Origin of the sequence: Burkholderia sp. L27(2015) (genome assembly GCF_009765705.1) — a bacterium.
Lineage (GTDB): Bacteria > Pseudomonadota > Gammaproteobacteria > Burkholderiales > Burkholderiaceae > LMUX01.
Window position 1 is genome coordinate 758,312 of sequence record NZ_LMUX01000021.1, and the last position, 115,343, is coordinate 873,654.

Below are 115,343 nucleotides of genomic sequence, written 5' to 3' on the forward strand. Positions count from 1 at the left end.
GTGCGGATATGCGCTGATGTGCGCGCCTGGTAAGCCAGACCCGCTGCTCACGGTATCTATCAAATCGTTCAGACAAAAGCTCATCCCACCCGCCGGCGTGAATTTACGTATAGTAAAATCAATTACGATTAGTTAAATCGTTGTTAACCCTAGTAACCGCGCATAGTAAGTAACGCTGCCCAGTAGCCCCGCCTGGTAATCTCGCCAAGTAACCCCGCGAAGTAACTGCGCGTCCCGACGCCCAGAACCCGCAAAATAAGTTCTAACAGGGGGAAAGCTACCGAAATGAATTGAAACGTTATATCATTTTGACCACGAACAATTCCGCACCGAGCTGACCCACGCTCGCCCCTTCCAACGAGGCTCATCATGAAACGACGCTTGCTTGCGTTCGCCGCGCTATGCGCACTTTCACTCGGCGCAGTCGCCCAAACGCCCGCCGCTGCGCAAGCGCCGGCTCAGACGGTCCAGATCGTCGCCGCCGAGAATTTTTATGGCGACGTAGCCAAGCAACTCGGTGGTGCACACGTCAACGTCACCAGCATCCTGAGCAACCCCGACCAGGATCCTCATCTATTCGAAGCCGACCCGCGTACCGCGCGCTCGCTCGCGCGCGCCAAAATGGTCGTGTATAGCGGCGCTGATTACGACCCCTGGATGGAAAAGCTGCTCAAGGCATCCCCGTCGAAAGATCGGCAGGTGGTCGTCGTCGCCGACCTGGTCGGCAAGAAATCGGGCGATAACCCCCATATCTGGTACGCCCCGCAGACCATGCCCACGCTGGCCAGCACGCTGCATGACTTTCTGAATCGCACCGACCCGGCCCATCAAGCCGAATACGACCAGCGCTACCAGACCTTTATCGCCTCGCTCAAGCCGATTGACGCCAAGGTGGCCGATATGCGCGCGAAATATGCGGGCCGCCCGGTCACCGCGACCGAACCCGTATTTGGCTATATGGCGCAAGCCGTGGGATTGACGGTGCGCAATGACAGCTTCCAGATTGCGATCATGAACGACACGGAGCCGAGTGCCGCCGATATCGCGGCCTTCGAGGGCGATCTGAAAGGGCGCAAAGTGCAGGTGCTGCTTTATAATGCGCAGGCTTCGAGCGCACTTACGCGCCGGATGCAGGCCTTGGCCAAAGCCTCGCGCATTACCGCCGTCAAAGTCACTGAAACCGAACCCCTGGGCATGAGCTATCAAAACTGGATGCTGTCGCAACTCAACGCGCTCGATACTGCGCTGGCCAGTTTCGTCCCATGACAGCACTGGCCGTCGAGCTCGATCACGTTACGCTGACGCTGTCAGGACGTACCATCCTGAGCGATGTCAGCCTGGCGATAGAGCCCGGCCAGTTTATCGGTGTGCTGGGGCCTAACGGCGCCGGCAAGACCACACTGATGCGCGCGCTGCTTGGCCTCGTGCCACCGGCGCAAGGCACACTACGCGTGTTGGGCGAACCGCTGCAGCGCGGCAATCCACGCATCGCCTATTTGCCTCAGGTACGAACCAGCGCCGCCGTGCGACGCCTGCGCGGCCGCGATTTCGTTCTGAGCTCCGCGTTGGGGCATCACTGGGGCCGCCCCTGGCCCGATGCCCGGGTGCAACACGAAGTCGATCGCGCGCTCGCGCAAGTCGGCGCAACCAAATTGGCCGCACGTCCGCTCGCGGAGCTTTCCGGCGGCGAGCGTCAACGGCTGCTGCTCGCGCAATGCCTGCTCGGCGAACCCGACATCCTGCTGCTCGACGAACCGCTGATCAGCCTCGACCCGAGCCATCAAAGCGGCGTGGTCGAGCTGGTGCGCGAACTGCAACAGCGCTTGCGCATTACCGTTCTATTCAGCGCGCATGAACTGAACCCGCTGCTCGGAGCGCTCGACCAGGTTCTTTACCTGGGCCACGGGCACGCAGCGTTGGGCACCGTCGACGATGTGATTACCGGGCCTGTCTTGTCGCGTCTTTACGGTGCGCCGATCGAAGTCGAACGCTTGCATGGCCGCATCTTCGTGATGTCCGGTGCTTATGAAGTCGAGCACGCAGCCCATGTCGGACACTCCCACGATGTTTGAATATGATTTCATGATCAACGCCTTCGCGGCGGCCGGCATCGTTGCTCTGATGTCAGGCGTGGTCGGCTTTTTCCTGGTGATGCGCGAGCAGACCTTCGCCGGCCATGCGCTCTCGCACGTGGGCTTTACGGGTGCAACCGGCGCGGTGCTGATCGGCGTCTCGCCGCTGTGGGGCTTGATCGGTTTTACGCTTGCCGCAGGCGTGAGCATGGGCTTGTTGGGCGGCAAGCTCGCCGGGCGCGATGTCGCGATCGGCGTGGTGCTGTCGCTCTCGCTCGGGACAGGCTTGTTGTTTCTGCATTTTTTTACGGCTTACGCAACTCAAGCGACCGCGCTGCTGTTCGGCAACGTGCTCGGCGTCGATCACGACACATTGGCGATCCTGCTCGGGCTTGGCGTGGTGTGCCTGAGCGCCATCGCATTGATGTTGCGACCGCTCGTGTTCGCCACGCTGCAACCGGAACTGGCGGAAGCCAAGGGCATTTCCTTGCGCTTTGTGTCGGTGATTTTTCTGGCCGTAGTGGCGCTCGCCACTGCCGCTTGCGCGCAAATCGTCGGGGTCTTGCTCGTGTTCACCTTGATGGTGGGACCTGCGGCCGCCGCGCAAAACCTCACGACGCGGCTGGGCAGAGGGGTCGCGATCGCGGCCGTGCTCGCACTCTTGCAAGCGTGGGGCGGGCTCACCCTGGCTTACTACACCAACTGGCCCACCAGCTTCTGGATTACTGCGTTGAGTGCCGTAGTGTACGGAGCCAGCATCGTCGTGCACCGTAGACGCGCCTGAGTCGATGACTCGCGCGCCGTACCGATCGAGCAGATCAACGCCCCATACTCGCTGGGCGGCAGCCGCTGGCAAATCATCGCATGGGTGATCCTGCCGGTCAGATAGTGTTGAACGCATCGAATTTCTTGCGTACCGATATCGTCGTGATGGGCATCATCGGTATCTTGGCCTATCTGTTCGACCTGCTGATGCGCCGCATCGAAGCGAAGCTGACGCCATGGAAAGGGCGCATGTGATGAGCTCAGGCGAAGAGCACGCTCGCGTGATGCTTAAGGTGATCGTCGATAAAGGTCGAGATGAAATAATAGCCGTGATCGTAGCCCGCATGACGGCGCAAGGTCAGTGGTTGGCCCACGGTGGCACAGGCGGCTTCGAATATCTCGGGACGCAGTTGCTCGGCAAGAAAGCTATCGGCGAGACCTTGATCGATCAGGATGCCTGCCTCGAAGGTGCGGCCCCGACTCAGCATCAGTTCGCTGGCATCGTACTGCCGCCAGCTTTCCCGATTCGCGCCCAAGTAGCCGGAGAATACTTTTTCACCCCACGGGCATTGCATGGGCGCGGCGATCGGCGCGAAGGCCGACACCGAGCGGAACAAGGTCGGATTGCGCAGCGCTAGTGTGAGTGCGCCGTGCCCGCCCATCGAGTGACCGAAGATACCGATGCGCGCGTCGTCGATCGGCAACTCGGCGCTTACGGCCGGCCGCAATTCGTCTACCAGGTACGAGTACATCCGGTAGTGACGCGCCCACGGTTGTTCAGTGGCATCGAGATAAAAGCCGGCGCCCGCGCCGAAATCCCATGAGGCGCTCTCGCCCTCGATACCTGTGCCACGCGGGCTGGTATCGGGCACGATCAGCGCGAGACCCAGTTGCGCGGCCATGCGCTGAGCGCCGGCCTTGATCACAAAGGTTTCTTCGGTGCAGGTCAATCCGGACAGATAGAACAGCCCCGGCACCGGACCCGCGCTCGCCTGCGGCGGAAGGTAGACAGCGAAACGCATCGGCAAGCCGATCTGCGTCGAGGCGTGGCGGTAAAACCGCTGCACGCCGCCGAAGCTGGCGTGTTCAGCAATGAGTTCGAACATCACGGCTTCCGATGAGTGGGGCTTAACAAGCGACAGCAAGCGGCTGCAAGTGGCTACGAGCGGCGGCTACAAGCGCCCGCCGAGCAAAACACCAGCCTAATACAGCACCACCGAACGAATCGACTCGCCGCTATGCATCAGGTCGAAACCTTCATTGATGCGTTCGAGCGGCAGCCGATGCGTAATCAGATCGTCGATATTGAGCTTGCCTTCCATATACCAATCGACAATTTTCGGCACATCGGTACGTCCGCGCGCACCGCCGAACGCCGAGCCTTTCCACTCGCGTCCGGTCACCAACTGGAACGGCCGCGTGCTGATCTCCTGACCCGCCGCCGCCACGCCGATGATGAACGATTGCCCCCAACCCTTGTGCGTGCATTCGAGCGCCTGGCGCATCACGTTGACATTGCCGATGCACTCGAAGCTGTAATCGGCGCCGCCATCGGTAAGCTGCACGATGTGGTCGACTACGTTCTCGGTTTGCTTGGGGTTGATGAAGTGCGTCATGCCGAACTTGCGCGCCAGCGCCTCGCGCGCCGGGTTGATATCGACACCGATGATCTTGTCGGCGCCGACCATGCGCGCCGCCTGTATCACGTTCAAACCGATGCCGCCCAGACCGAACACCACCACATTGGCGCCGGCTTCGACCTTGGCCGAAAACACCACGGCCCCCACCCCGGTCGTAACACCGCAGCCGATATAGCAAACCTTATCGAACGGCGCATCCTCGCGAATTTTAGCGACCGCGATTTCCGGCACCACGATGTAATTGGAAAAGGTCGACGTGCCCATGTAGTGAAACAGCGGCTTGCCGTCCAGCGAAAACCGCGACGTCGCATCCGGCATCAAACCGCGCCCTTGAGTCGAGCGTATGGCTTGGCACAGGTTGGTCTTGCGCGACAGGCAGAATTTGCACTGACGGCATTCAGGGGTGTAGAGCGGAATCACGTGATCGCCTTTCTTCAGCGAACGCACGCCCTCGCCCAGATCGACCACCACGCCCGCGCCTTCATGACCGAGAATCGCTGGGAAAATGCCTTCCGGATCGGCGCCCGACAACGTGTAGTAGTCGGTATGGCAGATGCCGGTCGCCTTGATTTCGATCAGGACCTCGCCCGCGCGCGGGCCATCGAGTTCCACTTCTTCTATCGTCAGCGGCTTGCCCGCTTGCCACGCAATAGCGGCTTTCGTTTTCATCGTATCTGCTCCCGAAAAATCAGCCGGCAGCGCCGGCCTTCGGCGCGCTGGCGGGTTGATCCACCTCAGCCGGCGCATCGGCATCGCGTGGCGGCTCGCCATTATTCTGCAGCCATCCGCCACCGAGCGCCTCATACAAGCTCACCAGATTGGTTAGTCGCTCCAGGCGCGCTTCGATCAAGGTCAACTGTTCGTTGTAGAGGGCCGTCTGCGCCGCGAGCACCGGCAAGTAACTGTCGACCCCGCTATTAAAGCGCAGCAACGACAGATCCAGCGAACGCTGGTTGGCGTAGACATCCTTCTCAAGCGCAACAATCTGTTCATCATACGTGCCGCGCGCGGCCAGGCCATCTGAAACTTCACGGAACGCAGTCTGGATCGATTTTTCATACTGCGCGACCGCGATTTTCTTCTGCGTCTTCGCGATATCCAGGCTGGCGCGCAGCGACCCAGCGTTGAAAATCGGCAACGTGATATCGGGCGCGAACGCCCAGTTGGCCGAGCCCGGCTTGAACAAACCGCCCAGCGTCGTGCTTTCGGTGCCACCCGTGCCGGTGATCACGATGGTCGGGAAGAACGCCGCGCGCGCCGCGCCGATATTGGCATTGTTGGCGAGCAGCGTGTTTTCCGCCTCGATGATGTCGGGACGTCGCGTCAACAGATCCGAAGGCAAGCCCGCAGGGATGTCCGCGAGAATACGCTGGTCGTCCAGCGTAAGCGGCGCCGGCAGATCGGCCGGCAACGGCTGGCCGACCAGCAGCACCAGTGCATTTTCCGCCTGTGCACGCGCCCGGATCTGCGCCTGGTAATTGGCCTGGGCCTGATCGACCACGGTCTCAGCCTGAAACAAACTCAGTTCGGTGCCGGTGCCCACGTCGAATTGCGCCTTGGCAAGCCGATACGAATCCTGCGAGCTACGCAGCGTGTCCTGGGTCACCTTCAACGCCTCGTCGTCCGAGCGCATCGCCAGGTACTGGTTTGCGACTTCGGACACGAGCAGGATTTCGGTCGCCTTGCGCGCCTGAGCCGTCGATAGGTACTGGTAAAGCGCCTGGTCCTTCAGGCTTTGCAGACGCCCGAAGAAATCCAGTTGCCACTGCGCCTGCAAGCCCACGCTGTAAATATTGGTGATGGCGCCGCTGCTCACGCTGCCCAGCCCCGTGGTGGTGCTCACGCCGCCGCTGGACTTCGATGCCGAGAACACACCAGGAGGCGTGCGTGAACGCGATTGCGAGCCGGCCGCCGTAATCTGCGGGAACAGGTTCGCGCGTTCAATCCGATACTGAGCCTGCGATACCTCGATATTGAGCACCGCGACGCGCAAGTCGCGATTATTGCGCAGGGCCAGCTCAACCAGCTTTTGCAGTTGCGGATCGCCGAGGAAATTGCGCCAGCCGATGTCCGAAGCGGCGAGCGCGCCAGCGCGTGTGCCCGATTCGGCATTGGACGCCTGTCCGCGATACGCTTCGCCGGTCGGGAAGGTTGCCGACACGGGCGCATCGGGGCGCACGTAATGCGGCGCCAAAGTGCAGCCCGCGGTGATGGCGGCCGCAGCCAGGGTCAGGGGTAAGGAAAAATTTCGCATCTTAGAGTCCCACCTTGTCTGCCGTGCCCGGGCCCGGTTCGTCGGGTTCGCTTGGCGGCGGGTTGGGTACAGCAGGCTTGGCCTTGCTGAACTTCTCGCGCACGACCACAAAGAACATCGGGATCAGGAAAATCGCCAGGAACGTTGCGGTCAACATGCCGCCGATCACGCCGGTGCCGATCGCGTGCTGGCTGCCGGAACCGGCGCCGTTACTGATCGCTAGCGGGAACACGCCGAGTATGAAGGCCATCGAGGTCATCAAAATCGGGCGCAACCGCAAGCGCGCCGCTTCCATGGCCGCATCCATCGCGCTCATGCCCTTGTCCTGCAGATCCTTGGCGAATTCCACGATCAGAATCGCGTTTTTCGCCGACAGGCCCACGGTGGTCAGCAAGCCGACCTGGAAATACACGTCGTTCGAAAGACCGCGTATCGTCGTGGCCAACAACGCACCGATAATCCCCAGCGGCACCACCAGGATCACCGAAAACGGAATCGACCAGCTTTCGTACAAAGCGGCCAGGCTCAGGAACACCACCAGAATCGAAATGGCGTACAGCAATGGAGCTTGTGCGCCCGACTGCTTTTCCTGGAACGACAGGCCTGTCCACTCGAAACCGAAGCCCGGCGGCAGCTTGGTGAAGAGCTGCTCCATGGTCTTCAGGGTGTCGCCCGAGCTCTTGCCCGCAGCCGCTTGACCCTGGATTTCGATCGAGGAAATGCCGTTGAAGCGTTCCAGTTTTGGCGAGCCGTAAATCCACTTGCCCGAGGCGAACGACGAGAACGGCACCATATTGCCTTGCGCATTGCGCACGTAATACGCGTTCATGTCTTCAGGGTTCATCCGGAACGGCCCGTCAGCCTGCACGTACACTTTCTTGATCCGGTTGTCGGTATCGAGGAAGTTGTTGACGTAGAGCGATGCCCACGCGATCGAGAAGGTCTGGTCGATTGTCGCTAAATTCAGCCCAAGCGCACTCGCCTTCTCGTGGTCGATGTCGACCTTGAATTGCGGGTTGTCGTTCAAACCGTTCGGACGTACCAGCGTGAGTACGGGATCTTTCGCCGCCAGCCCGAGCAACTGGTTACGCGCGGCCATCAGCCTGTCATGCCCGAATCCGGAAAGATCTTCGAGTTCGAAGTCGAAACCGGAAGCCGTGCCCAACTCCGGAATCGAAGGCGGGTTGATCGGGATGATCACCGCGTCCTTGAATCCGGCGAAGTGGCGAAACACCCGGCCGACCAAGGCATCCGACTTCAAATTCGCCGCGGTCCGGTACTTCCAGTCTTTCAGGCGCACGAACAACAGGCCGGAATTCTGGCCTCGGCCGGCAAAGCTAAAGCCGTCAACTTCGAAAGCCGCCTCGACCACATCACTTTCGTCTTTGAGCAAGTAATCGGCAACCGTATCGAGGACCTGCTGCGTGCGTTCCTGGGTTGCTCCAGGTGGCGTCTGGACCTGGATATACAAGGTGCCCTGGTCTTCCTGGGGTAGAAACGAAGTTGGCAAGCGCACAAACAGCAAACCGACCGCGACAACGATCACCGCATAAATCACCAGCCAGCGACGCGAGCGACGTATCACGCCCCTCACGCCATTGTGATAGTGGTCACGGCCTTTGTTGAAGTTTCGATTGAACCAGCCGAAAAAGCCTGTCTTCTCCTCGTGGTGGCCCTGGGGAATCGGTTTGAGAATTGTGGCGCACAGCGCGGGGGTCAGGATCAAAGCGACCAGCACCGACAAAATCATGGCCGCGACGATGGTAAGCGCAAACTGCCGGTAAATCGCACCGACCGAACCGCTCGAAAACGCCGACGGCACGAACACGGCCGACAGCACCAGCGCCACGCCGACCAGCGCACCCGTAATCTGCTCCATGGCCTTGCGGGTCGCATCCCTCGGTGACAAGCCCTCCTCGGCCATCACGCGCTCGACGTTCTCGACCACCACGATCGCATCGTCGACCAATAACCCGATCGCCAATACCAACCCGAACATCGACAAGGTGTTGATCGAGAAGCCCAGCGCCGCCATGACGCCAAAAGTACCCAGCAGCACGACCGGAACCGCGATGGTCGGAATGATGGTGGCGCGCAAGTTTTGCAAGAACAGGTACATCACGAGGAACACCAGCACGATGCCCTCGAACAGCGTTTTGATCACTTCCTCGATCGAAAGCCGCACGAATGGCGTGGTGTCATACGGATACTTGACGGCCATTCCCGGTGGGAAGAACTTCGACAACTGATCGATCTTCTGGCGCACGGCATTCGCCGTTTGCAAGGCGTTCGCGCCGGTCGCCAGTTGAATACCGAAACCGGCGGCCGGGCTGCGGTTGTACTTGGTGTCGACGTTGAAGTTTTCGCCGCCCAGATCGATCCGCGCAACGTCCTTCAAACGCACCTGCGAACCGTTGGTATTGACCTTCAACAGAATCTGGCCGAACTGCGCAGGGGTGCGCAGCAAGGTGGCTTCGGTAATGGTCGCGGTCAACCGCTGCCCAGGCTGCGCTGGCGTGCCGCCGAGCTGCCCGCCGGCAATCTGGACGTTTTGCGCCGCAACGGCGGCGGTAACGTCGACCGGCGTCAAGCCATAGCTATTGAGCTTGTTCGGATCGAGCCAGATCCGGATCGCGTACTGGGTGCCGAACACGGTCACCGTGCCTACACCATTGAGCCGACTGACCGGATCCTGCACGTGCGACGCGACGTAGTTCGCCAGGTCGTACTTGCTCATGCTGTTGTTTTCTGAAACGAACGCCAGAATCATCAAGAAGCTGCTGCTCGACTTCGTGACCTTCGTACCTTGCTGTTGCACGACTTGCGGCAACAGCGGCGTGGCCAGTTGCAGCTTGTTCTGCACCTGAACCTGGGCGATGTCAGGATTGGTGCCGGCCGCGAAGGTCAGCGTAATGGTTGCAGTGCCGCTGTCATCGCTGGTGGACGACAGATACAGCAAGTGATCCAGCCCGTTCATTTGCTGTTCGATCACCTGCGTCACGGTATTTTCGACCGTGGACGCCGAGGCGCCCGGATAAACCGCAGTGATCTGAACCGCCGGAGGCGCAATGGTCGGATACTGGGCGACGGGCAGCGATACGATCGACAGGCCACCTACCAGCATCAGGATAATTGCGATCACCCAAGCAAAAATCGGGCGATCGATAAAAAACTTGGCCATGAAGCTGGCTCCCTGTTATTGCGCTTTTTGCGTCGCCGCGGCATTCGCTGCGACAGCCGGTTGGGATGCTGCGGCCGGCGCTGCCGGTTGTTCCAGCTCCACAGGCTTGACAGTGCCGCCCGGCTGGATTTTCTGAACGCCCGCGACAATCACGCGATCGCCCGGGTTCAGGCCGGCGTCGATCACCCACTTGTCGCCTATCGTGCGGCTTGCGGTCACGACGCGCAGGCTGACCTTGTTGTCGGGCCCGACCACATACGTGGTTGCCTGGCCTTGCGGGTTATGCGTGATGCCGACTTCCGGCACCAACATCGCGCGATCATTCGAACCTTCGGTCAGCCGCGCGCGTACGAACATGCCGGGCAGCAGTTCATGTCTCGGGTTTGGGAATACCGCCCGCACGTCCACGGAACCCGTGCCCGAATCGACGGAAATGTCGGAGAACTGCAAAGTGCCCGTGATCGGATAGGGCGTGCCATCTTCAAGGATCAACGAAACCTTGGCGCGATTCTGGCTGTCCACCTGTAATTTTCCGTTGACGAAGTCGCGGCGCAAGCGCAGCCCGTCGAGACTGGACTGGGTCAAGTCGACGTAGACCGGATCGATCTGCTGCACGGTCGAGAGCAAGGTTGCGGCACTGGCTTGCACATACGCACCCGGCGTCACGGCAGATTTGCCGATGCGCCCGGTGATGGGCGACACCACCGACGTGTAGCTGAGGTTGATGCGAGCCGTTTCGACGCCGGCCTTACCGGATGCCACGTCGGCCTGAGCCTGGCCCAGCGAAGCGACAGCATTGTCGTAGTCCTGCTTGCTGACTGCGTTAGCCGCAACCAGCGTCTTGAATCGCGCCGCCTGAGCAGCCAGCGATACCACGTTGGCCTGCGCTTTTTGCAAGGTGGCAACCGCGCTGTCGTAGGCAGCCTGGGACGGCGCCGGGTCGATCAAGTACAGGCGCTGGCCTTGCTTGACATCAGAGCCTTCGACAAACTCACGACGCAGTACGACGCCGTCCACCCGCGCGCGCACGTCGGCGGCCAGGTACGAGTTCACTCGGCCCGGCAGTTCCGTGGTCACGGCCACGCTCTGCGGCTGCACGGTCACCACGGATACTTCGGGAATCTGCGGTGCCGGCGGTGCTGCCTTTTGCTCGCAGGCCGCGAGCATGAACAACGCCGCTGCACTGGTGGCAGCAACGACGGGGGAAGCTAAACGGAACGGAACCCGATAGACGCGCATGGAGCGACCTCTGTCTTGTATCAATGGATAAAAAAGCTGCGACGTGTAGGCCCAACCATGCGGCCTGCAACCACGCACACGCCTCTAGAATGCAGCGCCCATAAGGACGCGGCCGGACAGGTACGAGTCCGGCCGAAAATTAAAACCAAGTCGATCAGGAATCTGGCGGGTGGCCGTGACAACCCTAAGCATGGCGGTGTCGCTACAAACCGCTACGCCCACGCCGCTCGAAAACACAACAGCATAAACGATCAGTATGACGCCCGTATTCCGCTCATAAATCGAGCGCATCGTTGAACGCAGACCTATCATTTACCTGGCGAACCGTGCGTACGCATGCAACATGCTTCAACTCAATACCAACCCCGTGTATTATATATACATTCACGGATGTATGTTTCGCATTGAAACACCCGGTAACGAACCGGACTATCGTCGAACAGCAGACACACGCAGCTTCACGCTCGCGGTAATGGCCTGCCTCAGCGGGCCATTACACTTGCATTACAACGGGTGATGGCGATGGCCAGAAAAACCAAAGAAGAAGCGCTGGAGACTCGCAATCGCATCATCGATACCGCGGAACACGTGTTCTTTCGGCAAGGCGTATCGCGCACCTCGCTGACCGATATCGCAAACGCGGCCGGCGTAACGCGCGGCGCCATCTACTGGCACTTCAAGAACAAAGCCGATTTATTTGCAGCGATGTTCGATCGCGTCAAATTGCCGCTCGACGAACTGGTCGCGGCCACGCTGGATGCGCGCGAGCCGGACCCGCTCGGCCGAATCGCAGACGTGCTGGTCCATTGCTTGCGCGATACGCTGCTCGACCCGCGCCGCCGCCGGATTCTGGATATTCTGTTTTTCAAATGCGAATTTACCGACGACATGGGCGATGTCGTGGCGCGTCACCAGCTCAATGTGCGCGAGGGCCGCGAACGATTGGAAGGGGGTTTGAAGAATGCGATCGCGAAAGGCCAGTTGCATCCTGACCTCGATACGCATCTTGCGACCGGTCTGATGCATGCCATGATTACCGGCTTGCTCAGCGATTGGCTGTTCACGCCGGGATGCATCGATCTGGAAGGAAAAGCCGAGCAGGTGGTCCAAGCCTGCTTTGACATGCTGAAGACCAGCCCGGTGTTACGCAAAAATCCGTTGGCTAAAAAAGCCCGCTAACCCGAGCCCGCTCACTCATTCCACGAAAAATCGAGCTTCTGATGACCATTCCGGCCTATCGTGACCGAGCGGGTCTGGTCATGACCGTCGTAAGTGGCCTTGACCGTATATTTGCCGGGATGCAGTTGAACCAGCATGTACGGTCCGCGCGAATCAGCCTGCAGCACGGCCGTGCCACCGCCGTCGGTAATCTTGACATGAACGTCCGCGAGGTAATCGGCGCCTGCGCCCGTGAACCGCATCGACAGCGGCCAGCGCGGCGCCTCGGTGCGCAGCGCCTGAGATTCGTCCAACCCCACCCCGCCCGTCACGAACGTCACGTCGCCTTGGTGCAACGGCTGCGGCAAACCGCCGGTGTCGTCCTGCGCGTGAGCGGCAAAGGGGACGGCACAAGCCGCACTTAACGCGAGCGCGGCAAACCAGCGTTGCTTGAGTTTCGTCATGACTACACTCCTGTCTTGATGCAAGGTTTAGAGAGGCTAGAGCGGCGCGCACTGCATCGCGCGCCGGTCACTAAACAGAATAGTCGGGTCGCGCGCGGCGGCGCCTTTCAACATCCACGCGGCACATCTGCGTCGGATCATACGTTAAGCGACCCGCCTTTGGATAGTGAGCCATACCCGCATCAGACCCGGCCGTCGGCCCTTAAGTTCAACCCGCCCACGGCCGCCCGTGCGCCTTCCTAGCTCTCTAGCCCAAATCGACCGGGACAAATATGCGCGTGTCGTCGCGCTGGATCAGCAAGGCGACACTGCCCGAGGCCTTGGCAATCCGGTCGCGCAACTGGGTCGGAGAACTGACCGGCTGACCGTCGATCGCCAGGATCACGTCACCAGCCTGGATGCCCGCGTTGGCTGCCGGCCCACTCGCCTGCTCGACCACCAAACCCTGAGCAATCGACGACTCCTGCTTCTCCTGCGGGGTCAACGCGCGCACAGCAACGCCGAGCTTGCCTTGCGGAGCATCCGGCGTATTCGAGGCAACCGTGGCGTCGGACAGTTTGCCCAGCGTCACCGCAAGCTCCTGCCCCGCGCCATCACGCCATATCTGCAACTGCGCTTGCGTACCCGGTTTCAAATTGGCGATCTGTGAAGGCAGATCGGTCGAGTCCTGCACGGCCTCGCCATTAACCTGCAAGATCACATCGCCCGCCTTGATCCCCGCCTTGGCCGCCGGACCGTTGGGCTCGACCGCGCTCACTAGCGCGCCGCGCGGGCTCGAAAGACCAAAGGACTTCGCCAGCGACTGATTGATCTCCTGCACCGTCACGCCGATACGGCCGCGATCGACATGCCCGGTTTGCACCAACTGCTGTTCGACCTTGATTGCGGCATCGATCGGGATTGCGAAAGAAAGACCCTGGAAGCCACCGGTCTGGCTGTAGATCATCGAATTGATACCGATCACCTCGCCGTTCAGATTGAACAGCGGGCCACCCGAATTACCAGGATTGACCGGCACGTCGGTCTGAATATACGGAATGTAGGTCTCATCGGGCAACGAGCGCGCCTTGGCGCTGATGATCCCCGAGGTCACCGTATTGTCGAAGCCGTACGGCGAGCCGATCGCCACCACCCATTGGCCGACCTTGCTTTGATTCGGGTTGCCGATCTTTACGATAGGCAAATTCTTGGCATCGATTTTCAGCACCGCGACATCGGACTGCTTGTCGCTGCCGATCACCTTGGCGGTGTATTCACGCTTGTCGGTCAGCTTCACGGTCACGACGTTGGCGCCGTCAATCACGTGCGCGTTGGTCAGGATGTAGCCATCGGGGCTGACGATGAAACCCGAGCCCAGGCTTTCGCTAGGCCCTTGGTTTTGCGGCATCGCACCGCCGTAGAAGTGCTTGAAGAATTGATAGAACGGATCGCTCGGATCGAGCGGCAATTGTTGCTGCTGTGCCTGGGGCGCGGCCTTGCCTTGATGGCGGGCACTGATGTTCACCACGGCCGAGCCATAGGTCTCAACCAGTCCTGAAAAATCGGGGACACCGGTTTTTGCGGCGGCCTCTGCAGGCATCAACGCGGCTTGCGCGGGCGTGACCAGCACGGGCGGCTCGACCCCGCGATGACCGGCCACGTAACCCGCGGATAGCGCAGCAACTACGGCGATCGCAACAGCGCTACGCGACAGAATCTTCGTCTTCATCATGTACTCCTAGATTTTCCAAATGACCGATCGTGCTAGACGATGATGCAACGATAGAAGGAGTCTCTTAAAGCAAACTTAAATAAGGCTATCACGGCGACAGATAGCTTCAAATGCGTAGCTTCCGTTGGCAAACCCGGTTGGGTAACCTCAGTTGCGGGGCGGAACTCGCGGCTTCAGAAACGCACCGTCACGCGCAAGCCGACACCCTTGGGGCCTTCGTCCAATGTGATGCTGGCGCCGTGCTGATTGGCAATGCGCTGCACGATCGCGAGCCCCAGCCCGCTGCCGGCGGCCGTATCGGTGCTGCTATCACTGGCCGGATCGACGCAACCGGGGCCGCGGTAGAACCGGTCGAACACACGCGCGCGTTCGCCAATGGGAATGCCCGGTCCGGTGTCACAGATCTCGACCAGCGCATGGCCGTCCGACTCGCGCACCGCCACGTCGATGCACCCGCCTGCAGGCGTGTATTTGAGCGCGTTGTCGACCAGATTATTAAATAGCACCCGCAAACTGGCGGCGTCGCCTGTCACTTTCACCGGGGCCGCCGCCTGGCCCGTTTCCGGAAATCCGAGGTCCAGACCTTTGTGCAGGGCAAGCGCGGTATAGGCGGCGATGCACTCGGAGAGCAGTGCCTTGAGATCGACCTCCGTCCACGTGCTCGGCGCAGTCACCCTCAGCCCCCCGGCGCTCCCCGCGGCGAGTGACTCGGCAGTGTTCGCGCCGCCGGCCGCCGGTTCGGCGCGCGCCAGCGCCAACAATTGCTCGACCATCCGCGTGGCTCGCACCACGCCCTGCTTCAGATCGCCCAGCGCCTCGCGACGCTCCTGCTCGGAATGGGCGCGTTCCAGCAATTGCACCTGCAAATTGAGCGCCGCCAATGGGGTACGCAGTTCGTGAGCGGCATCGGCGACAAACGCTTTTTGCGTATCCAGCCCATCCGCCAAGCGCTTGAGCAACCGGTTCAATGCGTGCACCAGCGGCCGCACTTCAACTGGCAGGCCACTGTCGGGCATCGCGTCGAGCGCGTCGGGATGACGCGCGTCGACCGCACGCGTGACGCGGCGCAACGGCTGCAACCCGCGTCCGACCACAAACCAGACCAGCACGCCCAGCACCGGCAACAGGATCAGCAGCGGCCAGAGCGTGTGCCAGGCCGTCAGCGCGGCAAGCTCATTGCGGATACTCATCGGCTGCGCGACCTGTACGACGTTGTCGCCCACCACCGCGCCGTACACGCGCCAGTCGCCACGCATCGTATGCTCGGTGGAGAACCCAAGCTCGGCATGAGGCGCGAGCGGCGCGCGCGGATGCGAGTAATACAGCAGGTTGCCGGTGCGGCTCCAGATCTGAATCACCACGCTGCCGCCGTCCTGGTCCTGATTCGCGCCGAGCACCGACGAAAACGGTTCGGAAGGCAAGGCCGCCGCGGTCTGCTCAAGTTGATAGTCGAACAGTTCGTTGACTTCGGTTTGCGCCTGCCGGTAAATCAACCAGCCGGCCGACGCGACGCCGGCCAATACCGTGGCCAGCAGCGTGACCAGCAAACGACGCCGGATCGAGTGCATCCTTTACAGCTCCTTGACGAGGGTATAACCGAGCCCACGCACATTGCGGATGCTTTCGGCGCCTAGCTTCTTGCGTAGCGCATGAACATACACTTCGACAGTATTGCTGCCGATCTCTTCGCCCCAGCCGTACATTTTTTCTTCGAGCTGAGCTTTCGACAATACCGCGCCCGGGCGAGCGAGCAGCGCTTCGAGCAAAGCGAATTCGCGCGCAGAGAGCGCCACCGGCGCGCCGGCCAGCGTCACCTCGTGGGTGGTGGGGTCGAGTGTGATCGGCCCGTGCTGGATCAGCGAACTGCTGCGCCCGGCCTGGCGCCGCAATAGCGCACGCATGCGGGCAGCCAGTTCATCGAGATCAAAAGGCTTGACCAGATAGTCGTCGGCGCCGGCGTCCAGTCCTTTGATGCGATCGGCCACCGCGTCGCGCGCGGTCAGGATCAGCACCGGCACATGATGACCGAGCCCACGCAGGGCGCGCAAAACCTCGAGCCCGTCGCGCTTGGGCAGGCCCAGGTCGAGCAGGACCAGATCGTAGGCCTGCTCGGCCGCCGCGGCCACCGCCGCCAATGCGGCCGCGCCATCGCCGACCCAATCGACGGCCCAGCCTTCGCCGCGCAAGCCTTTGCGTACGGCTTCGGCAATCATCCGATCATCTTCGACTAATAAAATACGCATGGAAAGCGTTCCCGACTCAAAGGCTCAATTAGGTGCGGCGCAGCACTCAGTGACTGCACAAGGGCACGGCATAAGGTCACGACATCGCGTCTTCAAAATCAGCAAACACACTTCGAGTGAATTGCCACGCCCGCGCGAGCATCGCTTACAAAGCAACACCTCGTACTTACGGAAGGCTTGCGGACGTAACGTTTTTCGCAACGACCTATTTTATCTCTACAATGAGGCCATTCGATCTATGGCGTCACGCACTGCGGCGCGCCCCTTGCAAGCCCCTTTTTTGCCTACATGTTCTCATTGTCTTCATATCGCTTCAGATTTTTCGCAACACGTCGTCGTGTCGCGGCAATCGCCCCCTCCCGTAACCTCGGTCATTCACCCACCAGTTTGCTCGCTCCGTCGCTTGATCAGTCGCTCCATCATTCGCTCGCTCATTGGCCTTCTGGCTTGCATCTGCGTGCCCTCCCGCATCCGCACGCACGATCGCGCACCAGTTCGTACCTGGGCACAGACCTGATGCGGCGGTGTGCCGGTGTGGCGCTCATGCTGCTCGCGAGCGCCAGCTTCGCCACCACCGCTCACAAAGAACCGGGGCGTGGGCGTCCGGTACTGCATCGCCACGTCGCGCCCAAACATGAGGCCGAAGTGGTCGTGCCGGCCAGCAACCTGCCGCCGACCGTGGCGCTGGCGCTGGCACGCGCCCACATCCCGCTGGACAACTTCAGCGTAATTGTCGAAAAGGTCGGCAGCAAAGTGCCGGTGCTGGAGCTCAATGCGCAGCGTCCGATGAGTCCGGCATCGACGATGAAGCTGGTGACCACGTTCTCGGGCCTGTCGCTGCTGGGTCCCGATTACCGCTGGAAAACCAGCGCGTACGCCGATGGCACGGTCAGTAACGGCGTGCTCCACGGCAACCTGTACATCGTCGGAACGGGCGACCCCAAGCTGGTTCCGGAAGAGTTGATTGATCTGGTGCAGAAAATCCATGCCGCGGGCATCACTGACATCGACGGCGCGCTGGTGCTGGACAAACATTTCTTCGATGTCTCGACGCGCGATGCGAGCCCGTTCGACGACGACGCATTGGCGCCCTATAACGTCGGTCCCGACCCACTGCTCTACGCGTTCAAATCGCTGTCGTTCACGCTCTCGCCAGACCATGGCAAACAGATCGCCATCGATCTCACGCCGCCGCTTGATAACCTGAAGATCATCAACGGCCTGCAAGCCACGCGCGGACGCTGTACCGGGGTGCTGGTAACGCCCGTGGTTACGCAGAACGCGGACGGCAGCGCACAGGCCGTGTTCAGCGGCAAGTATCCGCTCAGTTGTGGCGATCGGGTGGACACCCTTGCGGCACTCGACCATACGGCGTTTTTTGCCGATGGCTTTCTGGCACTGTGGAAACAGACCGGCGGCAGCTTCCAAGGCACCGTGCGCGAAGGCCTGACACCGGCGAGCGCCCGCGAAGTCGCGGTGCACCGAGGCCCCGTGCTGTCGGATATCGTGCATGACATCAACAAGTTCAGTAACAATGTCATGGCGCGCAACCTGTTCCTGTCTATCGGCGAAATCGCCGGCCAGCCACCGGCGACGCTGTCCGAATCGCGGCTGCAGATCGAACAGTTTTTGCATCGCTTAGGCTTGGATATGCCTGAATTGGTGCTCGAGAACGGCTCCGGCCTGTCGCGCGAAGAAAAAATCAGCGCCGCCTCACTCGCACAATTGCTGCAAGTGGCCAATTCCAGCCCGGTCGCGCAAGCCTATATCGATTCGCTACCGATTGCCGGTGTGGACGGCACGATGCGCCGGCGTCTCACGAATGCGGCAGTGGGCGGCAACGCTCATATCAAGACCGGTACCTTGCGCGATGTGAGGGCCATTGCCGGCTATGTCGGCGCGGCCAACGGCGATGGCTATATCGTCGTCAGTTTTATCAACGATCCGCGTGCGGAAGGCGCGCGCGAAGCCCATGATGCACTGTTGGAATGGGTATATCAGGAGGCGCCGCTACGCGATCCGCCGACGCGTTCGGTACTCGACAAAAATGGGGATGCCAGAAACATGGTCGTCGACGCCAATTTGAAAACGGTTGGCGAGTCCAGGTTGAATGTCAGTGCAGAGCCCAAGCCGAATGGGGTCGCAGAGCCCAGACTGGAAGCCGACACGCAGCCTAAGCTGAACGCAGCGCCCGTGCCTGTGTTGCAGCCGCACTGATTTTTGGAACGTTGCGGCGGGAAGACGGCGCCGTAGAAGGGCGGTGCCGTTGGAATACGGCGCCGATGCAGGGCGGTGTAGTTGAAGTACGGCACCGGCCAACATCAACGCGGCGAGCAAGCACGTGCACCTGCTTGCCGACCAAACTTACTGGTCGGACAAAAACGCCGCGGCCGCGCGCCCCAATCTATCGTTCACTGCCGCCCATTCAGGGCCAGCAGGCAAACGCTCGACGAAAATACGTTGCACCGACGCGCGATCCAATCCGCGCAGCAAACTGTACAAATCGCGCGCGTAATGCAGCGGATTATCAGGCGCCGCGATAAATTGTATGCCCGGCAAATCCTCCAGATGCGGCGCCCGGGACGCACGTGCGACCACGGCCACGCGTTCGCCCGACTGCAGCGATGCCAGCGCCTGCGCAATCTCCTCGAAGCTAAGCAAGGCAAGTGGCGTGTTCGGAGCGTAATGCGCTTTGAGCGTGCCAGACGCACGCGGCGCCGTCGCATCGCTGCCATCGGGCAGGCGCGGCGCCACACCGAGCACGTCCGCGATCTGCTGCGCGCTCACATGGCCGGGCCGCAGCAATGCGGCAAAGCCACGCGATAAATCCACGATGGTCGATTCGATGCCTACCTCGCACGGGCCACCGTCGAGCACCTCGACCGTCTCACCGAATTCTTCGCGCACATGCTGTGCGGTGGTCGGGCTAACCCGTCCAAAACGATTCGCCGATGGGGCAGCCACGCCGCCCCTGCCGCCTTTGAAGGCTTCGAGCAACGCTTGTGCGACCGGGTGCGACGGACAACGCAAGCCGACCGAATCCTGACCGCCGCTGACCGCTTCGGGAATATGTGCCGCACGTTTCAGTATCAGTGTCAGGGGCCCGGGCCAGAAGGCGGCGATCAGGCGCTGCGCATCGGGCGTTAGCTCGCGCACCCAGTAAGCGGGGTCGGCCGTCGGACTCAAATGCACGATCACCGGATGATTCGCCGGCCGCCCTTTGGCGGCGTAGATACGTGCAATAGCCTGGGCGTTTTCAGCATCGCCACCCAAGCCATAAACAGTCTCAGTCGGGAACGCGACCAGCTCGCCGGCTTCGAGCCGCGCCGCCGCATGCGCGATCTCGCTCGCCGACGGCGAGGTGACTAGCGGTGCGCGCGGAGCTGTCATCGCCGCACCTTAGACTGTGGGAAGCGTGGGCACAGGCAGCACGGGCAAACGCAAAATGCGTGTGCATTGCGCAGCCGCGGCCTGCGCCTCTTCGAGGCTGGTGGCGGCCAGCGTGATGTGCCCCATCTTGCGGCCCACGCGCGCGTCTTCCTTGCCATACAAATGCAGGCGCGCAGACGCCAAGGCCAGCACCTGATCCCAGGCCGGGCGAATGGGCTGGTCGCCGCGGTCACCGTCAAACCAGACGTCGCCCAGTATATTGAGCATCACCGCCGGCGAATGCTGACGCGGGTCGCCCAGCGGCAGGCGGGCCATCGCCCTCACCTGCTGTTCGAACTGACTGGTCGCGCAGGCATCGATCGTGTAATGCCCGGAATTATGCGGACGTGGCGCCATTTCGTTGGCCACCAGCGTGCCGTCCTGAAGCACGAAAAATTCGATGCACAGCACCCCGACATAACCGAGCGCCTCGGCAATCGCGAGCGCTGCGCTCTGCGCCTGCTCGACCAAAGCGGCGGGCGCATCGGGAGCCGGCACAACGGTTTGAGCGAGGATGCCGTCGACGTGGCTGTTCTGCGCCAGCGGATAAACCTGCGCACGCCCATCGGCGCCACGTGCCACCAGTGCGGACACCTCAAAGGCCAGCGCCAAGCGCTTTTCGAGCACGCACGCGACATGCCCCAGCGACGCATGCGCCTCGCGCACCTGCGCCACCGTCGCGACACTGATCTGACCTTTGCCGTCGTAACCGAGTCGAGCTGTTTTCAGGATACCGGGCAGCACCGCTTGCAAGGCGTCATCGCTCAACGCATCGAGCGCCTCACGCGATTCGAGTGCCAGATGCGGCGCCACAGGTACGCCGCACGAGCGGATAAATTGCTTCTCCGCCAGCCTATCCTGGGCGATGGCGACGCACCGTCCAGACGGGCTCACCGGTATCGTGCGCCCCAGGAAATCGAGACTGCGCGCCGGGACATTTTCAAACTCGGTCGACACGGCCGCGCACAGGCGCGCCAGTTCGGTCAACGCGTTTTCGTCGGTGTAAGCGGCGCGGATATGCCGGTCGGCCACCGCGCCCGCCGGGCTGGTTTCGTCCGGGTCCAGCACCGCAACGCGGTAGCCGAGCGCCTGCGCGGCAAAACAGAACATGCGGCCGAGTTGACCGCCGCCTAGCATGCCCAGCCAAGAGCCCGGCAGTATCGGTGTAAGTGTTGAAGATTCAGTGTTCATCGTGATTCAGAGTGGCAGCGTCATCGCTCGTGCGACGTCGCTTTGGCGCGCGCGAAATGCGTCGAGGCGCTGCGCGAGTTCAGTCGAGTGGGCGGCCAGCAACGCGATCGCAAACAAGGCGGCATTGGCCGCGCCCGCTTCGCCGATCGCGAAGGTGGCAACCGGAATGCCCTTGGGCATTTGCACGATCGAATGCAGCGAATCGACGCCCTTCAGATATTTGCTCGGTACTGGCACGCCCAACACCGGCACCGGTGTCTTGGCCGCCAGCATGCCAGGCAAGTGGGCCGCACCGCCGGCGCCCGCGATAATCGCGCGAAGGCCGCGGGTGCGCGCATTCTGCGCATACGTGAACAACTCATCGGGCATGCGGTGCGCGGACACCACCTGCGCCTCGAACGGCACTTCGAATTCGCGCAGGATCGCAACCGCGTGCTGCATCACGTCCCAATCGGAACTGGATCCCATCACGACGCCGATCACCGGTGCCGCAGACGTGGCGTTGCTCGGGCGGTTGCTCTCTTCAGTAGGCTGGCTCATTGCATCACTCATCGCGTCAGTCATCGGTTATTGCAAGGCCTGGCCTGTCAGGCGCTCAAGCGCTTCGCGGTATTTCGCCGCGGTGCGCTCGACCACTTCGGCGGGCAACGCCGGCGCCGGAGCCGTCTTGTCCCACGGCTGCGTTTCGAGCCAGTCGCGCACGAACTGTTTGTCGAATGACGGTGGGTTGCTGCCGACCTGATAGCCGTCCGCGGGCCAGAAACGCGACGAGTCTGCCGTCAGTATTTCATCCATCAGATACAGCTCGCCCTTGTCGTCGAGTCCGAATTCGAATTTGGTGTCGGCGATGATGATGCCGCGCGTAGCCGCATATTCGGCGGCCCGCTCGTAAAGCTTGATGCTGATCTCGCGTATCGTGGCGGAGAGTTCCGTGCCGATGCGCGACTCCATTTGCGCGTACGTGATGTTTTCGTCATGGTGGCCCATTTCCGCTTTTGCCGCCGGCGTGAAAATCGGCTCGGGCAGCTTTTGCGCATTCTGCAGCCCCGGCGGCAACGCGACGCCGCACACCGAACCGCTGGCCTGATAGTCTTTCCAGCCGCTGCCGGCCAGATAGCCGCGCACCACAGCCTCGACGAGAATCGGCTCCAGGCGCTTGACCACCACCGCGCGCCCAGCCACTTGCGGCACTTCGTCCGCGGCCACGACGCTTTCCGGCGCAATGCCGGTCAGATGATTCGGCACGAGATCGCCGAGCTTCTCGAACCAGAAATTGGCCATCTGGTTCAATACCCGCCCCTTGGCCGGAATGGGTTCGCCCATCACGACGTCGAACGCCGAGAGGCGGTCGGTCGTGACAATCAGCAATTTATCGTCGCCAACCGCGTAGTTATCGCGGACTTTGCCGCGTCCCAGGAGTTTGAGCGAGTGCAGCGTGGATTCGTAAAGGGTCGAGGACATCGGCGGCTTCTTTCTTAAAAAGGGCAACTCCCGCACCATGCGGGAGCTGCAGATGCACTACAGGCGGCGAGGCCCGCATTTACTGTAATTACTGGACGATCTGGCGCAATGCGCCTTTTTTGTACTTCTCGGCAATTTTGTCGAGCGGCAGCGGATCGATCTTGGACGCCATGCCTTCGCAACCGAACGCCAGGTAGCGGCTCTTGCACATTTGCATGGCGGCTTCGCGAGCCGGCTTCAGGTATTCGCGCGGATCGAACTTGCCGGGGTTTTCGACGAAGAAACGACGGATCGCACCGGTGATGGCCAAGCGCAAATCGGTATCGATATTGATCTTGCGCACGCCATGCTTGATGCCTTCCTGGATTTCTTCGAGTGGCACGCCATAGGTTTCTTTCATGTCGCCGCCAAATTCGCGGATCTCGGCGAGCAATTCCTGCGGCACCGACGACGAGCCGTGCATCACCAAATGGGTATTCGGAATGCGACGATGGATTTCCTTGATACGGTCGATTGCGAGAATGTCGCCCGTCGGCTTCTTGGTGAATTTGTACGCACCGTGCGAAGTGCCGATCGCGATCGCGAGCGCGTCGCACTGGGTCGCGTTGACGAAATCGGCGGCCTGTTCCGGGTCGGTCAGCAACTGTTCGCGCGTGAGCGTACCGTCGGCGCCGTGTCCGTCCTCCTTGTCGCCCTTCATCGTTTCGAGCGAACCGAGGCAACCAAGTTCGGCCTCGACCGTCACACCGATGGCGTGCGAAAGATCGACGACCTGGCGCGACACATTGACGTTGTAGTCATAGCTGGCAATGCTCTTGCCGTCTTCTTCGAGCGAGCCGTCCATCATCACGCTGGTAAAGCCGCTGCGAATCGCTGCAAGGCAAACCGCCGGCGACTGGCCGTGATCCTGGTGCATCACCACCGGAATGTGCGGATACATCTCTACTGCTGCCTCGATCAGGTGCCGCAGGAACGCCTCGCCGGCATATTTGCGAGCGCCGGCCGATGCTTGCATGATGACCGGTGCGTTGACCTGATCGGCAGCCGTCATGATGGCCTGCACTTGTTCCAGGTTGTTGACGTTGAATGCAGGCAAGCCATAGCCATGCTCGGCGGCATGGTCCAGCAGTTGACGCATCGAAACGAGAGGCATGGTGTAGCTCCTTTAGACAATAAATTTCTTTTTGGCTCAGACCGGCTCGCCGACCTTCACGATTTTCAGCGTATTGGTGCCGCCGGCTTGGCCCATGGGCTCCCCGACAGTCAGCACCACGGTGTCGCCATGCGCCACCAGATTGCGTTCGACCAGCACATCGAGCGCTTGTTGCAATGCTGTGTCGCGATCGTCGCTGCTTTCGGCAGGCAAAGGCGTGACATTGCGGTACAGCGCCATCGCACGCTGGCTGCCCAGGCGCGCGGTGAGCGCGTAGATCGGCACATGGGTCCACAAGCGGCTCATCCACAATGCGGTCGCGCCGGACTCGGTCAATGCCACGATCGCCTTCGCGCCGAGGTGGTGCGACGTGAACAACGCGCCCATCGCAATCGACTGATCGATACGCGAGAATTTGCGGTCGAGAAAATCGGTATCCAGCTCGACCTCTTCGGATTTCTCGGCTTCCAGGCAGATCGCAGCCATCGTTTCGATGGTTTCGACCGGATATTTGCCGGAAGCGGTTTCGGCGGACAGCATCACGGCGTCCGTACCATCGAGCACCGCGTTCGCCACGTCCGAGACTTCCGCCCGCGTCGGCACCGGTGCATGGATCATCGACTCCATCATCTGCGTGGCGGTGATCACCAGTTTGTTCGAGTCGCGCGCCATGCGGATCATGCGCTTTTGCAAGGCCGGCACGGCCGCGTTGCCGACTTCCACGGCCAAGTCGCCACGCGCCACCATGATACCGTCCGAGGCGTCGAGGATTTCCTGCAGCGCCGGAATGGCTTCGGCACGCTCGATTTTGGCGATCATGCGCGGGCGCAGCCCGTAAGGCTGGCCGGCGATATTGGCCAACTGGCGCGCCATTTCCATATCGGTAGCGGTTTTCGGGAACGACACGGCGACATAGTCGACGCCGATTTCCATGGCGATGCGGATATCTTCCATATCCTTGGAGGTCAGCGCTGAAGCCGTCAAGCCCCCGCCCTGGCGGTTGATGCCCTTGTTATTGGACAACTCGCCGCCCACCTTGACCACCGTGTGGATCTCTTCGCCCACCACCCGCATCACCGTCAACACGATCAAGCCGTCGTTGAGCAGCAGTACATCGCCCGCTTTCAAGTCGCGCGGCAGGTCCTTGTAATCGAGCCCGGAGCGGCTCTCGTTGCCCAATTCGCAGCTTGCATCGAGTATGAACGAGGCGCCCGCTTCGAGTTGGATCTTGCCGTTCTCGAACTTGCCCACGCGGATTTTCGGACCCTGCAGATCGGCCATCAAAGCGATTTCGCGTCCGGCTTCACGCGCAGCCTGACGAACCCGCTCGGCCCTCTGGCGGTGGTCGTCGGCCGTGCCGTGCGAGAAATTCATGCGCACCACGTCCAGGCCCGCCGCAATCATTTTCGCAAGGATCTCGGGCGAACTGGACGCGGGGCCGATGGTTGCGACTATTTTGGTAGCTCGATGCATAAAGTCCTCTTCGATGGTGCTGCACTCGGGGACGCGGTCTACATTTACCCAGCCCGCGACGCTAATGCCTCTACTGCCGGCAACGTCTTGCCTTCCAAAAATTCCAGAAACGCGCCGCCGCCCGTCGAGATGTAGTCGATCTGAGAAGCGAGCTGATACTTTTCGATCGCGGCCAGCGTGTCGCCGCCGCCGGCAATCGAGTACGCCGGCGATTGGGCGATCGCGTTAGCCAGTGTGCGCGTGCCGTGGCTGAATGCCTCGATTTCGAACACGCCGACCGGGCCGTTCCAGACCACCGTGCCGGCACGGCCGATCTGCTCGGCCAGCATTTGCGCAGTGCGCGGACCGATATCGAGAATCATGTCGTCGTCGGCCACGTCCGCCACGTCTTTGACTTCAGCGGCAGCGCTGGCGCTGAACTCCTTGGCGGTCACGACGTCCACCGGAATCGGCACCGAGGCGCCGCGCTTTTTCATGATCTCGATGATGGTCACCGCTTGCGCCAACAAATCGGGCTCGGCCAGCGAGCGGCCGATTTTCAAACCGGCGGCCAGCATGAAGGTATTGGCGATGCCGCCACCGACGATCAGTTGGTCGACCTTGTCGGCCAGCGAGGTCAGGATAGTCAGCTTGGTCGACACCTTGGAGCCCGCGACGATCGCCACCAGCGGGCGCTTCGGCGCGTCCAGCGCGCGGCCCAGCGCGTCGAGCTCGGCCGCCAGCAAGGGACCGGCGCAGGCAACCGATGCGTATTTGGCAATGCCGTAGGTAGTGGCTTCGGCGCGATGTGCGGTGCCGAATGCATCGTTGACGTAAACATCGCAAAGCGCCGCCATCTTGCGGGCCAATTCGTCCGAATTCTTCTTTTCGCCCGGATTGACGCGGCAATTTTCGAGCAGCACGACTTGTCCGGGCTTCACGTCCACGCCGTTTTCCACCCAGTGCTGAATCAGCGGTACCGGCCGCCCGAGTATTTCGGCCAGGCGCTCGGCCACCGGAGCCAGCGTGTCTTCAGGCTTGAACGCGCCTTCGGTCGGGCGTCCCAAGTGCGAGGTCACCATCACCGCGGCGCCTGCATCCAGCGCCTGCAGAATCGCCGGGACCGATGCGCGAATGCGGGTATCTTCGGTTATTTTCCCGTCATCGTCCTGCGGTACGTTCAGATCTGCGCGGATGAAAACACGTTTGCCGGCAAGTTTTCCTGCGGCGATGAGATCGGAAAGACGGAGAACTTGGGTCATGGATGAGTACGATGGGTGCGAGGGCGTCGAGTAAATTGACTAAATTGGATAAAGCGCGCTGGTGCGCGCCGGGTCAGATCCACAGGTAGCAGCGTAGCGCGCTTTCTGCGGAAAACAGCTTATTAGCCGGCTATTTTAACCGATAGGAGGGGGTCTGAGACCGATTGTGTGCGGCGCGTGCGCCTCAGGCCCACAAACGCAGCACGGTAAAGGTCAACATGCCCACGCCTATGGTTTCTATCATGCTGCGCCGCCAGACGAACCACAACAGCCCCGCCGTGGCGGCCACCAATTGATAGTTGCGCCACGAGAACGATAACTGGTTGTGCCACCACAGTACATCGGGAATCACCACGGCCGCCAAGGCCGCAGCGGGCGCATAGCGCAACGCGCGTTGCACGCGCTCGGGCAGGTTGACGCGTTCCCCGCCAAACAGGAAAAATGCCCGGGTGACGCTAGTGACCGCCGTCATGCCGATAATCAGGATCCAGATAGCCTGCGTGCTCATCGCTGCCCCCCGGTCACTCTGGTCGCATCGGTGACAGCATCGGCATCGGACTTCAAATCCGCTTTCAAATCGATTTTCGGCTCGGCTTTTGAATCCGGCAGTTCCGAGACCCCGCGGCGGCGGATTCGCCGCAAATCTGCGCGCTCGATCAACGCATCGCTGCTCATGCCCCCGATCAACGCCGCGAGCACCGCCACCGGCAAGCCGAGCCGGTACGGCAGCGAGAAGGTCAGCAACGCCACCACCGACGCGACGACAAACGCCACCACCACCGAGCGGCTCGTGATCGCAGAAACCATGATCGGAATCAGCGCGAGTGTGCCGGCCAGATCCAACCCCCAGCTATCGGGGAACAAGCTGGCAAGCACGATGCCGACGATGGACGACGCTTGCCAGCACACCCAGGCGAGCGTCGCCATGCCCAGGAAGAACGCCTCTTTACCCGGTTCATACCCCGGTTTGAAATTACGCCGCAAAAATAACAAATAGATGATGTCGCCGTTGAAAAAACCTAGCAACGTGCGCCGCCAGAAACCCAGATACGAAAAATGCGGCGCCAGGCCGGCGCTGAAAATGACGAATCGGGTATTGACCATCGCGGCGGTCAGCAATATGGTCCAGATCGGCAATTTGGCCGCCAGCAGCGGCAGCACGGCCAGTTGCGACGAGCCGGCGTAGACCAGCAGCGACATGCCCACAGACTGGGGTAGCGTGAGCACCGATTTGCTCATCGCAATTCCGGTGACCAGCCCCCAGGAAAGCATCGCGGGCAAGGTGGGCGAGTAGGCTTTTACGCCTTCGAGGAAGGCGCGGCGGTTCGTTTCAGACAGACGATTGAGCATGACAAAAAAAGTGTGGCACACGAGGTGCCTGGCGGCCATGCTCCGGCCGCGCGGAAGGATATTGTAAGTATACCGCTCTAGACTGGTGCAAAGAGCAGGGTTTACCGCAGGTTATGATAGTTTTAGCGGCGTGCAGCGTGCACACGCCCGGGGCATGCCGCATGCATCATTTGCACCCTTCACTACCGGTTGTGTGGCGGCTGATTTAGAATAACGGTCTTGGTCTTTACCGACACCCGCTAGGAGAACTGTATGTCAATGGCCGACCGCGACGGCAAAATCTGGATGGATGGCAAGCTGATCGATTGGCGCGATGCGAACATCCACGTCCTGACCCACACGCTGCACTACGGCATGGGCGTCTTCGAAGGCGTACGCGCCTATAAGACCGACAACGGTACGGCGATTTTCAAGTTGAAGGAACATACCCAGCGCCTGTTCAATTCGGCCAAGATCTTCCAGATGGTGATTCCGTTCGACCAAGCGACGATTGCCAAGGCGCAACTCGACGTGGTCCGCGAAAACAAGCTCGAGTCGTGCTATCTGCGCCCCATCGTCTGGGTCGGCTCGGAAAAACTCGGCGTGTCGACCAAAGGCAACACCATCCACGTGGCGATCGCGGCTTGGCCGTGGGGCGCCTACCTGGGCGAAGAGGGCATGGCGCGCGGCATCCGCGTGAAGACCTCGTCGTTCACCCGCCACCATGTGAACGTGTCGATGGTGCGCGCCAAGGCTAGCGGCTGGTATGTCAATTCGATCCTGGCCAACCAGGAAGCCACCACGGACGGCTACGACGAGGCGCTGCTGCTCGACGTCGACGGTTATGTGTCGGAAGGCGCCGGCGAAAACGTGTTTATCGTGCGCAACGGCAAGCTGTACACGCCCGACCTCGCGTCTTGCCTGGACGGCATCACGCGTGACTCGATCATTACGCTGGCACGCGACTACGGCATCGAAGTGATCGAAAAGCGCATCACGCGCGACGAAATGTACTGTGCCGACGAAGCGTTCTTCACCGGAACCGCTGCCGAAGTCACGCCGATCCGCGAGCTCGATAACCGCACCATCGGCGCCGGTTCGCGCGGCCCGATCACCGAGAAGCTGCAAGCGGCGTTCTTCTCGATCGTCGAAGGCAAGAACGCCAAATATGGCGAATGGCTGACCAAGGTCTGAGAGATAAAAACATGAGCGCTGTAAAAGAAGATGCAGTGATTGCGGTCGCTGCAAGCGAGCTGCCCGTTTATTGTCCGAACCCTAAAATGGCGCGCTGGAGTTCGCATCCGCGTGTTTTCATCGACGTCACGCACGGCGAGGCGCGCTGCCCGTATTGCGGCACGCGCTATAAGCTGCGTGAAGGTGAAGTCATCAAGGGTCATCACTGACCCTGCCGCACCGGGTCCCGCAGGACAAACCCGGTGCTCGTTGTTCGCGGCCCGCAGCATCTGCACGCGGGCCGCTTTTCGTTTGCCGGCCCCGCCGCTCTAGCCACTTTACCCTGCCCGCCTGCGTTGAACCGGCGGGTCGATGCGGGCTATTTCGGCGGGTCGATATTGACTATTTCGGATCTACACACTGATGCGTCGAGTGCTCGTGATTGCACCGAACTGGATCGGTGATGCGCTGATGGCGCAGCCGCTCTTTGCGCTGCTGAAAAAACTCCACCCCCGCGTCGTGATCGACGCGGTCGCTCCTGCCTGGGTTGCCCCGGTGCTCGAGCGCATGCCGGAAATCAACCAGGTCTTTGCGACCGGGCTCGGGCATAAAAAGCTGCAACTGTGGCACCGCTGGGCATTGGCCAGCGATGTGCGCGACGGCAATTACGACGCGGCTTACGTGTTGCCCAATTCGCTCAAATCCGCGCTGATTCCCTGGCTTGCCGGCATACGTTTGCGCATCGGCTATCTGGGCGAACACCGCTACGGCTTGCTCAACGTGCGCCACGCCAATCCGCCGCGTGACGAACGCCCGTCGATGTCGCGCCATTACGCCGCGCTCGCCTATACGCCAGGCGCCGAGTTGTCCGACGAGATTCCGGTGCCGCGCCTGGACAGCGACCTGAACGAAGCGGCGCGCGTCTCCAACCGCTTCACGCTCGATACCCGCGTGCCGCTGGTGGTGTTTTGCCCGGGCGCCGAATATGGCCCGGCCAAACGCTGGCCGCCCGAGCACTTTGCAGCGCTTGCGCATATGATCCGACGCGCCTTTCCTTATGCGCAAATCGTCGCACTCGGTTCGCCCAAGGACGGCGCAGCGGCCCAGGCCATCGTCGATGCCGCGCCATTCGTGCGCAATCTGTGTGGCCAGACCGCACTGGGCGAAGCGTGTGCATTGATCTCGCTCGCCACCGTGGTGGTCACCAACGACTCAGGCCTGATGCATGTGGCCGCCGCCTTGCGCCGCCCACTGGTCGCCTTGTACGGATCGAGCGATCCACGCCATACGCCGCCTTTGTCCGACACCGCACAGGTACAATGGCTGCACGTCGAATGCAGCCCGTGTTTCGCGCGCGAGTGCCCGCTGGGGCATTTCAAGTGCATGCGCGAACTGAGTCCGGATCAGGTTTTCGGCCCTCTGCGCGATATGCTGTCGCTGCGCTAGGCGCGCTGCGCGGCCGGCGCCCCACCTGCGGCGGCCTCGTCTAGGCCTCGTCTAGGCCTCGTCTAGGCCTCGTTTAAGCCGCGGCGGACCGCTTTGGAGAATGCCGGGCGCCGTAAAAGCAGTAAGATTGGACATAAGCGTTGCCCTCGCGCCATCGTCGCCAGGGCGATATCGGCCCAGCGGGCTCGCGCCCGCACCGCCTCACTTAGCCAGCAGACCCGTGCCATGCCTCGTTTCGCCCGCCTGTTCGAAGCCGCCGCCGACACCTTGACGGCCTACTACCAGTCGATCGCCGAAGGCAACATCGATAGCTTGATGAGCCTTTGGATAGACGAGGAGTTCGTCAGTTGCATACGCGCCGATGGCGCGCATCTGCACGGTCTCGATGAAATCCGGGCCGGCTTTGCGAGCCGATTCGAGAATACGCGCGCCGCCATCGAAGCACTCGACATCCGCGTCTACGATAGCCTGGGCACCGTCGTGTATGCGATCGCCGAGGCGCATCGCACCGGCAATAGCACTACGGCCACCATGGTATTCGCCACGTATGTCATGGTGCATGACCGCGGCGAATGGCGCATTGCCCATATCCATGCCAGCCCGATGCCCGATGCCACCGCCGCACAATTCGCCGCGAAACTGCGTCATGGACTCGGACACCTGCATTAATCGTCCGGCCTCGCAAACCTGCACGTCGGGTATAGCCGGCGAGGCGCCGGATAGCGGTGCCCGGCCACCGGGGGCGCCTTCGGGGGCGCCATTGGGACCGCCACCGCCCAGCACCTACCGGGCGCCGTTCTGGTTGCCCGAGCGCCACTTGCAAACCCTGGTTCCCGCGCTGCTGAGCCGCAAACCGCGTGTCACCTACCAGCGTGTGCGCTGGGCCACGCCCGACCACGATTTTATCGATCTGGACTGGCTCGCCCGGGCGCCTGCAGCCGACGACGCGCCATTGGTCGTGTTGTTTCATGGGCTTGAGGGCAGTGCGCAGAGCCACTATTCGCTAGCCCTGCTCCACGCGATCGAACAACGCGGCTGGCATGGCGTGGTACCGCACTTTCGCAGTTGCAGCGGCGAGATGAATCTCGCGCCGCGCTTCTATCACTCGGGCGATAGCACCGAAATCGACTGGATCTTGCGCACTGTGCAAGCGCTGCATCCGCGCCGGCCGTTGCTGGTCGCGGGCGTTTCGCTCGGTGGAAATGCGCTGCTGCGCTGGCTGGGCGAGCAAGGGCCGCAGGCAGGAATGGTGACGGCCGCAGTGTCCGCCTGCGCGCCGCTCGATCTGCGCGCCGGCGGTCAGGCGTTGTCGGCGGGGTTCAACCTGGTGTACACGCGCAACTTTCTAAGCACGCTGAAGCGGAAATCGCTGCTCAAGCTGGCGCAATTTCCCGGCCTGTTCGATCGCGCCGCCATGCTGGACGCACGCGATCTATACCAGTTCGACAATATCGTGACCGCACCGCTGCACGGTTATCGCGACACCGACGACTATTGGTCGCGAGCATCCGCCAAACATGTGCTGCAAACGGTCACCGTCCCGACTCTCGTGCTGAACGCTCGCAACGATCCGTTCATACCGGCGGCGTCGCTGCCGTCCGTCAAGGACGTGTCGGCGGCGATCACGCTGGAGCAACCTGCCAGCGGCGGTCATGTCGGGTTCATGTCCGGTCCGCTGCCCGGGCGCATCGACTGGCTGGCCGAACGCATACTGGATTTTTTTGCGGCTCACTTGCACGACGGCTTGAACCATCGCGTTGGCCATCGCTTGGACCACCGAGTTGACCATAGTACGCAGACGCGCACAGACACGGCGAGCCCCCATCATGGATGACAGCGTCAAGCTGGCCCTGGCCAAGTGGCCCAACGTGCCGTCGTGCACCGGCTGGCTCGCGCTCGACAAGCGTGGCGCGTGGCGTATGCGCGATGAGGCGGCGCAGCAGGCCGGCACGCTCGGCACGCCGATCCGCCACGCCGCCTTGCTCGGTTTTATCAATCGCAACTACGCGGCCGATGCGCGGGGCTGCTGGTATTTTCAGAACGGCCCGCAACGCGTTTATATCGAACTGGCCTACACGCCGTGGGTGCTACGGTTGCACGAACATGCAGGCACGCTCTCGCTCACCGATCAAGCCGATGCGCCGTTCGAACCCGACGCCGCATGGCTCGATGACGCGGGTGCGGTGTTGTTTTCGGACTCGGCTGGGCGCATCGCGCTGTTGCACGATCATGATCTCGATTTGTTCAGCGAGCACGCCCGCGTGCCCGAGCACGATGTTCCCGGAGCGTTTTTCTGGCGTGCTTCAAGCGCGCTCCCGCTCGAGCCGATTGCATCGCAGGAGGTAGCGCGACGGTTCGGCTTTGTCGCCAGCCCCGCGGCGCAACTGCCCCCTGCTTGATAAGATGCATCTCTCTCGTTTCTCTTCAGCGAACTGACTTCTGCCCTATGCCCACCGATACTGAATTGCCGAATGAATCGCATTCTGGCGCTACGCCTTTGACCCACTTCGACGCGGCGGGGCAGGCGCACATGGTCGATGTCGGCGGCAAAGCCTCGACCCGCCGAGTTGCCATTGCGAAGGGCAGCATACGGATGTTGCCGGCCACGCTCGAATTGATCCGCGGTGGCAATGCGAAAAAGGGCGATGTGCTGGGCATCGCGCGAATTGCGGCGATTCAGGCTTCGAAGCGTACGGCCGAACTGATTCCGCTGTGTCATCCGCTTGCGCTCACGCGAGTGGCCGTCGAGTTCGAATTGGACGATGCGCTGCCCGGCGTTCACTGTACGGTGCAGGCGGAAACCATAGGTCAGACGGGCGTTGAAATGGAAGCACTCACGGCGGTGCAAATCGGATTGCTGACGATTTACGATATGTGCAAGGCGGCCGATCGGGGGATGGTGATGACCGAAGTGCGGCTGGCGGAGAAGATCGGCGGCAAGTCCGGGCATTGGGTGGCGCCGCCCGAAGCCTGAGTCGCTCGCCATCGACAAGCGCCCCTGGCCCGGAGCCCGAGTCGCTCGTCATCCACAGGGCTCCTGCACCTCATGAACCTGGCGGCCCTGCTGCGCACTATGCGTGCGCCAAGCGCCCTAGGCGCGACCTCGCCGCGATCATTGCTCGATAGTTCCAAGGAAACGGGCCCGCTCCGCCGTCATCTCGCGCACGCAATCGGTACTGATGATATGCGCCATCGTTCCGCCATTCGGATCAAATTCGAAACCGCATTGAGCGCTCCTGTATGCCAGCCATGCACGCTGCGCCTTCATCAATGACTGCTTGCGCTCCGCCGACAGGATCGTCATCGCTTTCTTGTAGTTGCGATTGAGTACCGCGTCTTGCCGATCGATCTCCGCGCCGATGCATTGGACGGACGTCGCAGTGACACCTGCCGCGGCATCGAGGCATTTTTTGAACTGAGGCGTAGCGGGTGCTTCATCTGCGCGCGCTTGCGTCAGGGCACATGCAGCCAGGACAAAAAGACAAACTAGTGATTTATTATTCATGGCGGCCCCGTCGATGATTAAGGATTCCTATTAAGTAATCTAATCCATCGAGGGCCCCGTTTCAAGTTTGCGTTAAAAATTCCCCTTTCTCTTTACCGTTCCCATTGGCCCTCGCCACTGCCGCCGCGGTCACCTCTACGATTACCGCTGCCAAGGCGCTGCTTGATCGGCGTTTATCTTATATTTAACAAGTGCCGCGGCGTGCAACCCTGCATCGATTGCTGCGAGTGCCGCCACGGCGACATGGTATTTGTCGATCTCAAAGAAACGGCGCAAAGCGGAGCGCGTGTCGCTGCGACCGAAGCCGTCGGTGCCCAGCACTGTATAAGGGGCGTTGACGTACGACGCAATCAGTTGCGGATAAGCACGCACATAATCGGTGGCCGCAATGATCGGTGCATTGCCGGTAAGGCAGCGCTGCACGTGGCTCACCGCTCGAGATGTCGAAACCGTTCCCGGTGTCGTGCCAAACAAAGCCTCGCGCTCGACCTCGCGTGCCTCACGTGCCAGCTCGGAAAAACTGGTAACGCTCCAGATCTCCGAGTGCACGCCCCAGTCGTTTGCCAGCAAGTCGGCCGCCGCAATCACCTCACGCAAGACCGCACCCGAACCCAGCAGCCGCACGCTTGCCGGTTGCGCCGATTGCGTCGAGTCATGGCCGTCGCCACCATCGCCGCGATTGCCGCGATTGCCGTAGAGATACATGCCCCGGATCACGTCGTCATGCTGCGCCGCTTCAAGCGCCGATTGCGCGTAGTTTTCGTTGGTGACAGTCAGATAATAGAATTCGTCGCGCTGCTCCTGCATCATGCGCCGCGCGCCGTGGTCGACGATTACCGCGGCTTCGCTGGCGAATGCCGGATCGTAGGCGCGACAATTCGGGATCGCAGCCGCCTGCACATGGCTGGATCCGTCCTGATGCTGCAAGCCTTCGCCGCCCAGTGTCGTACGTCCCGCCGTGGCGCCGATCAGGAAGCCCCGAGCGCGCTGGTCGGCTGCCGCCCAGATCAAATCGCCCACGCGCTGAAATCCGAACATCGAGTAGTAGATGTAGAACGGCAACATGGCGGTACCGTGCACGCTATATGCGGTGGCCGCCGCCACCCACGACGAGATGGCGCCGGCCTCGGTTATCCCCTCTTCCAGCAATTGGCCGTTGCGCGCTTCCTTGTAGTACAGCATCGAGCCGGCGTCTTCCGGCTCGTACAACTGGCCCAGTGGCGAGTAGATTCCGACTTGGCGAAATAAGTTAGCCATCCCGAACGTACGCGCCTCGTCCGCGACGATCGGCACAATCCGTGGTCCCAGCACTTTGTCTTTCAGCAGATTGGTAAACAGCCGAACCACAGCGGTCGTGGTTGAAACTTCGCGTTCGTCGGGGGTGAGCGCAAACTGCGCGTAGCTCGCCAGCGGCGGAATCTCGACCGGGGTGGCCTGGCCGTTGCGCCGCGGCAGGTAACCGCCGAGCGCGGTGCGGCGCTCCTGCAGGTAACGCGCTTCGGGACTGTCTTCGGCCGGCTTGTAGAAACGCATTTCCGCCACTGCGGCATCGTCGAGCGGCAAGGCGAAGCGATCGCGAAACGCTTTGAGCGCTTCGACGTCGAGTTTCTTTTGCTGGTGTGCGGTCATCCGCGATTCGCCGGCGAGCCCCATCCCATAACCCTTTTTGGTCTTGGCAAGAATGACGGTCGGACGGCCTTTGTGGTTTGCCGCGGCGCTGAAGGCGGCATGCAGCTTTTTGAAGTCGTGGCCACCGCGGCGCAGGCCATCGATTTCGGCCGGCGTCATGTGCGAGACCAACGCCTGGAGCTCCGGGTCGAGATCGAAAAAATGGGCGCGGTTGTACTCGCCGTCATTGGCGCCCAGTGTCTGGTACTGACCATCCACGGTATTGGCGAAGCGCTGCAACAAGGCATGGTGGGTATCGCGCGCGAACAGCGGATCCCAGTCGGAGCCCCAGATCACCTTGATCACGTTCCACCCTGCCCCGGAAAAAATCGACTCCAGCTCCTGGATGATCTGGCCATTGCCGCGTACCGGGCCGTCCAGCCGTTGCAGGTTGCAATTGATCACGAAGGTCAGGTTATCGAGGTTTTCGCGGGCCGCCAGCGAGAGTCCGGCCAGCGACTCGGGCTCGTCCATTTCGCCGTCGCCAAATACGCCCCAGACATGCCGCGCTTCGGTACTCGCGATGCCGCGATGTTCAAGGTAGCGCAGAAAGCGCGCCTGATAGATTGCGCTGATCGGTCCCAGCCCCATCGACCCCGTCGGAAACTGCCAGAAATCGGGCATCAACCAGGGATGCGGGTACGAGCACAACCCACCGCCATCGACTTCCTGCCGATAGCGCGCCAGTTGGGACTCGCTCATGCGGCCTTCCATGAACGCTCGGGCGTACACGCCGGGCGCCGAGTGCGGTTGAAAATACACGAGGTCGCCGCGCTGTTGCTCGGTGTCGGCTTTGAAGAAGTGATTAAAGCCCACTTCGAAGATTTCGGCGGCCGACGCATAGCTGGCAATGTGGCCACCAAGATCGCCATACGCGTGATTCGCGCGCGTCACCATGGCCAAGGCGTTCCAGCGAATCATCGAGGTGATGCGTTCCTCAAGCGCGAGGTTGCCCGGGTAAGGGGGCTGCTCTTCGAGCCGGATGGTATTTTGATAGAGCGAGTACGGATGGACGTAGGCGCCAACGCCAAGATGATTGGCGTGTTCGGCCAGACGCTGCAGCAGGAATAGCGCGCGATCGGCTCCCTCGGCGCGGATTACGCCCTCCAGCGCAGACAGCCATTCGCTGGTTTCGCCGGCATCGGTTTCTTCGGGTGGGGTTTGCAGAGGGTAATGAGCTGACATTTCGACGTCTCCTGGACAACACGCTGTTCCCATTATTTTAAGAACGCGGGGCTGGCATGAGGTGCTTATTTGCAGGTCGAATCGGTACCATCACAGCAGGAGGTGCGGCTTTCCCGAGTTTAACCGGCATCGCGTGCTGTTGTGCGGACCAGCGCCAAGCGCGCCGCTAAAGCGCGGGACTGGCGACGCAAAATTCATTCGCTGTCGTCGTCATCATCGTCGTCATCGCTGGCTTTGCCGGCAGCGGCTGCGGCCGGTGCGCCATACGCGGAGATCAACTTGGTTTTGAAGTCCTTGAGCGCGCCGCCCTGCTCCTCGCACATTTTAATCAACGAGCGCAGGTTCTCAGGCCAGTCGTTGTCGCCCAGGGCAAACGCATGCAGGCGGCTGATCACATCCAGCGCAGCCGGTTCGCGGCCACCGAGTGCCAACAGCACGGCATAACGCTTCAGGACGGTATCGCCAGGCAGCAAGGTCAATGCTTCCTCGTGCATCGCGAGCTTATAGGGCAAATTGGCGTTGTTCATCGCCAACAACGTGGCGTAGCCATACTGTCCCCAGGCGCCGTAAATGAACGCGGGCGCTGCGCGATATTCGGACTCCGGCGCCTTGCCGTAATACAGCACTTCCGAGCGCTGGTAATCGCGAAACACCGGCGCAAGCGCCAGCAGTCCAGCAACGATCAATACGGCTTGCGCACCCCAGGCGGCAAACGCGGGCACACGTCGCGTCATACGTGTCTCGAGCAAACCGAGCATAAACGCCACCGGCAGCAAAAAGAACAGGTATTGCTGCGGATATTCGATCAGCGCGTGCATGGCGACCAGCCCGATGATCGCGAAACCCATCAGCCGTTCGGCGCTCAGTGGCGTTCGCAGTGCTCGCCACAACCAGGCCAACAAGCCGAACGCAAAAATTCCCGTACCGATCAAGCCGGTCTTGGCCAGCAAGTCGATCACGATGTCATGTGAATTATTAGCGACCTCGACCTTGCCTAGCTGATCGGCGAATTCGTATTGATAGTAGGGAAATCCGCCCCAGCCCACTCCGGTGATCGGGTGGCTTTTGAACATCGCCATGCCGTACCGCCACAACGAAAGGCGCGGCGAAATCTGGCCGGCGTCTTCAAAACGCGAGGCGGCCGAGACGTCCAGTTCGAGATGGAATTTCTGGTTGGCCCAACGCACCAGTATGTTGACTGCGATGTAAAGCACAGCCAGCACCAGCGGAATCAGCCAGGGCCGCAGCGATTTCGAGGGGTCCAGCGGATCGCGTCGCTGCAGCCACGCTATCAGCCAGCCGAACGCTACGATCATCGCGGTCTGTATAAATGGCGTGCGCGAGACTGTGAGCGCCTCGCCCATCGCGTAGGCGGCACTGAGCACAAACCATACAAGCACCGGCAGTCGACGCGTCTGCACCAGATAGAGCGCGGCCATCATCGCGAACGATAGGTAGGTGGCGAGATGATTGGCTTGCGCCATATTGCCGTATAGGCGCCGGGCAATCTTGGCGCCGTAGCTGAGCACCAGCGGGTAGAAATGCGATTCCTGGCCGGTCAATTGCACCACTTGGCAGGCGACGCTGGCCACTCCGCCGGCCAGCAGCGCGTAGGCACCCCACTTCATGGTGGCGTCGACCAGCCCGATCTGGCGCACCCAGAAACCGGTCTGCATCGCCATCAATGCAGCGAGCAGAAAGGCCGCGCCCATCAAATTCATCGTCGGTTGACGTGCGTGCAGCACCACCAGTTGCAGCAGCAGCCAGACCGCCAGGGCAAGCGGCACCCATGCCACTTTGGGCGCCCGCAGCAGGTCGAGATCCAGCACGCGACGCCGCGCATACAAGGCGCCGGCTACCGAGGCCGCCAAAAACGCATACAGCAGGTAGGCGGCGAACTCGGAATAGAACGTGGGGATCGGATAGGTATGCTCGACGACCAGGTAAGGCACCGTCAGCGATAGAACCAGCAGGATCAGGTAGGGCAAGCGTACGGAAATCGGTGGCATTGGGGCACAGTTAGAATCGTCGGCGACCGGCGCACTATACAAAAAGTCGGGGGCGCAAGCTACCGAAACCGCTCGGGTGGGTATAAGGAACAACGTACCAGAGCACGTGGTCCTTATTCGTCGACCTTATTCAGGCATCTCACGCAGGTATCTCATTCAGACGCCGCATTCTGACACCGCATCAGACAACTCGTTCAGGCTCGACATTCCGGCGGGGCAAGCTTGGCCGGCAAGCTGGCCGCCGGGGACGGTAACGGACCGGCCCCGGGCGCCGGCAGCGACGACGCGGCCTTCCCCGCGACAAAGCACTCCCAGGTCAACGCCCCCGCTAACGCCGTGCCGGCGCTCAGTGCGACGCGACCAGTAGGCGCCGTGGCGTCGTCGGGTGTCGATGGCATCAATACCAGGATGTTGGCGTCGGCGGGTGCGACGCGCGAACCGTAGGTGATGATGATCTGCCCGTTATCGGGGGAGATCTGGACGCTGTCGACGTTGCGTGTCGCGGGCGCCACGACGTACCCTGCACCGAAAGGCGTCCCGCTGGATGCATTTTCTGCCACGGCAATTTTCGCCGACGCGGCCAGCGACAGCCCCTCGCCGACACGGCTGCGTGCCAAATAATCCTGATAAGCGGGAATCGCATAGGCCGCCACGACTCCGACGATCGCCAACACGATCATCAGCTCGACCAGCGTGAAACCGTATTTACCGATGCGACGCGACGGCGCCCCGGAGCGTCTCGAACCGGGCGTATGAATCGCAACCGCATGAACCGCATGAGCCCCACGCCCCTTTAAACCAGCGTCAACCGCTGACGGACAGATGAACACAGCCGACATCGCAATACTCCTTAGCCCCAAGTCATGCTCGGATCAACAGCACGACCATCATAGTGGCGCAATCGCGATGCCGGCCATTGCGTCGAATGGCCAAATCCGAGCAATCGAGTCGAGCCACGCGCAGCCGGTCAAAAAAAAGCGGGCTAACCGATCGCTCGGTTAACCCGCTTTCCCTAATCGCGGCGCAGTACCCGACAGCCCAATAAGAACCGTCGAGCGCCGCCTCGCCTTAGTTCATTACTTCAATGCAGCCTTCATCAACCGGCCCATTTCCGACGGATTGCGCGTGACCGTAATGCCACAAGCATCCATCACTGCCAGCTTCTCGTCAGCACCGCCGGAGCCGCCCGAGATGATAGCGCCTGCATGGCCCATGCGCTTGCCTTCCGGCGCGGTCACGCCAGCGATAAAGCCGACCACCGGCTTCTTCATATGGGCCTTGACCCAATGCGCCGCTTCTTCTTCGTCCGAGCCGCCGATTTCGCCGATCATCACGACCGCGTCGGTATCAGGATCGTCGTTGAACATGCGCATGACGTCGATGTGCTTCAGGCCGTTGACCGGATCGCCGCCGATGCCCACTGCCGACGATTGGCCCAGACCCAGAGCGGTCAACTGACCGACTGCTTCATAGGTCAGCGTGCCCGAACGCGACACCACGCCGATGCGGCCTTTCTTGTGGATGTGACCCGGCATGATGCCGATTTTCAGCTCGTCCGGCGTGATCGTGCCCGGGCAGTTCGGTCCGAGCAGCAGCGTCTTGCGGCCTTCGCGGCGCATGCGGTCTTTCAACGCCATCATGTCGCGAACCGGAATGCCTTCGGTAATGCAGATCGCCAGATCCAGGTCGGCTTCAACCGCTTCCCAGATGGCTGCTGCAGCGCCTGCGGGCGGCACATAAATAACCGAAACGGTCGCGCCGGTTTCGGCTGCCGCTTCTTTCACCGAAGCGTAAATCGGAATGCCTTCGAAATCTTCGCCGGCTTTTTTCGGATTCACGCCGGCGACAAACGCTTCGCGCCCATTCGCATATTCGCGGCAGGTACGAGTGTGGAACTGACCGGTCTTGCCGGTAATGCCCTGCGTAATAACCTTGGTATCTTTATTGATCAGAATCGACATGTATTACCCCTGTCTGGTTAGCGCGGCGTGCGCGTTCAACGTGGTATCCATCGCGCAAAGGCTTCGAGCGATGGCGACTGCACGTGGCGCGACGCCTTTAACTGAATTCGCTTGGCTCACCTGCGTGACATGCTGCGCGCCGCCAGCACCGGCCCAACGTAACGTTACGTAACATTGCACAACATTACGCAACGCTGCGTCGGGCTGGGCTTGCGGACTACGCCCATGCGCCGCACGTGCAACTTACTTGCCTTCGGCGGCCGCAACCACTTTCTGTGCGGCTTCTTCCATGCTGTCGGCAGCAATGATGGGCAGGCCCGACTCGGCCAGCATCTTCTTGCCGAGGTCTTCGTTGGTGCCCTTCATCCGCACAACCAGCGGTACCTTCAGCGAAACAGCTTTCGACGCGGCGATCACGCCTTCGGCGATCACATCGCAGCGCATGATGCCGCCGAAAATGTTGACCAGGATCGCTTTCAGATCCGGGTTCTTCAACATGATCTTGAACGCTTCCGTAACCTTCTCGGTCGTAGCACCGCCGCCCACGTCCAGGAAGTTGGCCGGCTCGCCGCCGAACAGCTTGATGGTGTCCATGGTCGCCATTGCCAGGCCGGCGCCATTCACCAGACAGCCGATATTGCCGTCCAGCGAGATGTAAGCCAGGTCGAACTTCGACGCTTCGATTTCAGCCGCATCTTCTTCGGCCAGATCGCGGTAAGCGACGATGTCTTGTTGACGGAACAATGCGTTCGAGTCGAAGTTGAACTTGGCGTCCAGAGCGATGACCTTGCCGTCGCCAGCCACCACCAGCGGGTTGATTTCCGCCAGCGATGCGTCGGTTTCCCAGAACGCTTTGTACAAGCCTTGCAGGATCACGCGAGCTTGCGCAATCGAAGCGGCGGGCACGCCCATCTTCTGCGACAGCGAATCGGCGTCGGCATCGGTCAGGCCGATCGACGGATCGACGGCGACCTTGTGGATCAGTTCCGGCGTCTTGGCCGCAACTTCTTCGATCTCCATGCCGCCTTCGCTCGACGCCATCACGACGACTTTCTGCGTCACGCGATCGACAACCAAGCCGACGTACAGCTCTTGCTTGATGTCGGCGCCTTCTTCGATCAGCAAACGGCTGACTTTCTGGCCTTCCGGACCGGTCTGGTGCGTCTTGAGTTGCATGCCGAGAATCTGGCTTGCGTACTCACGAACCTGTTCGATCGATTTGGCCACCTTTACGCCGCCGCCCTTGCCGCGACCACCTGCGTGGATCTGGGCCTTGACAACCCATACCGGGCCGCCGAGTTCCGTAGCCACTGCAACCGCTTCGTCCACCGAAAAAGCGGGCTTGCCGCGCGGCACTGCAACGCCGAATTTGCGCAGGATTTCCTTTCCCTGGTACTCGTGAATCTTCATCCGTGATTCCTTTAGGTCTGAGAGTTGGACAGTACTTCATTTCCCGCATGGCTTGCCGGTGCAACGCGTACGCCTTTTACGGCGCGCGGCGTGTGGCCATACCAACGGGGATAGAACAGCTTGACGACCTCGCCGTCCAGGCGCAAAGCGTGGCATCGGTCGAGTTGAAACGGGGCTTCGCTTGGCTCCCCATCGAGGGCAAGTGCTGCGGAGGGGTCCGGGGTTTCCCGAGACCGGTCCGCATCATGATTGAAGACTGCCTGGATGGCAGCCGTCGGCAGCACAGCGCACAACTCGGTGAGGTGGGTGCAGCCTGCGCGCGCGCCTAGGCGCTGCGCCACATGACGGCGAAAACTTTCGGTGAGATTCAGGCCGATCAGCGCCCGGTAGGCAGGATTGATCTCGTCGCAGTGCCCCGGATAGGGCACCCAATCGGACGAAGATTCGGCATCTACGATATCGAGTGCACGGTTAACCGTGACCCGCAGGTGCAGTTCGTGGATCGGCAGACCTTGAGGACGGATACCTGAACCCAGGCGCGTATCGCGGGGCTTGGTATCGGTCAGGCACGCTTCGATATCCCATAGCCCATCCTCACGCTCAAACGCTTCCACGTTGATAGCACGACGATGGCGTAGTTGACGAACGGCGGGCGGGGAAAGCGGCATATCGGGTTTGAGCCGGATTGAAACCGGTCAGTTAAGACTAAACTCAGTTAAGACTAAATTACGCAGATCCAAAAAGCCGCGTAAGTTTAACATACTGAGATACCCTGATATGCCGAAGTCGTAACGGGAATGCGGGCCAGGATGCCCCGATCCGCTGCAGGCCACGGCGTGCCTTGCTTGGGGCTGTTAGCGGTTGCCGGTAATGCGGTTTCAATCGATGGGAGGTTCGTCAAAAAAGACGCTTTCCTCGTCCGCGCCCTGACCTTTCAACAGTCGCGCGATGATGGCGTGAGAAAACCCCCGCATGGCAAGAAAACGCGCTTGTTTGCCGCGTTCGGCAGGGGTCGCCGGCAGCGCGCCGAATTTCTTGCGCCACACCGCTTCCGCACGCGCCCATTCGGTGTCGCGCAACTGCGCATCGAATGTCGCGACCAACTCGGGATCCACGGAATTGCGTTTAAGCTCGCCGACAATGCGACTTGCGCCCTGGCGGGACGCTCGCCGATGCACGAGGCTCTGCGCGAAACGTGCGTCGGATAACCAGTTGCCGCTCTCCAGAGAGTCGAGCAACGCTTCGAGGTCGTCGGTTTCTTCCAGATACGGGCTCAGCTTGCGCGCCAGCTCGATACGGCTGTATTCGCGGCGAGATAGATATCCGATTGCACGGCTTTTCAGACTGCGGGCCGGGGGCGAAACTTCCGATTCGAAGGGGTCGGAAACCTCGTTGGACGCGACGGAATTTGCTATTGCGGCTGTGGCTCCAGTCCCGGTGCCCTCGCCAGAGATTTCAGCCGAGGTGGCGTCTGTGCGCTGAGGATAGCGTGGACGTGCCGGCGAGGTACCCCGGCGCTTGCTACGCCGTGATTCACGCTCCGAATCACGTTCAAAAATGTCTTGCGCCCCGCCGGCGTCGCCTGATTGGGCGGGCGAGCGGGGTCGTATTTCACGCATGAGAGGACGAAGCCAACTTACTCAGGCGCGAGCTCGTCGTCTTCAACATCGACGGCAGCTTTACCGACAGCCTTAGCGGCAGGCTTGGTAGCCGCGGCACCCTCACCCTGCGGCATGGCGACAACACCCAGCGATTCGCGTACGCGATTTTCGATTTCGCGAGCGATGTCCGGATTCTCGCGCAGGAATTCGCGCGCATTGTCCTTACCCTGACCGACGCGTTCGCCGTTATAGCTGTACCACGCACCGGCTTTTTCAACGATCTTGGCGGTCACGCCCAGATCGATGATTTCGCCTTCACGCGAAATACCCTCGCCATACAAGATGTCGAAAATGGCCTCGCGGAACGGCGGTGCCACCTTGTTCTTCACCACCTTGACGCGGGTTTCCGAGCCGATCACTTCATCGTTTTTCTTGATCGAACCGATCCGACGAATATCGAGACGAACCGAAGCATAGAACTTCAATGCGTTACCGCCGGTGGTCGTTTCCGGGCTGCCGAACATCACGCCGATCTTCATGCGGATCTGGTTAATGAAGATCACCATGCAGTTGGTGCGCTTGATCGTACCGGTCAACTTGCGCAGTGCTTGCGACATCAGGCGCGCTTGCAGGCCCGGCAGCGAATCGCCCATCTCGCCTTCGATTTCGGCCTTGGGCACCAGTGCCGCCACCGAGTCGATCACGATCAGGTCGATCGAACCCGAGCGCACCAGCGCGTCGGCGATTTCGAGCGCCTGTTCGCCGGTATCAGGCTGCGACACCAGCAGATCGGAGACGCTCACGCCCAGCTTGCCCGCGTAACCGATGTCGAGCGCATGCTCCGCGTCGATAAACGCGCAGGTGCCGCCGATTTTTTGCATCTCGGCAATCACTTGCAGCGTCAGCGTGGTCTTGCCCGACGATTCAGGACCGTAGATTTCGACGACCCGGCCGCGCGGCAGACCGCCGACGCCCAGCGCGATATCCAGGCCCAACGAGCCAGTCGAACACACACCGATATCCTCGATCGCCTCGCCCGCGCCCAGGCGCATGATCGAACCCTTGCCGAATTGTTTCTCGATCTGTGCCAGCGCCACTGCGAGCGCCTTGCTTTTTTCGGCTGTCAGGCCGGTTGCGCCCTTCTTGCTATCTTCCATGAATCGTCCTTTGCTATGATGAATGGCAGTCTGTCACAGACGACCCGGTCCAGCGACTTGAAAGCAGCTAAAACCGGGTAGCTCTGCGGTACTGTATAAAAAAACAGTGGTTTTGGCAAGCATTGTTCGCAACGGAACGTGCCGTTCACGCCACAATCCGGCCACACTATATAGAGACAAGCAAACCCGCGCATCCGGCGCCCGGCTCGCAGCCGGCAATCTTAGCCCCACAGTGCCAACCAGCAGGGTCTTTCATGCGTATTCTGATTGCCGAAGATGACAGCATACTCGCCGACGGACTGCTGCGATCCCTCCGCCATTCGGGTTATGCGGTCGATCTGGTCACCAATGGTGCCGACGCCGATAGCGCGCTCGCGCTGCAAAGCTTCGATTTGATGATTCTCGATCTCGGTCTGCCGCAGTTGTCCGGCATCGAGGTATTGCGTCGCTTGCGAGCGCGCAATTCCACGTTGCCGGTGATGATCCTCACTGCTGCCGACAGCATCGAGCAACGCGTCAAAGGCCTGGACCTCGGCGCCGACGATTACATGGCCAAGCCGTTCGCGCTGTCCGAACTCGAAGCGCGGGTGCGCGCGTTGACCCGGCGCGGCGCGGGCGGTGGCCCGACCATTGTCAAGCATGGCCAACTGGCCTTCGACCAGGTAGGGCGTGTTGCCACCATCAACGAACAAATGGTCGACTTGTCGGCGCGCGAACTCGGCTTGCTCGAAGTACTGCTGCAGCGAGTAGGCCGGCTGGTATCCAAGGAACAACTGGTCGATCACCTCTGCGAATGGGGCGACGAGGTCAGCAACAACGCCATTGAAGTGTACGTGCACAGGTTGCGCAAGAAACTGGAACCGGGCGGTGTGCGAATCGCAACCGTACGGGGCTTGGGTTACTGCCTGGAGAAGCCTGCGCCAACCGTTGAACCCGACAACACCGAAGCCGGTCCGGGCGCGAGCGCCGATGACAGTGCCCAGCGCGGCGTTGCCCACTGAGCGCGCGAGCGCCCCGTACGTCCGTGACACGCCCGCCGATGCTGCATACCCAGCCACCCGCTTCTGACGATGCGGTGTCGAGTTCAGGGTTGGGCTCAACTTCGAGCTCAACCGCGGGCCTAACTTCGGACTTAACTGCAGGCTCACCCACGAGTTCGGCCACGATACTGAGTGCCGAGGCCGAAGACGAAGCCTATAAAAACCCGTTCGCGCCGCCCGACGAAACCGGCGCCGCCGAAAAGCGCCCACGTTCGCTGTTCGGCGAAATTCTCGACTGGATGCTCGCCCCGCTGCTGCTGCTCTGGCCGATGAGCATCGCGGTGACTTATCTGGTGGCCAAGTCGATTGCGAACGGCCCCTTCGACCGCTCGCTGGAAACCGACGTCTACGTGCTGGCGCGCCAGATCACGCCGCGCAACGGTGTCATCACGCTCTCGCTGCCCGATTCGGCGCGCGATTTCCTGCGCGCCGACGATACCGACACGATCTACTACCAAATTACCAGTACGCACGGCAAACTGGTGAGTGGCAGCGCCGATCTGCCGCTGCCCAGCGAAGCGGACAAGCCGCAACCGGGCGTCGTGGAATTTCGCGACGAAACCCTGCGCGGCACGCAGATCCGCATTGCCTATACCTATGCCGAAGTGGCCGGCATGCCTGAACAAACCTATGCATTGGTGCAAGTCGCCGAAACGCTGGGCAAACGCAGCCATCTCGCCAACGACATCATCAAAGGCGTGATCCTGCCGCAATTCGTGATCCTGCCGCTCGCCATCGTGCTGGTGTGGTTCGGCCTGTCGCGCGGCCTGGCGCCGTTGCACGCGCTGCAGGCGCATATCCGTGCGCGGCGTCTGGACGATCTGTCGCCTCTGGAAGCGTCGCAGGCTCCGGCAGAAATCGCGCCGTTGGTGACCTCATTCAACGAATTGTTAACGCGCCTCGAACAAAACATGGAGCTGCAAAAGCGCTTCATCGCCGACGCGGCGCACCAGATGAAAACTCCGCTGGCCGGTTTGCGCATGCAGGCCGAGCTGGCGTCGCGCCAAACCGCTTCGCCTGAAGTGCGGCGCTCGCTTGAGCAAATTGCCGCCAGCTCCGAACAAGCGGCGCGACTCGTCACCCAGCTACTGGCGCTGGCGCGTGCGGAAAACCGCGTCTCGACCCAATCGTTTGAGCCCGTCGAGCTGGTTGCCTTGGCGCGGCAAGTCACCCAAGACTGGGTTCTGCCGGCGCTCGCCAAACAGATGGACCTGGGCTTCGAAGAACCCGTGGCGCGCGTCATGCTGGCAGGCAACCCGCTCATGCTGCGCGAAATGCTCGGCAATCTGCTCGACAATGCGATCCGGTATACCCCGGCCGGCGGACGCATTACGTTGCGAGTCGGTGCCACGGTCGACACGGCATGGGTCGAAGTCGAAGATACCGGCCCCGGCATCCCAGTGGGCGAGCGCGAGCATGTGCTGGAGCGTTTCTATCGAATTCTCGGACGCGCGGGAGAAGGCAGCGGCTTGGGCCTGGCTATCGTGCGCGAGATTGTCAGCATGCATCAAGGCGAACTCAGCATCCTCGAAAATCCCTATCAGAGCGCGCCGCCTTTGGCCGGCACGATGATCAAGCTGACATTTCCGAAAATAGAGGGGCGGGACTTACCCTAGGCTCCCACTCCGGCGCGCAGCCGTCTCACCATCCGGATCGCCATTAAAACGAATAAATAGGCGATTTTTGGCGAATTTGTTGGGGTTTTGTGTGATTTTTGGAAATTTACGCTTTCCGGCGCATGGTGCATCGCACCTTACAAATGTCAGTTCGAGGTAAGTTTTGGCACCGATACTCGCCTCACGGCGATGCTCTGCTGCGAGCTGGCCGCCCATTATTTTTATATTCCTAAACGGAGACAAACGATGGCAACCGTAAGCGGGCAAGTTTCCCACGCCCCGATGACGAACGCCGAGCGGCGTGTGATTTTTGCGTCATCGCTGGGCACTGTTTTCGAGTGGTACGACTTTTACCTGGCGGGTTCCCTCGCTGTGTACATCAGCCGCGCCTTCTTCTCGGGCGTGAACCCGACAGCCGCCTTTATTTTCACCCTCCTGAGCTTTGCCGCCGGCTTCGCGGTGCGTCCGTTCGGCGCGATCGTATTCGGACGACTGGGCGACATGGTCGGACGTAAATACACCTTCCTGGTCACCATCCTGATCATGGGCGCGTCGACCTTCGTGGTCGGCTTGCTGCCCAGCTATGCTTCGGTCGGGATCGCTTCGCCGGTGATCTTCATCGCGATGCGCTTGCTGCAGGGCTTGGCCCTCGGTGGCGAGTACGGCGGCGCGGCCACTTACGTGGCCGAACACGCCCCTAGCAACCGCCGCGGCGCCTGGACTTCCTGGATCCAGACCACGGCAACGCTGGGCTTGTTCCTGTCGCTGATCGTGATCGTCGGCATCCGTTCGAGCATCTCGGACGATGCGTTCAGCTCCTGGGGCTGGCGCGTGCCGTTCCTGGCTTCGTTGATTCTGCTTGCCGTCTCCGTCTGGATTCGCCTGAAACTCAGTGAGTCGCCGGCCTTCCAGAAGATGAAAAACGAAGGCACGGTTTCGAAGCAGCCGCTCACAGAAGCCTTTGCTCGTTGGGGCAACCTGAAGGTGGTGATACTCGCGTTGCTGGGCCTGTGTATTGGTCAAGCGGTCGTGTGGTACACGGGGCAGTTCTATGCGCTGTTCTTCCTCACGCAAACGCTCAAGGTCGATGGTACTGCTGCCAACCTGCTGATCGCAGCAGCGCTGGTGATCGGCACGCCGTTCTTCGTGTTCTTCGGTTCGCTGTCGGATCGCATCGGTCGCAAGCCCATCATCATGGCGGGTTGCCTGATCGCGGCGTTGACCTTCTTCCCGTTGTTCAAGATGCTGACGCATTACGCGAATCCGGCGCTCGAGGCGGCAATCGCCAAATCGCCGATCGTGGTGACGGCAGATCCGAGCGAATGCGCGTTCCAGTTCAACCCGGTCGGCACGTCGAAGTTCGTTTCGTCTTGCGATATCGTGAAAAGCTCGCTTTCGCGCGCGGGGTTGAACTACACGAACGTCGAAGCGCCGGCTGGCACGATCGCACAGGTTAAAGTGGGCGACACGGTGATCAGCTCGTACGACGGCAAGGCGCCGGACGCGAAAGACAAGGGCGCGGCTTTCACCAAAGACCTGTCCGCGACGTTGAAGACGGCGGGTTATCCGACCAAGGCTGATCCGGCTTCGATCAACTATCCGATGACGATCGTGATTCTGACGATCCTGATGATCTTCGTGACCATGGTGTACGGGCCGATTGCCGCGATGCTGGTGGAGATGTTCCCGGTGCGGATCCGCTATACGTCGATGTCGTTGCCGTATCACATCGGGAACGGGTGGTTTGGCGGGTTCTTGCCGGCTACCGCGTTCGCTATCGTGGCAGCCAAAGGCGATATCTATTCGGGGCTGTGGTATCCGGTCGGGTTCGCGCTGTTCACGTTCGTGATCGGGATGTTGTTTGTTAAAGAGACTCGCGGGACGAATATCGACGCGTGATTGGGGCGCGGGTTGTGAGTGGTGCGAGGAAAGGGGTTGACAGACGCTCTAGCGCCAGACATAATTCGCGACTCTTTGGCGAATTAGCTCAGTTGGTTAGAGCGACGGAATCATAATCCGCAGGTCCGGGGTTCGAGTCCCTGATTCGCCACCAGTTGTATGAAGGGGGCTAGCGCAAGCTAGCCCCTTTTTTATTGCTGAGTGCGCTTTGCATCAAGCAAACGATTCCGTTAAGAGCGCTCCACGCCATTTGCCACCCAGATTGGGGTTGATAGACCCCCAATTGGGGTTTATCCCCCACGCTGGTGAGAGACTGCCAATTGTCAGGCTGAGCGAGCGGTACAAGCCGCCTATAGCGCGGCGACGGGCTAAGCACGCTAACCCAGAAAAACAAAAAGCCGGCATATAGCCGGCCAATCTCATCGGCAAAACACTGGCTTATTTGCCCGCGCTAGCCTCGCACTTCTTCATAAACGACGTCTTCGCTGCACCCGCCAGCGCCTTGCCGTTTTTATCAATAGCCTTGCTGTCACACGAAGGTGCCATAGCAGTCTTGCTATTGCTTTCGCACTTCTTCATAAACGAGGTTTTCGCAGCGCCGCTCAGCGCCTTGCCATCTTTCCCAATCGCTTGCGATGCACAGCTCGATGAAGCCTGAGCCGACATCGACATTGCCGGTGCGGCGGTTTGAGCCTGAGCTACACCGACCGAAAACAATCCTGCCAAAACTACCGCGAAAAATTTGTTCATCATGATGCTCCCTCGGAAGTTGAGGCACATTGCCCCATCTCAGTAAACGCCCCCGAAGCGCCATCGTTGACGTCGCACAACAAGATAGTGTCCAGATACCCCCGTTTGATCAATATCTGTCGCAAATCCCATTGCGCAAACGCTTTTGCCGCAGTGCATCATGCGCACAGCGCCATGATTACCGTAGTGCTTCCCGATACCTATCCCTCAACGGTATCAACGTCAGCAATGCCACCGCACTGCCAAACATCACGTAATAACTGATCGAAAGATCGTCCCCGGTCGTCATCGTCAGCCATTGAACGATCGCCGGCGCAAACCCGCCAAAAATCATCACCGCGACGTTATAACTCACCGAAATACCGGTCGATCGAACACTAGACGGCAATAATTCTGAAACAAAAGTTGGATAGCACCCCTGAAATACGCCCAAATACACCATCAGTACCGCCTGGCACACGATCAACATCGGCAGGCTCGGATGCGCAGTCAGTAGCGAAAAAATGGGATCGCCGTGAACAGCGAAAGCACGAGCGCGGTCATCATCAGTTTCTTGCGCCCAATCCGGTCAGACAAAGCTCCCGACAAAGGACAGGACACCAAATAACAAAATGCCCCACACGCCGCGCTAACCAAGCCATCGGTCAGCGGCATGTGCAAAACCCGCGTGGCGTGCGTCGGCATATAAAGCAAAAAGATGTAAGTCCCAACCGTCCCAAACACCGTCAAGCCAAAACCGGCCGCCACCTGCATCCAATGCTTGGTCGCAGTATCGCGAATGGGCGTGGCGCTCAGTTCATTTTTCGAACTCTTCTCGACGAACACCGGCGACTCGGCAAGCTTGGTACGCAGATAAAGCCCAACCGGCGCAATCAGCAAACCGAGCACGAAAGGCACGCGCCAACCCCAGCTCATGAGCTGATCCGGACTCAAACCCCGGGTGAGCACCGCCCCCATCAGCGAACCGAAAAGCGTGGAAATAGCCTGCGCCACCATCTGATAGCTACCGAAATACCCACGCCGATTAGGCGGCGCGTATTCCACCAGGAACGCGGTAGCGCAACCCACCTCCCCGCCCGCAGAGAACCCTTGAATCAACCGCCCCACCAATATCAGGATCGGCGCCGCGATACCTATCGTTTGATAAGTCGGCGTGAATGCGATAAACGCGATGCCCACCGCCATCAGCGAGATAGTCAGCGTCAAGGCCGATTTGCGGCCGACCTTGTCCGAAATCGCACCGATTATGATCCCGCCCAAAGGCCGCGTAAGAAAACCCACCCCGAACGTCGCCCAGGTCGCCAACAGCGAAATCGCAGGATTGCTCGCCGGGAAATAGAGCCTGGCGATAACCACCGCGAAAAAGCTATACACCGTGAAATCGAACCATTCCAGCGCATTGCCGATCGTGGCGACCACGATCGCTCGTCGGCCTGAAATACTGCTCAGTACATCGGGGTCACGACCACCGGACGCGTCTGCAGCAGAAGAGAGAGTGCTCATCGGAAGTGCTCCACAGGGGACGAGTCAACGAAATCGTGCTTGTTAAGCACGCCTGACAGACTGTATGGACGACGGCTTTGCAGCCATTACCCTCACTAGATCGAACTGCTGCAACCACTCCACCATACGCGTGGCACAATTAAGAAAATATATAATTTCTAAACTGAAACTTAAGAAAAATTGATACATTGATCAACATTCCTCGAGGCCGACCATGAGCAATATCCGCTTTCTCCGAACTTTTATTGCAGTGGCTCGATGTGGCTCCTTCGCCGCCGCAGCCGAAAAGGTCGCGCTGACTCAGGCGGCGGTCAGCATGCAGATGCAGACGCTGGAGGACGACCTGAAGCGTCCGCTATTCGATCGCGTGGGCCGAACCAACCGGCTTACCAGCATGGGCAAGGAGGTGCTCCCGCAGGCCGAGCGTCTGGTGGCGCTTTACGACAACATGCGCCTCACCGGCATGAACGATGAAATCGCCGGGTCGATCTCGATCGGCGCGGTGGATTCGGTGATGGGCGCACTCGCATCGGTCGTGACTGAGATGAAAGCCGAGCATCCGCACCTCGATGTGAAACTGTTCACCGGTAAAGCGCAGGCTCTTTCGCCCCAGGTCGAAGCGGGAGAAATCGACGCTGCGATCATTATCGAAGTCAGCGGCAAAACGCCGGTCAGCCTGAGTTGGACCCCGCTGTATTCGGAACCGCTCGTGGTCGTGTGCGGTCGAGAAACTGCGCCTGAAAGCGCCAGCGAACTGCTGCGCTCGCGCCCTTTTCTGCGTTTCGATCGCGCTCAGCGTACCGGTGCGCTGATAGAACGGGGGCTGCGCCACAATCGCCTGAGCGTTAATGAATTCCTCGAGTTGAACTCGCTCGAAGTGATCGTCGAACTGGTCCGGCAGAACACCGGCGTTTCCGTGGTTCCGCTTCTCGAATTCGGCTCTTGGGCCAAGGACCCCACTCTGCGCATCCTACCGTTGCCCAAAAGCACGCCGCGCCGTGTGGTCGGCATGCTGGAGCGGAAGATACACGCTCGACATGCGGTGATGACGATGATCCAGAACAGCATCCGTGAACGCTCAGGTGCGCACAGCGCAACGTAGAATCGTTGCCTGCTCGTTGCCTGCTCGTTGCCTGCTCGTTGCGCGCTCATCGTCCGCTCACCGCCTGCTCACCGCCTGCTCACCGCTTGCTTGAGCCTGCTTGAGCCTGCTTGAGCCTGCTTGAGCCTGCTTGAGCCTGCTTGAGCCTGCTTGAGCCTGCTTGAGCCTGCTTGAGCCTGCTTGAGCCTGCTTGATGCCCGCTGACGCCTTTCCCAATATGTCCGCGCACAGCATATCGAGCCCGGCGAATTACAATATTTCCTTAATCCAAAGAAAAGAAATATCAGCTTTTCTTAAGGATTTCGGCCATCGACAATGAATCGAATCGACCCAACTTATCAAAAGGAAGGCAGCCGCATGGAACTCATCGCCGAGATTGAGCAAACACATGACGAGATCAAGGCAATACGCCGAGACATCCACGCGCATCCGGAATTGCGCTACGAAGAAGACCGCACCGCGGACCTGGTCGCCGAAAAACTGCGCAGTTGGGACATCGAAGTCACCCGCGGGCTCGGCAAGACCGGCGTAGTCGGCGTGTTGCGCAAGGGTACGAGCAAACGCGCTATCGGTCTGCGCGCCGACATGGACGCGCTCCCCATCCCCGAACTCAACACCTTCGATCACGCATCGCGCCACCAGAACAAGATGCACGCTTGCGGCCACGATGGCCATACCGCCATGCTGCTCGGTGCGGCCCAATATCTATCCCGGCATCGCAATTTCGACGGCACCGTCGTATTCATCTTTCAACCCGCGGAGGAAGGCGGCGGAGGTGCCAAAGCGATGATCGAGGACGGCCTGTTCGAGCGCTTTCCCGTCGATGCAGTATTTGCGCTACATAACTGGCCTGGCATGCCGGCGGGCGAATTCGGCGCGCGCGTGGGTGCCACGCAGGCATCGAGCAACGAGTTCGAAATTCGTATCAAAGGCGTCGGTTCGCATGCAGCCATTCCGCACGACGGCGTCGACCCTGTCTTCACTGCCATGCAGATCGGCATAGGCCTGCAAAGCATCATCACACGCAATAAGCGCCCCATCGACTCCGCAGTGCTATCGATCACGCAGATGAAAGCAGGGCACGCCGTCAATGTCATTCCCGACGTGGCGACCTTGGGTGGCACCGTAAGAACCTTTTCGGTCGATGTGCTCGATCTGATCGAAAAGCGGATGAAGCTGATTGCACAGGCCACCGCTACCGCTTACAACTGTTCCGTGGAAGTCGACTTCGTGCGCAACTACCCGCCGACCGTCAATACCCACGCAGAAACCCAATTCGCTCTTGGCGTGATGCAGGATATCGTCGGAGCCGACCACGTGGAAACCGATGTGGATCCGACCATGGGTGCGGAAGATTTTTCGTACATGCTGCTGGAACGACCGGGCTGCTACGCGTATATCGGCAACGGCCAGGGTGGTCATCGCGAGCACGGTCACGGCATGGGACCCTGCATGTTGCACAACAGCAGCTACGACTTCAATGACGACGTGCTGTCGCTCGGCGCGACCTATTGGGTGCGGCTCATCGAAAAGTTCTTGCCCCAATAAGGCTGACAGCGCATGCGGCTGCGCTTTTGAGTCCGCATGCGCGCTTGAATGCAGACTTGCGCGGAACCGAATCCCCTTCGAGTAATCTCACTACAGACTCCAGTAACAAAGTGCGGCGCCCGATAGTCTCCCGCCGCCATGGAAGTACGAAACGCGGCACGACACTCTTCCGGGTCTGACAGTGAGGCTACTATGAATTTCAATACCGTTGCCGCGTTGCTCCTTGCCACGATACCCATGGCCGCCTATGCGGCCCCCGACTACCCGAATACCGAAGAGGGTGTGTGCGGCGCGCTGATCGGGTCGAGCAATTCGGGCGACGTGGCGAGTGGCGGATTTCTGTTGCGCGAAGGCGAACCCGTCGACTTTGTCGGCGGCGGCAAGACGGTGCACGGCGTCCTGCATGTATTCCACGACGGTGACCTTTACCGCGCTTACTGGCAGCCTGCCGGCAGCCATGAAAAATATGTGTTCGCCAACGACGGCGTCAATCGCATCCAATTGATCTCAACCCCGCCGCGAGGCGTGCCCGCCCGGCCGGGCGAGCCGGGATCGACCATGCCAGCTCAGAAAGTGGAATCGTGCCCACAATTCTGAACGGCACGGCTGGCGTTCAATACCCGCGATGACCGCTTTGGCTGTATGCCCTCAAGCGCTCTTGATGCAAGCACCTGGACTCAACATCACTGAGCCGCCGCCGGATAGTTCGACGGAAACAGTGCGCGTCGCGACTCTTCATCCACGACCTTCTTGAACGCGTGATCTGATCCGACCAGGCGAGCGCGTTGCGCCGCCGGCCGTGCATCGATCGCCTGAAACCAGCGTTTCAAGTTCGGGAAAGCATCAATCGCTTCGTCGTCACCGGGCAGCACTCTGGCGATGCGACCCAGCCACCCCCAGGCAGACATGTCGGCGATCGTGTAATCGTTGCCGACGATATAGTCACGCCCTGCCAGATGCTCATCGAGCACACGGTAATGCCGCTCGATTTCACGTCGATAGCGGTTCACGGCATACGGTAACTTCTCAGGCGCCGCATGCTGGAAATGCACGGCTTGTCCCGAGAACGGACCCAGTCCAGACGCAATGAAGAACAGCCATGACAGCATCTCTGATCTATCCGCGGGGGTGCCCATAAAGCGCCCCGTCTTCTCACCCAGGTAAAGCAGGATGGCGCTGGAATCGAACACACGCGTTTGCGGACCCGCCGCGCCTTCGGTATCGACGATGGCCGGAACCTTGCCGTTCGGATTGATGGCGCGGAATTCCGGCGAATGCTGTTCGCCTTTGCTCGTGTCGACAGGCACGACTTCATAAGCCAAGCCGGCCTCTTCAAGAAACAACGCGACTTTGGCGGGATTGGGCGTCGGGTGAAAATAAAAACGAATCATGGCACTCCCTGGTAGTAAAAAAGGTTGAGGCAAGGTCTTGAATAACAATGGCCCATCGTATCGATCCGATCGGTGCCGGTACTTCAGATGTCCAGCAGTTTCTTCATCAGCGTGGCCACCTCGTCGAGCCCGCCCACCACATAATCCGGCGTTTGCCCGAGCTCTTCGAAGGTGTTGCCGACTCGATTGATCCAGCACACGGGGAATCCGAAATGACGCGCGCCCGACGCATCCCATGCGTTCGAGGACACGAACAAGAGGTTCGAGCGTTCAAGGCCCAAGGCTTTCTCCGCCAGCATATACACGCTCGCATGTGGCTTGAACACTTTGACATCCTCGACACTGAGGAGTCGGGAAAAGCAGTGTGTGAGACCGGCATTGGTCACCACGCTACGGATCGAATTGACGGAACCATTGGACAGGATAGCGAGCGGAATGCCCATTGATTGCAGCTTGGCCAGCGCGGCGGGCACCTCTGGATAAGGCTTGATCTTGAGGTACTCGTCGCACAACTTCAAGCGCGTGGCCTCGTTGAGCGGCAGCCCCAGATGTTTGCACGTGAAAAGCAGGCTGTGCTCGGTGGCGTCCTCGAAGCTGACATAGTCGTCCATCAAACTGCGCAGCCAGGTGTATTCGAGCTGCTTTTGTCGCCAGAGTGTGCTGACTTCCCGGCCGCGGCCCGGATAGAACGAGTCGCACAGACCGGCAACCGAGTGCACATCGAAAAGCGTTCCATACAGATCGAACACGACGCCGCGGATTTGTCTCATTTCGTCCCCTCGTGAAGTAACGGTGCTCTAATGGCCACTTGCGCCCGCCGACTCTACCAGCGATCGCGCCGCGTGGGGTCTATCTTACTGCGCCGTGTGTGGTCTTGGCTCAAGAGTGCATGGTCTTGGTCAAAAGTGCATGGCCTTGGTTCAAAAGCGCAAGAGCCCGAAAACGGACGGCGTGACGCTTCCCGAGCGCCAAAACGCCAAATCGCGGATGATAGGAATCTGCCAGCGCAATTTGCGAGAACAGCGCAGCGCCGCAAAAGGATGACTTATCCATCACGGGAGAAGGAGAGACTATGAAAGCCGGCATCATCAAATATGTATCGGGTGTGGTTTTGGGCGTGTGTTTTACCGCGCTGACAAGTGGCGCATGGGCTGCCGAAGTGCCATTCAACAAAGCGCAGTTCGATCAGGACGTGGCGGCAGGCAAGCCCACGATCGTCTATCTGCACGCCACATGGTGCCCGACTTGCAAGATCCAGACGCCTATCGTCGAGCGGCTCTCGACCGATCCGAAATTGAAGTCGGTCACCATATTTCTAGCCGATTACGATACCGAAGTGGCATTGAAAAAATCGCTGAAAGTGACCCAGCAATCGACGTTCGTCGTCTTCAAGCAGGGGCATGAAGTGACGCGCTCGACCGGCCAAACCCAGGAACAGGCGATACGCGCGACCTTCGAACAGGCCTTGTAATGGAGTTCGGCCCGGGCACCTACGCCCTTGGCTTTTTCGCGGGAACGGCGTCGATATTGTCGCCCTGCGTGCTGCCGATTCTGCCTATCCTGATCGCCACTGCGTTGACCCGGCACCGTTTCGGCGCAATGGCCCTGGCGCTCGGGCTTAGCCTGTCGTTCGCCGCGGTCGGCCTATTTATCGCGACGATCGGTGCATCGATAGGCCTGGACCCGGAGACGTTGCGCCGCGTCGCCGCCGTGTTGATGGTGCTGTTCGGGTTGGTGATGCTGATTGCCCCGCTGCAAGCGGTATTCGCGAGGGCCAGCTCGCGTGTCAGCAATACGGGGCAAAGCGCGCTGGGTGCAGTAAGCGGCGACGGACTAGCGGGCCAGTTCCTGATCGGGCTGTTGTTGGGTGTGGTTTGGAGCCCCTGCGTCGGACCGACGCTGGGAGCCGCCACCACCCTCGCCGCACAGGGCAAGGATCTCGGCCATATCGCTGCGCTGATGGTGCTGTTCGGGTTGGGCGCGGGGCTTCCACTGATGATATTGGGCGCGTTGTCGCGTACGGCGCGGGGCCGGCTGCGCTCGCTTGCGGCGGTCGGCCGAGCGACCCAATTAGCACTGGGCGCACTGTTCGTCTTGCTCGGGGTCTTCATCCTTACGGGGTTCGACCGAAGGGTAGAAACCGCGCTCTTGTCTATCAGCCCTGCGTGGCTGACTGCGCTGACGACTTCGCTATGATTACTGTGATTGGCGTGTCTCGCGCAAACGCGCGGCCACTTGCGCAATCGCCCCACTCCAGTCGCCACGCCGCTGCTGTCGAACCAGTTGCAGCGACGGATACCACGGGCTGTCGGGGCGCTCCAACAACCAGCGGAAATCGGGCCGATACGGCAACATCACAGTAGCAGGGCGTCCCATTGCCCCAGCTAGGTGAGCCACCGCGGTATCCACGGTGATCACGTGATCGAGACAGGCGAGTACCGCAGCGGTATCGGTAAAGTCATGCAAAGCGGCAGCGATGTCGATCAACCCTATCGCCCCGAACACGGCGCGGTCCGGCTCCGGAACTTCTTTTTGCAGACTGATGAAGCTGCCGCTTTCGCGTAACACCGGGTTCAATTGAGCGAGCGGAATCGAGCGATGCCGGTCGTTCACGTGCGCCACGTTGCCCGACCACACCACGCCTATCCACGGTCGCCGATACTCAGCCAGACGCTGCGACCACACCGCGATCTTGCCGGCATCGCCCTGTAGATAAGCTGCACGCGCCGGTATCGTTGCAAGCTCGGTACGCAACGCCAGCGGCAAGCTCGGCAACGGGCAGTGGTAATCGAAATGCGGCAGCGTATCGCCGCGTGCCAAGACACCTTTGATACCTGAATCCGTAATACCCACGCCCTGAATACCCTTAATGTTCTCGATGCCCTTCATGCCCAGCAGTTGCACCAGCAGCGCTTGCAGCGGCGCCTGTACTTCAAGCCAGACAGTCGCGCCGAGCTCGGCCACTGCCTGGGCATAGCGGCAAAACTGCAGCGTATCGCCCAAGCCCTGCTCCGCGTGCAACAAGATGGTTTTGCCCTGCACAGGCACGTCGCCAAGCCACTGCGGTTGCGTAAAATCGCGTACGACCGACGCGTAGGCGGGAATTTTTCGACGCCACTCGTATGCTTGCCAGCCGCCGACAAAGTCGCCCAGCAGCAAGCGACACAAGGCCGCGCCAAAGTGCGCTTCGGCCAGACCCGGCTCGAGCCGGATCGCCGCGTCAAAACTGGCCAATGCGGCATCGGGACGATTTAGATTCTGTAGCGTGACGCCGTGGTTGACCAGTGTGCTGGCACGAACCGGTTGATATTGGAGCGCGCGTTCGTAGTAAGTCAACGCGTCTTCGGGCCGGTCAAGCTCCTGCAGCACCACTGCGCTGTTATTCAACGCCTCGGTGTAATCAGGTTTGAACTGCAGCGCCACCGCGTAGCTGGCAAGCGCTTGTTCGCGACAGTTCAGCGCACGCAAGACGTTGCCTCGGTTTTTCAGCGCTTCGAGGTGATCGGGCTGCGACTGCAGCGCCTGTTCGTAGCAGGCGAGCGCTTCAAGCGGCCGCTGCAGTTTGGCAAGGGCATTGCCTTGCTCGGTCAAGTGCTCGGCATCAGTCATCGGATCAGGCCGCTTATCGGGCAGCGCATTGGGCAATATTCGGTCGGCGCATCGGGCATACGCGGCATCGGAGCTGTATCGGTCGCATCGAGCGCGATTGTACAGCGGCGTGCCGGTTCGCCCCCCATATTGCTCTATCATGTCCGGTATTCGTCCGGTTCCTTTGCCCTGTTCCGCGGCGCCTTCCGTCGGCTTGCGCCTCGCCCCGTACAGCACAAACGCAGGCAACAGCGGTTCGCTACCCTTCATCCAAAAACACCACGCTTATGATCACGTTGAAACAGCTTGAGGCATTTTATTGGGTAACCAAGCTGAAAACGCTGGGGGCTGCGGCCGAGCGCCTGCATACGACACAGTCGGCCATTTCGAAGCGCATCGCCGAAATCGAGGATTTTTTCGATGCGCCCATGCTCGATCGCCACCACCGCACGATGCAACTCACCACCAAAGGCCGGGAACTACTCGAATCGACCGAAGAAATGCTGCAAGTGCGAGACCGCCTACTGGAGCGCATGGGTATGGAGGTCGAGGTCGTGCGGCGCTTTCGGATCGGCGTCACCGAGTTGATCGGTTTGACATGGCTGCCCCAGTTGATACAGGAGATACGCGAGACTCACCCCACCGTATCGCTCGAACCTGAAATCGACCTGAGTACCAATCTGAGCGCGAAACTGCATCGCAGCGACATCGACCTCGCCATCATGCCGGCCACGGCGATCGGCCCTGGGTTTACGGCCGTGCCGTTGCAGACCATGGATCTCGACTGGATGTGCTGCCCTTCCCTGCTCGATACCGGCACACCGCTGACAGTCGAAGAGATCGCCCGGCATCCGATCCTGATGCAGATCGATACCTCGGGCGTCGATGCCGTATTCGACCGCTGGTTCAACGCGAAGCGAGTCGCCATTCGCCGCACCTACGCAGGCAACAGCCTGATCGCGCTGAGTGCGCTGACCATCGCCGGATTCGGTATCAGCTATCTCCCTTCGCTGTACTTTTCCGATCTGGTCGAACAGGGACTGCTCAAGCGCGTACCGGCGACCGAACCGCTGCCTACGGTTCGGTACTATGCCGTGTACCGCGACGATGGGCATGCCGCTTTCAGTGCGTGGGTCGCGGAGCAGGCGGTGCGATTGTGTGATTTCCGCAAGCCGGTGCTGATCCCAAGATAGCCGGTTCTTGGTCTGCGTCGATTACGATGCCGCCGAAGATGCCGACAAACTGTTCACGTGAGCGCCGCGACGCTTGAGCAGCAGCGCCCCGATCAATCCCAGTGCGAAGAACACAGCGCAGTAGTGCGCGGGCATCAGCTTGTCGCCGCTCACATGCAGGAGCCAGGTCAGCACGAACGGCGAGAAGCCGCCGAAGACCGAAGCCGCGATGTTGTAGGAGATGGCCAAACCGGTGGCACGCACTTCGGTCGGAAACAATTCGGCCAGGGCGGCGGGAATCGGGCTGTTGGAAGCCGCGATCAGCACCGCAAAGATGAGTTCGACGCTCATGATCGATATCATCGACGGCGCACTGACGATCCAGTAGTAACACGGATATAGCGCGATCAGGAGCATGGCCAGCGAGCCGCCGATCACGAGCTTGCCGCCTAGCTTGTCCGCCAGGTGGCCGAAGAACGGAATGGCCACGATGCGCAGCAGTATACTTGCGAGCAGCACGTCGAACGGCAGGCTGATCGGCATGTGCAGGCTTTGCACCGTGTAGATCGGCAGATAGGTGATGATCACATACGACATTACATTCAACGCTGCGCTCAACGCAGTCGCGACGAACAGCTCGCGTGGATAGCGTTTGAAGACCTGCCCGAGCGGTATGCCGGCGCGCTTGTCGAGCTTCTGAAACGCTGCGGTTTCCGGCATCCGGCGGCGGATGTAGAAACCCACCGGACCGATCAGCAAACCGAACAGAAACGGAATTCTCCAGGCCCACGACTCGAGTGCCTGCTGTGTAAAGACGTGAGTCAGCCCGGTTCCCATCGCAACCGCCAGCAACGCACCAAACGCCTGCGCGAACATCTGCCAACTGCCGTAGAGATTGCGCCGCCCCTTCGGCGCGTATTCGATCAGCATAGCCGTCGCGGTGCCGAACTCCCCGCCCGCCGACATGCCCTGCAGCAAACGTGCGCACAGCACGATGACGGGCGCAATGAGACCGATCTGATGGAAGCTCGGCGTAAAGGCGATCATCGCCGATGCCAACGTCATCATCGCAATGACCAGTGTCAACCCTGCCTTACGGCCCTTGCGGTCCGCATACATGCCGAGCAGGATACCGCCCAGCGGACGCACGACGAAGCCCGCGCCGAACGTTGCTGTCGTCAACATCAGCGCAGCGTATTCGCTGTCGCTGGGGAAGAACTGCTTGGCGATGATGATCGACAGGAAGCCGAACACCACAAAGTCATACCACTCCAGCAGATTGCCGAGCGTCGACGCGACCGCTCCACGCCAACTACTTCTCGTATCAACGGTTTCCATGGAAGTCTCCTGAATCACAGTCTTTTTTTATTTCGATGTGAATGCCCGCTACCCTAGCATCCCGATCGCTTCTGCCGTACCAACCTCCGGATTCCACTACTACGACCAACTCGCCGGCCGACTCATCTGCTCACTCATCTGCTCACTGAGCTGCTCGCGCCTGTCGCGTAAAACCCGTTGATCGCTTTCAATTCCAGAAACCCCTCTATGCTGAAACGGCCATTCTCGCGTCCGAAGCCAGACTGGCCGAAGCCGCCGAATGGCGCGGCCAGATTCGGTGCCGCGGCGTTCAAAATCACCTGGCCGGTACGCAGCCGCCGCGCGAGCGCTGTAGCGTGCGCCTCATCGCTCGACCAGACGCCGCCTGACAAACCGTAGGGCGTGTCATTGGCAATCGCGATACCGGCTTCCTCATCCGCATACGGCATGACCGCCAGAACCGGACCGAAGACCTCCTCGTTGGCGATGGCCATTGTCGGCATGACACGGTCGAAGACGGTCGGCGCGATGAAGTAGCCGCGCTCGAAACCTGCCGCGCGGCCCGCGCCACCTGCAACACAACGGGCACCCGCAGCCATTGCCGCATCGATATGCCGATTCACGATGACAAACTGACGATCGGTTGCCAGCGGCCCCAACCTCGTAGCGGCGGCAGCGGGGTCTCCCGGTTGCCACTCGGCCAATGCCGCAACGATGCGTTGCGAAACCTCATCATGCAACCGTTGCGGCACCAGGAGACGCGCATGAGCCACGCAGGTCTGGCCGGAGTTCACCATCGCGCGCCGCACGATGTTCGGAATCACAAGATCGAGATCGGCGTCGTCGAGCACCAGCGATGCCGACTTGCCCCCCAGCTCCAGCACCACGCGCTTGAGCGAAGCAGCGGCGCCAGCCAGCACGCGTTTGCCGACCGCCGCCGAACCGGTGAAACTGACCAGGTCGATATCGCCGTGCGTGACCAGCCGCTCGCCCACTTGCGGCCCGCCCCAGACCAGGTTGACCACGCCGCGTGGCAGACCGGCCTCGACTACCGCCTCCATGAATAGTTGCGCGACACGCGGCGCAACCTCACTGGGCTTGAGCACCGTGGTACAGCCCGCGCCGATAGCGCCAGCGACCTTCGCGACGATCTGATGCAGCGGGAAATTCCAGGGGGTAATGGCAGCGATCACGCCCGCGGGCTCGCGCACGACTAGCGCATTGTGGATCCGCTCTTCCCAGACGACCTCGTCGAGACCAGCGACTATCGCGTTGAGATTGCTCAGCGGCATCGCCATCTGCATGGTCTTGCCAACCGATATGGGCACGCCGAGTTCGTGCGTCAGCGCGTCGACGAACGCATCGCTGCGCTGCGCCAGCGCGGCGTGCAATGCGTTTAACGCGTCGCGCCGCTCACTTCGCGTGCTCACGGACCAGGCCGGGAAAGCACGGCGTGCCGCATCGATAGCACGATCGACGTCGGCGAGGCTGCAGGCCACCACACGCCCGACCGGCGATTCCGTCACGGGGCTCGTCACCGTAAAGGTCGTCGTGCCGGTGGCCGGCAACCACTCGCCGTCGGCGTGGAAAAAGCGATAGTCGTTCATGCTTTCGGCCTCGACGAAAGCGGATGCGGGCCGGCGTCCGGTACCGGCACCCCGGGCATCGGCTGCAGGCGCAACAAATGCCAAGGGCCCGGCATTTCGCCAACCGGCACCTCGATCAATACGGGGCCGTCCTCGCTCAGCGATTCTGTAATCGCCGCTTGCAGCGCGGCGGGAGTCCCGACGCGCACCGCTGGAATCCTGAATGCCGCAGCGAGCGCCAGAAAGTCAGGATTCTCCAGCGCGACCGCGACTTCGTTCTCCGGTCCAAACACGCGCTTCTGAATCATCCGTACGTTGCCGAAATGACCGTCATTGAATATGACCAGCGTAACCGGCAAATTGTATTTACGTGCGGTGGCGAGTTCCTGCAGATTCCAGCCGAAACCTCCGTCGCCCGTGATCGACACGACGCGGCGGCCGTCGCCACCGGCAGCGGCGCCTAGCGCAGTCGGAAAACCGTAGCCGAGCGTGCCCTGGTAGGTCGGACCGATATACGTGCGCGGACCGTAGACCGGAAATGCAATGCGCGCGAGGTAACCCACCTGCGTGAGCTCGTTGACCAGGATACCGTCGTCGGGCAACGCCGCACGCAGCGCACGAATATAGTCCGCTTGCGGCGAGACTCGATCGATCTGGGCCTGCGCCCATGCTTTGAGACCTTCGGCTTCGGTACGGCTGAGCACTTCGCGCGGCTTGACGATCTCCGCGAGCTCTTCGAGCGCAACGCGCGCGTCAGCCTGCAATGCAAGCGCCGCGTTGCGAGGTGCGGCCATGTCGGCCGCATCGATATTGATGAAGAGGAAACGCGTGCCGGCTGCGCTCCACGATGGCGTCGGTTGCAGAGCGTTCATGAAGCGGCTGCCGATCACCACGACCACGTCGGCGTGTTCGAACACCGCGCGACCGGCCAACGTGTTCATGGCTAGCGGATGGCGGTCGGACAACGCGCCAAGACCGTTCTCGCTCATGATGACAGGGATATTGAGCTTTTCGGCGAGGCGTTTCAGCGCGTCACCCGCGTGCGCCTGCAGCACGCCACCGCCGACGTATAGCGCTGGCAACCGGGCGCCATCGAGCGCACCGGCGATACGCCTGAGCACAGCACGATCGAGATCCGCCTGCGCGCCCCGGACCGTCGCCGCCGCAGGCACCGCAGCAACAGCGTCGTCAACGCGACCTTCCAGCGTGTCGTGCGAAACCTCTAGACCTACCGGCCGAGGCCGCCCTGTGTTGACCTGCGTGAAAGCGGCGCGAACGGCGGACGCGATTTCCTCGGTGGCACCGATACAGGTATTCCATTTGGTCAAGCCGGCGATCAAGCCGGTTTGATCCTTGATTTCATGCAGCAGGCCGTACCCGGCACCGATGCCGTGCGAATGAATGTTCCCGGCAACGAAGACGACCTTCGAGTTGGCCGCGTAGGCAGTCGCAAGCCCGGCGCCTGCATTCAGTACCCCCGGACCCGGCACCACCATCGCGACACCCGGCTTGCCGCTTGCGCGGTAGTAGCCATCGGCCATGTAGGTCGTCGCCTGCTCGTGCCGCGGGACGAATAGTTTGATCTTGTCCTGACGCTGGCGCAGCGCGTCGACCGCCCAGTCCAACTGCACGCCGGGAATCATGAACAGAGTATCAACCTGCTGCTCGATCAACGAGTCCACGAGAATCTGACCGCCTGTGCGTTGCATAGCAAAATCTTCCAGTAACGTCGTTCAATAGGGCAGGTCGAAAGCCGCTGCCGGCGGCTCCACGCCTGTCTTCATCCGTTGAGGCTGAGCGCTTGCAATGCCGCGATCAGCCTGGCGTTCTCATCGGGCAACCCGATCGTGATGCGCAACCAGCAAGGCAGGTCATAGCTCCCAAGCGGACGCACGATGATGCCTCGCTTCATCAATGCGGCATTGACGCGCGCCCCCGCACCGTCGTCACGGCCAACCCGGACCATGACAAAGTTGCCCCACGACGGCACATAGGACAACTTCATCGCGTCAAACGCATTCGTCAGTTGCGCGTAGCCGTTGCGGTTTACCTCGCGCGATCGGGCAAGGAACACTGCGTCGCCCAGCGCGGCGGCGGCCGCCACCTGGGCGAGCGCATTGACGTTAAACACCTGGCGGACGCGGTTAATCAAGCCCGTCAACGCCGGGCTCGCCACGCCAAAGCCCACGCGCAGACCGGCAAGGCCAAACGCCTTCGAGAACGTGCGAGTGACAAGCAAGTTCGGAAAACGGTCGATCCAGCGCAGCGAGTCGTAGCGATCGGCGGGTTCCAGGTATTCCGTATAGGCCTCGTCGAGCACGACGACCACCTGCGAAGGCACCCGCTCGATGAATGCGAGCACCTTTTCGCCGGACAGGAAATGCCCCGTTGGGTTGTTGGGATTGGCAATGTAGACCAGCCGCGTGTCCGCCCGAATGGCGGCGGCCATCGCATCCAGATCGTGGCCCATCGATGCGTCTGCCGGCACGACGATGTACTCGGCGCCGCATGCCTGTGTCGCCGTGGAATAGACCACGAACGAGTACTGCGAATACAACGCGGACTGCCCGGGCTGCAGCACCGCGCGCGCGATCATCTCGAGAATGTCGTGGCTGCCGTTGCCCAGCGTGATGCAGCCTGCGTCGATTGCATAGTGATCCGAGAGGGCGGCCTTCAGCTCGAAGCCGTTCGCATCAGGATACTGATTGCCTTCGGCAAGAGCCGCCGAAATGGCTAGGCGCGATTTGCCGGGCATCCCGAGCGGATTCTCGTTCGACGCGAGCTTGACGACATCGCCGCGCTGGAGACCGAATTCGCGCACAACGTCCGAGATCGGACGGCCGGCCACATAAGGTGGAATCTTTTGAACGTGCGGCGGGCAATACGGCAGGAAATCCGACATGTTTGTATCTCGATGAAATCAGGCTTGAATGGTCTGCGTGGCGCAGTCGCCGCACAGGTCCGGTGTCACGGGGGCCGCGCCGCGAATCTGGTCGATGAGCGCGAGCGGATCGTCCGGCAAGACGTCGCCGCGCCAGGCTACGTGCTGGTCCGGACGCGACAACAGCAACGCGTGCCGATAGGGTGACGGCCGCACCGGCACATCGATGTCAACGATCTTCAACGGCACGCCGCGTAGCTGAGCCGCACGTTCGAGCGGCGCGACATCGACACTGCGATCGAAGCGCAGCAGCGAATAGTCGGCGCCCAAGGCGTCATACAGCGAGCGTCCACCGCGCAGCACGAAGTGCGGCGTACGGCAGCCGGGCACCGTCGACGCCGTGAAGCTGCCCATGCTGTAGCTGGGCGCAGTTTCCCCGTCGTAGGCGATCAACGGCGAGCGATCGTAGAAGTAGCCGAAGTTCAGACCGGCGCAACTGTATTGCTGCACGTTCAGATCGTAGGCACGCTGGCCGACCGCCGCGCGCACGGCGTCGCCGGCGGGGCCTGGCGCCTCGATATCGGCCGGCACTGCACCGCGTTGCGCAGCCATTGCATGCGCATGGTTCATCGCAAACCGCGAGACCTGCTCTGTGATCGGCATCCGTTCATCGGTGTAGGCACGCAGTGCGTGTTCGCCCGCCCAGCCGTGCACACGGGCGGCCAGCAACCACGCGAGGTTGGCCGCGTCGGCAATGCCGGCGTTCATCCCGTAGCCGGCATAGGGCACCCACAGATGCGCGGCGTCGCCACAGATGAAAACGCGTCGATCCTGGAAACGATCCGCCACCAACCGCCGTCCGTACCAATCTTCGTTGCTGATCACTTCGTATTCGAAGCTATCGTCCACGCCCAGGATGTCGCGAATGGAACGGTCGCGATCGACCGAAGTGAACTCGGGCTCGTCATCTTTCAGATAGTTGTGAATTAGCCAGCATTCCTTGCCGTCGATCGCGTACATGTTGCCGCAGCGACGCGGATTGAGCGAAAACGTCGCCCACGCCGGCGGATGCTTGAACAGGTTCAGCATCTTGGGCGCCCGGATATAGGTCGATTGCACGCGCTGCACGACGGCGTCGCCGACCAGCGATGCGCCGATTCCCTTGCGCACGATTGAGCGGCCGCCGTCGCAGCCGATCAGGTAGTCGGCCGTGAAGGTCATCGTGTGCCCGCCATCGAGTTCGCGCGCGGTGACGCTTACGCCCTGGTCGTCCTGGGCGAAGGCTAGCATTTCAATGCGATTGACCAGCGTTACGTTCGGCATCGAAGCCGCGTGCGCGAACAGGATAGGCTCAAGAAAAATCTGGTTGATGCGATGCGGCGGTTCCATCGTCGGCCAGCCGGTATCGGGGCCCGGATCGCCGCGCAGGCGGCCAAGGCGGCTCGGAATCGGAATACGTGCGAGTTCCATACCGGTCGCGCTGGTGCGATAGGCAACGTCATGCGCGTAGTCGTCGGGCAAGCCGGCGGCACGCACCGCGTCGGCGACACCAAGCCGGCGGAATATCTCCATTGAACGCGCCGCGACGTGATTGCATTTGACGCTCGGCGGCTCGCCTCGATCACGCAACTCGATGACCGTGACGGCGACGCCGCGGGAAGCCAGATCCATCGCCAGAGTCAGCCCGATTGGGCCGGCGCCGACTATCAATATGCGCTCCTGGGTCATAGCGGGATTCATGCCGGGATATCTCCACTGTTCGCTCAACTTGTAGCGAAGGACTTTATGGCGGTATATTTATGAACGCAAACGAATAAAATCTATGCCTCCATAAAGCGACTTTATGAATCCGACTCTCAGACAATTGCAGGCGTTCGTGCTGGCGTATCGGCTTGGTGTGCTCACACGCGCAGCCGATCAGATGTTCATTACGCAGTCGGCCGTCAGCGTGCTGATCCGGCAATTGGAGGAGGTGTTGGGGATGCGCTTGTTCGACCGTACGTCGCGCACGCTGCGGCCCACGGTCGCCGCGCAGGAGATCTTGCCCACAGCCGAGCGGATGTTGCGCGACCTGGAATCGATCCGGGTAGGCGCCAGGGAGTTGACGCTACGCGAACGCGGTCACCTGCGGTTTGCGGCGACACCGTCGGTGTCGGCCGCGATACTGCCGAAATTGATCGCCGAATATAAGGTCTTATATCCCAACATCGTTGTGTCGATGGACGACGCGGCGCCAGACCGGCTGACCGCGGCCATGCTGACCGGCGACGTCGAGTTCGGCATCGGCACGCTAGGCGACAAGCCCGAGGGCATCGGCTTGCGATGCCTGGTGCGCGATCATCTTTGCGCAATTTGCCTCAGGGAATCGAAGCTGGCGAGAAAACGCAAGGTGACATGGGAGGATGTACTCGATCAACCCTGGATCACAGTGAGGTCCAGTAGCGGAATTCGCAATCTGATTGACGAAACGCTGCGCGCGCTCGGCGTGCGCAAGACGGTGCAATACGAGGTCTCTTACATGACCACCGGCTTGTCGATGGCGTCGTGCGGCCTGGGCGTGGCGATTTTTCCGGGCGTATTGCTGGGCTCGTTCCCGCACCCCGATCTGGTCGCGCGCAAACTCGAGCAGCCTGTCGTCACGCGCGATGTCCAATTGATTACCCGCGCTGAACACTCGCTATCGCCGGCAGCGGAGTCTTTCATCGACCTCTGGTACAAGCGCCTGGGCAAACCGGAAGGAATGGCGACGTCGGTCCGGCAGCTTTGAGCGCTCCCGGTCACCGCGCCCGGCCACGGCTTGCGCCGCATCGTTGAATTTTTTTCCTGCCCTGCCATTCCTTTTTCTCGCTGGTCGTGGTTTTTTCTATTACGCATACTGCCTCACCAGGTAAGCAGTGCTGTTCAAGCAAGCGGAGCGAGATCGATGGCGGGCATGACCCTTTCCGAGAAACTGTTGTCACGCAGCGCGGGCAAACCGCTGCGCGCGGGCGACATCGGCATTTGCAAGGCCGACTACGCCATGGGCACGGACGGCTCGGTGCCCATGGCACTCGATTATTTCGCGGCCATGGGTGGTACCCGCGTCTTCTCGGCAGAACAACTGCTGTTCGCACTAGATCACTACGCGCCCGCGCCTAGCCCCAAATCGGCGATGTTGCAGGTGCGCATCCGGCGTTTCGCGGCCGAACAGGGCATCACCGTGTTCGACGTGGGCGCCGGCATCGGCCACCAGATCGTTGTCGAACAAGCGTATGCGCGCCCCGGACGGCTGCTGGTCGGCGCCGACAGCCATGCTGTCACCTATGGCGCCGCCAACTGTTTTGCCACGGGCATCGGCTCGTCCGATCTGGCGGGCGTCATGATGACCGGCCAGGTCTGGCTAAAAGTACCGGCGACGATCAAGGTCAACCTGACCGGCCGTCTGCGCGAGGGCGCGAGCGCCAAAGACCTGGCCTTGTCGCTCGCGCGCAAACTGGGCAGCGATGGTGCCGCCTACCAGGCCCTGGAATTTCATGGCGATGGCGTGGCCGCACTCGACTTTGACGATCGCCTCGTGATCGCCAATATGTCCATTGAAATGGGCGCCAAGAATGCGGTATTCGCCGCCGACGCCGTGACCTTCGATTACCTGTCGTCGCGCCTCGCAGGCGACGCCGCTGAAAGCGCGCTCGCGCAATGCGTCGAAGACGCGCTATACGCCGATCCCGATGCCGTGTACGCCAGCGAGATGGATGTCGTTCTCGACGACGTCGAACCCTGTGTCGCGCTGCCGCATCAGGTCGATCAGGTTGTACCCGTCGCGCAAGTCAGCGGCACGCCGGTGCAAATGGTGTACCTCGGCACTTGCACGGGCGGGCGCGTGAAGGATTTCCGCGAAGCACTCGATGTGTTGATGCGGCACGGCGGCCCAGCGCCCGGCGTGCAACTCGTGGTCACGCCGGCCTCGCGCGAGATCATGGAATCGCTCGCTCGCGGCGGAGAGCTGGCCGACTTTCTCGCGATGGGCGCGGTCGTCGTCACGCCCGGCTGCGGATCGTGTTGCGGCACCGGCGGCGCAATTCCAGCGGATGGGGTCAATATCATCTCAACCGCGAACCGCAATTTCAAAGGGCGCATGGGCAACGCGACCGCCAACATCTTCCTGGCGTCACCGCGCGTATGCGCCGCCAGCGCGGTGGCCGGACACATTATCGACCCGCACACACTCGACGACCACGCGAAGCGCCCGAAGTCAGATTCCCTTAAGCCTGCGCAACCATGAAAGACGACATCGACACCCCGCCGCAGGCCCGCACGCACGTGGACGGCACTCAACCCGCCGTGATCGTTCAAGGCACGGCCCGTTGCTTTGGCGACGACATCAATACGGACTACATTATTTCGTCGCGTCGCAAACGTGAATCGCTGGACCCCTTGGTCTTGAAGGATTATCTGTTCGAGACCATCGCTCCCGAATTCGCCGCCACCGTGCGCCCGGCCGACGTGCTCGTCGCGGGCAAGAACTTCGGTTGCGGTTCGGCCATGGAAGTGGCGGTCACGGCCGTGGTGGGTGCCGGCATCCGGTTCGTCATCGCGCGCAGCTTCGCTCGCACCTATTTTCGCAATGCGATCAATAACGGCCTTTACCCGATCGAATGCGATACCGATTCGATCCAGGAAGGCGACGCATTGACGGTGACACTCGGCGCGACCATCACAGTGCAGCGCCCGGGCGCATCTGAACCGCTGATCGCCGCGCCGATCGCCGCCGAAGTTTTGGAAATTCTCGCCGCGGGTGGCCTCGTGCCCTACCTGCGCGAGCGACGCACCTTTTAATCGCAAACAAAGAGACCATCATGAGCCAATTCAATCAACCCGGCTTCCGGGTACTGCCGATGCCTGCGCGCATTTCCGCCGAAATCATCAGCGCGTATGAAAAGGTCGTCACGCCGCATATCAGCGACAGCATGCAGCGCTTGTGCGGCGTCATCGGGTTGCAGCGCTATCACCGCAGCAAAAAATTGGTCGGCCGCGCGATCACCGCCAAGGTGCGTCCCGGCGACAACATGATGATCCACAAAGCCATCGATATCGCTGAACCCGGCGACGTGATCGTGGTCGACGGCGGCGGAGATGTTACGCAAGCGCTGGTCGGCGAACTGATGCAGATCCATGCACAAGTGCGTGGCGTGGCCGGCTTCGTGATCGACGGCGCAGTGCGCGATATCGCCGCTTTCTATGCCGCCGACTTCCCGTGCTACGCCCGCGGCAACACGCACCGTGGCCCGTTCAAGGAAGGGCCGGGCGAAGTCAATGTCCCAGTCGCGATCGGTGGCCTGGTCATCTCGGCCGGCGACCTGATCGTGGGTGATGAAGACGGGCTGGTCGCAATACAAGCCGACCAACTGACTGACGTGCTGGCGAAGGCGCACGACCAAGCCAAGCGCGAAGAGCAACGCAAGATCGCGATACGCGCAGGACAGGACAAGCGCGGCTGGATCGACGAGCGCCTCAAAGCGCTGGGCGTGATCGCCTGACCCGCGCCGAACCCCGCGCCTGAATCGTAAAGGAACCCCTCATGATTACCTTAGCCTCCCGCGTGCAACGCATCCGTCCTTCACCCAGTTCGATGGCGACCGGTCGTGTCAAGGAACTGCGTGCGCAAGGGCGCAACATCATCGGCCTGACCTCCGGCGAGCCCGATTTCGACACGCCGCCGCATATCGTCGAAGCCGCCTATGCCGCGATGAAAGCCGGCAAGACGCGCTACACAGCGGTCGAAGGCATACCGGAACTCAGGCGCGCCATCTGCGATAAATTCAAGCGGGAAAACGGCCTCGAATTCACGCCCGACCAGATCGTGGTCGGCAACGGCGGCAAGCAGATCATTTTCAACGCGCTGACGTGTACTGTGGATGATGGCGACGAAGTCATCGTGCCCGCTCCGTACTGGGTGTCGTATCCGGATATGACGCTGCTCAACGGCGGCGTGCCGGTCATCGTGACGTGCTCGGCCGAGGCCGGCTACAAGATGAAGCCCGAGCAGCTCGAAGCGGCCATCACGCCCAAGACCAAGTGGCTGATTCTCAATTCGCCGTGCAATCCGACGGGCGCCGCATATACGCGCGAGGAACTGGCCGCGCTGGGCGCTGTGATCGAGCGTCATCCTCATGTGTGGGTGATGACCGACGATATCTACGAACACCTCGTGTACGACGGCTTTGCATTCACCACGTTCGCGCAAGTCAATCCGCAGTTGGCCGAACGCACGTTGACCATCAACGGCGTATCGAAAGCGTTCGCGATGACCGGCTGGCGCCTCGGATACGCGGGCGGCTCGCGTCCACTGATCAAGGCCATGATCAAACTGCAGTCGCAAAGCACCGGCAACGCATCGTCCGTGAGTCAGTCGGCAGCGTTGGCCGCGCTCACCGGGCCGACCGATTTTATCGAAGGCTGGCGTCTTCAATATCAGGCGCGGCGCGATCTGTTGATCGACAAACTCAACAAGATCGACGGCGTTCATTGCCCGACACCCACGGGCGCGTTCTATGTCTATCCGTCCTGTGCCGGTTTGATCGGCAAGAAAACGACGACCGGTACCGTGATCGACAACGATAGCGCGTTCGTCATGTACCTGCTCGATACGCAAGATGTCGCCGTGCTGCAGGGCGAGGCGTATGGGGTATCGCCGGCGTTCCGGATTTCTTTTGCCACCTCTATCGAGCAGTTGGAGGAAGCATGCCGACGCATTGCGATTGCGTGTGGGTCACTCACTTAACACTCGCTTAACACTCGTTCAGATTCGCGCAGTTTCGTTCAGATGCCTCAGCCTCTTCCTAAAACAGCAGCTTACTAAACAGGGAATCACAATGAAGAAATCGATACGCCCGACGCTGGCATTCACGCTGGCGCTGATGTTGGGAGCCAGTCTCGCGCCGCTAGCCCAGGGCCAGGAACTCACGGGCACACTCAAGCACATCAAGGATACCAACACCATTGTGCTGGGGCATCGCGAATCTTCGGTTCCTTATTCGTACTTTGATAACTCGCAGCATGTAGTCGGGTATTCGCAGGATATCGCGTTGATCATTGTCGAGGACATCAAGAAGGCATTAGGCACGCCGAATCTGCAAGTGAAATTGATCCCGATCAACGCGCAGAATCGGATCCCGCTGATACAAAACGGCACGATCAATATGGAGTGCGGCGGCACAACCAACAACCTCGAGCGCCGCAAGCAAGCCGATTTCTCGGACACGATTTCGATCACCGAGACACGACTGCTGACCAAACGCGATTCGAACATTCATTCGTTTGACGATATTGTCGGCAAGACAGTGGTCGTGACCGCAGGTACGACCTCCGAGCGCTACCTGAAGAAATACATCAACGATAAGAAATTGAACATCGTACTGATTTCTTCGCGTGATCACGCGGAGTCGTTCCTGATGGTGGATACGGGGCGAGCCGCGGCGTTCTTCATGGATGCCGATGTGCTGGCGGGTGAGCGCGCGAAATCGGCGCATCCGGACGACTATGTCATCACGGGCGAGCCGCAAACGCACGAGGCAATTGCCTGCATGCTGCCCAAGGACGATCCCGCGTTCAAGGCCCTGGTCGACAAATCGATCGCGCGGATCGAAACCGACGGCGAGACGAAAGCGCTTTATACCAAGTGGTTCATGTCGCCGATTCCGCCCAAAGGTATTAACCTGAACTATCCGCTCAGCGACAGTTTGAAGGCCGTGTTCAATCATCCTAACGATACGTCGCTGGACGAGTAACGGCGTAGAGACGGCCGCGACTGGGCGGCTGGAGCAGACGGCTGAAACCGACAGCGCAAGCCGACGACGCAAGCCTACAACCCACGCAGATGGCCCGCGCGAGCGGGCCTACTCATTCTACAAAGCGCTTTCTACAAAGCGCCCTTACAAAGCGAAGCGTTCCCGATAGGCCTGGGGTGTCACTCCGACGACGCGTAAGAAACTGCGTCGCATCGTCTCTTCGGAACCGAACCCGCAACGCGCCGCGATGCGCTTGACCGGCTGCGCGGTATCGCCCAGCGCGCGCCGCGCCGCCTCAACGCGCAACTGTTCGATGGCGCGCGCAGGGGTCGACCCCGTCGCGCCGCGATAGTGGCGCACGAAGCTGCGCTCGCTCATCCCCACGCGCTCAGCAAGCGCGGGCACCGAAAGATCGGCGGAGGGATTATTCGCGATCCAGGCGTGCAGATCCGCAAAGCGATCCGCTGCACTTTGCATCCCGCTTTGCGTCGAGGTTTGCATCGCGGTTTGCATCGATAGAGCCGCACTGAATTGCGCCTGCCCCCCGGGTCGCTTCAGGAATACCACCAGATGCCGCGCCACCTCTAATGCCAGCGCCCGGCCCACATCCTCTTCGACGAGCGCGAGCGCAAGGTCGATACCCGCGGTGACGCCGGCCGAGGTCCATACCGTTCCATCGCGGATGAATATCGGATCGGCTTCTACACGCACCGCCGGATAGCGCTGCGCCAATTCTGCACAGCGCGTCCAGTGCGTGACCGCGCGACGCTCGTCGAGCAGACCGGCGGCCGCGAGCAGGAACGCGCCCGTGCATACCGACGCCACGCGCCGGCTACGCGCAGCATGTTCGCGCAGCCAGGCTACGAGATGCGCATCGCGGGACATCGCGTGCACACCGTATCCGCCGGCAACGATAAGTGTGTCGGAGGGTTCTTGTGCAGTAGGCAATGGATGAGTCAAGAGGCCCAGGCCCGCGGACGCGACCACCGATGCGCCGCCAGGCGCGACCACACGCGGTAGATACGGCGCCGGCAAACCACGCGTGCGGGCGATATCGTTGACGGTTGCGAACACTTGCAGCGGCCCCGCGACGTCGAGCAATTGCACGTCGCTGAAGGCGAGCACATCGATACGCCGTATGGGCGCATCGATGGCATTTGGCGCAAAACGAGGGGTGATTGACATTTACGCCAAAGCTTACGCTGGTAAATTAACGATGTCCACTTTCATCAAAAAGGGTATCGCCATGACGTTACGTATCGGTCTTTTGGTTTTCCCCGGCGTTCAGCAGCTCGATCTCAGCGGGCCGTACGACGTGTTCGCGATGCTTGCCGACACGACCGTACATCTGATCTGGAAAACGCGCGAGCCCGTGCGCTCCAGCGGCGGCATGGTGTTGACGCCCGATACCACCTTTGCCGATTGCCCACCGCTCGATGTTATCTGCGTGCCCGGCGGCAGCGGCGTCGGGGCATTGCTTGAGGACGACGAGACGCTCGCCTTCCTCAAGCATCAAGCAAGCGGCGCGCGGTTTGTCACCTCGGTCTGCACGGGGGCGCTCGTGCTGGGCGCCGCCGGTTTATTGCGCGGCCGTCGCGCCACCACGCATTGGGCATTTCATGACTTGCTTCCGGCGTTGGGGGCGATCGCGATACGCGAGCGCGTGGTGCGCGATGGCAACCTGGTGACGGGCGGAGGGGTCACAGCGGGTATCGATTTCGCGCTGACGGTCGTCGCCGAATTGGTCGGCGTCGAGGCGGCGCAAGCGATCCAATTGCAAATTGAATATGCGCCCGCGCCGCCGTTCGATGCCGGCTCGCCGGACACCGCGCCCTCGAGCGTAGTAGCGAGCGCTCGCGAGCGCGCCGCGCCGCTACTTGCGCAGCGCGCGGCCATCGTTGCGCGCTGCGCCCAGCGATTGGGGCTATAAGGGGGCGGCCGCGCGCTCAGGCTGAGTGCTGGGTGTCGATTGCTGAGTACAAGCGCATGCACCGGCGCCGCCGTCCTAACAAAGTGCTCGCTCACGCTCCTTCGCGCGTCGCACGCTTGACTCCATCGAGGTCCCAACATCCGTTGAACCCCGACAGCAGCTCGCGCAGCCGCCCCACCCGTCCGGCCAGCCTCTGAGCGAGCCAATAGGGACCGTCCAGCGCTTCCGGCAACGCTCCCCCATCGGCATCGTGGTCCGGAACGTCCAGCGGAGTCGCCGTAAAGCTCAAACCTGTTACTTTGCCGCTGCGCAACGCGAGTGCCATGCCTATCATCGACGCGCGCGTATACCTCTCGAGCGGCTGGCAATAGACCGCGAATAACGCCCGCTGTTCAGCGGTAAATGATGCAGAAGCGGCGGCCAGCAACTCCAGCGCGCTGAGTATCGTCCTGTGCTCGCGCTGGATATCTTCCAGAATATACGGCGGCGCCCCGGTCTCCTTCGATGTCGACGGAATCAGCGTACGCAAGGTCACCAACCCGTTGCTCAAGTCGGCAAATGCGGCAATCTGCTGCGTGGCCGTCAACGGTGCGCCATGCAGGATGTCTCGATACAAGCGCGCGCCTTTGCGCAAATTGCCAGCCAGGCCATAGCGCCAGGAAAACGTCGCATGCAGCGGCAGCGTGAACGAAAACACCAATGCGATGACGATCCCGATCAACACATTGGCCGTGCGCCACAAGCCGACGTCGATCGCGTTATCGCCGTGGCCGGCCACGATGAACAACGTGATCGCAGCCAGCAGAGCCATATAGCCGGTGCGGCCGATCGCATAAAACGCGCACACGCCGGCGAATACCGACATCAGCACGTAAGTCAGGGCAAGCGAACCGATGATCGATTGCTGGACGATGCATAGCAGTCCTGCAGTTGCACCTATCATCGTACCCACGGTGCGTTCGGCCGCTTTCTTGCGTATCGTGCCCACGTGCTGCAGGCCGCCGATCACCACCAGCACCGTCACCGATGCCCAAAGCCCATACGGAATATGCAGTGCGCTAGTGAGAATGATGGACACAAAAAGCGCCATGCCGACACGCACGCTATGAAACACCCCGGCATGCCGGAAGCGTTGATAAGGCGAGGTGACGCGCTCCACCTGCCGGCTAAACCAGCTGCGCCGCTCAAATGATGGCGTTTCGGTCGACACGGTCAGGCGCCCTGTTCCGGCATCGCCTCGCCCGCGATCCGGCTGCGGTCGCGCCCAGCCGATTTTGCCGCATAGAGCGCGCGGTCCGCGCCGCGTATCAGTAGCTCCGGTTGGCTGGTCCGCGAGGGCGCGTCCACTGCGTCGATGCCGACACTGATGGTGACGATGCCGTAAGGGCTACCGCCGTGCGTGATCTTGAGCGCCCGAATGCCTCGGCGGATTTTCTCGGCGATCTGCAATGCCGACTCGGTATCCACGTCGGGCAACAACACGCTGATCTCTTCACCGCCGTAGCGCGCGGCAAGATCCCCGGCGCGGCGCTGCCCCGCCTCTTTGATCACCTTCGCGATGACGCGCAAGCACTCGTCACCCGCCAAGTGACCATAGATATCGTTGTACTGTTTGAAATAGTCGATATCGATCATGATGAGCGCCAGCGCGCTTTCGTGGGACACGGCACGGCGGTGCTCACTCGCAAGCGCAAGATCGAAGCGTCGCCGATTGGCGAGTCCGGTCAAGCTATCCTGCATCGCGAGTTGTTCCAGCGACTGATTAAGCGCCTCCATCGCACCATGTGCCTGAACCAGTTGCAGCTCGGCACCGGCGCGCAGTTTGATTTGTGCAATGAGACGCCACCCCACCAACGCCAGCGCAAGCACCAGCGAAATCGCCCCGCAGACATGCACGATCGCGCCCGACCACCAGCCGTCCAGTACTTCGTCGCGGCCCAGCGCGACATTGACGAACAAGGGATAGCGCTCCAGATGCTGGAAGCTGTTGAGTCGCGTCACCCCGTCCAACTCCGAGACCAGAGTGACCGAACCCGCGAACTGCTTGGCGTAGTCACGAAAAGTCGCGGCAGCCGTCACATCTTTGCCGATCGAGCCGGCCAGCGTTGGGTAACGCAAGACCATGATGCCGGAATTGAACGCGAGCGCGATCGCGCCCTGCCTGCCGATATCGAAACGTTTGTAAAAACGGCTGAAATAGTCGATGTCGAACGCCGCCGACACCACCCCGGCGAAACTGCCATCGGCGTGGTCGAAGCGCCGGCTCAGCGGGATAACCCATTTCCCCGTACGCCGACTCTGTACCGGCAGACCGATATGCACTTGGTGGTCAACGTGAGCCCGATGGTATTGGAAGTATTCGCGGTCCGAATTGTTGACGTCCGCATTCTGGGCACTCATGGAGCTCACGAGCATCCGACCATCTTCGTCGTAGACATCGACGCTCTGGATCTGAGGCAATTCGGCCGGGATCTGCGTGAGCAAACCGCGCACGCGCTGCAGCGCGGCCGGCCGGGTGCCATCGCTCTCAATGCGCTCGACCAGTTCGAACAGCACCGTGTCGACTTCTTTAAACGAGTCGTCCGCGTGGTGCGCAAGCGCCTGGGCCATATTCGAACTGGATACGACTGACGCACGCAAAGCCTCGTCGCGTTCGCTCCAGGCTCGCCACAAGTCCATCGTCATCAGAGAAAGGCAAACCAGTGCGACGAACACGACGGCGAACGTCGCCGTCGGCACCGAAGCAACCGCCCGATCGGGTTTGATTTTTTGAGGGATGTCGATGATGTTTATCCGACGTGGAACAGGGCGTTACATCCGTCGATTCTACTTGAGCGCGACGCGCTCAGGGCGTTAAAGCGACAGTGCGTACAACGCCTGGAGGTTTTTTTGGGGTCTTTCGGGGCTTTCGGGTCTTTCCACTCAGCGCGGCACGAAAATAATGGTCCCATATTGACGGCCGGTATTTAGAATTACCGATTGGCTCTGTTTCGATCAGTACCGCTTCGCTTCAGCCAAAACCGCGATTCTTCGGACGCGCTGTCGCAACTGCGCGGCAATTACCCGGCTGAGGGCTGAAACCACCCGACGCTGTGGGATAGTACTACCGACGAGTACTAACGATATAGTCAACTTTCCCGGAGCCCTTTGCGCATGCCCCACGCCAATTCTGAATTGATTACTCGCTTCTATACGGGTTTTCAGCGCTTGGACCCGCAGGTCATGGCGTCCTGCTACGGCGAAGACGTGCAGTTCAGCGATCCCGTATTCGGTACCTTGCACGGCCCGCAGGCGACGGACATGTGGCGCATGCTGGTGCGGCGTGCACAGGATTTTTCGCTCACGTTCGACGGCGTCACCGCTGATGAAACAACCGGGCGCGCGCATTGGACCGCCCGTTACACCTTTAGCCAGACTGGACGCACGGTGGTGAATAGCATCGAGGCCCGCTTTGTATTTCGTGACGGCCTCATCGTCGAACATCGCGACAGTTTCAGCCTGTGGAAATGGGCGGCCCAGGCGCTGGGTCTGAAGGGGTATTTGCTGGGCTGGACACCGTTCATGCAAGTGGCGATCGGGCGCCAGGCGAGGAAAGGTCTGGACGCCTATCGTGCGTCGCATTCGTAGCTGCCGGTGCACAGGGGCGCCGGCGTGCACACTCCCGCAGGACGCCGCATGGGGTACGCCACATGTAGGACGCCCGTTTGGGACGCCCATTGGGGACGTCCATGCGGGACGGCCACGTGGGACGCTCACGCGGCCGTCCCGCGCGCCTAAGCTCCTTACGGCAGAATCTCGTTCAGCCGTTCGGCCGGACGACATAAACGTACACCGCGCGGTGTCACCACAAACGGCCGGTTCATCAGCTCTGGATGAGCCTCCATCGCATCAAGCAGTTGCGCATCGCTCAACGTCGTGTCAGCCAGCCCCAATTCGACATACAAATCGCCCTTGTCGCGCATCGCCTCGCGCACGCTCAGGCCGGCGCGAGCGATCAAATCGGCCAGCACGGCTCGATCGGGCGGCGTCTTCAAATATTCGACGATTTGCGGTTCGATGCCGGCCGCGCGAATCGCGGCGAGTGTGTTGCGCGACGTTCCGCATCCGGGGTTGTGATAGATCGTGACGTTCATGATGGCTCTCGGTACAGGTAGTTGGGACGTGCGGCTCGCGCGATCCGTCTTAGCCGACCGGCGCGCTTTGGCTCAGCCACGCCGCGCTGACCAGCACGGCGACCATCAGCAGCGCCTCGATGGAAATAATACGCGATACCCTCTGATACAACGCGGCATAGCGATCCTCGCGCTCCCATGGCAACGTGACTGCAGCATCTTCGCGGTTGAATCTGGGCAAGTACACGAAGCGGTTGAGCGCGCCGCAAGCGATCGCCAAGACGATGAGCGCCAGTTTGAATTCGAGGATGTGCCCCCACGTGGTCTGGGTAAGACCGCCCCAAAGCGCATCGGTGCGGGCGCCCAGGCCGCGCCAGGCATTGAACGTTCCACTGGCGAGTACCAGCAGCAGCGCGGCCGAGGCACTATTGGACAGTCCACGCAGATACGCCTGCCGCGCCTGCAGCCGCGCGTGTTGCCGGAACGTCGGCAGCACGCACAGCGCCGACACGATGACAAGGCCGGTCCACGCAGCCGTTGCGCACAAATGTACCCAGTGCACCCATTCGCTCAGCGACAAGTCGCCGCCGTCGGCTGCGTGACTGGTCGCGGCCTTGGCCCAGGCCAGTACGCCCGCGCATAAGCTCGCCATGACCCAGCCGACGGAGCCCGACTGCAGACCCTGCCGCCCTCGCCGCACCCCTTGCACACGCGCTGCCAGCAGGGCGCAGCCGAAGCCGGCAGTGGCCACGAAGCCTATCGCCCAGGCCAGGCCGAAATGCGTTTCGCTCAGCACTAACCCCAGTTGCTCGGGCACCTGGCCCAAGCCTAGGCCGGTCATCAACGCAGTCTGCAGGTACAGCAGCAGGATTTCGCCCAATAGCAGGAATACGGCGGCGGTCTCGGCCACCCGGCGCACCGCGACACGTGCAAACTGCTGGGCGCGGTCAGTATCATCCAACGCACTGCTCGCCAACAGCGTGCCGACCAATAGGGCGTAGGCCAGGTCGAGTCCGCCCTTGAGAAAAATCGACAAAGCCAGTAGTGCGTTAGTGTACGAGTCCATCAGCACGGCCCGCTTTGAGATGCGGTTGACGGCGCGCGATGGCGCGCTTGGGGGGAAACCGGACGAGCGGCTGGCTGAAAGACTGGCATAGGGATTTAATGGCCTCGGGCCCCGGTAAGGATGCGCACAAGCGGTATTGGCCTGTCAGGATTCGTATTGTAGGGTGCGCAACCCGGGAGGGTAAGGTGCGGGAAAGGCGCTGGGGTCTGGCACGCCCCTTCAGCGAATGACGCTACCATGTCACTCTACAGAGTCTTGCTACCGAATCAGGCTGCCCGATCGCCACCTGAGCGCACACTCAAAGAGAACACGGTTCGCGGCGCTTCCGGTTATGCGACATAATGCCGCAGTAGGTGTCAGACTGCAGATTGCGTTTAGATGGCGTTAAAAAAGCCACGCGATGCAGATAAAAAAAGCGCGACGCAGATATTAAAGCGATGTATAACGCCAGCAGGCTGGCATGGCATGCGCCTTTGCCCGCGTTGACGGGCTTTTCAGACGATTTGTATTGCGGCTTAAATGGATATCATCACAAGACGATGATAAAATTCAAGGTTGCAGTGTAGTCTGCGCTTGTTTGCACCTGCCCCGGTTTCCGGTGTATTTGACAGGGTTTCCGTTTTCGATGGAGTCACGCGTGTTTAACCAACGCATTCACAGACGCAGTTTCAGGCCCTTGCTGGCCATTTTGGTCAGCGGCGCGGCATTTTTCGGTGCCGTGCAATCCTCGCAAGCACAAACGGATGTGAAAACTCCGGATAACATGGCTGCTCACGTTCAGGCGTGTGCTGCATGCCATGGCGCGCAGGGCGAAGGGACCAGCAGCGATTACTTCCCGCGGCTGGCTGGCAAGCCCGCAGGTTATTTATACAATCAGCTGCTCAGTTTCCGCGAAGGTCATCGCACGTATCCGCCGATGAACTACCTGACCACCTACATGAGCGACGATTTTCTTCATCAGATCGCCAACTACTATGCGTCTCTGCGCATTCCGGCGTCCGCAGGCGAAAAGTCCACGGCTTCGAGCGCAGTGCTTGCCCGCGGCCAGGACATCGTGCTGCATGGCGACGCGGCACGCGGTGTGCCGGCTTGCGCGGCCTGCCACGGCGCTTCGCTCAACGGCATGCAACCGGCCGTTCCGGGTTTGCTCGGCTTGCATAGCGCGTACATCAGCGCGCAACTGGGTGCCTGGCGCGCCGGCAACCGTCAGTCCGCCGAGCCTGATTGCATGCACATGATCGCCACCAAATTGTCAGACGCAGACGTGAACGCAGTGGCCAGTTGGCTATCTTCGCAAGCGCCGGCGCAAAACGCAGCACCCGCCCCGGCCGGCTCGCTGAAAATGCCCCTCGCCTGCGGTAGCGAGCAACAGTAAGCGACGCGAGTCCTGAAATGGCCCAACACATGGCCCAGGACTCACGCGGTGGCCCCAAGTCAGCGGCCCTAAGTCGGTCAAGGAGAAATTGATGCAACGCAAAACCCTGTTCGCCGTGTCGGCAGCCGTCATCGTCGCGGCAGCAGCCATGGTGCCCGTATTCTGGTCCTCGAATCCGTCGATGGGCGGCGTGGCGGTCGCGGCAACCGAAGCGGCAAGTCCCACCGCCGTCAGCCCCGCCGATTTGATCAAGCGCGGTGAATACCTCGCGCACGCGGGCGACTGTATCGCCTGTCACACGGTGCGAGGCGGTCAGCCTTACGCCGGCGGTTACGCGCTGCCCACGCCGTTCGGCACGCTCTATTCGCCGAACCTGACGCCGGATAAAGAAACCGGCCTGGGCACCTGGACCTCCGACGATTTCTATACAGCGATGCATACCGGCCACGCGAAGGACGGCAGCTTCCTGTACCCCGCCTTCCCGTACACCAGCTATACCAAGGTGACGCGCGCCGATACCGATGCCATCTTTGCGTACCTCCAGTCGATTCCGCCTATCCATCGGCCGAATACCGAGAACGCGATGCCGTTCCCGTTCAATATCCGCATGTCGCTGATGGGCTGGCAGATCATGTTCCTGCGCAAGGGCGAATATCAGCCGGACAACACCAAGTCGGTCGAGTGGAACCGCGGTGCTTATCTGGTTGAAGGCCTCGGTCACTGCGCCATGTGCCACACCAGCATCAACCCATTGGGCGGCCCGATCAACGGTTCGGCGTTTGCCGGCGGACTGATCCCGTTGCAGAACTGGTATGCGCCTTCGCTGACTTCCGACAAGGAACTCGGCATCGGTGACTGGTCGGTGCAAGATCTGGCCGATTTCATGAAGAAGGGCGTGTCGAGCAAGGGCGCAGTGTACGGTCCGATGTCGTCGGTGGTGCATGAAAGCCTGCAATACCTGTCCGACGACGACGTCCGCGCGATGGCGGTGTACCTGAAGGCGCTTCCGCAAAAAGATCCGGCTCCGAGCCATCTGCAACTTGAAGTCTCGGATGAATTCGGCAAGCAATTGCTGCGCGAAGGCGAACACGTTTATGTGGCGCAATGTGCAACCTGCCACCAGGCAAACGGTGCGGGCACGCCGCCGAACTACCCGCCGCTGGCGCAGAACAAGTCGATTGTGATGGATAATTCGTTCAATGCGATCCGCATCGTGCTCAACGGCGGTTACCCGCCGTCCACGGGCGGCAACCCGAGCCCGGTCGGCATGCCGCCGTTCGCGCAAGCGTTGTCGGATCGCGAAGTCGCTGCAGTCGTCACGTATGTCCGCCACTCGTGGGGTAATAACGCGAGCGCCGTCTCGCCGCAGCAAGTCAGCGAGCTGCGCTCGACCCCGATGGATTGAGCACGATCTTTAATCGGATTCGCGTTCTTTGAAGTTGATTTAGAGTCGGACGGCGCCGCGCGTGTATCACGCTGGCGCCGTCTGCATTTTGTAGCGACGTTTTTTGTTCCGGGGCCCACCCTCTTGTTTGCTGGCGAACGCTTAAACAGTGCAACCCATCTGATCGGCGCGCTGCTGTCTGTCGCGGCACTGGTCACGCTGGTGCTGCTCGCGTCGCACGAGCACGATGCCTGGAAGATCGTCAGCTTCAGTCTGTACGGGGCGATGCTGGTTGTGTTATACAGTATCTCGACGCTATACCATCTCACCCGGGGCCGCACCAAGGCCATCCTCCAGAAGTGCGACTATGCGGCGATTTATCTACTGATCGCCGGAAGTTACACACCGTTCGCTCTAGTTACACTGCACGGCCCTTGGGGTTGGTCGCTGTTCGGGATCATCTGGGGCTTGGCGCTCTTCGGCATCGTCCAGGAATTGACACTAGGGCGGCGCACCCGAGCGGTCTCGATGGTGCTATATGTATTGATGGGATGGCTGGCATTGATCGCTGCCCGCCCATTGCTGGCAGCCTTGCCGCCGGCTGGCACCGCCTGGTTGCTTGCGGGCGGGCTGGTGTACAGCGCAGGGATTTATTTTTTTTTTTATCAACGACGAACGGATACGCCATGGGCACGGCATCTGGCATCTGTTTGTCCTCGCAGGAAGCTTGTGCCAGTTTGTGAGCATCGTGCGGTACGTCGCTTGACCTTACGCGAGCGCCGCAACGGTTACATCGCGCAGTTGCCATTTGGCGTACTGATTTGGCGTGCTGCGCTAAGCATAGGCACAGGCAGGGTGTGGACGGCGTGCGGCGTGAATAACACGCCACGGCCCGCATTCATTCCTGTCACGGTTTGTCTTCATCATGGTCCGCCTTCAGTCAGCGGCCCCACGCCACTTAGGCACCTCCCATCTGCTCATGACTGGCGCCCTCGCGGCGACGGGCAGCTACTACTTAATAAGAGAATTCATGTCATTTAACGACCTTGGCCTTGCCGAACCCCTGTTGCGGGCGGTGGCCGATCTGGGCTATACCACGCCGACGCCTATCCAACGTCAAGCCATTCCCGCCGTATTGGCCGGTGGCGATTTGCTCGCCGGCGCACAAACCGGCACCGGCAAGACAGCCGGTTTCACCTTACCCATCCTGCATCGCCTGTCGAGCGGCCCTCAAGTACGCAACGCCAAAGGTGCGATCGCGATTCGCGCGCTGATTCTCACGCCCACTCGCGAACTCGCCGCGCAGGTTGAAGAAAGTGTGCGCCAGTACGGCCAGCACTTGCCGCTCAAATCGATGGTGATGTTCGGCGGTGTCGGCATCAACCCGCAAATCAGTCAATTACGGCACGGCGTGGACCTGGTAGTGGCTACGCCAGGGCGCCTGCTCGATCACATGCAGCAAGGCACCATCGACCTGTCGCAGGTCAGCATTTTGGTGTTGGACGAAGCGGACCGCATGCTCGACATGGGCTTTATCCGCGACATCAAGAAAATTCTGGCCAAGCTGCCGGCCAAGCGTCAGAACCTGCTGTTCTCGGCTACGTTCTCGCAGGAAATCAAGGATCTCGCCGATGGCCTGCTCAATGCGCCGGCCATGATCGAAGTGGCGCGCCGCAACACTACGGCCGAAACCGTATCGCAGAAAGTGCATCCGGTCGACCGCGACAAGAAGCGCGAGTTGTTGACGCACTTGATCAAGGAATTCAACTGGTTCCAGGTGCTGGTCTTCACACGTACCAAGCACGGCGCGAACCGGCTAGCCGAGCAATTGAGCAAGGACGGCATTCCCTCGCTGGCGATCCACGGCAACAAGAGCCAGGCTGCCCGCACGCGCGCGCTTGCGGAATTCAAGGACGCGACGCTGCAGGTGCTGGTTGCCACCGATATTGCCGCGCGTGGCATCGATATCGACCAACTGCCGCACGTGGTCAACTACGATCTGCCCAATGTGGCCGAAGATTATGTCCACCGGATCGGCCGCACCGGTCGCGCCGGTTCGACAGGCGATGCGGTATCGCTGGTGTGCGTGGACGAGCATGAGTTGCTGCGCGACATCGAAAAGCTGATCAAGCGAGCGCTGCCTAAAGAGATCGTGGTCGGTTTCGAACCGGATCCGCATGCAAGGGCGCAACCGATACAGCTGCGCTCGCCGGGTCACACCGGTGGTGGCGGTGGACGAGGCCAACAATCGCGCGACGGCAATCGTTCCGGCGGCGGCGCCAGCCGTTCCGCTGGCGGCGGCCAAGGCAGTGGCGGGGGCCGACGTGCACCGGCCCCCGCAGGTGCAGCGGCCCAACCCGGCCGCGAACCCAACCGCGGACCGCGGCCAAGCTCAGGCGGCCCGGCCGGCGTCGGCGCCAACGGTGCGGCACGCCGCTCTGGCGGCCGCGGCCGCTGAGGCTGCGGACTATCGCGGGCGCTAATGTTGTGGCCGGTCGCAGCCGGTAATGTTGTAGCCGGTCGCAGTCGTTAAGGCTGCGATCCTCATCTGCCTCGTAACCCACCCTGGCGCTCAAGTCTGCAACTGCGTCGGCGCTATCGCTAAAGCGATTTAAGTGCCGCTAGTTGTGCACGCCAACGTACCAGCACGGCATCGCCTTCAAGCACGAAGACGATGCCGTTTTGCAATCTAGCGTACGCCACCCGTTGCGTTTCAACATATTCCACTTTCGCAGTAAAACACTGCAGCCCTTGCGCCGTTCCCAGCACGTCGACGTGGTCCAGTTGTATCTGGAAGAAGGTGTCTGCACAGACACCGCTCAACGCCGCACGATGCGAACGAGCGAGATGCGCCACAGCTCGCGCAGATGGCCACAATGCAATGCGCATGCTGCTTGCGTCGGGCGCCCATAATTCACCAGCGCTCAACAAGGACGTATGGGGCCGACCTTCCTCGTCGACGGTCACTAGCGAAAAGGCATTTCCGTCAGGCGTCTCAAGGCAAGCCGCATTGAACAGCGCGTAAATCGCGTCGGGAAGCAACGGCGAGCGGTCTTTAAACAGCGTGGAATTGTGCGTGTCGGTCATCGAATGTCATTCTGCGGGTGTAATGCAGTGGATGTAATGCAGATGTAAAGGAAAGCAGCGCCCGACGGCTGGTTGACCGAGGGACGCGACCAGCAGTATGCCTGAGCTGACTAACGAAACAGCACGTGTTGCGTCAGCTTGGTGAGCGGGTACTGAAACCCGGGCTGGATCCGCGGCGGCAGCTCGAGCGGTTTGAGCAGCATCTTGATGCACATGTCGGCCGACAGATTACGTCGCACCATACGCTGGACCCGCGCGCTAATATCACGCAGCCGCGCCTTATCCTCAAGCGCGTCGGGGTAAATCTCGCGATAGACGTGACGCAAGGCAATCTCGGCGTCGTCGTTCTTGATTTCGATCAGACGCCTCACCAGCGCGCCGAGCACCGCCAACCGCCCGTTACCCTCGACGTCGTTATAGAGCTTGAAGAATTTGAAAAAATGCTTGTAGTGCCGCACTTCATCGGTACGGATATGCTCTGTGAGTGCCTTTAACACCGGCTCATCGGTACAGTCGTGAATGGCCCGATATAGCGTTGCAGTACCCGTCTCCACGACGCAGCGGGCAGCCATTTCGAGTGCGCGCGTCTTTTCGAATTCGTCGACTGTACAGCTTTGCGAATATTCCGCGAAGAAGTGGCCAAACGCCCGGTCCCAGTCGAATTGCGGCCATACGGCATGGATGTACGCCCGCAGCGCCCGGCCATGCTGCATTTCTTCGACTTCCCAGTGAGTATTGAGCCAGTGCGTGACTTCCTCGTTTTCGGCGAAATACTCTGCAAGATTACGCGTGTAAAGATCGGAGCCGCTTTCGATAAACGACGACGCGCATAACAAAAAATAGAGATCTTCGCGATCGGCAATCTGAGCCCGGTCAATCAGATTGAAATCGATATCCTCGAATCGCCAGGGCAATTGGTTCGTGTCGTTGCTAGCCATGTGGTTCGCCATCCATTCATTCAAATCCATTTCGCCAGATGCAGCAGCGGGAAAACCGAGCGACCCTCCCTGCTGCCTTGGCAGTTTTAATAAGACGGCGGAGCTGGACGACCGCGCCGCTATCTTAAAATGAGACCCATTACTATCGGGCATTGCCCGAACCTCGCTACAACATGATAGACCGGGCTGCGATTGTTCGGTTCCTTCTGGCCCGCAAACAAGCCGTTTGCCAGAGGCTGGCACCGCACACCTCGCCGCAGAACACCGGCGACGGCGCGCGGCAACAAAAAAGCCCATTCACGAATGAACGTGAATGGGCTTTGTGCCTCGAGTCCCGCGGTCAACGCGCCGAGGAGGAGCGCGCCAGCGTGGCCATCAATGAAACCCGGCAATCAAACCGGGCAATGGGGTCGAGCCGTTGAATTCTGAAATGGAATTCAGAAATCTAGTTTAGAAACCGAGTTTAGAAGCCGGCTGCCAAGCCGTCGCGACGGCTATCGCTGGCGGCCACATAACCACGGTCCGGATCGCTTTCGTCGAGCTTCCAGATGAACTGGCCCGAACCGAAATCCATATACGAATCCTTGATCGTTTCGAGCACATGGCCACGCGCCTGCAGTGCCTGCGTCACGCCCGGATCGAGCGTCGGTTCGACTGCCACGGAAAAGTCGACGTTGACCTTCCAACGCGGCGCATCGCACGCGGCTTGCGGTTGCTGGCCGTAATCGAGCATGCGCACGATGGTCTGCAAATGGCCTTGCGGCTGCATGTCGCCGCCCATCACGCCGAAGCTCATCACGGCTTGCTGCACGCCATCGACCTCCTTGGTCAGGAAGGCCGGGATAATCGTGTGGAACGGCCGCTTGCCGCCCGCGACCACATTGGGCGATTTCGGATCCATCGAAAAACCGAAACCACGGTTCTGCATTGAGACGCCTGTGTCCGGCACCACAATGCCGGAGCCGAAGCCCATATAGTTCGACTGGATAAAGCTGACCATCATGCCGCTGTCGTCGCTCGCGGACAGGTAAATCGTACCGCCCGCTTGCGGCATACCGAAATCGAATTGTGTCGCGCGCGTGCGGTCGATCAACTTGGCGCGCGAGCTCAAATAGGCATCGTCCAACATCTGCTCAGGGGTGACTTCCATCGAACGCGGATCGGCCACGTAACGGTAGACGTCGGCAAACGCCAACTTCATCGCTTCGATTTGCAGATGCTGCGACTCGATGCCGTCGACCGGCAGCGACGCCACGTCGAATTTCTCCAGGATACCGAGCGCGATCAAAGCCGCGATGCCCTGGCCATTCGGCGGAATTTCGTGGACCGTGTGGCCGCGATATGATTTGCCGATCGGCTCGACCCAGTCGGCCTTGTAGTTACGCAGATCGGACGTGGTCATCGAGCCGCCGCATTCGCGGCTGAACGCGGCAATACGCTCGGCGGTTTCGCCCTCGTAAAAATCGCGCGCGCCTTTTTCAGCCAGTCTGCGCAACGTTTTCGCGTGGCCCGGGTAGACGATTTTTTCGCCGGTTTCAGGCGCGCGTCCGCGCGGCATGAAGGTCTGGGCGTAGCCGGGCATGGCGTGCAATTCGGGGATCGCGGCAGCCCACTTGCGCGCGACGATATTCGCCACCACGTGGCCGCGTTCGGCAATTTCGATGGCCGGTGCCAGCAGATCGGCAAACGGCAGCTTGCCGAATTTGCCGTGCAGCGCTTCCCAGCCGGCGACCACGCCCGGCACGGTCGCCGCATCCCACCCCCGCACCGGGTGGTTTGCGATGCCTTTCGTTTCGCCGTATTTTTGTTTGAAGTAGTCGACGTTCCACGCTTGTGGCGCCACGCCGGATGAATTCAGACCATGCAACTTGCCGCCGGCCCACACCAGCGCGAACGCGTCACCGCCGAGTCCGCACGACACCGGCTCGACCAGCGTGAGCACCGCCGCCGCAGCGATCGCGGCGTCGACCGCATTGCCGCCCTGCCACATCATCCGCAAGCCGGCCTGTGCCGCCAATGGGTGGGAAGTCGAGACGATGTTGCGCGCAAATACCGGCGTGCGCATGGTCGGATAGGGGTTTTGCCAATCGAATCGTGTCATCGCTATGCTCTTGGAGAGGGTCGTATGGAACTGCTAACCCTCTATTCCAACGCGATTTTCCGGCAAACACAAATTTATTTAATTAATCAATCGAGGATTTCCTCTAGTCGTCGCGCGCGTGAACCAATCTCGCGTACATTGACGCTCGCGCCATAATCAATCCAACCCCAGGAGTCAGTCAGGTGGTCCAACAGCACGATTACGACGTATTGGTGGTAGGCGGCGGCGTCAACGGCGCCGGTATTGCGCGCGACGCCGCAGGGCGCGGCCTGCGGGTACTGCTGTGCGAACAGGACGATCTCGCCTCGCATACGTCGTCGCGCAGTACCAAGCTGATTCATGGCGGCCTGCGCTACCTCGAACACCGCGAGTTCGGGCTGGTGCGCAAAGCGCTCAAGGAGCGCGAGGTTTTGCTAAAACTCGCACCGCACATTATCTGGCCGCTGCGCTTCGTGATGCCCCACATGCCGAACCTGCGTCCGGCCTGGATGATACGGCTGGGCTTGTTCCTTTATGATCACCTGAGCCGCCGCGAAACGCTGCCCGGGTCGCGCAGCGTCAATCTACGTGCCCACGTGGCGGGCACCCCCTTGGTCGAATCGCTCAAGCGCGGTTTTATCTACTCGGACGGCTGGGTCGACGATGCACGCCTGGTCGTGCTCAACGCGCTCGACGCGCAGTCGCGCGGCGCGACCATCCTGACCCGCACCCGCGTGAGCGGCGCGCAGCGCACCAGCGCGGGCTGGCAAGTCGAACTGACGCCGCGCGATGCGCGCACGCCACCTCGCACCGTCACAGCGCGCGCACTCGTCAATGCCGCGGGCCCCTGGACCGGCACTCTGCTGCAGGGCGCGCTGGGCCAACCGGCGCGTCATCAAGTACGGCTAGTCAAAGGCAGTCACATCGTGACGCGCCGTCTGTTCGATCACGACTACGCCTATATTTTTCAGAACCCGGATCAGCGCATCGTATTCGCCATTCCCTACGAAAAGGAATTCACGCTGATCGGCACGACCGATGTCGAATTTACCGACGATCCCGCGCAGGTCGACATTTCCGCCGCGGAGATCGAGTATCTATGCGGTGCGGTCAATCACTATTTTGTCCGGCAAATCGCGCCGAGCGACGTAGTCTGGCATTTTGCCGGCGTGCGCCCGCTGCTCGAAGACGAGCACGCGAATGACCCCTCGGCGGTCACGCGCGACTATCGCCTCGACCTCGATCTGACCGAGCCGGGGGCGCCACTGCTGTCGGTGTTCGGCGGCAAAATAACCACCTTCCGCGTGCTGGCCGAGGAAGCGCTCGACAAGCTGGCGCCGCCGCTGGGCATCTCTGCGCCCGATTGGACCGCCGGCGCACCGCTGCCCGGCGGCGATCTACCCGCAGGCAATTTCGCTGCGTTCGAGGTCGCGTTGCGAGGCCGCTACCCTTGGCTACCGGCGCCGCTGGCGCAGCGCTACGCACGCGTGTATGGCAGCCGCGCCCTGCTCATGCTGGGACAACTCGACAGTGTCGCGGCGCTGGGCGACGAGCTGACCCCTGGGCTTCATGAAGTCGAGGCGCGCATGCTGATCGCCGAGGAATGGGCCCGCACGGCCGACGATATCCTGTGGCGACGCACCAAACTCGGCCTGCATGCCGATGCCGAGGCTGTCAGCCGCCTAACGCAATGGCTGCAGCGCAATTCCCCAATTACGACGGCAACGGCGGCATACTTGGAAACGACCGCGCCCTGATTTACCGTTGCAGCAGGCACCGCAAAGCACGCCACGGCGGCGGTACATAAAAGTTCGCTTAGAACGGAGACGCCGCATGCCGCAAACCTACATCCTGGCGCTGGACCAAGGCACCACCAGTTCGCGCGCGTTGTTGTTCGATTCAGCAGGTGCGATCGTCTCGACCGCGCAAAAGGAATTCCATCAGATTTACCCGCAGCCGGGCTGGGTCGAACACGATCCCAATGAAATCTGGTCGACACAAGCAGGGGTCGCCACCGAAGCCCTCACGCGCGCGGGCGTGCGCAGCGATGCGCTCGCGGCAATCGGCATCACCAATCAACGCGAAACCACCGTCGTATGGGACCGCGCCACCGGCAAACCGGTCTACAACGCAATCGTCTGGCAAGACCGCCGCACCCACGATTATTGCGACGCCTTGCGCGAACGCGGTTGCGCCGAGATGGTGCGCGCCAAGACCGGGCTGCCGATCGACTCGTACTTCTCCGCCACCAAAATCCGTTGGATTCTTGACCATGTGCCGGGCGCACGCGAACGCGCCCGACAGGGCCAACTCGCGTTCGGTACCGTAGACAGCTGGCTCGTATGGAACTTCACACGTGGCGCGCTCCATGTGACCGATGTGACCAACGCGGCACGCACGATGCTCTTCAACATCCATACGCTGCAATGGGATGAAGAACTGCTCGAACTCTTCGAAATCGAGCCCAGCATGCTGCCGCAAGTGCGCAGTTCTTCGGAGCTTTATGGCCACACCGACACCTCGGTTTTCCCAACGCCCGTGCCGCTCGCGGGCATTGCCGGCGACCAGCATGCGGCGCTCTTCGGGCAAATGTGCACGCAGCCCGGCATGGTCAAGAACACGTACGGCACCGGCTGCTTCCTCGTCATGAACACGGGGACCAAACCGATCGAATCGAGCCAGAATTTGATCACCACGATCGCCTGGCAGATCGGCGGGGAAGTGAATTACGCGCTAGAAGGCAGTATTTTCATCGCGGGCGCGGTGGTCCAATGGCTACGCGATGGGCTGGGCATCATCAAGCACGCGGGCGAAGTCGAAGCGCTGGCGCGCAGTGTGCCCGATAGCGACGGCGTTTTCCTGGTGCCGGCCTTTGCCGGACTCGGCGCGCCGCATTGGAACGCGCGCGCCCGCGGCACCTTGTTCGGTGTGACCCGTGGCACCAGCGCCGCGCACCTCGCACGCGCCGCGCTCGATAGCATCGCGTATCAGTCGATCGACGTGCTGCAGGCGATGCAGACCGATGCGAGCCTGCATATCGGGGAATTGCGGGTCGATGGCGGCGCCACCGCCAACGCCCTGTTGATGCAAGCCCAGGCCGATTTGCTGGGCTTAAGCGTGATTCGACCGCGCGTGACCGAAACGACCGCACTCGGAGCCGCCTACCTGGCTGGGCTGGCGGTCGGCTATTGGTCCGGCATCCCGCAAATCCAGCAACAGTGGCGAATCGAACATCGCTTCGAGCCCAGTCTCGATGCCGGCACGGTCGAGCGGCAATTGCGCGGCTGGCGGCGTGCAGTAAAAGCGGCCAAAGCCTGGGCCGACGACCCGCTCGGCTAACTGCCGCAGCTCGCGCCACATGCCGGTATAATTATGGATTCCCCCGGAGGATTATCCCGACGGGTTACCGTGCCGGATTGCTGCGAATTTTATGCGAATCTGCCGCGAATTTTCTATGTAAGCATTCGCAGATGAGCCTACGCAGCATCCGCAGCACGGTAAGAATGCACTGAAGCAGCGCCGCCCGGCGCCGTTTCACCGCCCCCAGGTCAACCACTGTGAACGGCGAACCCATGGTCAAGAAAGTCTACGTCAAAACGTTTGGCTGCCAGATGAACGAGTACGATTCCGACAAAATGGTCGACGTGCTTGGCGCAGCAGAAGGTCTCATCAAAACCGACACGCCCGAAGATGCGGACGTGATTCTGTTCAATACCTGTTCGGTACGCGAAAAAGCCCAAGAGAAAGTGTTCTCCGATCTGGGCCGCGTGAAGGCGCTAAAAGAGGCCAACCCGAACCTGATCATCGGCGTGGGCGGTTGCGTGGCCAGCCAGGAAGGCGCCGCCATCGTTGCGCGTGCGCCGTATGTCGACCTGGTATTCGGCCCGCAAACGCTCCATCGCTTGCCCGCGATGATGGATGCACGCCGCGCAAGCGGTGTTTCGCAGGTCGACATCTCGTTTCCGGAAATCGAGAAATTCGATCATCTTCCGCCGGCCAAAGTCGACGGCCCCAGCGCGTTCGTGTCCATCATGGAAGGCTGCAGCAAGTACTGCAGCTATTGCGTGGTGCCCTACACACGCGGCGACGAGGTTTCGCGCCCGCTCGACGATGTGCTGACCGAAGTTGCCGGCCTGGCCGACCAAGGCGTGCGTGAAGTGACGCTGCTGGGCCAGAACGTGAACGCCTACCGCGGTCTCGTGGCCGATAGCGCCGAGCCGGCCGATTTCGCGACGCTGATCGAGTATGTCGCGGAGATCCCCGGCATCGAACGGATCCGCTATACCACCTCGCATCCGAAAGAATTCACCCAGCGCCTGATCGACGCCTACGCGCGCATCCCCAAGCTGGTCAGCCATTTGCACCTGCCGGTGCAACACGGCTCGGATCGCGTCCTGATGGCGATGAAACGCGGTTACTCGATCCTCGAGTACAAATCGATCGTGCGGCGCCTGCGTGCGATTCGCCCCGATCTGTCGCTGTCGACCGATTTTATCGTCGGCTTCCCGGGCGAAACGGAAGACGATTTTGCCAAGCTGATGGCGCTCGTCGAAGAGATGAGCTACGACGCGAGCTTCTCGTTCATCTACAGTCCGCGTCCCGGCACGCCGGCCGCCAACCTGCCCGATGAAACGCCGCGCGAGGTCAAACTGGCGCGCTTGCAATTGCTGCAATCGACCATCGACGCGAATGCCCAGCGTATCAGCGTTGCAATGATAGGCAGCGTCCAGCGCGTGCTGGTGGAAGGCCCTTCGCGTAAAGACCCGTCCGAGCTGTGTGGGCGTACCGATAACAATCGCGTCGTCAATTTCGCCGCGCCCCTGCGTGCGCATGCACGGCTTACCGGCCAGATGATCGACGTGCGGGTGAACCATGCCTATCCGCATTCGCTGCGTGGCGAGTTGGTGATGGCCGAATCCGAGTTGGCGGTGCTGTCGACTATGCCGATATCGGGCATAGCGGGCACTTCAGCGTCAAACCCGTCGCCGTTGCAGCAGATCCCGCCCCGGCAAGCCCACCCCCTTTAATCCGATCCTCTACCCGCCGAGCCACGGAACCCGCCCCTTGAAAAGTTCGCCCAAACTTGAATTCAACGCTGCCCAGCACGACAACGCCCGGCTTTCAAATCTGTGCGGGCCGCTCGACGAGAATCTGCGGCAAATCGAACAAGCGCTCGACGTTACGCTGACACGGCGCAACTACAAGATCTTGGCGAAGGGCAAGGGTGCGGTGGTGGCCATCGCGGCGCTCGAGAAATTCTATAAACGGGCTCGCACGCCGCTGTCAGTCGACGATATCCAGCTCGGACTGGTCGAGGCGCGTCGCGCAAGCGGCGCCCACCTGTCGGTTGTAGCGGGCGAAGGGGTGACGCGCGTCGCTTTGCGCGACGACGACGAGTTAGGCTTTGGCAGTGCCGACCCCGATGAAGATGAAAACGCGCCCGAGCTCTACACGCGCAAAAGCAATCTGCGCGGACGCACGCCGACCCAGCGCGAATACATCAAAGATATCCTGGCGCACGACATCACCTTCGGTATCGGGCCGGCCGGCACCGGTAAAACCTACCTGGCCGTGGCCTGCGCCGTCGATGCGCTGGAGCGTGACCAGGTCAAACGCATCGTGCTGACCCGACCCGCGGTCGAAGCTGGCGAGCGGCTCGGTTTCCTGCCCGGCGATCTGGCGCAAAAGATCGATCCGTATCTGCGGCCGTTGTACGACGCGCTCTACGAGTTGCTCGGCTTCGACAAGACGGTAAAGATGTTCGAGCGGCAAATGATCGAAGTGGCACCGCTCGCCTACATGCGTGGACGAACCTTGAATCATGCCTTCGTCATTCTGGACGAGGCACAAAACACTACGCCCGAACAAATGAAGATGTTCCTGACACGCATTGGCTTCGGCTCGAAAGCGGTGGTCACCGGCGACACGACCCAGGTCGATCTGCCGCGCGGCAACAAGAGCGGCTTGATCGACGCGCAAGAAGTCCTGGCCGACGTGCGCGGCATCGCGGTCACCCGCTTTAGCAGCGCGGACGTGGTACGTCATCCCTTGGTGGCACGTATCGTCGATGCCTACGATGCGCACAGTAGCCGGCGCGACCCCGGCAGCCGCTAACAGACGCGACCATGAGCACACCGAAGCCTGCCACGCCGCAGCTGAAACTGAGCGTGCAGTTCGCCACCCGCGATTACCCCGAGCACCGTGCGCTGTTACCGCGCGCCGCGTTGCTGCGCTGGGTCAAGGCGACCTTGTTCGCGGATGCCGAGCTCACGCTGCGCTTTGTCGACACGGAAGAAGGCCGCTCGCTGAACCGCACTTATCGTCACCGCGACTACGCGACGAACGTGCTGACCTTCGCTTATGCGCAGGACGAAACCGATCCGGTCTCGGGCGATATCGTGCTGTGCTGCCCCGTGGTGGAGCAGGAGGCGGGCGAGCAGAACAAACCGCTGGCGGCCCACTATGCTCACTTGATCGTGCATGGCGTTTTACACGCCCAGGGCTATGATCACGAAGACGAAGACGACGCGCAGGAAATGGAAGCGATCGAAATCGAATTGCTGGACCGACTTGGATTTCCCAACCCGTATCTGTAAATGACGCTTGAATCGAAACCCGAAGTGCCTGGCGACGGCGGTCTGTTGATCGCCTATCCGCCTGCGCTGGGTGAAGCGCGCTACTTAAGCGATGCGGAGCTTGAGCTGTCGCTGAAAAAGACGTTGGCGATGCGCGCGGCAGGCGATGAGTTCTGGATATTCGCCTACGGTTCGCTGATTTGGCGGCCCGATTTGCCCACGCTGGAAACTGCGCGTGCGCGGGTGCAGGGCTATCATCGCGGCCTTTACCTATGGTCGCGGGTGAATCGCGGCACGCCGCAAACGCCGGGATTGGTGCTGGCGCTCGATCGCGGCGGCTCGTGCAACGGGCTGGTCTTTCGGATCGATCCGACGCAGCTCGACGAAGCGTTACGCACCCTTTGGTTGCGGGAAATGCCGATGGGTTCATACCAGCCCAGTTGGCTGCATTGCACGCTCGCCGACGGCCGACGCATACAGGCGTTGAGTTTCGTGATGCGGCGCGGTATTCCCACGTATGCAGGCCGACTCCCGGACGCGGTCTTGCGGACTGTGTTCGAGCGCGCCAGCGGACGTTACGGCACCACCCACGACTACGTCGCGCGCACCGTCCACGCCTTGCGCGAGCACGGCATCGTGGATCTCGCGCTGGAGAGTTTGCTCAAGCGCTGCGGTTGAGATCAGATATGCATGGCCGCCAGCACCGCGGTGGCCACGCCAGCCAACGCCATCCCGAGCGCCCCCACGAACAGCCAGCGGCTGCGCGCGAGCAAGGTGATCGCCGACAAAGCGATCGCCACTTGAATCAGGGTGGTGGCCTGCGCCCAGCGATGATGCTGATGCACCTGCTCCTCGCTTTGCTTGTCGGCCTCGACCACCTGCTGCTCGAGCCCCTCGGCCTTGACACGAATCGGCTCTTTTTCCTGTTTGTAGCGTACGGCTTCCGCGGTAAACCGGGCCGCGCTCGCAGGATCGCTCGTCGAAAGCGCCGCGCCGAGTTCGGCCAGATTCTGCTTCTGACCCTTGGCCTGGTAGTACGCCCACTGATTTGCCGCGTCGGTTTTACGGATCGCCGCCTCGTTTTTGAAGATCAAGGCCTGGTTTTCGGTATTGCCGCTCTGGTAGGAAAAAATCGCGCCGACCGTCGCCAACACCGCAGCCGTGACCGCCACCCGGCTCGCGAACGAATCGCTGCGACCATGTCCGCCCGCGTGCTCGAGTGCATGATCGTGCGGGCCATGAACCTCAAATTCGTCTGACATAACTCTCCCTTTTGAATGCCGGATGATAGCGTGCCTGCGCCATTTTTTGCATGGAGAACGCTGATCGAGCGGGTCTGTGGGCGCTGTCACCGAAAGTATTTTGGTCTTGGTGTATCCTAAGCGCTCTGTAATTTCGCGCCGGTTTTGGCGGGCGCACCAACATGAACGACCCATATCCCAGTCGAAAGACCGCTATCAAATCTCACGACAAACCGCGCTCGTTGCTGGAGCGCCTGACCGATCTCATTTCGCCGGAACCCGAAACCCGCGGTGAGTTGCTCGAAATTTTGCAGGATGCGCACGAGCGCAACCTGATCGACGCCGATTCGCTGTCGATGATCGAGGGCGTATTCCAGGTCGCCGAACTTTGCGCGCGCGACATCATGATTCCTCGCGCCCAAATGGATGCGATCAATATCGCCGAGAGCCCCGAAGAATTCATTCCCTACGTGCTGGAGAAGGCCCACTCGCGTTATCCCGTGTTCGAAAGCAACCGCGATAACGTGATCGGTATTCTGCTGGCCAAGGACCTGCTGCGGTTCTACGCGCAAGACGAATTTGACGTACGCGGCATGCTGCGACCGGTCGTGTTTATTCCGGAATCTAAACGATTGAACGTGCTGCTGCACGATTTCCGCGTGAACCGTAATCACATCGCCATCGTGGTGGACGAATACGGCGGTGTCGCGGGCCTGATCACGATCGAGGATGTCCTTGAGCAGATAGTCGGCGATATCGAGGATGAATACGACTTCGACGAGGAGGAAGGCAATATCCTTGCGTCGGCCGATGGACGCCATCGCGTGCGTGCGCTCACCGAGATCGAGCAGTTCAACGAAGTCTTCGGCACGCACTACAGCGACGACGAAGTCGACACGATAGGCGGACTGATTACGCACCGTTTCGGCCGCGTCCCGCATCGTGGTGAAAAAGTCCGCATCGACGATCTTGTATTCGAGATTTTGCGCGGCGACGCACGTCAGATTCACGTGCTGCTGGTGCGCCGCGACGCTCACCAGAATCAGGCGGCCGCGCAAACAGCCGAACGTTAGGCTAGCGGGGCAGGCGACGCCTCGCCCCCAGATTCGCCGTATTTAGCCGCCGTATTTAGCCTCATTACTTATCGAGTTCCCCCTCAACCCAGATGGCCAATTCCTCCGCGCGCCCAGTCAACGTATCGGCCCCACCCCGCGCGTACCGCATGGCGCGCATCATGTATCCGCTGGCGCTCGCACTGGGCATGTGCAACACACTGGCATTCGCACCGACGCCGCATGGCGGTTGGCTGGAGTTGCCGCTCATCGCCCTATTGGCGTTACTGCTCGGTCGCAGCACCAATGCTCGCAGCGCCGCGCTGCTGGCCGGCTGTTTCGGTTTCGGTAATTTCGTCACGGGCGTGTGGTGGGTCTACGTCAGCATGCACGACTTCGGCGGCATGTCGCCGCTATTGGCGCGCACCGCCGCGGCGCTGTTGGCGTTCGGTATGGCACTATATTCGGCGCTGGCCGGCGCCTTGTGGTGGCACAGCGCGCGTATTGGCGCCAAGGGCTCAGCCGCGACAGGCTACGCCGCAACCCACTATGCGGCCACTCATGTAGCCACCCCGGCCGCCACCCACGCCGCATCGCCCGCAGTGGGCAAGCCGGCCGCGACCGGTGCTGCGGCCCTGCGGGAGGCCGGGGCCGCCAACGCGGCGCTCGGCACTTGGCGCGCGAGCCTCATGCTGGCGAGCGCCTGGGCGCTTGCCAATTGGCTGCGCGGCACCGTGTTCACCGGCTTTCCCTGGTTGGCGACCGGTTATCCGCAGGTCGAGGGCCCATTCGCGGGCTACGCGGCCGTCGTCGGCGTGTATGGCGTAGGCTGGCTGGTCGCGTTGACGGGAGCCCTGCTCGCTCAGGCGCTGTACCAAGCGCGACGCCGATCCGTCGCTGGCACGGTCGCGCCGCTCGCAGTGGCCACCGTGCTGCTCATGGGCGGTCCGGCATTGACGCATATCACGTGGACCCAGGCCAGTGGTGCGCCGCTGTCGGTGAGGCTGCTGCAGGGCAACGTGCCCCAGGACCTGAAATTTTCCGATGGCGGTATCGGTCATGCGATCCAGCTCTACCAGGACATGATCACAGCCCAGAGCGCCGACCTGATCGTCACGCCAGAAACGGCGCTGCCCGTACTGACCCAGCAAATTCCGCAGGATTGGGGCCACGCTGTGCGCGAGTTTATCGACCGTACCGGGACGTCGCTGATTTTCGGCGCGATCGGCGCGACGCCGAACGGCGATTCGTACGACAATTTCACCAATAGTCTGTATGGCGTCTCGCCATCGGACGGCCACATCTACCATTACGATAAACATCATCTCGTGCCGTTCGGCGAATTCGTCCCGTTGGGTTTCCATTGGTTCGTCAACTTGATGAATATTCCGCTAGGCGATTTTTCGCGCGGCGCGCCAGTGCAGCCCCAGTTTGTCGTGCGCGGACAGCCACTTGCGCTGGACATTTGCTACGAGGATATTTTCGGCGAGGAAATTGCCGATACGCTACGCGGCCAGCAAACCCCGGCGACCATCGTGGTGAACGCGACGAATCTCGGTTATTTCGGCAATACGATTGCGCTGCCGCAGGAGCTGCAGATGGCGCAGATGCGCGCACTGGAAACCGGCCGACCGGTGCTCAGCGCGACCAACACCGGACCGACCGCGGCGATCCTGCCCAATGGCCAAATCGACGCGCGTTTGCCGGTTTTCACGCCCGGTTCACTGTCCGTGGCGGTGCAGGGACGCAGCGGGTTGACACCTTATATCCGCTTTGGCAATACACCGGTGGTCGCGCTCAGCATCGTCCTGTTGGCCTGGGGCACATGGCGCACCCGGCGGAAAGTCGCACAAGCACGCTATTCCCGTTAAAATTCAGGGTTTTGGCGTTGCACCGCCGCCCAAGTTACAGAACAAGGCACTCATGCTTACCTTTCAGCAAATCATCCTGACGCTGCAATCCTACTGGGACGCACAAGGCTGCGCCCTTTTGCAGCCTTACGATATGGAAGTCGGCGCCGGTACGTCGCATACCGCCACCTTCCTGCGCGCGATCGGCCCCGAGCCGTGGCGCGCAGCCTATGTGCAACCGTCGCGGCGCCCCAAGGACGGCCGGTACGGCGAAAATCCGAACCGCATGCAGCACTACTATCAGTATCAGGTGGTGCTCAAACCCGCGCCGGAAAACATCCTGGAACTGTATCTGGGCTCGCTCAAGGCCTTAGGGCTCGATTTGCAGCAAAACGACGTGCGCTTTGTCGAGGACGATTGGGAAAATCCGACGCTGGGCGCCTGGGGCTTGGGCTGGGAAGTCTGGCTCAACGGTATGGAAGTCACCCAGTTCACTTACTTCCAGCAGGTGGGCGGCCTCGATTGCAAACCGGTGCTCGGCGAGATCACGTATGGCATCGAGCGGCTCGCGATGTACTTGCAGCGCGTCGAAAACGTCTATGACCTGATCTGGACCGAGTGGGAAGAAGACGGCGAGCGCCGTACGCTCACTTACGGCGACGTGTTCCATCAGAACGAGGTCGAACAATCCACGTATAACTTCGAACACTCGAATGCCGAGATGTTGTTCGGCTTTTTCGGCAACTACGAGAGCGAAGCCCGGCGCCTGATCGAAGCGCAACTCGCGTTGCCCGCGTACGAGATGATTCTGAAAGCCGCTCATACCTTCAACCTGCTCGACGCTCGCGGCGCCATTTCGGTCACGGAACGCGCGGCTTATATCGGCCGTATCCGCACGCTGTCGCGGCTGGTTGCGCAGGCTTACTACGACGCCCGTGAAAAACTCGGCTTCCCGATGTGCAGTGGGGTCCGTGCGCAGCGCAACGCCGCCGGCGTTGCTGCATGAGTCACATGAGTTACCGCATGCGTGGCTGCATAAGTTGCTGCATGAGTTACCGCGTGAGTGGCTGAATAAGTTGCTGCATAAGTTGCCGCCTGAGCGCCCCGAATTCTTATATCGATAAAGTAATGACTCAAGCCCATACCGCCCCGCTGCTGATCGAACTGCTGACCGAAGAGCTTCCGCCCAAGGCCCTCGCCCGGCTCGGCGATGCATTTGCGCAGGGCCTGTTCGATCGGCTCGCCAAAGCTGGCCTGGTCGAGCAGCATGCGCAGGCTGCGATGCAGCGTTATGCGACGCCGCGCCGCCTCGCCGTGCTGATCCCTGATGTACGCGCCACGGCGCCCACCAAACAGATGCGCGAAAAAGTGCTGCCGGTTTCGGTGGCGCTCGACGCCGGCGGTGCACCCACCGCGCCGCTGGCAAAAAAGCTTGCGGCGCTGGGTTTCCCCGACACGCGTGTCGATCAACTCGAACGTGCGCCTGATGGCAAGAGCGAGGCATTTTTCCTGAGCTACACCGCAGCCGGCGCAACACTACCCGAAGGTCTGCAGGCAGCGCTGGACGAAGCACTCGCCAAGCTGCCGATTCCGAAGCTGATGAGCTATCAGCGCCCGGACGGCACGCCGGTGCAGTTCGTGCGTCCCGCCCACAAGTTGATCGCGCTGCATGGCGTGGAGATTGTGCCGGTCACGGCCCTGGGCTTGAGCGCCGCACGCTCGACGCTGGGTCACCGTTTCTTGAGCAGCGGCGAGATCGACATCGCCGACGCCGCGAGCTATGACGCACAGTTGAACGCGGCCCACGTGCTGGCCGGCTATACCGCACGTCGCGAAACGATACGTGCCGCGTTGCTTGCGCTGGCCGGCGACGATCGTGTTGTCATGCCCGAATCGCTGCTCGATGAAGTGACCTCGCTGGTCGAATGGCCCGTGGTGTACGAGTGTCGCTTCGAAGACGCGTTCCTGGCGGTGCCGCAGGAATGCCTGATCCTGACGATGCAAACGAATCAGAAATATTTCGCGCTGACCGACGCACAGGGTAAGCTGCGCTCGCGCTTTCTCATCGTCTCCAACATCGCCACGCAAACGCCGGCCGATATCGTCGAAGGCAACCAGCGCGTGGTGCGTCCGCGTTTGGCCGACGCTAAATTCTTCTTCGAGCAGGATCAGAAGAAGACACTGGCCGAGCGCGTCCCCCTGCTGGCCAACGTGGTCTATCACAATAAACTGGGCTCGCAATTGCAACGTGTGGAACGGGTCGCCGGCATCGCTGCCGCACTCGCTCCATTGATCGGCGCTGACCCGGTGCTGGCCGAGCGCGCCGCGCGCCTGGCCAAAGCCGACCTGCTCACGGACATGGTCGGCGAATTCCCGGAACTGCAAGGCACGATGGGCACCTACTATGCGCGCCATGATGGCGAGCATGAGGACGTCGCGCTGGCCTGTTCCGAACACTATCTGCCGCGTTTTTCCGGCGATGCGCTACCCGTCACTGCGACCGGCACCGTTGTGGCGCTGGCCGACAAGCTCGAAACCTTGACCGGCATCTGGGGCATAGGGCTTGCGCCGACCGGCGAAAAAGATCCGTTCGCGTTGCGTCGTCATGCCTTGGGCGTGCTGCGCATCCTGGTCGAAAAAGCCCTGCCGCTCGATTTGCGGCAGATGCTGGAAATTGCCCAGGCACAGTTTGCGGGCGTGCCGGCCGTGAGCGACTCGAGCGCGGCATCGCTGAGCGCGTTGCTCACCTTCCTGGGCGAGCGCATGCGCGGCTTGCTGCGCGAGCGCGGCTTCAGCGCCAACGAAGTCGAGGCGGTGCTGAGCCAAAACCCGACCCGCGTCGATGACCTGATGCCCCGTCTGGAAGCGGTACGCGCGTTTGCCGCATTGCCCGAAGCCGCGGCATTGGCGGCCGCGAACAAACGTATTTCGAATATCCTGAAGAAGTCGGAAAGCGGCACGGACAGCGTGCAAGAAGATCTGCTGCGCGAACCCGCGGAGCAAGCGTTGTTCGAGCGCTTGCGCAGCGTCGTCGCGCCTGCCGTGCAACGTCATTTGCGCAGCGGCGACTACAGTCAGGCATTATCGATCCTGGCGCAATTGCGCGAAGCGGTCGACACGTTTTTCAACGACGTGATGGTCAACGCCGAGGATCTCCAGGTTCGCGCCAACCGCGTGGCCTTGTTGTCCGAGTTACACGCTCAAATGAATTGCGTGGCCGATATTTCGAAACTGGCCGCTTGATCCCCTTGACCGCACTTTATTCCGCTTAATCGCGCTCGATGCCGCTGTATGCAGAGCACAAAGCGCGCAAGGGCAGCAGGCTGAATAAGCAGGCTGAATAGCAAGCCTAGGAGACCGGATGAGTACGCTCAAGAAACTCGTGATTCTGGACCGCGACGGCGTGATCAACGCCGACTCGGCGGAGTTCATCAAAACGCCGGATGAATGGATTGCGTTACCTGGTAGCCTTGAAGCCATCGCACGCCTGAACCAAGGCGGTTACCGCGTGGTGGTGGCGTCGAACCAGTCCGGAATCGGACGCGGCCTGTTCGACATGAGTGCGCTCAATGCGATGCACACCAAGATGCATCGCGCTGCAGCAGCAGTCGGCGGGCGCATCGACGCGGTATTTTTCTGCCCGCACACGGCCCGCGATCAGTGCGACTGCCGTAAGCCTAAGCCGGGCCTGCTGCGTACCATCATGGAGCGCTTCGATATCGATGCGGCCGAGACACCGTTTGTCGGCGACGCGCAGCGCGATCTCGATGCCGGCGCGGCAGTGGGCTTGCAGCTGCATCTGGTGCTCACCGGCAAAGGGAAGAACACGCAGGCGGGCGGGAAGATGCCGCCAGGGGTATCGGTTCACAAGGATCTCTGGAGCTTTGCGCTCGATTTCCTTGGGCGTCAGATTTAGCTGCCATACTTGGCAAATAAAGCCCGATGAAAAAGCCCCGTGAATAAAGCCCATGCATCAGACCCATGTTTCAAGCCTATGTTTCATAGCCCAATGAGCAACATCGAATTCATGTCGCCGTTGTGCGGTAAGCACGATAAACACGGCGAGCATGCCCAGCACAAAGTGCGCAGCGTGCGCTTGCCGCGATCACTCTTTTCAGCCGTTCTTTTTTAGCCTCCCCATGCGCCTGCTCCGCTCTGCTTTGTTGATGTTGTATTTCGCCATATACACGGTGCCATACGGGACGATGTGCATACTTTGCTTCCCGCTTCTGAACGCGCATCGCCGCTACTGGATGGCCGCCTTCTGGTGTCGCTCGACGCTTCTGGCATTGCGCGTCATCAATGGCATCCGGTACGAGATCATCGGTTGGGAAAACCTGCCGGATGGCCCCGCGGTGTTGCTGTCGAAACATCAATCGGCGTGGGAAACGATTGCGTTTCCGGCGCTGATGCCCAGGCCACTTTGTTATGTGTTCAAGCGCGAACTGCTGTTCATCCCGTTCTTCGGTTGGACGCTGGGTCTGTTGAAAATGGTGCATATCGATCGCAAGCAAGGCAAGGACGCGTTCGGCTCGGTGATACGCCAGGGGCGCGAGCGGCTCGCGGATGGCTCATGGGTCATCATGTTCCCGGAAGGCACGCGCACGCCGGTCGGTCGTAGCGGCAAATACAAAACAGGCGGCGCGCGCTTTGCGATCGGCGCCAAAGCACCCGTCGTGCCGATCGCACACAACGCCGGGCGCGTGTGGCCGCGCAACGCATTCACAAAAAATCCCGGTATAGTCACTGTATCGATCGGGCCAGCGATAGATACCGACGGGCTAAGCCCCGATCAACTCAATACCCGAGTCGAAAAATGGATCGAAGCCGAGATGCGCCGCATCGATCCGTCGGCGTATTCCAGCGAAGCGGTTTCAGCGTAGCGGAACTGAGGTATCTGGGTTGACGTTTCCGGTTGGTGTATCGGGTTGGCGTATATCAAGTGGCAGCGATGTTGGACAAGCAAGTGGATCAAGCGATGGAGCGATTACGGGATGATCGATAGGCACAAGGCCGCAACGCGGCGACCCGCGATCCCAAGCTCGCGGATACGCCGGCCGAGCATGGCAGCGCGTCGGCGCGCGCCTGCTGCAGCGGCAGCCTTCGAGGATCAACAACTCGACTTGCCGCTATTCGACCATCCCGCCACGCCGTCGATACCCCCCGCCGCACCCGCGATGCCACCGCGCTCCGGACAGACAGGCGGCACGGGCGAGCGTCTGCGCACCCTGCAATTGGGCGCACGCCCACTGCAATATCGACTCAAGCGCTCGACGCGCCGCACGATAGGCTTTTCGATCGACAGCAGCGGCCTCGCCGTGACCGCCCCGCGATGGGTCACGCTGGCCGATATCGAGTCGGCCATCTCAGAAAAGCAGAAGTGGATTTTTGCCAAGCTTGCCGAATGGCAGAACCGCGTCGAACAACGTGCGCTGCCGCGCATCGTCTGGGGCGACGGCGCCGAATTGCCGTTTCTCGGCAAGACCATCCGGATTGCGCTGGAATCGGCCAGCGGCACGTTGCACTACGCAGCCGATAGCGCGCTGCTCGCACTGGGCTTACCGCTGCATGTGCAAACCCAGCAGATCAAGGACCGGGTGCAAGGCTGGCTGCAAACCGAGGCGATGCGCCTGTTCGTCGAGCGCCTCGACCTGTACGCCGTACGCCTGGGCGTGAGCTACCGCGCTTGTGCGTTGTCGTCGGCCGCGACCCGCTGGGGCAGTTGTTCCAGCGATGGCAAGATCCGCCTGAATTGGCGGTTGATCCATTTCCCGCTGACCATTATCGATTACGTGGTGGCGCACGAACTCGCGCACTTGCGCGAAATGAACCACGGTCCACGCTTCTGGCAAACCGTGGAATCGGTGTTCCCGGAATTTCGAGAGGCGCGTCAGACACTGCGCCAGCATCCGCCTGAGCTATTGCCGATACTCTGACGTCGAGATGTTCCGAATCGCCGGGTATGCCACCTAAATCCCCTCGTGGCGGTACAATTATTGTCCCGTTCATCTCGTAAGGCACCTCCCATGCGTCTTCTTCACACCATGTTACGAGTCGGCAATCTCGACCGGTCGCTCGCGTTCTATACCGAAGTGCTCGGGATGCAGTTGCTGCGCAAGCGCGACTATCCCGATGGCAAATTCACGCTCGCTTTCGTCGGCTACGGTCCGGAAGACGATACCGCCGTCATCGAATTGACTCATAACTGGGATCAGGACAGTTACGAGCTTGGCACCGCTTACGGCCATATTGCTCTCGAAGTGGACGACGCCTATAAAGCCTGCGAACTGGTCAAGCAAAAAGGCGGCAAGGTCGTACGCGAAGCCGGTCCGATGAAACACGGCACCACCGTGATCGCGTTCGTCGAAGACCCGGACGGCTACAAGATCGAGTTCGTTCAGCACTAAACCGCCTACTCTCCCCTACCTCGGCTCATGAGCACACTGACGGCATCGACCTCGCCGGAGCGCCGTGCTCTGGATACTTCGGCCATCCTTTTGATGATCGTGCTGTGCGCGCTTTGGGGCCTGCAACAGGTGGCCATCAAACGCGCCAATGCCGATCTCGCGCCAGTGTTTCAAGCGGGGCTGCGCTCCGCGATTGCTGCAGTGCTGGTGTTCGGCTGGACGCGGGTGCGCGGCGTGCGGCTGGGTCAAGCCGATCGCACCTTATGGCCCGGACTGGTCGCCGGGGTGTTATTCGCTGGGGAGTTTGTCTGCATTTTCCTGGGATTGGATCTGACCAGCGCGTCGCGCATGTCGGTGTTTCTCTACACGGCGCCCTGCTTCACTGCGCTGGGCTTGCACTGGTTCGTGCCCGGCGAGCGGCTCAGGCGAATACAGTGGCTGGGCATGGCGCTGGCGTTTGCAGGCATCGTGCTGGCGTTCGTGGACGGCTTTCTGAATGGCTCGACTGGCAGCCTGAGAACGCTGGGCGGCGATGCGCTGGGGGTGCTGGGCGGCGTTTGCTGGGCCGCCACGACCATCGTGGTGCGCGGCACGGCGCTCGCGCGCTGCAGCCCCAGCAAAGCGCTGCTCTACCAGTTGGCGGTGTCTGCTGTGATCTTGCTGGCGGTGGCGGCACTGAGTGGACCGGTGGTACTGCACACGATCGCGCCGCTCACGTGGATGAGCCTGGCCTATCAATCCGTGGTGATTGCGTTTATCAGCTACTTGGTGTGGTTCTGGCTGCTGACGCGTTATATCGCCTCACGACTATCAGTGTTCTCTTTTTTGACGCCGCTGTTTGGCGTCGCGCTCGGCGTGATCCTGTTGGGGGACCATTTCAGCGCCCAATTCGTCGTCGCGGCGCTGCTGGTGCTCAGTGGCATTGCGGTGGTCAACATGCGCGGCGGGGTTGGCAAACGGGCTTGATCCACGCGAGAGGTGTGCGCCTGAGCCGCACACCTCAGTCGCCCCTCGGTAGCCCCTTTAGTCAGCACCTCAGCCACACACATCTGAGCCGCGTGTAAGCCTCACGCGTGACCCGTGTGGATCACGCAGTCTTGGCCAATTGCTGCGCGAGCATCAGGTATTCAGCGACCGATACGTCCTCGGCTCGGCGCGTCAAATCGAAACCCAGCGCCTCGAAATCGATACGCGTGCGATACGTACCCAGCGTCGTGCGCAGCATCTTGCGACGCTGCGAGAAAGCGGCGGTGACCACCTCGCCCAATAGGCGCGGGTCGGCCTCGGTGCGTTCATGCGCGCGCAACGGAATCATCCTGACGATCGCGGAATCGACCTTGGGCGCCGGCTCGAACGATTCCGGCGGCACATGCAGCAGTTTGTCCATGGCATAACGCGACTGCAGCATGACCGACAAGCGCCCAAAATCCTTGGTGCCCGGTTCGGCCGTCATACGCTCGACCACTTCGTTTTGCAGCATGAAGTGTTGATCGATGACGAGTTCGCACGCCTGCATCAAATGGAACAGCAAGGGACTCGATATGTTGTACGGCAGATTGCCGACGATGCGCAGCGTCGGACCCGGTAAGGCGGCGTCCGCCAGCGTGGCGAAATCGTAGGCGAGTGCGTCGCCCGCATGCAATACGAGCTTGTCGCCAAACCGCGTTTGCAAGCGCCCGATCAAGTCTCGATCCAGTTCCACAGCGTGCAAGGTATCGAGACGCTCCAGCAGTGGCCCCGTCAACGCGCCCAGGCCCGGTCCAATCTCCACCATCCGATCAGCACGTGCCGGTGCAATGGTGTCGATGATGGCATCGATCACACCTTGGTCGACCAGGAAGTTCTGGCCGAAACGCTTGCGCGCGTAGTGTCCCTGATGCTGTCTGCTCTGCATGAAATCAACCTGAAAACGAAATAGGACCTGCGTCTGTATTACGACAAAACCACGCGAGCGCGCTGCCGAGCCATTCTGACTGCGCTGTCGATGGCTTCGATCATGCTGCCACAATCGGCGCGCCCGGAGCCCGCCAGATCGAGTGCGGTGCCATGATCGACCGAAGTGCGAATGATAGGAAGCCCGAGCGTAATATTGACGCCCGCGCCAAAGGTTGCGTATTTCAAAACCGGCAAACCCTGATCGTGAAACATCGCCAACACGCAATCGGCGTCTTGCAGGTAGCGCGGCTGAAAAAGCGTATCGGCCGGATACGGTCCGCGCGCATCGATACCGGCAGCCTGCGCCAGCTTCAGTGCCGGCTCTATCGTGTCGATTTCCTCACGGCCGAGATAACCATTCTCGCCTGCGTGTGGATTGAGCCCGGTGACTAATATGCGCGGCGCGGCCACGCCAAACCAATGCCGCAAATCGTGATCGATGATGCGTAGGGTATCGCTCAGGCTCGCTATCGTGAGCGCCGCCGGGACCGCCGCGAGCGGCAGATGGGTAGTCGCCAGCGCAACTCGCAGCGGCGTTTCGCCCGGGCCGCTGAGCATCATGACAACTCGAGGAGTGCCGGTACGTTCGGCGAGATATTCGGTATGCCCGGAAAATGGCACGCCGGCGTCGTTGATGGTGCTTTTCTGCAGTGGCGCAGTGACGATCGCATCAGCCTTGCCGGCCAGCGCCGCGTCGATAGCGGCATCGAGCAGCGCCAGAACGTAAAGGCCATTGGCCGCATCGAGTCGCCCCGCATGACAAGCCGCCTGCAGCGGCACATGTTGGATGCGAACCCTGCCGCTCCCCAACAACGCGGTCAAGTCGAGGCCTATCGCCGTCGCCCGCTGCGCCAGCATATCGGCGTCGCCGAGTATCGCAAAATTGACGTTCGACCACAGCGTGCCCGCCGTGGGCAGGGTGGCAGCGGGCGCACCGGCAGTGGGCGTACCGGACGCCGACGTGCCCATCATCTCGCCGCGCAAGCCTTGCTGCAGCGCCTGCAACGTCAGTTCGGGGCCGACTCCGGCGGGTTCGCCCGTGGTCAGCACAAGCTCGATCGCGCCACTCGGTGCACCGACCGTTTCATGCTGTGTGCTCATCACGCCCCCTCATCGACTGCTAGCTCCTGCCCGACTCAACCCGATCTCGGCGATGACAGCTGGCGCTTACCGGACAAAGCCGTCGCCACGGTCAGCACTTCGGGCAAAGTCAGGTCAGGCCGGCCCGTAGCCCGGCTTGTACTGAATATACGAGTTATCGCGCAACTCACGCAGCCAGTCCGAATAGGCCTGGGCTGCCTTGCGCGAACCAATCACCTGACGCGCGTTGTCCTGCTGCTGACTGGTCGAACCTTCGACCGTACGGCGCTCAACCACCAGGATCAAGTGATAGCCGAACTCGGTGCGTACCGGGTCGCTGACCTGGCCGGGTTTGAGCTGGTTCATCGCCCGTTCGAATTCCGGCACCGTTTCACCCGGGCTGATCCAGCCGAGATCACCGCCTTGCGACGCAGAACCATCTTGCGAATACGATTTCGCGAACGAGGAGAAATCGCCGCCTTGGTCGATCTGGCGTTTGATGTCCTGTATCTTCTGCAGCACTTGTCCTTCAGGCGCACCGTCGCCCACGCGCAGCAGAATATGCTCCACGTGAGTCTGGACGATCTTCATTGCGTTGCCGGAGGGACCGGTCGACGGACGGCGCTCGATCAGCTTGATGATCTGCAGGCCATGTGCGGTACGCACAGGCGTGGACGCGACTTCGTCAGGGCGCATTTTCGAGACGAGGCTCGCATAGCCTTCTGGAAGGCTATCCGGCGACTTGAAACCAAGATCGCCACCTTTGGCCGCGTCGGCATCCTGGGAATACTCCTTGACCAGCTTGCCGAAATCCCGGCCATCATTGGCCTCTTTGATGATCTTCTGTGCTTTGTCCTGCGCCGCAACCAGGTCGGCCGGCGTCGCATTGTCGGGCACCGAAATCAGCAAGTGTTGAATGTGCACATCGTTGCTTGAATTGATGCCGGGGCCGCCATGGGTAGCCAGGTAATTCGCGACCTCCGCATCGGACACGGTGATCTTGCCATCGACTTCTTTCTGCCGCACTTTGTCGAGCAGCAGCTCATTGCGCGCATCGGCGGTAAACAAAGACCAGGGCACCCCTTGCGCCTCGATGCGCGACTGATAGATCGGCAAGGACATGTTGTTGGTCGCCGCCAGACGCTCCAGCGTGCGTTGCACTGACGCGTCGTCCACCGACAGATCATCGTCTTTGGCGCGCTGCAACTGGATGCGCTCCAGAATCATCTGGTCGAGCACCTGCGATTGCAACTGGGTGGCATCGGGGATCGGCGCCCTTTCCTGCTGCAGCCGATTCAAGACCAGGCCCACACGCTGGTCGAGCTCACGCTTGGTCACGACGTCGGCATTCACGATCGCTACGATCTGGTCGACCGCATCGATCGGGCCCGAAGCCGCTACAGCCGGTTGTGCCCCACTCGAAGGCAGCGCTTGCGCACCGGCGTTGGTCGCGAGTAGACATGACGCGGCAAGCAGCGTGGCGCCGCCCAAGAGGCGACTCGATAAGGTGGTCCAGCGAAACTTTTTCATATTTATCCGCAAAAACTCAATCAATTCCATGGCAGCAACGCCCCTTCACTTAGGGATAGTTCGAAAAGCGCGATAGCGCCGGCGGCGATCCCGGCAAGTTTTGATAACCCTGTACGCCATTGGCAAACGTTTGAATCAGACCATTGTCAAGCTTGGACAATCCTTTGAGCTGCAATTGCGCCAACACACGCGTGCCGGACGACGTCGTTCCGACGGTGGTGAAACCGTTGGAATACCGTTGTATGCCCATCCCGAACGCCCAGCAATCCGCGTCATATTGAAAACCGAGCACGCCGTCGACAATCTGCTTTGCAGTGATATCGTAATCGAGACGAGCCACTGCATAGAGATGTTCCGTGATTGGCCACTGCGTGGAAATCAACCCCTGGTTGACCGGTTGGTTATCGATCGTGCTGTTGGCGCGATTGTACCGGTATGACACGTTCAAGACTTTGCGATCGCCCGGATTCCAGGCAACACCCGCTACTGAGCGTATCAACAAATTCTGGCTGTTGCTGTAGTCCACCGCCGATTCGGTCGAGATGCCTGCGCCCCAGCGAAATTGGGCTCCCGCGATCACGTCCGCGCGATCGATAGACGTGGGCGTTACCTGCGCCGCAGTCTCCAGAGTCACCGTTTGCGGTCTGAAAAAATATTGCTGCGCAAACAGGAAGCGAGCCCGCTCGTCGCCCGATGCGGCGTTAATAAACCGTGAGGTCAGGCCAATCACTACACGACTCTGATCGGCCACTCGGTCACCGCCGACAAACGTATTAGGGGCGAACACTTCGGCGATCCCAAAATCGGTATCCGCCGTGTCAAAAATGGGAATGTTGTTCTGATTGACGAACGGCGTGTAGACGTAGTAGATCCGCGGTTCAAGCGTCTGGATATAGTCCGCTCCAAAGATCGTGACCGAGCGCTCGAAGTTCATGCCGGTGTCGAGGCTAAACGTCGGGATCGCCACACTAGGATCCCGATTCTGCCCCGGTGCCACCGTTGACGGAATGCTGGTCAGGTTGTATGACGCCAAGTGCGCCTGAATTTTTGGAATCACGTAGTAATCCGATGTCATGATCGGATAGCTGACGTACGGGTTTACATAAAGCCGCGAGCCTTGATACGAATCGGCCGTCGCGATCCGGAAGTTGCTCGCATCCGCTTCAACGCCATAGTCGAAGCCCGCAACATTGTATTTCGTGTACTTGACGTTCAATTGCGGTTCGCGCTCATAAGGCGCCCCGCCCTGATCCGCCGGAAGCACTTGCCAATGCTGAACGTCTGCCAGAATTGACCACGGCCCCTGATTATATGTAATGCCGACGGACTGATCATAAATATACGAAAGCGCCTGCGAGAAAGTCGTGCTCGACCCCAGGTCCTGGGGATAGGTGCCGTCCGATACACGGTTGTAATCGATGTAGGCCCTGAAGCCATCACCTAAATCCTGATTGTGCTTAAAATAAACTGCATAGCGGTCGGTATGGGTAATCCGGTCGTTCGGTAGGAACTCCCCCGTGAAGCTGCCGGAATAGTCCGATCCCAGATACCGATACGTACCCGCTAATTGTTCCCCGCGCTTGGACAATATGCGCGGATACACAGTCAAATCTTTATTCGGCGCGATATTGAAGTAATACGGCGTAATGAGATCAAAGCCGCCGCTGGTGCTGCTGCCGAACGTCGGCGGCAAGATACCGCTGTGGCGCGCGTCGTCGGTCGGAAACATAAGGTATGGGCTGGCAAAAATCGGCACGCCCTGAAAAAACACCACGGCATTGCGCGCATAACCTTCGTTCTCGGCGCTATCCAGATCGAGCTTGCTCGCTTCGATATACCAAGCCGGCTTGACCGGCGGGAGCTTGCCATCGGGACCCGGCACCGTGCTCGCTTCATTCGCCGGATTCACGCATTTGCAGGCCGTGTAATACGCCTGCATGAAGCGCGTCGTGTCCGGATCGAGCAAATCGACCTGGTTCGCATGACCGGAACCGCCGCTCGCATTGAAGTAGTAGTGCGGCGTGGCCATGTAACCCTGATTCGAGTCTATCGTCAGGTGCGCCTCGGGACCGACAAAGCTGTTGCCGTTGTTAGTCACCCGGACATGGCCATACGCGTCGGTCTTGTCCGTATCGGTGTCATACAGGATCTTGTCGCCCTTGACGACCATCACGCCATGTCGCAGTTCGGCGTGCCCCTCGACTTTCTGATTCTGATCGGCAGTTCCCGACAGGTAATCGCCTATCGTAAACGTTGCCGGCGTATCGCCGGGCTGCAGCAGATGATCTTCCAACTGCGGCGAGAGTCTCAAGCCCCATGGAATATCGAGTTGCACCGGTTGAGCCGCGTCGCCGACGAGTTGCGCGTAGGCAAATTCGGGCGCGCCGACACCGATCGCGAGCAATGCGGCGAACAACGGCGAGAAACGCAAAGGCAAGCGCCGCGACGAACGCAGCGCGCGCGCCCGGCCGTCTGGCATCGTGCCCCGGGTCACAGCCGATCTCGGTCGGTAATTCAATCTGAACGGCATGAATGCATTAGGGCTGGCCACCCCGGCATTGAAACGCGAGCCTGCAGGCTCGCGGACCAACCGGATGAGGTATCGTGAATCGGGCTATCAATTAGGCTATACCTCAGGCTATGCCCCGGGTTATAGCCCGGGGCATAATTCGGGCTATAACCCGGCTTGTTCATTGGTGTGACCATCGTTCTGCGAATTGGCGTCTGACACAGTTAGGCCACCATTTACAGGGGCGCACGGTAGATAGTCGGTCCAGCTTGTTTCCCGGCCGTTCCCCACTGCTTAATCGGGAGCGTCCGGCGAGTCGTGGGGTATTATATGGCAAGACGTTTGCCTTCTCGACATTCATTGCCCCGCCTATGCCAATCCGCGCCGCCGAGCTGCGATCCGACCTGCGCCTCAATCAACTCCATCAGTGGCTGGCCGGCTTGGCTACACGCCACGGGCTGGATCCCGATTCGCTGCAATCTGCATCGGCCGATGCCAGTGCGCGTCGCTATTTCAGGGTGGCCGCGCCGAGCCAAGCTTGCGGGTCGCTGATCGTAATGGACGCGCCACCGCCCGAAAAGTGCCGTGAATTTGCCCAGGTCGCGGCCTTGATGACGACCGCCGGACTCCACGTACCGCACATTCTGGCGAGCGACTTCGATCAGGGCTTCATGCTGCTTAGCGACCTCGGAAGCACGGTCTATCTGGACGTCATCAACGAATCGAACGCACAGCCGATGATGCTCGCGGCTCTGGACAGCGCAATTACTTGGCAGCAGGCCTCGCGCCCGGACGTTCTGCCGGTCTACGACGAAGCGCTGCTGCGCCGCGAAATGGGTCTGTTTCCCGAATGGTATCTGGGACGGCATCTGGGGCAAGATGTGAACGACCCGAAGCTGCAGGCCACGCTGGAA

General features: G+C 61.0%; 98 protein-coding genes, 1 tRNA gene and 3 pseudogenes (1 of these 102 cut by a window edge). 51 read left to right on the plus strand and 51 right to left on the minus strand.

Annotation, left to right across the window (positions count from 1 at the left end; translation table 11 throughout):
* Positions 1 to 369 precede the first annotated feature (369 nt).
* The 4 genes and pseudogenes from GSQ77_RS21800 to GSQ77_RS21815 all read left to right on the plus strand — a co-directional run.
* The gene (locus GSQ77_RS21800; RefSeq protein WP_158904831.1) at positions 370 to 1,266 is read left to right on the plus strand and encodes a metal ABC transporter solute-binding protein, Zn/Mn family; all 897 of its coding nucleotides are present in this window, start codon (positions 370 to 372) and stop codon (positions 1,264 to 1,266) included.
* Complete coding sequence (locus GSQ77_RS21805; RefSeq protein WP_158904832.1) at positions 1,263 to 2,072, plus strand: metal ABC transporter ATP-binding protein; 810 nt, start codon at positions 1,263 to 1,265, stop codon at positions 2,070 to 2,072. The genes GSQ77_RS21800 and GSQ77_RS21805 overlap by 4 nt, the downstream gene beginning before the upstream one ends.
* On the plus strand, positions 2,065 to 2,856 hold the full coding sequence (locus tag GSQ77_RS21810; protein ID WP_158904833.1) for a metal ABC transporter permease: 792 nt from the start codon (positions 2,065 to 2,067) through the stop codon (positions 2,854 to 2,856). Before GSQ77_RS21805 ends, GSQ77_RS21810 begins: the two co-directional genes overlap by 8 nt.
* Before the next feature lie 12 nt (positions 2,857 to 2,868).
* Positions 2,869 to 3,092 (plus strand): annotated as a pseudogene (locus GSQ77_RS21815) (taurine ABC transporter permease); the annotation flags it as partial.
* A gap of 5 nt (positions 3,093 to 3,097) precedes the next feature.
* Here GSQ77_RS21815 and fghA read toward each other — a convergent pair.
* The 5 genes from fghA to GSQ77_RS21840 all read right to left on the minus strand — a co-directional run bounded on the left by fghA (position 3,098) and on the right by GSQ77_RS21840 (position 11,151).
* Positions 3,098 to 3,943, minus strand: coding sequence for an S-formylglutathione hydrolase (fghA, locus tag GSQ77_RS21820; protein ID WP_158904834.1), 846 nt, complete (start codon positions 3,941 to 3,943; stop codon positions 3,098 to 3,100).
* A 96-nt stretch (positions 3,944 to 4,039) separates the two neighbouring features.
* A complete protein-coding gene (locus tag GSQ77_RS21825; protein WP_158904835.1) occupies positions 4,040 to 5,146 on the minus strand; it encodes an S-(hydroxymethyl)glutathione dehydrogenase/class III alcohol dehydrogenase in 1,107 nt (368 codons plus the stop codon).
* Positions 5,147 to 5,165: 19 nt separating this feature from the next.
* The gene (locus GSQ77_RS21830) at positions 5,166 to 6,731 is read right to left on the minus strand and encodes an efflux transporter outer membrane subunit (RefSeq protein WP_158904836.1); all 1,566 of its coding nucleotides are present in this window, start codon (positions 6,729 to 6,731) and stop codon (positions 5,166 to 5,168) included.
* A 1-nt stretch (position 6,732) separates the two neighbouring features.
* Positions 6,733 to 9,912 carry an efflux RND transporter permease subunit gene (locus GSQ77_RS21835; protein ID WP_158904837.1) on the minus strand — a complete coding sequence of 1,060 codons (3,180 nt, stop codon included), beginning with the start codon at positions 9,910 to 9,912 and terminating at the stop codon, positions 6,733 to 6,735.
* 15 nt (positions 9,913 to 9,927) lie between these two features.
* Positions 9,928 to 11,151, minus strand: coding sequence for an efflux RND transporter periplasmic adaptor subunit (locus GSQ77_RS21840; protein ID WP_158904838.1), 1,224 nt, complete (start codon positions 11,149 to 11,151; stop codon positions 9,928 to 9,930).
* A gap of 522 nt (positions 11,152 to 11,673) precedes the next feature.
* On the opposite strand from GSQ77_RS21840, the gene GSQ77_RS21845 reads away from it, so the two are divergent.
* On the plus strand, positions 11,674 to 12,330 hold the full coding sequence (locus tag GSQ77_RS21845; protein WP_158904839.1) for a TetR family transcriptional regulator: 657 nt from the start codon (positions 11,674 to 11,676) through the stop codon (positions 12,328 to 12,330).
* Between the two features lie 11 nt (positions 12,331 to 12,341).
* Here the strand turns inward: GSQ77_RS21845 and GSQ77_RS21850 are convergent, their stop codons facing one another.
* From GSQ77_RS21850 to GSQ77_RS21865, 4 genes are all read right to left on the minus strand, one after another.
* On the minus strand, positions 12,342 to 12,773 hold the full coding sequence (locus tag GSQ77_RS21850) for a carboxypeptidase-like regulatory domain-containing protein (protein WP_158904840.1): 432 nt from the start codon (positions 12,771 to 12,773) through the stop codon (positions 12,342 to 12,344).
* Positions 12,774 to 13,020: 247 nt separating this feature from the next.
* The gene (locus GSQ77_RS21855; protein WP_158904841.1) at positions 13,021 to 14,481 is read right to left on the minus strand and encodes a DegQ family serine endoprotease; all 1,461 of its coding nucleotides are present in this window, start codon (positions 14,479 to 14,481) and stop codon (positions 13,021 to 13,023) included.
* A gap of 176 nt (positions 14,482 to 14,657) precedes the next feature.
* Entirely contained in the window at positions 14,658 to 16,052 is a 1,395-nt protein-coding gene (locus tag GSQ77_RS21860) for an ATP-binding protein (RefSeq protein ID WP_158904842.1), read from the minus strand.
* 3 nt (positions 16,053 to 16,055) lie between these two features.
* Positions 16,056 to 16,727, minus strand: a complete 672-nt coding sequence (locus tag GSQ77_RS21865) for a response regulator (RefSeq protein WP_158904843.1) — start codon at positions 16,725 to 16,727, stop codon at positions 16,056 to 16,058.
* 516 nt (positions 16,728 to 17,243) lie between these two features.
* Here GSQ77_RS21865 and dacB point away from each other — a divergent pair.
* Positions 17,244 to 18,944 carry a D-alanyl-D-alanine carboxypeptidase/D-alanyl-D-alanine-endopeptidase gene (dacB, locus tag GSQ77_RS21870; RefSeq protein ID WP_158906458.1) on the plus strand — a complete coding sequence of 567 codons (1,701 nt, stop codon included), beginning with the start codon at positions 17,244 to 17,246 and terminating at the stop codon, positions 18,942 to 18,944.
* 147 nt (positions 18,945 to 19,091) lie between these two features.
* Here dacB and GSQ77_RS21875 read toward each other — a convergent pair whose 3' ends face one another.
* The 9 genes from GSQ77_RS21875 to GSQ77_RS21915 form a co-directional block, all read right to left on the minus strand.
* Positions 19,092 to 20,117: an L-threonylcarbamoyladenylate synthase gene (locus tag GSQ77_RS21875; protein WP_158904844.1), complete on the minus strand. Its 1,026-nt coding sequence runs from the start codon at positions 20,115 to 20,117 to the stop codon at positions 19,092 to 19,094.
* A 9-nt stretch (positions 20,118 to 20,126) separates the two neighbouring features.
* Entirely contained in the window at positions 20,127 to 21,347 is a 1,221-nt protein-coding gene (locus GSQ77_RS21880; RefSeq protein ID WP_158904845.1) for a 5-(carboxyamino)imidazole ribonucleotide synthase, read from the minus strand.
* Between the two features lie 6 nt (positions 21,348 to 21,353).
* Positions 21,354 to 21,887, minus strand: coding sequence for a 5-(carboxyamino)imidazole ribonucleotide mutase (gene purE, locus GSQ77_RS21885; RefSeq protein WP_158904846.1), 534 nt, complete (start codon positions 21,885 to 21,887; stop codon positions 21,354 to 21,356).
* A 27-nt stretch (positions 21,888 to 21,914) separates the two neighbouring features.
* Entirely contained in the window at positions 21,915 to 22,808 is an 894-nt protein-coding gene (locus tag GSQ77_RS21890) for a phosphoribosylaminoimidazolesuccinocarboxamide synthase (protein WP_158904847.1), read from the minus strand.
* 88 nt (positions 22,809 to 22,896) lie between these two features.
* Positions 22,897 to 23,961, minus strand: coding sequence for a class II fructose-bisphosphate aldolase (gene fba / locus GSQ77_RS21895; protein ID WP_158904848.1), 1,065 nt, complete (start codon positions 23,959 to 23,961; stop codon positions 22,897 to 22,899).
* A gap of 36 nt (positions 23,962 to 23,997) precedes the next feature.
* Positions 23,998 to 25,434 (minus strand): pyruvate kinase, encoded by a 1,437-nt coding sequence (pyk, locus tag GSQ77_RS21900; RefSeq protein ID WP_158904849.1) that lies wholly within the window; start codon positions 25,432 to 25,434, stop codon positions 23,998 to 24,000.
* A 44-nt stretch (positions 25,435 to 25,478) separates the two neighbouring features.
* Positions 25,479 to 26,675, minus strand: a complete 1,197-nt coding sequence (locus tag GSQ77_RS21905) for a phosphoglycerate kinase (protein WP_158904850.1) — start codon at positions 26,673 to 26,675, stop codon at positions 25,479 to 25,481.
* A gap of 184 nt (positions 26,676 to 26,859) precedes the next feature.
* Positions 26,860 to 27,183 (minus strand): AzlD domain-containing protein, encoded by a 324-nt coding sequence (locus GSQ77_RS21910; RefSeq protein WP_158904851.1) that lies wholly within the window; start codon positions 27,181 to 27,183, stop codon positions 26,860 to 26,862.
* Positions 27,180 to 28,025, minus strand: a complete 846-nt coding sequence (locus GSQ77_RS21915; protein ID WP_158906460.1) for an AzlC family ABC transporter permease — start codon at positions 28,023 to 28,025, stop codon at positions 27,180 to 27,182. The genes GSQ77_RS21910 and GSQ77_RS21915 overlap by 4 nt, the downstream gene beginning before the upstream one ends.
* A 252-nt stretch (positions 28,026 to 28,277) precedes the next feature.
* On the opposite strand from GSQ77_RS21915, the gene GSQ77_RS21920 reads away from it, so the two are divergent.
* The 7 genes from GSQ77_RS21920 (at position 28,278) to moaC (ending at position 33,597) form a co-directional block, all read left to right on the plus strand.
* Positions 28,278 to 29,198, plus strand: a complete 921-nt coding sequence (locus GSQ77_RS21920; protein WP_158904852.1) for a branched-chain amino acid transaminase — start codon at positions 28,278 to 28,280, stop codon at positions 29,196 to 29,198.
* A gap of 11 nt (positions 29,199 to 29,209) precedes the next feature.
* Positions 29,210 to 29,407, plus strand: a complete 198-nt coding sequence (locus tag GSQ77_RS21925; protein WP_158904853.1) for a zinc-finger domain-containing protein — start codon at positions 29,210 to 29,212, stop codon at positions 29,405 to 29,407.
* A gap of 193 nt (positions 29,408 to 29,600) precedes the next feature.
* The gene (waaF, locus tag GSQ77_RS21930; protein WP_158904854.1) at positions 29,601 to 30,623 is read left to right on the plus strand and encodes a lipopolysaccharide heptosyltransferase II; all 1,023 of its coding nucleotides are present in this window, start codon (positions 29,601 to 29,603) and stop codon (positions 30,621 to 30,623) included.
* A gap of 225 nt (positions 30,624 to 30,848) precedes the next feature.
* Positions 30,849 to 31,292, plus strand: a complete 444-nt coding sequence (locus GSQ77_RS21935; RefSeq protein ID WP_158904855.1) for a nuclear transport factor 2 family protein — start codon at positions 30,849 to 30,851, stop codon at positions 31,290 to 31,292.
* On the plus strand, positions 31,270 to 32,457 hold the full coding sequence (locus GSQ77_RS21940; protein ID WP_158904856.1) for a hydrolase: 1,188 nt from the start codon (positions 31,270 to 31,272) through the stop codon (positions 32,455 to 32,457). The genes GSQ77_RS21935 and GSQ77_RS21940 overlap by 23 nt, the downstream gene beginning before the upstream one ends.
* Positions 32,450 to 33,022 (plus strand): DUF2946 family protein, encoded by a 573-nt coding sequence (locus GSQ77_RS21945; protein ID WP_158904857.1) that lies wholly within the window; start codon positions 32,450 to 32,452, stop codon positions 33,020 to 33,022. Before GSQ77_RS21940 ends, GSQ77_RS21945 begins: the two co-directional genes overlap by 8 nt.
* Positions 33,023 to 33,069: 47 nt before the next feature.
* Positions 33,070 to 33,597: a cyclic pyranopterin monophosphate synthase MoaC gene (gene moaC / locus GSQ77_RS21950; protein ID WP_158904858.1), complete on the plus strand. Its 528-nt coding sequence runs from the start codon at positions 33,070 to 33,072 to the stop codon at positions 33,595 to 33,597.
* A gap of 138 nt (positions 33,598 to 33,735) precedes the next feature.
* Here the strand turns inward: moaC and GSQ77_RS21955 are convergent, their stop codons facing one another.
* The 9 genes from GSQ77_RS21955 to recA all read right to left on the minus strand — a co-directional run bounded on the left by GSQ77_RS21955 (position 33,736) and on the right by recA (position 45,119).
* Positions 33,736 to 34,128 (minus strand): lysozyme inhibitor LprI family protein, encoded by a 393-nt coding sequence (locus GSQ77_RS21955; protein ID WP_158904859.1) that lies wholly within the window; start codon positions 34,126 to 34,128, stop codon positions 33,736 to 33,738.
* Between the two features lie 141 nt (positions 34,129 to 34,269).
* Positions 34,270 to 36,981: an alpha-ketoglutarate dehydrogenase gene (gene mdeB / locus GSQ77_RS21960; protein WP_158904860.1), complete on the minus strand. Its 2,712-nt coding sequence runs from the start codon at positions 36,979 to 36,981 to the stop codon at positions 34,270 to 34,272.
* Positions 36,982 to 37,175: 194 nt separating this feature from the next.
* Positions 37,176 to 38,990 carry a PglL family O-oligosaccharyltransferase gene (locus GSQ77_RS21965; protein WP_158904861.1) on the minus strand — a complete coding sequence of 605 codons (1,815 nt, stop codon included), beginning with the start codon at positions 38,988 to 38,990 and terminating at the stop codon, positions 37,176 to 37,178.
* A 194-nt stretch (positions 38,991 to 39,184) separates the two neighbouring features.
* Positions 39,185 to 39,829: a pilin gene (locus GSQ77_RS21970; protein ID WP_158904862.1), complete on the minus strand. Its 645-nt coding sequence runs from the start codon at positions 39,827 to 39,829 to the stop codon at positions 39,185 to 39,187.
* Between the two features lie 237 nt (positions 39,830 to 40,066).
* A complete protein-coding gene (gene sucD, locus GSQ77_RS21975) occupies positions 40,067 to 40,951 on the minus strand; it encodes a succinate--CoA ligase subunit alpha (RefSeq protein WP_158904863.1) in 885 nt (294 codons plus the stop codon).
* Between the two features lie 243 nt (positions 40,952 to 41,194).
* Complete coding sequence (gene sucC, locus GSQ77_RS21980; RefSeq protein WP_158904864.1) at positions 41,195 to 42,361, minus strand: ADP-forming succinate--CoA ligase subunit beta; 1,167 nt, start codon at positions 42,359 to 42,361, stop codon at positions 41,195 to 41,197.
* An 11-nt stretch (positions 42,362 to 42,372) separates the two neighbouring features.
* Positions 42,373 to 43,029: a DUF2889 domain-containing protein gene (locus tag GSQ77_RS21985; RefSeq protein ID WP_158904865.1), complete on the minus strand. Its 657-nt coding sequence runs from the start codon at positions 43,027 to 43,029 to the stop codon at positions 42,373 to 42,375.
* A 210-nt stretch (positions 43,030 to 43,239) separates the two neighbouring features.
* Positions 43,240 to 43,980, minus strand: a complete 741-nt coding sequence (recX, locus tag GSQ77_RS21990; protein ID WP_158904866.1) for a recombination regulator RecX — start codon at positions 43,978 to 43,980, stop codon at positions 43,240 to 43,242.
* A gap of 17 nt (positions 43,981 to 43,997) precedes the next feature.
* Positions 43,998 to 45,119, minus strand: a complete 1,122-nt coding sequence (gene recA / locus GSQ77_RS21995; RefSeq protein WP_158904867.1) for a recombinase RecA — start codon at positions 45,117 to 45,119, stop codon at positions 43,998 to 44,000.
* A 254-nt stretch (positions 45,120 to 45,373) separates the two neighbouring features.
* On the opposite strand from recA, the gene GSQ77_RS22000 reads away from it, so the two are divergent.
* The 4 genes from GSQ77_RS22000 to GSQ77_RS22015 all read left to right on the plus strand — a co-directional run bounded on the left by GSQ77_RS22000 (position 45,374) and on the right by GSQ77_RS22015 (position 49,828).
* Complete coding sequence (locus GSQ77_RS22000; protein WP_158904868.1) at positions 45,374 to 46,120, plus strand: response regulator transcription factor; 747 nt, start codon at positions 45,374 to 45,376, stop codon at positions 46,118 to 46,120.
* Between the two features lie 38 nt (positions 46,121 to 46,158).
* The gene (locus GSQ77_RS22005; protein WP_158904869.1) at positions 46,159 to 47,775 is read left to right on the plus strand and encodes a sensor histidine kinase; all 1,617 of its coding nucleotides are present in this window, start codon (positions 46,159 to 46,161) and stop codon (positions 47,773 to 47,775) included.
* 246 nt (positions 47,776 to 48,021) lie between these two features.
* Complete coding sequence (locus GSQ77_RS22010; protein WP_158904870.1) at positions 48,022 to 49,674, plus strand: MFS transporter; 1,653 nt, start codon at positions 48,022 to 48,024, stop codon at positions 49,672 to 49,674.
* 77 nt (positions 49,675 to 49,751) lie between these two features.
* A tRNA-Met gene (locus GSQ77_RS22015) sits at positions 49,752 to 49,828 on the plus strand.
* Between the two features lie 284 nt (positions 49,829 to 50,112).
* On the opposite strand, the gene GSQ77_RS22020 is transcribed toward GSQ77_RS22015, so the two are convergent.
* From GSQ77_RS22020 to GSQ77_RS22025, 3 genes are all read right to left on the minus strand, one after another.
* The gene (locus tag GSQ77_RS22020) at positions 50,113 to 50,427 is read right to left on the minus strand and encodes a hypothetical protein (RefSeq protein ID WP_367889686.1); all 315 of its coding nucleotides are present in this window, start codon (positions 50,425 to 50,427) and stop codon (positions 50,113 to 50,115) included.
* A gap of 175 nt (positions 50,428 to 50,602) precedes the next feature.
* Positions 50,603 to 50,893: an MFS transporter gene (locus tag GSQ77_RS29990; protein WP_367889687.1), complete on the minus strand. Its 291-nt coding sequence runs from the start codon at positions 50,891 to 50,893 to the stop codon at positions 50,603 to 50,605.
* 20 nt (positions 50,894 to 50,913) lie between these two features.
* The gene (locus tag GSQ77_RS22025) at positions 50,914 to 51,927 is read right to left on the minus strand and encodes an MFS transporter (protein ID WP_367889688.1); all 1,014 of its coding nucleotides are present in this window, start codon (positions 51,925 to 51,927) and stop codon (positions 50,914 to 50,916) included.
* Positions 51,928 to 52,141: 214 nt separating this feature from the next.
* Here GSQ77_RS22025 and GSQ77_RS22030 point away from each other — a divergent pair, with 214 nt between their 5' ends.
* The 3 genes from GSQ77_RS22030 (at position 52,142) to GSQ77_RS22040 (ending at position 55,174) form a co-directional block, all read left to right on the plus strand.
* Positions 52,142 to 53,029, plus strand: coding sequence for a LysR substrate-binding domain-containing protein (locus tag GSQ77_RS22030; RefSeq protein ID WP_158904871.1), 888 nt, complete (start codon positions 52,142 to 52,144; stop codon positions 53,027 to 53,029).
* Between the two features lie 357 nt (positions 53,030 to 53,386).
* Positions 53,387 to 54,577, plus strand: a complete 1,191-nt coding sequence (locus GSQ77_RS22035) for a M20 aminoacylase family protein (protein WP_158904872.1) — start codon at positions 53,387 to 53,389, stop codon at positions 54,575 to 54,577.
* Between the two features lie 192 nt (positions 54,578 to 54,769).
* The gene (locus GSQ77_RS22040; RefSeq protein ID WP_254067735.1) at positions 54,770 to 55,174 is read left to right on the plus strand and encodes a hypothetical protein; all 405 of its coding nucleotides are present in this window, start codon (positions 54,770 to 54,772) and stop codon (positions 55,172 to 55,174) included.
* 86 nt (positions 55,175 to 55,260) lie between these two features.
* On the opposite strand, the gene GSQ77_RS22045 is transcribed toward GSQ77_RS22040, so the two are convergent.
* Both GSQ77_RS22045 and GSQ77_RS22050 read right to left on the minus strand, forming a co-directional pair.
* Entirely contained in the window at positions 55,261 to 55,968 is a 708-nt protein-coding gene (locus GSQ77_RS22045) for a glutathione S-transferase family protein (protein WP_158904873.1), read from the minus strand.
* A gap of 83 nt (positions 55,969 to 56,051) precedes the next feature.
* Entirely contained in the window at positions 56,052 to 56,738 is a 687-nt protein-coding gene (locus GSQ77_RS22050; RefSeq protein ID WP_158904874.1) for a haloacid dehalogenase type II, read from the minus strand.
* 302 nt (positions 56,739 to 57,040) lie between these two features.
* Here GSQ77_RS22050 and GSQ77_RS22055 point away from each other — a divergent pair, with 302 nt between their 5' ends.
* Complete coding sequence (locus GSQ77_RS22055; RefSeq protein ID WP_158904875.1) at positions 57,041 to 57,439, plus strand: thioredoxin family protein; 399 nt, start codon at positions 57,041 to 57,043, stop codon at positions 57,437 to 57,439.
* On the plus strand, positions 57,439 to 58,164 hold the full coding sequence (locus tag GSQ77_RS22060) for a cytochrome c biogenesis CcdA family protein (protein ID WP_158904876.1): 726 nt from the start codon (positions 57,439 to 57,441) through the stop codon (positions 58,162 to 58,164). Before GSQ77_RS22055 ends, GSQ77_RS22060 begins: the two co-directional genes overlap by 1 nt.
* Here the strand turns inward: GSQ77_RS22060 and GSQ77_RS22065 are convergent, their stop codons facing one another.
* Positions 58,165 to 59,826, minus strand: a complete 1,662-nt coding sequence (locus GSQ77_RS22065) for a tetratricopeptide repeat protein (protein WP_158904877.1) — start codon at positions 59,824 to 59,826, stop codon at positions 58,165 to 58,167.
* A gap of 17 nt (positions 59,827 to 59,843) precedes the next feature.
* Between GSQ77_RS22065 and GSQ77_RS22070 the strand changes: the two genes are divergently transcribed.
* Positions 59,844 to 60,749, plus strand: a complete 906-nt coding sequence (locus GSQ77_RS22070) for a LysR family transcriptional regulator (RefSeq protein ID WP_158904878.1) — start codon at positions 59,844 to 59,846, stop codon at positions 60,747 to 60,749.
* Positions 60,750 to 60,770: 21 nt separating this feature from the next.
* Here the strand turns inward: GSQ77_RS22070 and GSQ77_RS22075 are convergent, their stop codons facing one another.
* The 5 genes from GSQ77_RS22075 to GSQ77_RS22095 all read right to left on the minus strand — a co-directional run bounded on the left by GSQ77_RS22075 (position 60,771) and on the right by GSQ77_RS22095 (position 68,252).
* On the minus strand, positions 60,771 to 62,066 hold the full coding sequence (locus tag GSQ77_RS22075) for an MFS transporter (protein WP_158904879.1): 1,296 nt from the start codon (positions 62,064 to 62,066) through the stop codon (positions 60,771 to 60,773).
* A gap of 134 nt (positions 62,067 to 62,200) precedes the next feature.
* Positions 62,201 to 63,652: an aldehyde dehydrogenase family protein gene (locus GSQ77_RS22080; protein ID WP_158904880.1), complete on the minus strand. Its 1,452-nt coding sequence runs from the start codon at positions 63,650 to 63,652 to the stop codon at positions 62,201 to 62,203.
* Positions 63,649 to 65,340 (minus strand): thiamine pyrophosphate-dependent enzyme, encoded by a 1,692-nt coding sequence (locus GSQ77_RS22085; RefSeq protein ID WP_158904881.1) that lies wholly within the window; start codon positions 65,338 to 65,340, stop codon positions 63,649 to 63,651. The genes GSQ77_RS22080 and GSQ77_RS22085 overlap by 4 nt, the downstream gene beginning before the upstream one ends.
* Before the next feature lie 71 nt (positions 65,341 to 65,411).
* Positions 65,412 to 66,533, minus strand: coding sequence for a histidinol-phosphate transaminase (gene hisC, locus GSQ77_RS22090; protein ID WP_158904882.1), 1,122 nt, complete (start codon positions 66,531 to 66,533; stop codon positions 65,412 to 65,414).
* An 18-nt stretch (positions 66,534 to 66,551) separates the two neighbouring features.
* Positions 66,552 to 68,252, minus strand: coding sequence for an FAD-dependent oxidoreductase (locus tag GSQ77_RS22095; RefSeq protein ID WP_254067736.1), 1,701 nt, complete (start codon positions 68,250 to 68,252; stop codon positions 66,552 to 66,554).
* Between the two features lie 103 nt (positions 68,253 to 68,355).
* On the opposite strand from GSQ77_RS22095, the gene GSQ77_RS22100 reads away from it, so the two are divergent.
* From GSQ77_RS22100 to GSQ77_RS22125, 6 genes are all read left to right on the plus strand, one after another.
* Positions 68,356 to 69,279: a LysR family transcriptional regulator gene (locus GSQ77_RS22100; protein ID WP_158904883.1), complete on the plus strand. Its 924-nt coding sequence runs from the start codon at positions 68,356 to 68,358 to the stop codon at positions 69,277 to 69,279.
* A 156-nt stretch (positions 69,280 to 69,435) separates the two neighbouring features.
* Positions 69,436 to 70,773: an aconitase/3-isopropylmalate dehydratase large subunit family protein gene (locus tag GSQ77_RS22105; protein ID WP_158904884.1), complete on the plus strand. Its 1,338-nt coding sequence runs from the start codon at positions 69,436 to 69,438 to the stop codon at positions 70,771 to 70,773.
* On the plus strand, positions 70,770 to 71,327 hold the full coding sequence (locus GSQ77_RS22110; protein ID WP_158904885.1) for an alpha-IPM isomerase: 558 nt from the start codon (positions 70,770 to 70,772) through the stop codon (positions 71,325 to 71,327). The genes GSQ77_RS22105 and GSQ77_RS22110 overlap by 4 nt, the downstream gene beginning before the upstream one ends.
* Before the next feature lie 20 nt (positions 71,328 to 71,347).
* Positions 71,348 to 72,028: an RraA family protein gene (locus tag GSQ77_RS22115; RefSeq protein ID WP_158904886.1), complete on the plus strand. Its 681-nt coding sequence runs from the start codon at positions 71,348 to 71,350 to the stop codon at positions 72,026 to 72,028.
* A 41-nt stretch (positions 72,029 to 72,069) separates the two neighbouring features.
* On the plus strand, positions 72,070 to 73,272 hold the full coding sequence (locus GSQ77_RS22120; RefSeq protein WP_158904887.1) for a pyridoxal phosphate-dependent aminotransferase: 1,203 nt from the start codon (positions 72,070 to 72,072) through the stop codon (positions 73,270 to 73,272).
* Between the two features lie 115 nt (positions 73,273 to 73,387).
* Positions 73,388 to 74,278: a glutamate/aspartate ABC transporter substrate-binding protein gene (locus GSQ77_RS22125; protein ID WP_174246503.1), complete on the plus strand. Its 891-nt coding sequence runs from the start codon at positions 73,388 to 73,390 to the stop codon at positions 74,276 to 74,278.
* Between the two features lie 144 nt (positions 74,279 to 74,422).
* Here the strand turns inward: GSQ77_RS22125 and GSQ77_RS22130 are convergent, their stop codons facing one another.
* Positions 74,423 to 75,463, minus strand: a complete 1,041-nt coding sequence (locus GSQ77_RS22130; protein WP_158904889.1) for a GlxA family transcriptional regulator — start codon at positions 75,461 to 75,463, stop codon at positions 74,423 to 74,425.
* A gap of 61 nt (positions 75,464 to 75,524) precedes the next feature.
* On the opposite strand from GSQ77_RS22130, the gene GSQ77_RS22135 reads away from it, so the two are divergent.
* Positions 75,525 to 76,208 carry a DJ-1/PfpI family protein gene (locus GSQ77_RS22135; protein WP_158906469.1) on the plus strand — a complete coding sequence of 228 codons (684 nt, stop codon included), beginning with the start codon at positions 75,525 to 75,527 and terminating at the stop codon, positions 76,206 to 76,208.
* 91 nt (positions 76,209 to 76,299) lie between these two features.
* Here the strand turns inward: GSQ77_RS22135 and GSQ77_RS22140 are convergent, their stop codons facing one another.
* Entirely contained in the window at positions 76,300 to 77,418 is a 1,119-nt protein-coding gene (locus GSQ77_RS22140) for an FUSC family protein (RefSeq protein ID WP_254067737.1), read from the minus strand.
* A 2-nt stretch (positions 77,419 to 77,420) separates the two neighbouring features.
* Positions 77,421 to 78,947 (minus strand): sensor domain-containing diguanylate cyclase, encoded by a 1,527-nt coding sequence (locus tag GSQ77_RS22145; protein WP_254067738.1) that lies wholly within the window; start codon positions 78,945 to 78,947, stop codon positions 77,421 to 77,423.
* Positions 78,948 to 79,361: 414 nt separating this feature from the next.
* Between GSQ77_RS22145 and GSQ77_RS22150 the strand changes: the two genes are divergently transcribed.
* Positions 79,362 to 79,835 (plus strand): nuclear transport factor 2 family protein, encoded by a 474-nt coding sequence (locus GSQ77_RS22150; RefSeq protein WP_158904890.1) that lies wholly within the window; start codon positions 79,362 to 79,364, stop codon positions 79,833 to 79,835.
* A gap of 158 nt (positions 79,836 to 79,993) precedes the next feature.
* Here the strand turns inward: GSQ77_RS22150 and arsC are convergent.
* Positions 79,994 to 80,341, minus strand: a pseudogene (arsC, locus tag GSQ77_RS22155) (arsenate reductase (glutaredoxin)); the annotation flags it as partial.
* Positions 80,342 to 80,390: 49 nt separating this feature from the next.
* Positions 80,391 to 81,386 (minus strand): copper resistance D family protein, encoded by a 996-nt coding sequence (locus tag GSQ77_RS22160; RefSeq protein ID WP_158904892.1) that lies wholly within the window; start codon positions 81,384 to 81,386, stop codon positions 80,391 to 80,393.
* A 625-nt stretch (positions 81,387 to 82,011) separates the two neighbouring features.
* On the opposite strand from GSQ77_RS22160, the gene GSQ77_RS22165 reads away from it, so the two are divergent.
* The 4 genes and pseudogenes from GSQ77_RS22165 to GSQ77_RS22180 all read left to right on the plus strand — a co-directional run bounded on the left by GSQ77_RS22165 (position 82,012) and on the right by GSQ77_RS22180 (position 86,603).
* Positions 82,012 to 82,761 carry a c-type cytochrome gene (locus GSQ77_RS22165; RefSeq protein ID WP_158904893.1) on the plus strand — a complete coding sequence of 250 codons (750 nt, stop codon included), beginning with the start codon at positions 82,012 to 82,014 and terminating at the stop codon, positions 82,759 to 82,761.
* A 91-nt stretch (positions 82,762 to 82,852) separates the two neighbouring features.
* A complete protein-coding gene (locus tag GSQ77_RS22170) occupies positions 82,853 to 84,166 on the plus strand; it encodes a cytochrome c (protein ID WP_158904894.1) in 1,314 nt (437 codons plus the stop codon).
* 123 nt (positions 84,167 to 84,289) lie between these two features.
* Positions 84,290 to 84,911: pseudogene (locus tag GSQ77_RS22175) on the plus strand (hemolysin III family protein).
* A gap of 264 nt (positions 84,912 to 85,175) precedes the next feature.
* Entirely contained in the window at positions 85,176 to 86,603 is a 1,428-nt protein-coding gene (locus tag GSQ77_RS22180; protein WP_158904895.1) for a DEAD/DEAH box helicase, read from the plus strand.
* Positions 86,604 to 86,746: 143 nt separating this feature from the next.
* On the opposite strand, the gene GSQ77_RS22185 is transcribed toward GSQ77_RS22180, so the two are convergent.
* The 3 genes from GSQ77_RS22185 to GSQ77_RS22195 form a co-directional block, all read right to left on the minus strand.
* On the minus strand, positions 86,747 to 87,232 hold the full coding sequence (locus tag GSQ77_RS22185) for a hypothetical protein (protein ID WP_158904896.1): 486 nt from the start codon (positions 87,230 to 87,232) through the stop codon (positions 86,747 to 86,749).
* A 110-nt stretch (positions 87,233 to 87,342) separates the two neighbouring features.
* Complete coding sequence (locus GSQ77_RS22190; RefSeq protein ID WP_158904897.1) at positions 87,343 to 88,170, minus strand: ferritin-like domain-containing protein; 828 nt, start codon at positions 88,168 to 88,170, stop codon at positions 87,343 to 87,345.
* 463 nt (positions 88,171 to 88,633) lie between these two features.
* The gene (locus GSQ77_RS22195; RefSeq protein ID WP_158904898.1) at positions 88,634 to 90,271 is read right to left on the minus strand and encodes a gamma-glutamyltransferase family protein; all 1,638 of its coding nucleotides are present in this window, start codon (positions 90,269 to 90,271) and stop codon (positions 88,634 to 88,636) included.
* A 182-nt stretch (positions 90,272 to 90,453) separates the two neighbouring features.
* Here GSQ77_RS22195 and glpD point away from each other — a divergent pair, with 182 nt between their 5' ends.
* The 6 genes from glpD to GSQ77_RS22225 all read left to right on the plus strand — a co-directional run bounded on the left by glpD (position 90,454) and on the right by GSQ77_RS22225 (position 97,503).
* A complete protein-coding gene (glpD, locus tag GSQ77_RS22200) occupies positions 90,454 to 92,007 on the plus strand; it encodes a glycerol-3-phosphate dehydrogenase (RefSeq protein ID WP_158904899.1) in 1,554 nt (517 codons plus the stop codon).
* A 76-nt stretch (positions 92,008 to 92,083) separates the two neighbouring features.
* Complete coding sequence (gene glpK, locus GSQ77_RS22205) at positions 92,084 to 93,589, plus strand: glycerol kinase GlpK (RefSeq protein ID WP_158904900.1); 1,506 nt, start codon at positions 92,084 to 92,086, stop codon at positions 93,587 to 93,589.
* 233 nt (positions 93,590 to 93,822) lie between these two features.
* Complete coding sequence (gene miaB / locus GSQ77_RS22210) at positions 93,823 to 95,277, plus strand: tRNA (N6-isopentenyl adenosine(37)-C2)-methylthiotransferase MiaB (RefSeq protein ID WP_158904901.1); 1,455 nt, start codon at positions 93,823 to 93,825, stop codon at positions 95,275 to 95,277.
* 37 nt (positions 95,278 to 95,314) lie between these two features.
* Positions 95,315 to 96,364 (plus strand): PhoH family protein, encoded by a 1,050-nt coding sequence (locus tag GSQ77_RS22215; RefSeq protein WP_158904902.1) that lies wholly within the window; start codon positions 95,315 to 95,317, stop codon positions 96,362 to 96,364.
* Positions 96,365 to 96,375: 11 nt separating this feature from the next.
* Positions 96,376 to 96,846, plus strand: coding sequence for an rRNA maturation RNase YbeY (gene ybeY, locus GSQ77_RS22220; protein WP_158904903.1), 471 nt, complete (start codon positions 96,376 to 96,378; stop codon positions 96,844 to 96,846).
* Positions 96,847 to 97,503: a gamma-glutamylcyclotransferase gene (locus tag GSQ77_RS22225; protein ID WP_158904904.1), complete on the plus strand. Its 657-nt coding sequence runs from the start codon at positions 96,847 to 96,849 to the stop codon at positions 97,501 to 97,503.
* Between the two features lie 2 nt (positions 97,504 to 97,505).
* On the opposite strand, the gene GSQ77_RS22230 is transcribed toward GSQ77_RS22225, so the two are convergent.
* Positions 97,506 to 98,087 (minus strand): DUF4337 domain-containing protein, encoded by a 582-nt coding sequence (locus tag GSQ77_RS22230; RefSeq protein ID WP_158904905.1) that lies wholly within the window; start codon positions 98,085 to 98,087, stop codon positions 97,506 to 97,508.
* A 161-nt stretch (positions 98,088 to 98,248) separates the two neighbouring features.
* On the opposite strand from GSQ77_RS22230, the gene GSQ77_RS22235 reads away from it, so the two are divergent.
* The 9 genes from GSQ77_RS22235 (at position 98,249) to GSQ77_RS22275 (ending at position 108,341) form a co-directional block, all read left to right on the plus strand.
* Complete coding sequence (locus GSQ77_RS22235; protein ID WP_158904906.1) at positions 98,249 to 99,139, plus strand: HlyC/CorC family transporter; 891 nt, start codon at positions 98,249 to 98,251, stop codon at positions 99,137 to 99,139.
* 92 nt (positions 99,140 to 99,231) lie between these two features.
* Positions 99,232 to 100,989, plus strand: a complete 1,758-nt coding sequence (lnt, locus tag GSQ77_RS22240) for an apolipoprotein N-acyltransferase (RefSeq protein WP_158904907.1) — start codon at positions 99,232 to 99,234, stop codon at positions 100,987 to 100,989.
* 52 nt (positions 100,990 to 101,041) lie between these two features.
* Positions 101,042 to 101,974, plus strand: coding sequence for a glycine--tRNA ligase subunit alpha (glyQ, locus tag GSQ77_RS22245; RefSeq protein WP_158904908.1), 933 nt, complete (start codon positions 101,042 to 101,044; stop codon positions 101,972 to 101,974).
* Between the two features lie 122 nt (positions 101,975 to 102,096).
* Positions 102,097 to 104,211: a glycine--tRNA ligase subunit beta gene (glyS, locus tag GSQ77_RS22250; RefSeq protein WP_158904909.1), complete on the plus strand. Its 2,115-nt coding sequence runs from the start codon at positions 102,097 to 102,099 to the stop codon at positions 104,209 to 104,211.
* Positions 104,212 to 104,329: 118 nt separating this feature from the next.
* Entirely contained in the window at positions 104,330 to 104,884 is a 555-nt protein-coding gene (gene gmhB / locus GSQ77_RS22255) for a D-glycero-beta-D-manno-heptose 1,7-bisphosphate 7-phosphatase (RefSeq protein WP_158904910.1), read from the plus strand.
* 223 nt (positions 104,885 to 105,107) lie between these two features.
* A complete protein-coding gene (locus tag GSQ77_RS22260; protein WP_158904911.1) occupies positions 105,108 to 105,851 on the plus strand; it encodes a 1-acyl-sn-glycerol-3-phosphate acyltransferase in 744 nt (247 codons plus the stop codon).
* A gap of 180 nt (positions 105,852 to 106,031) precedes the next feature.
* Complete coding sequence (locus tag GSQ77_RS22265) at positions 106,032 to 106,904, plus strand: M48 family metallopeptidase (RefSeq protein WP_158904912.1); 873 nt, start codon at positions 106,032 to 106,034, stop codon at positions 106,902 to 106,904.
* 90 nt (positions 106,905 to 106,994) lie between these two features.
* Complete coding sequence (gloA, locus tag GSQ77_RS22270) at positions 106,995 to 107,375, plus strand: lactoylglutathione lyase (RefSeq protein ID WP_158904913.1); 381 nt, start codon at positions 106,995 to 106,997, stop codon at positions 107,373 to 107,375.
* 27 nt (positions 107,376 to 107,402) lie between these two features.
* Complete coding sequence (locus tag GSQ77_RS22275) at positions 107,403 to 108,341, plus strand: DMT family transporter (protein ID WP_158904914.1); 939 nt, start codon at positions 107,403 to 107,405, stop codon at positions 108,339 to 108,341.
* A gap of 121 nt (positions 108,342 to 108,462) precedes the next feature.
* Here GSQ77_RS22275 and rsmA read toward each other — a convergent pair whose 3' ends face one another.
* The 4 genes from rsmA to GSQ77_RS22295 all read right to left on the minus strand — a co-directional run bounded on the left by rsmA (position 108,463) and on the right by GSQ77_RS22295 (position 114,414).
* On the minus strand, positions 108,463 to 109,269 hold the full coding sequence (gene rsmA / locus GSQ77_RS22280; protein WP_158904915.1) for a 16S rRNA (adenine(1518)-N(6)/adenine(1519)-N(6))-dimethyltransferase RsmA: 807 nt from the start codon (positions 109,267 to 109,269) through the stop codon (positions 108,463 to 108,465).
* A gap of 38 nt (positions 109,270 to 109,307) precedes the next feature.
* On the minus strand, positions 109,308 to 110,411 hold the full coding sequence (gene pdxA / locus GSQ77_RS22285; RefSeq protein WP_158904916.1) for a 4-hydroxythreonine-4-phosphate dehydrogenase PdxA: 1,104 nt from the start codon (positions 110,409 to 110,411) through the stop codon (positions 109,308 to 109,310).
* A 114-nt stretch (positions 110,412 to 110,525) separates the two neighbouring features.
* The gene (locus GSQ77_RS22290) at positions 110,526 to 111,920 is read right to left on the minus strand and encodes a peptidylprolyl isomerase (protein ID WP_158904917.1); all 1,395 of its coding nucleotides are present in this window, start codon (positions 111,918 to 111,920) and stop codon (positions 110,526 to 110,528) included.
* A gap of 49 nt (positions 111,921 to 111,969) precedes the next feature.
* Positions 111,970 to 114,414, minus strand: a complete 2,445-nt coding sequence (locus GSQ77_RS22295) for an LPS-assembly protein LptD (RefSeq protein WP_254067739.1) — start codon at positions 114,412 to 114,414, stop codon at positions 111,970 to 111,972.
* A gap of 386 nt (positions 114,415 to 114,800) precedes the next feature.
* Between GSQ77_RS22295 and GSQ77_RS22300 the strand changes: the two genes are divergently transcribed.
* On the plus strand, positions 114,801 to 115,343 hold the 5' portion of the coding sequence (locus tag GSQ77_RS22300) for an aminoglycoside phosphotransferase family protein (RefSeq protein ID WP_158904918.1). The gene runs 498 nt beyond the window's last position; the window shows 543 of its 1,041 coding nt (coding positions 1-543); the start codon lies at positions 114,801 to 114,803; its stop codon lies beyond the right edge, outside the window.

What these genes read in the sequence shown, in the direction of transcription:
- GSQ77_RS21800 (WP_158904831.1), top strand. Translation starts at nt 370, where the DNA reads ATGAAACGACGCTTGCTTGCGTTCGCCGCGCTATGCGCACTTTCACTC.
- GSQ77_RS22035 (WP_158904872.1), top strand. Translation starts at nt 53,387, where the DNA reads ATGGAACTCATCGCCGAGATTGAGCAAACACATGACGAGATCAAGGCA.
- GSQ77_RS22230 (WP_158904905.1), bottom strand. Translation starts at nt 98,087, where the DNA reads ATGTCAGACGAATTTGAGGTTCATGGCCCGCACGATCATGCACTCGAG.
- GSQ77_RS22040 (WP_254067735.1), top strand. Translation starts at nt 54,770, where the DNA reads ATGAATTTCAATACCGTTGCCGCGTTGCTCCTTGCCACGATACCCATG.
- lnt (WP_158904907.1), top strand. Translation starts at nt 99,232, where the DNA reads ATGGCCAATTCCTCCGCGCGCCCAGTCAACGTATCGGCCCCACCCCGC.
- sucD (WP_158904863.1), bottom strand. Translation starts at nt 40,951, where the DNA reads ATGTCGATTCTGATCAATAAAGATACCAAGGTTATTACGCAGGGCATT.
- GSQ77_RS21890 (WP_158904847.1), bottom strand. Translation starts at nt 22,808, where the DNA reads ATGTCCTCGACCCTTTACGAATCCACGCTGCACTCGCTCAAACTCCTG.
- GSQ77_RS22180 (WP_158904895.1), top strand. Translation starts at nt 85,176, where the DNA reads ATGTCATTTAACGACCTTGGCCTTGCCGAACCCCTGTTGCGGGCGGTG.
- GSQ77_RS22150 (WP_158904890.1), top strand. Translation starts at nt 79,362, where the DNA reads ATGCCCCACGCCAATTCTGAATTGATTACTCGCTTCTATACGGGTTTT.
- GSQ77_RS22235 (WP_158904906.1), top strand. Translation starts at nt 98,249, where the DNA reads ATGAACGACCCATATCCCAGTCGAAAGACCGCTATCAAATCTCACGAC.
- miaB (WP_158904901.1), top strand. Translation starts at nt 93,823, where the DNA reads ATGGTCAAGAAAGTCTACGTCAAAACGTTTGGCTGCCAGATGAACGAG.
- GSQ77_RS21835 (WP_158904837.1), bottom strand. Translation starts at nt 9,912, where the DNA reads ATGGCCAAGTTTTTTATCGATCGCCCGATTTTTGCTTGGGTGATCGCA.
- GSQ77_RS22115 (WP_158904886.1), top strand. Translation starts at nt 71,348, where the DNA reads ATGAGCCAATTCAATCAACCCGGCTTCCGGGTACTGCCGATGCCTGCG.
- GSQ77_RS22055 (WP_158904875.1), top strand. Translation starts at nt 57,041, where the DNA reads ATGAAAGCCGGCATCATCAAATATGTATCGGGTGTGGTTTTGGGCGTG.
- GSQ77_RS21810 (WP_158904833.1), top strand. Translation starts at nt 2,065, where the DNA reads ATGTTTGAATATGATTTCATGATCAACGCCTTCGCGGCGGCCGGCATC.
- rsmA (WP_158904915.1), bottom strand. Translation starts at nt 109,269, where the DNA reads ATGCAGAGCAGACAGCATCAGGGACACTACGCGCGCAAGCGTTTCGGC.
- recX (WP_158904866.1), bottom strand. Translation starts at nt 43,980, where the DNA reads ATGCGTGAAATACGACCCCGCTCGCCCGCCCAATCAGGCGACGCCGGC.
- GSQ77_RS21905 (WP_158904850.1), bottom strand. Translation starts at nt 26,675, where the DNA reads ATGACCCAAGTTCTCCGTCTTTCCGATCTCATCGCCGCAGGAAAACTT.
- pdxA (WP_158904916.1), bottom strand. Translation starts at nt 110,411, where the DNA reads ATGAGCACACAGCATGAAACGGTCGGTGCACCGAGTGGCGCGATCGAG.
- GSQ77_RS22065 (WP_158904877.1), bottom strand. Translation starts at nt 59,826, where the DNA reads ATGAAGGGTAGCGAACCGCTGTTGCCTGCGTTTGTGCTGTACGGGGCG.
- GSQ77_RS22165 (WP_158904893.1), top strand. Translation starts at nt 82,012, where the DNA reads ATGGAGTCACGCGTGTTTAACCAACGCATTCACAGACGCAGTTTCAGG.
- GSQ77_RS22290 (WP_158904917.1), bottom strand. Translation starts at nt 111,920, where the DNA reads ATGAAAAAGTTTCGCTGGACCACCTTATCGAGTCGCCTCTTGGGCGGC.
- GSQ77_RS22190 (WP_158904897.1), bottom strand. Translation starts at nt 88,170, where the DNA reads ATGGCTAGCAACGACACGAACCAATTGCCCTGGCGATTCGAGGATATC.
- GSQ77_RS22135 (WP_158906469.1), top strand. Translation starts at nt 75,525, where the DNA reads ATGACGTTACGTATCGGTCTTTTGGTTTTCCCCGGCGTTCAGCAGCTC.
- GSQ77_RS22260 (WP_158904911.1), top strand. Translation starts at nt 105,108, where the DNA reads ATGCGCCTGCTCCGCTCTGCTTTGTTGATGTTGTATTTCGCCATATAC.
- purE (WP_158904846.1), bottom strand. Translation starts at nt 21,887, where the DNA reads ATGAGCCAGCCTACTGAAGAGAGCAACCGCCCGAGCAACGCCACGTCT.
- GSQ77_RS21850 (WP_158904840.1), bottom strand. Translation starts at nt 12,773, where the DNA reads ATGACGAAACTCAAGCAACGCTGGTTTGCCGCGCTCGCGTTAAGTGCG.
- gloA (WP_158904913.1), top strand. Translation starts at nt 106,995, where the DNA reads ATGCGTCTTCTTCACACCATGTTACGAGTCGGCAATCTCGACCGGTCG.
- GSQ77_RS22120 (WP_158904887.1), top strand. Translation starts at nt 72,070, where the DNA reads ATGATTACCTTAGCCTCCCGCGTGCAACGCATCCGTCCTTCACCCAGT.
- GSQ77_RS22110 (WP_158904885.1), top strand. Translation starts at nt 70,770, where the DNA reads ATGAAAGACGACATCGACACCCCGCCGCAGGCCCGCACGCACGTGGAC.
- GSQ77_RS21920 (WP_158904852.1), top strand. Translation starts at nt 28,278, where the DNA reads ATGTCAATGGCCGACCGCGACGGCAAAATCTGGATGGATGGCAAGCTG.
- GSQ77_RS21965 (WP_158904861.1), bottom strand. Translation starts at nt 38,990, where the DNA reads ATGCCACCGATTTCCGTACGCTTGCCCTACCTGATCCTGCTGGTTCTA.
- glyQ (WP_158904908.1), top strand. Translation starts at nt 101,042, where the DNA reads ATGCTTACCTTTCAGCAAATCATCCTGACGCTGCAATCCTACTGGGAC.
- GSQ77_RS22060 (WP_158904876.1), top strand. Translation starts at nt 57,439, where the DNA reads ATGGAGTTCGGCCCGGGCACCTACGCCCTTGGCTTTTTCGCGGGAACG.
- recA (WP_158904867.1), bottom strand. Translation starts at nt 45,119, where the DNA reads ATGGAAGATAGCAAGAAGGGCGCAACCGGCCTGACAGCCGAAAAAAGC.
- GSQ77_RS21935 (WP_158904855.1), top strand. Translation starts at nt 30,849, where the DNA reads ATGCCTCGTTTCGCCCGCCTGTTCGAAGCCGCCGCCGACACCTTGACG.
- GSQ77_RS22160 (WP_158904892.1), bottom strand. Translation starts at nt 81,386, where the DNA reads ATGGACTCGTACACTAACGCACTACTGGCTTTGTCGATTTTTCTCAAG.
- GSQ77_RS21830 (WP_158904836.1), bottom strand. Translation starts at nt 6,731, where the DNA reads ATGCGAAATTTTTCCTTACCCCTGACCCTGGCTGCGGCCGCCATCACC.
- GSQ77_RS21945 (WP_158904857.1), top strand. Translation starts at nt 32,450, where the DNA reads ATGGATGACAGCGTCAAGCTGGCCCTGGCCAAGTGGCCCAACGTGCCG.
- GSQ77_RS21985 (WP_158904865.1), bottom strand. Translation starts at nt 43,029, where the DNA reads ATGCCGCTTTCCCCGCCCGCCGTTCGTCAACTACGCCATCGTCGTGCT.
- GSQ77_RS22045 (WP_158904873.1), bottom strand. Translation starts at nt 55,968, where the DNA reads ATGATTCGTTTTTATTTTCACCCGACGCCCAATCCCGCCAAAGTCGCG.
- fghA (WP_158904834.1), bottom strand. Translation starts at nt 3,943, where the DNA reads ATGTTCGAACTCATTGCTGAACACGCCAGCTTCGGCGGCGTGCAGCGG.
- GSQ77_RS22185 (WP_158904896.1), bottom strand. Translation starts at nt 87,232, where the DNA reads ATGACCGACACGCACAATTCCACGCTGTTTAAAGACCGCTCGCCGTTG.
- GSQ77_RS21840 (WP_158904838.1), bottom strand. Translation starts at nt 11,151, where the DNA reads ATGCGCGTCTATCGGGTTCCGTTCCGTTTAGCTTCCCCCGTCGTTGCT.
- GSQ77_RS22095 (WP_254067736.1), bottom strand. Translation starts at nt 68,252, where the DNA reads ATGAATCCCGCTATGACCCAGGAGCGCATATTGATAGTCGGCGCCGGC.
- fba (WP_158904848.1), bottom strand. Translation starts at nt 23,961, where the DNA reads ATGCCTCTCGTTTCGATGCGTCAACTGCTGGACCATGCCGCCGAGCAT.
- GSQ77_RS21865 (WP_158904843.1), bottom strand. Translation starts at nt 16,727, where the DNA reads ATGCGTATTTTATTAGTCGAAGATGATCGGATGATTGCCGAAGCCGTA.
- glpK (WP_158904900.1), top strand. Translation starts at nt 92,084, where the DNA reads ATGCCGCAAACCTACATCCTGGCGCTGGACCAAGGCACCACCAGTTCG.
- waaF (WP_158904854.1), top strand. Translation starts at nt 29,601, where the DNA reads ATGCGTCGAGTGCTCGTGATTGCACCGAACTGGATCGGTGATGCGCTG.
- GSQ77_RS21925 (WP_158904853.1), top strand. Translation starts at nt 29,210, where the DNA reads ATGAGCGCTGTAAAAGAAGATGCAGTGATTGCGGTCGCTGCAAGCGAG.
- GSQ77_RS22005 (WP_158904869.1), top strand. Translation starts at nt 46,159, where the DNA reads ATGCTGCATACCCAGCCACCCGCTTCTGACGATGCGGTGTCGAGTTCA.
- GSQ77_RS22080 (WP_158904880.1), bottom strand. Translation starts at nt 63,652, where the DNA reads ATGAACGACTATCGCTTTTTCCACGCCGACGGCGAGTGGTTGCCGGCC.
- GSQ77_RS22195 (WP_158904898.1), bottom strand. Translation starts at nt 90,271, where the DNA reads ATGACACGATTCGATTGGCAAAACCCCTATCCGACCATGCGCACGCCG.
- GSQ77_RS21855 (WP_158904841.1), bottom strand. Translation starts at nt 14,481, where the DNA reads ATGAAGACGAAGATTCTGTCGCGTAGCGCTGTTGCGATCGCCGTAGTT.
- GSQ77_RS21940 (WP_158904856.1), top strand. Translation starts at nt 31,270, where the DNA reads ATGGACTCGGACACCTGCATTAATCGTCCGGCCTCGCAAACCTGCACG.
- GSQ77_RS21955 (WP_158904859.1), bottom strand. Translation starts at nt 34,128, where the DNA reads ATGAATAATAAATCACTAGTTTGTCTTTTTGTCCTGGCTGCATGTGCC.
- GSQ77_RS22020 (WP_367889686.1), bottom strand. Translation starts at nt 50,427, where the DNA reads ATGATGAACAAATTTTTCGCGGTAGTTTTGGCAGGATTGTTTTCGGTC.
- GSQ77_RS21875 (WP_158904844.1), bottom strand. Translation starts at nt 20,117, where the DNA reads ATGACAGCTCCGCGCGCACCGCTAGTCACCTCGCCGTCGGCGAGCGAG.
- GSQ77_RS22050 (WP_158904874.1), bottom strand. Translation starts at nt 56,738, where the DNA reads ATGAGACAAATCCGCGGCGTCGTGTTCGATCTGTATGGAACGCTTTTC.
- GSQ77_RS29990 (WP_367889687.1), bottom strand. Translation starts at nt 50,893, where the DNA reads ATGTTGATCGTGTGCCAGGCGGTACTGATGGTGTATTTGGGCGTATTT.
- sucC (WP_158904864.1), bottom strand. Translation starts at nt 42,361, where the DNA reads ATGAAGATTCACGAGTACCAGGGAAAGGAAATCCTGCGCAAATTCGGC.
- GSQ77_RS22075 (WP_158904879.1), bottom strand. Translation starts at nt 62,066, where the DNA reads ATGGAAACCGTTGATACGAGAAGTAGTTGGCGTGGAGCGGTCGCGTCG.
- GSQ77_RS22100 (WP_158904883.1), top strand. Translation starts at nt 68,356, where the DNA reads ATGAATCCGACTCTCAGACAATTGCAGGCGTTCGTGCTGGCGTATCGG.
- GSQ77_RS22030 (WP_158904871.1), top strand. Translation starts at nt 52,142, where the DNA reads ATGAGCAATATCCGCTTTCTCCGAACTTTTATTGCAGTGGCTCGATGT.
- GSQ77_RS22130 (WP_158904889.1), bottom strand. Translation starts at nt 75,463, where the DNA reads ATGTCAATCACCCCTCGTTTTGCGCCAAATGCCATCGATGCGCCCATA.
- GSQ77_RS22000 (WP_158904868.1), top strand. Translation starts at nt 45,374, where the DNA reads ATGCGTATTCTGATTGCCGAAGATGACAGCATACTCGCCGACGGACTG.
- dacB (WP_158906458.1), top strand. Translation starts at nt 17,244, where the DNA reads ATGCGGCGGTGTGCCGGTGTGGCGCTCATGCTGCTCGCGAGCGCCAGC.
- glyS (WP_158904909.1), top strand. Translation starts at nt 102,097, where the DNA reads ATGACTCAAGCCCATACCGCCCCGCTGCTGATCGAACTGCTGACCGAA.
- mdeB (WP_158904860.1), bottom strand. Translation starts at nt 36,981, where the DNA reads ATGTCAGCTCATTACCCTCTGCAAACCCCACCCGAAGAAACCGATGCC.
- GSQ77_RS21915 (WP_158906460.1), bottom strand. Translation starts at nt 28,025, where the DNA reads ATGCTCAATCGTCTGTCTGAAACGAACCGCCGCGCCTTCCTCGAAGGC.
- GSQ77_RS22025 (WP_367889688.1), bottom strand. Translation starts at nt 51,927, where the DNA reads ATGAGCACTCTCTCTTCTGCTGCAGACGCGTCCGGTGGTCGTGACCCC.
- GSQ77_RS22170 (WP_158904894.1), top strand. Translation starts at nt 82,853, where the DNA reads ATGCAACGCAAAACCCTGTTCGCCGTGTCGGCAGCCGTCATCGTCGCG.
- GSQ77_RS22265 (WP_158904912.1), top strand. Translation starts at nt 106,032, where the DNA reads ATGGCAGCGCGTCGGCGCGCGCCTGCTGCAGCGGCAGCCTTCGAGGAT.
- hisC (WP_158904882.1), bottom strand. Translation starts at nt 66,533, where the DNA reads ATGTCGGATTTCCTGCCGTATTGCCCGCCGCACGTTCAAAAGATTCCA.
- GSQ77_RS21845 (WP_158904839.1), top strand. Translation starts at nt 11,674, where the DNA reads ATGGCCAGAAAAACCAAAGAAGAAGCGCTGGAGACTCGCAATCGCATC.
- moaC (WP_158904858.1), top strand. Translation starts at nt 33,070, where the DNA reads ATGCCCACCGATACTGAATTGCCGAATGAATCGCATTCTGGCGCTACG.
- GSQ77_RS21910 (WP_158904851.1), bottom strand. Translation starts at nt 27,183, where the DNA reads ATGAGCACGCAGGCTATCTGGATCCTGATTATCGGCATGACGGCGGTC.
- GSQ77_RS22070 (WP_158904878.1), top strand. Translation starts at nt 59,844, where the DNA reads ATGATCACGTTGAAACAGCTTGAGGCATTTTATTGGGTAACCAAGCTG.
- GSQ77_RS21970 (WP_158904862.1), bottom strand. Translation starts at nt 39,829, where the DNA reads ATGTCGGCTGTGTTCATCTGTCCGTCAGCGGTTGACGCTGGTTTAAAG.
- GSQ77_RS21860 (WP_158904842.1), bottom strand. Translation starts at nt 16,052, where the DNA reads ATGCACTCGATCCGGCGTCGTTTGCTGGTCACGCTGCTGGCCACGGTA.
- GSQ77_RS21880 (WP_158904845.1), bottom strand. Translation starts at nt 21,347, where the DNA reads ATGAACACTGAATCTTCAACACTTACACCGATACTGCCGGGCTCTTGG.
- gmhB (WP_158904910.1), top strand. Translation starts at nt 104,330, where the DNA reads ATGAGTACGCTCAAGAAACTCGTGATTCTGGACCGCGACGGCGTGATC.
- GSQ77_RS21825 (WP_158904835.1), bottom strand. Translation starts at nt 5,146, where the DNA reads ATGAAAACGAAAGCCGCTATTGCGTGGCAAGCGGGCAAGCCGCTGACG.
- GSQ77_RS21805 (WP_158904832.1), top strand. Translation starts at nt 1,263, where the DNA reads ATGACAGCACTGGCCGTCGAGCTCGATCACGTTACGCTGACGCTGTCA.
- ybeY (WP_158904903.1), top strand. Translation starts at nt 96,376, where the DNA reads ATGAGCACACCGAAGCCTGCCACGCCGCAGCTGAAACTGAGCGTGCAG.
- GSQ77_RS22085 (WP_158904881.1), bottom strand. Translation starts at nt 65,340, where the DNA reads ATGCAACGCACAGGCGGTCAGATTCTCGTGGACTCGTTGATCGAGCAG.
- GSQ77_RS22010 (WP_158904870.1), top strand. Translation starts at nt 48,022, where the DNA reads ATGGCAACCGTAAGCGGGCAAGTTTCCCACGCCCCGATGACGAACGCC.
- pyk (WP_158904849.1), bottom strand. Translation starts at nt 25,434, where the DNA reads ATGCATCGAGCTACCAAAATAGTCGCAACCATCGGCCCCGCGTCCAGT.
- GSQ77_RS22105 (WP_158904884.1), top strand. Translation starts at nt 69,436, where the DNA reads ATGGCGGGCATGACCCTTTCCGAGAAACTGTTGTCACGCAGCGCGGGC.
- GSQ77_RS22225 (WP_158904904.1), top strand. Translation starts at nt 96,847, where the DNA reads ATGACGCTTGAATCGAAACCCGAAGTGCCTGGCGACGGCGGTCTGTTG.
- GSQ77_RS22275 (WP_158904914.1), top strand. Translation starts at nt 107,403, where the DNA reads ATGAGCACACTGACGGCATCGACCTCGCCGGAGCGCCGTGCTCTGGAT.